This is a genomic window from Aliisedimentitalea sp. MJ-SS2, assembly GCF_032586155.1.
In the GTDB taxonomy this organism is placed as follows: Bacteria; Pseudomonadota; Alphaproteobacteria; order Rhodobacterales; family Rhodobacteraceae; genus JAWHTC01.
Window position 1 is genome coordinate 225296 of the sequence record NZ_JAWHTC010000002.1, and the last position, 111249, is coordinate 336544.

Here is a 111249-nt window from a genome sequence, read left to right on the forward strand (position 1 = left end):
GCCGCTGGCGCCGGTTTCGTTGGTCGCGAGGTCACCATGCAGGTCCTGGCCCTGCGCGACCTGTTCCGCGACGCCCTGTCATTCGACGGCTTCTCCTTTGTCGAGGTGATCTCGGACTGCACCGAAATCTATGGCCGCAAGAACGACCTTGGCGCCAGCCCCGAAATGATGATGAGCCAGAAAAGCCCGATGCGCCCCTTTGCCTATCGCAACACGGTCGACGTGCCGTTCCGGCCCAACGCCATGGAAACCGGCGTGCTGACCCGGGTTGAGCGCCCCGAATACGGGGCCGCCTACCGCGCCAAGGTCGCCGCGATCCAGGCGAAGGAGGGCAAGTAATGGACACGCTCGATATCCGGTTCAGCGGCAGTGGTGGTCAGGGCCTGATCCTTGCCGCTCGTATCCTTGCCTCGGCGCTGGTGGCCGAGGGCCGCAACGTCGCCCAATCCCAGGCCTATGAACCTGTCTCACGCGGCGGCCAATCCCGCTCGGACCTCGTGGTCAGCGACGGAGAAGCCGACTTTCCACTGTCCAGTTCGCTCGACTATCTGCTGATCCTGGACGAGGCCGCGGCAGGCACCTCGGATGCGCTGCTGACCGAAGGCTCCACCGTTCTGGTGGATTCCGAACTGGTCCAGAACCCGCCCAGCGGAAACACGAACGTCACCGCCCTGCCCTTCACCGATGTGGCCCGCAAACTGGGCAACAAGCGGGTCGCCAATATCGTCGCCCTCGGTGCACTCACCGCTTCGGGTGACATCTGCGGCCCGGAGGCGCTGGAGATCAGCCTCAAGTCCATGACCCCGGCCAAGTTCGTCGACCTCAACATCGAGGCCTTCGAGGCCGGGCAGGCGCTGGTCACCGGCGCAACAACCTGAGCGATCCGCACATGTATGGACGCGAACAGCGGCCCGTGCACCAAAACGGAAAATCCCCGGCTGCCGAGCAGGAACAGCCGGGCGTGGTCGCGCTGACACTGTCGAAGGTCAGCTTGGCCGCAGTATGCGGCTTTCATGAGCCCGCAGACACATGCGGGCGGTTTCACCGTAGGAACCTGCAGAAGTGCGCAATTCCGGGAAGATGGTGAACAGCTCTTCGCGGGCTGCTTTTTCGACCGCATCCAGACCGGTTCTGCCGGGGAAGAAGCTTTCGCTCGGAGCGCCCTCGGCATAGATGATCTCGTGCTGGTCAAACAGGATGTGCACATAGGTCACGTCACCACCAACCATCTTCGCCACGCTGCCGCCATTGACCAGGTGCTTGGCTGTGGCCAGCACTTCGGTCTCACCAAACAGCAGGTTGGCCTCGGCGCTGCGGATCAACATCCGGTGCTGTGGCGATACCAGCAGATCGCGCTCGTTGCCGACGCTGCCCGCCTGAAACCGGATCGGTGCCAGCTTGCCCTTTGCCGGAACCGTCCGGCTGCCGACCCAGCGGACCGGCTGCAGCCCGTGATCGCGGGTCATCACCAGATCGACGGGCTCGAGGTCCTGCACGTCGCGCAGACCGTTGGCGGTGGCAACGCGGGTGCCTGCGGTGAAACAGATGATGAGATTCTCGATCTCCGAGAAAGTCACTACCGATCCATCGGCCAGAATGGCTGTACCGCTCATCCCGCCGGCGACCGTATCCTCGGCGGTGATCGTCACGTCATCCCAATGGGTCTGGCCCTGGAAGTCGAGCGTATCGCCCAGCGTCTCGTCACCTTCACCACCAACGATGGTGGCATTGTTGGTGCCCGCATCTCCGGTCGCCTCGACAAGGATCAGGTCATCGCCGTCTTGCCCATAGACCGTGTCGCCTTCGCCCATGGTGATGGTGTCATCACCCAGCCCGGCATAGATCTCGTCGGATCCGGCGCCGCCTGTGATACTGTCGATGCCTTCATCGCCAATGATCGTGTCTGCACCATCGCCACGTTCCGAGATCGAACAATACGAACGTCGTTGCCATATTTGCCTGCCATACCATACTTGCCGCGCGGGGCACCTGCGGCCAAACCATTACCAACACGGCGAATCCCAACGCGGACTCCGCCTATTGAAGGGCAAAAGACCGTCACAACCCGGCATGGGTAGGATGGGATTGTAGCCCGCATGGAAATAACCAAAGCAATTGCGGCGAAATCTTGATGGATTTCAACCGGCAGTCCGTCTCGCGGGTGTTGACCGACAACCCTTCCGGTAAACACCTAACAGGAACCCCGCCCCTTTTTGGCACACCCCGAAAACACAACGGCACAAATCGTTTCAGGCGTTTGAACGCCGTTGTGGCAGCCCCAGTGAATCTGGCCGCAGCCGCTATTCAGCCGCGCTCAGCTCTAGTGAAATCGGCTCAAGCCCATCGATGCCACCGGTGATCCGATCCCCGGCCTGGACCGGTCCGACGCCTGCCGGGGTGCCGGACAGGATCACGTCGCCGGGGGCCAGGTGATAGAATTGCGACAGATGCGCCACCACCTCTTCACAGCTCCACACCATCTCGGCCAAGGTCGCATCCTGCCGAATCTCTCCATTGACCTCGAGGTGAATGCGCTGATCCCTTATCGGGCCGAAATCCCCGGCCCGTGTCATCGGCGCTAGGACGGCGGCATCCTCAACGTCCTTGCCCAGAGACCACGGCCTGCGATGATCCTTGCCGTCCTGTTGCCGGTCGCGCCGGGTCATGTCCAGCCCGCAGCCATAGGCATAGATCGCCTCTGCGGCCTGAACCGGGCTGGCCCGGAAAACCGGCGTGCCGATGGCAAAGGCCAATTCCATCTCGTGATGATAGTTCTGCGTTCCCGGCGGATAGGGCCGCACCGTGTCCGACCCAACCGCGTGGGCCGCCGACTTGGTGAAATACCAAGGTGCCTCGCGGTCCACTTCGCCGCCCATCTCAGCCGCATGGGCGGCATAGTTGCGTCCGACACAAAAGATCCGCCGCACCGGATAGCGCGCAGACAGACCCAGAACCGGAATCGAGAAAATCTCTGGCAGTTCAAACAGATAGTCGCTCATTTCGCGTTCCTTTCGTCGCCCGGCCTCGTTGCTGATACACGGCTTCCCGGTTTGCACGTATACTTACCAAATGTTAGCCTGTCCGAAACCCAAAAGCGACCCAACAGAGATCAGGCAGATGAGCGAACTTCACAACATGGCTGGGCACCTGGTGCGCCGCCTGAACCAGATCTCGGTTGCCGTCTTTGCCGATCACATGACCCGGATCGGGGTCGATCTTACGCCGGTGCAATATGCCGCCCTCACCACCATCAACGAGACCCCGGGTATGGACCAGGCCAGCCTCGCCGGTGCGATCGCCTATGACAAGGCCACTCTGGGCGGTGTTGTTGACCGGCTGGCGGGCAAAGGTCTGATCGAACGGAAAAAATCTGAAACTGACCGGCGCGCTCGTGTGCTTGAAATCACGCCCGCGGGCAAAGCCCTTCTCACCCGTGTCCAACCCGTGGTCCGCGCGCTGCAGGACGACATTCTCGCCGGGCTGGACAGCGCCGAGAAATCGCAGCTCCTGAAACTCCTGACCAAGACCACCACCGCCGGCAACACCCGTTCTCGCGCCCCTCTGAAACCGCCCGCCTAAAGCGTTTCGAGAAGACTTGGGTCGCGGGCCTCGCTCGAAACGCGCGGACCCTATCGGAGTTGCCAGAGTTTCGAAATCACCTCGTACGTCAAGCTAACGTCGAAACGCTTAGCTCTCGTCGCGTGGGCGAAACGCGATCACCTGGCCCTGCCCCGGCGCCTCGTCCCCGGCCGCCAGCAATGCGCCCAGTTCCTCCTCCATCCGGCGTAAAGCCTTCTTGATCACAAGCCGCGCCTTGTCGTGATAATATCGAAGCTCGCAGATCACCGGCTCATGTAGCCCGCGCGTCTCTGCATCCTGGAAGTCAGTCCAGGCCGCCATCGGCAAATCATCCAGCGCCCGGTCGACGATGATCCAGGCTTCGTCCTGCACGATCAGATCCAGTGTCTTCAACCCGCGCATCGGTACCCGCAAATCGCCGCCCAGACGCGCGATTGCCCGTTTGGCCATGTTGTAAAGCTTTGCATCCACCTTGGTGGGCCAGGCCGATTGGCGCGTGATCTCGTCACTCACCCCGATCATCACCCGAAACCTCGCCGAACATATGGTTTTTCCTGCTCCATGCCGCCGACCATAACGCCAACCGCGCAGCTGCACAAAGCCCCCGGGCGCACCGCTTCCCAACATCGAAGAAAACAGACCCACCACCCAGCTCTTTCTTGGCCCAAATACTCCTCGCGGAGCGTTTTCCAGCCGCAACACACCGAAAGGTAACAACATACCACATTGCCGCCCGAACGCGTCGGGGCGGGCGGGTGCAACACCGGCCCGGCTAACTCCGCTCAATTGGGTGGGAGACGCGCGAGAGCGGCAATTCTTCCCACCCTGCCCCCCTCAACATCCCGGAAAACCTCAGAACGCACCATCATACCCGGTCTTGTCGATCCGGCACACGATCACCGTGAAACTGTCCGCCTGCCAGCTCTCTGCCAGGGCGGTTTCGAGCCCGGCACGCGATGACACCTCGGCTCCGTGCCCGCCATAGGCACGGGCGACCGCCGCGATGTCGGTGGCCGGGAAATCCACCCCGTGGCCCGGCAACTGCATCGCCGCCTGTTTCCTGCCGATCAGCGCCAGGGAATCGTCGGCCAGCACCACGATGGTTAATTGACGGCCCATATTGCGAAGCGTGGCCAGTTCGCCCGCCGTCATGTCGAACCCGGCATCGCCCACCACCGCCAAAACCGGTGCCTCCCCCGCAACCGCAACCCCGGCCGCGAGTGGAACGGCCACACCCATGGTGCAGAACGCCGCCGATTGCAGCAATAAACCGGGGCGCCGACATTCCCACATCTGGGTCATCAGGATGCGATGTGCGCCGCTGTCCATAGTCGCTATCGCGCGCTCGGGCAGATTTGCCTGCAAAGTGGCAATCACCTGATGAACCCCCCAAACGTCGCGATCACCAAACGCCATGTTCAAATCCGCCCGCGCCTTGCCGGGCTCCCCTCCGGGCCACACGCCTTTCAACGGCTGCTCAAGCGCGCCATTGAGCGTGCTCACCATCTGCGCCACATCACCGACCACCCGCAACGCGGCCCCGTGCATCCCGTGATCAATCTGCGCATGGATGAGGTCGATGGCATTCTCAGCCGCAAACGGCCTGATCCAGCCGTTTCGCATCTCGATCGGATCATAACCCGCAAGGATCACGCAATCACTGGCCTTGAGCAGCGGTAATACATAGCTATCCGACAAGGGCGACAGCCCATGCCCGCCAAGGCAAAGCGGATCACGCTCATCCATCACCCCCTTGGCCTTGTAGGTGGTCAGCACCGGAATGCCGCTCTCCCGCGCCAACGCGCTGATCGCTTCACCCGCGCCATGCTGAACCGCCCCCATCCCGGCCAGGATCAAAGGCCGCTCGGCTTTCTGCAACATCAAAGCCGCCCGCGCCAGCGACGTCGTATCCGTCCAGCCCGCCCGCGCGGGCACCGGCGGCACCACATGGTCCGGCGCCTCTGCCCCGGCAATCCCCACCGGCAGGTCCAGATGCACCGGCCCCATCGGATCGCTCATCGCCAACGCCAGCGCCTTGCCCACGGCCTGCGCCGCCGCCCCCGGTGCGACCCGGATGCTGGCCTTGGTGATCGGCGCCATCAGTGCCTGCTGATCAATCAGCTGGTGGGTGAACTGCGCCGCTTCACCGGCATCGATACAGCCCGACAGCACGATCATCGGAACCTGCTCCTGCAAGGCATTGGCGGCTGAATTCACAGCATTCGCCAACCCCGGCCCCACAGTGGTCAAAAGAATCCCGGGCGCCCCTGTGACATGCCACGACCCTTCGGCCATGAAGCCGCCGCAGTTTTCATGTTTTACAAGATGAAACTCGATGCCTTCGGACCGCAACGCCTCCAACAGCACCAACACCTCGCCGCCCGGCATCCCGAAGGCATATCTGCAGCCCGCCCCCGCCAAATGCCTTGCAATGATCTCTGCATGACTTGCCATCAACCGCGCTCCGCGAGTTTTGCGTAACCATCCCGCGTCTGCGGCACTTTCATTCCCAGGATCGACCCCGCAACTTGCGTGCGCAGCACCTGCGCCGTGCCCCCACCAATGGTAAACATCCGCGCATCCCGCGCCATCCGCTCCAGCGGCAGGTTGCGCGAATAGCCCGCACTCCCGTGGATCTGCAGGGCATCATTCGTCACCTTGATCGCTGTCTCACTCGCCAAGATTTTCGCCTGCGCCGCTTCGCGCATATCCGGGAACCCGTCACCCGCGTTCATCGCCGCATTGTGGATCAGCCCACGCGCCGCACTCAGCCCGATCGACATGTCCGCCAGCATCCATTGCAGCCCTTGGAACTCGCCAATCGGTCGCCCGAATTGCTGCCGTGTCTTTGCATAGTCCAGCGCCAGATCATACGCCCCCTGCGCCACGCCGAGCGCCACGGTCGCGGCGCCGATCCGTTGCGCATTGTAGGCGCTCATCAGCCCGGCAAAACCACGTTCCACCCCCTCGGGGGGAATCACCACCATGTCCTCGCCGATCTCCATGTCCTCAAAGATCACCTCGGTTTCGGGAATGCCGCGCAACCCCATCGCCGGTTCGCGGGTGCCAATCTTCAACCCCTTGGTCTCGTCGCGAATGGCGATGAACCCACCAATCCCCTTGAATTCCCCCCCATCCATGACCCGGGCAAAGATCAGGTGAAACTTCGACACGCCGCCACCGGTGATCCAATGTTTGGTGCCATTCAGGACATACCCGCCCTGCACCTTCTCGGCCGTTGTTGTCATCTCGGTCGCGGCAGACCCAGCGCCCGGCTCGGTAATGCAGATCGCTGGCTTGTCCCCGGCCAGAACCAGTCCCGCCGCCAACTTCTTCTGCGCGTGGGACCCGTATTTCATCACCGCCCCGATCGCGCCCATATTGGCCTCGACCACGATCCGGCCGGTCACGCCACAGACCTTGGCCATCTCCTCGATCACCAGCACCGCATCCATGTATGAAAGCCCCAACCCGCCATATTCCTTCGGGATCGTCATTCCCATGAAACCGGCTTGCGTTAACGCTTCGACATTGTGCCAGGGGTAGTCCTCGCTGCGGTCAACTTCCGCGGCACGCTCACGGATCACACCCTGCGCCAATTTGCGCGCCGCCTCCTGCAGCGCCCGGTGATCATCGTTCAGATAAAACATCGCTCAGTCCTCCTCTATCCGGGCCTGCCCCAGTAGCTCCTGCAAAACCTCGTCGGTATGCGCGCCGCATTGCGGCGGCGGGCGACGGTACTCCACCGGTGTGCCCGAGAACTTGACCGGGTTACCGATCAAGTCGACCTTGCCGCCTCTGGCCCCAGGGAATTCCATTGCGATCCGCATCTCGCGCGCTTTGACCTGCTCGCTGTCAAACACCTCTTTCAGCGTGTTGATCGGCCCGCCGGGAACATTCTCGGCCTCCATCCGGGCAATCAAGGCCGCCTTGAGCCAAAGCTTCAACTCTTCAGCCAGTTCCGCAATCAAAGCCTCGCGATGCTCCAGCCGCGCCGGGTTGGTCGCGTATCGCACATCCCGCACCATATCCTCGCGCCCGATGATGCCACAGAACCGCTCGAACTGTCCGTCATTGCCCGCCGCGACGATCACGTGCCCGTCGGCCACCTTGAACACCTGGTAGGGCACGATATTGGGGTGTTGATTGCCCAGCCGCTCCTCCACGCCACCTAAAAGGTAGTTCGTCCCGGCATTGACCAGCCAGCTTGTCGTCGTATCGGCCAGCGCGATGTCGATATGCTGCCCTTCGCCGGTCTTCATCCTGTGGATCAGCGCCGCCTGGATCGCGTTGGCCGCATACATCCCGCACATCACGTCAGCGACACCGACACCCACCTTCATCGGTTCACCCTCCGGTTCACCGGTGATCGCCATGATCCCTGACATCGCCTGCGCCAACAGGTCATACCCGGGGCGGTGGGCATTCGGCCCGGTGTGTCCGAACCCGGAAATCGAACAATGGACCAGCCCCGGGTAAAGCCCCCGCAGGCTGTCATGATCCAACCCGTATTTCTCCAAGCCCCCAGGTTTGAAATTCTCGATCACCACATCACATTCCCCGGCCATCTGCCGGATTACTTCAGCACCCTTTGCGCTGGACATATCCACCGCGACCGAGCGCTTGTTGCGATTGGCACTGAGGTAATAGGCGCTTTCGGGCAACTCGCCACCATCCTCACCCGGCACAAAAGGCGGCCCCCAGGCGCGCGTGTCATCGCCGCGCCCCGGGCGCTCCACTTTGATCACCTCCGCGCCCATATCCCCCAACAACTGGGTTGCGAACGGCCCCGCAAGAATGCGGCTCATGTCAAGAATTCGAATACCGTCCAAAGGTCCGGGCATGGGGTGCTCCTGTTGCTGCACCTCCGCAGAGTAAAGTAATTCTCTAAGTTACACATAACGACATTATTGAATTTATTATGTTTACAATATTAAAATAAATACATGCAACCGGACCAGCTTCGCACCCTTCTGGCAATCCGTGACACCGGCAGCCTCTCGGCAGCCGCCGACGCAGTGCACTTGTCCCATTCCGCCGTCTCGTTGCAGATGAAACGTTTTGAAGAGGCGCTTGGCCGCAACCTCCTGATCAAGGGCAAGCGCCCGGCCCGTCTGACCCCTTTCGGCCTGGCGCTCGCTGAACGCGCCGCCCCGATCTTGGCCCAACTGCAAGATCTGGCAACCCTCGCCACTCCCGACAGCACCAGCGGTGAGATCTCAATCGGATTCGTGCCCACCACCCTGCAGACCCTGCTGCCGGTCGTGTTGACACAAATGCAATCTCGCTTTCCCGATCTGAGCATCCGCATTTCCTCGGGCCTTTCGGGGGACTTGGCCGCCAGGGTTGCAGCAGGCCATCTGACCTATGCCTTCCTCACCGCCCCCGAGGCCGATCAGCCCGATCTTTCCCTGACTGAAATCGCCAGGGAACCGCTCTGCGTCATCGCCCCACCGGGCACAGCGCTGCCCAGCGACCCGCTGAAGACCCTGACCAACCAGCCTTTCATCGGCTTTTCGCGCGCGACGTGGCTGGGCACCCAAATCGCGGCCCTGCTGCGCGCCCATGCTATCACCCCCTCGATCGAACTCGACAGTATCGATGCGGTGGAGAACCTCGTGGCACTTGGCTTTGGCGCCTCAATCGTGCCGCAACGGCTCTACGCCACGCCGCTTGATCAAACCATGGCCTGCGCACCGCTGCCCCGAGCCGCGCGCCACCTGGCCCTGGCCGCTCACAAGAACGACGACCGCACCACAGTATTGAACGCCCTGTCGAATTACGCCAAGGATCACTAAATCAACGAAAAGTGGATGGTACGGGCGGTGGGACTCGAACCCACACGGGGTCACCCCCTTCGGATTTTAAGTCCGATATGTCTACCATTCCATCACGCCCGCATCACGGCCCGCTCCACCCTGATCCGGGGAAACAGCCTGGCGCGAAAATAACTTGGCTGCGCGCAGTGTAAAGCACACATCGAGCTTTTTCTCTGACCACAGCCTGGGTTCGCACCCGATGTTTCGCCGTATTGAACGCTTCCTGTCAAAATCTCGCCCATTTCGCCCGGTACGACACCGATCATGAACAAGGACCTGCAATACGACAAATCCCTGTCCAAGCGCGCCTTCCAACGCGGAATGGTCATGGCGCTTGGCCTGGCTTTTGTGCCGATTGCCCTTGTTTCACTGTTCATGTTCATCTCGGGCTACCAGGCCGCCAATATCGACACCGGCCTGCGCTTCGTTCTGCTTCTGGCGTGGTTGCTCTATGTTTTCTTGGCGGACCGGATTGCCGGATATCGTCTTTGGATGCGCCTCCCGATTCTGCGCTCGGTCAATACCTCCGAAGTGATCACCATCTTGGCCGCCTCGGCTCTGTTGTCGACCATGCGCCTGAACCCGTCGATGGCCCGCTCCGAACTTGCCGTCACCTGGCTGCGCAGTTTCGTCGTGATTCTGCTGTGCTTTTTCGTAATCTATGCGGTGTTCAAATTCGTCAACGCCGCCCGCCGCCGCGCCCGGTATCGAAAGAAACTGGCCCTTGAAGCCAGGCAACAGGCCGAACGCAGCGCCAGCCTGGACAAGGGCGGGCTCAAGACGCTTCCACCGGGTCAAAGCAGCTCGGTGTAAACCGTTACTGTTACAGCTCGGGATCGTCCGGTTTCAGCATCCCGCGTTCCGGCAACCAGGGGTTCAATCCCACCGCCACCCGCAGGTCGGCCTGCGCCTCGTCTTCACGCCCCAGCGCCATTAAGGTCAGCGCCCTCCCGGACAGGGCACCCAGATGCGTTGGGCTCAACGCCAGCGCCCGGTCCAGATCAGGCAGGGCCGCCGCAAAGTCCTGTCGCAGGAAATGGGCGAATGCCCTCTGGTTCCAGCCCTCGGCATAATCCGGGCAATAGGCCACCAGCCGGTCGAACTCCTTGACCGCCCCCAACAGGTCATAGGCCACGCGCCGCTCCATCCCGGCATCCAGGATGGTCTGCGCCACCTCGTCTGGCGCATGGCTCCACAGCATCCACATATGTCCCATGATCTCGCGCGCCGAAGCCTCGTTGGGCGCTTCCCGGATCTCCTCGATCAGCCGCGCCATCGCCACCGTATGGTCCGGCCCCTCCGGGCAGGTTTCCGCCCAAACCGGGCCTGCCAGGAATAATGTCAGAAGAACAGTCCGCATCCCCCGATCATGCGCCAAACGGCGCATCGGTCAAATCACATCGGCGATATCGCTCTCCTTGACCGCCTGCATCGCCACATAGGTCGAGGTCCCCGCCACATGCGGCAAGCTGGAAATCTCTTCCCCCAACACGCGGCGATAATCATGCATGTCGCGTGTGCGTACCTTCAAAAGATAGTCGAATCCGGCCGCCATCATATGCGCCTGCTCGATCTGGGGAATCTTGGCCACCGCGGCGTTGAACGCTGCCAGCGCCGCCTCGCGGGTGTCGTTCAGCCGCACCTCGACAAAGGCCACATGATCCAGCCCCATCGCAATGGGATCAAACAGCGCCCGATAGCCCAGGATCACGCCGTTATCCTCCAGCCGCTTCACCCGCGCTTGCGTCGGTGATTTCGACAGGCCGATCCGCCGGGCAAGGTCTGTCACACTGATCCTGCCGTCGCTGGCCAGCACCGACAGAATCTTCCGATCGAACCGATCCAACCCATCCAGACCGTCAATCTCTCGAACTTCAGCCATTTTGACCTCTTTTTTACGATCAATCAGGAAAATCGCCTGCTTTTCGCATGATACCTTATGCCAAACGACAGGAGTACGCCATGCCCCTTCCACCCCACATCGCCGCTCTCGACACCGCCACCTATGCAGACGAGGCCACCGTCGTTGCCGAGCTTTCCCGGACAGCTGCCCTGTCCGAGGACGACCGCGCCCGCATCGTCAGCCGCGCCGCCGATCTGGTCACCGCGATCCGCGGTGAATCGAACCCCGGCCTGATGGAGGTTTTCCTTGCCGAATACGGTCTTTCGACCGACGAAGGCATCGCTCTGATGTGCCTGGCCGAAGCGCTGTTGCGCGTACCGGATGCCGACACGATCGACGCCCTGATCGAGGACAAGATCGCACCCTCCGACTGGGGCCGTCACCTTGGCCAATCCACCTCTCCCCTGGTCAACGCCTCGACTTGGGCGTTGATGCTAACCGGTCGTGTGCTGGACGATCCCGAACCCGGCCTGATCGGCACCCTGCGCGGTGCCGTCAAACGCCTGGGCGAGCCGGTGATCCGCACCGCCGTCGGTCGCGCCATGAAGGAAATGGGCAAGCAATTCGTGCTGGGTGAAACCATCACCGGTGCCATGGAGCGGGCCGCCAGGATGGAAGAAAAGGGCTTCACCTATTCCTATGACATGCTGGGCGAGGCCGCCCGCACCGATGCCGATGCCGCCCGCTATCATCTGGCTTATTCCCGTGCCATTACCGCCATTGCTGCGGCCTGCGCCTCGGACGACATCCGCGAAAACCCCGGCATCTCGGTCAAGCTTTCGGCGCTGCATCCGCGCTACGAAATCGCCCAGCACGCAAGGGTGATGGAGGAATTGGTTCCGCGCCTGCGTTCGCTGGCCATCCTCGCCAAATCGGCGCGCATGGGGCTCAATATCGACGCCGAAGAGGCCGACCGCCTGTCGCTCTCGCTCGAAGTCATCGAAACCGTGCTTTCCGAGCCCGCGCTGGCCGGTTGGGACGGGTTCGGCGTGGTGGTGCAGGCTTACGGCCAACGCGCCGGTCTGGTTCTGGACCATCTGCATGCGTTGGCCGAAAAGACCGACCGCCGCCTGATGGTCCGTCTGGTCAAGGGCGCCTACTGGGACACGGAAATCAAGCGCGCCCAGGTCGAGGGCCTGCCCGGCTTCCCGGTCTTCACCCGCAAATCCGCCACCGATGTCAGCTATATCGCCAACGCCCGCAAGCTTCTGTCGATGACCGACCGGATCTATCCGCAATTCGCCACCCATAACGCCCATACCGTCGCCGCCGTGCTCGACATGGCGGGCGGCATGGAGGTGCCCAATGCCGCCTTTGAATTCCAGCGCCTGCACGGCATGGGAGAGGCGCTGCATGGTATCGTCATGCAGGCCAATCAGACCCGCTGCCGCATCTACGCGCCCGTTGGCGCGCATCGCGACCTGCTGGCCTATCTCGTCCGTCGTCTTTTGGAAAACGGTGCCAACAGCTCTTTCGTCAACCAGATCGTCGACGAAGAGGTGCCCGCGATCGACGTCGCCCGCGACCCCTTCGCCGCCCTCGAAGCGCCCAAGCCGCAACTCCCCACCGGCCCCGAGCTGTTCCAGCCCGAACGCCCCAATTCGCGCGGCTACGATCTGACCCACGTGCCGACACTGGCGCTGATCAAGGAAACCCGCGCGTCGTTCCTCGCCCACATCTGGAATGCGGCCCCGCTTCTGGCCGGGAATGCCGCACCTGAAACCGCGCATCCGGTGCGCAACCCGGCCGATCCGGCCGATTTCCCCGGCACCGTTGCTTTTGCCAGCACTGCAGACATCGAAACTGCCTTGTCCGCGGCCACCCCGTGGAACGCTACCCCGGCCGAGCGCGGCACCATCCTCGCCCGCGCCGCCGACCTCTACGAGGCGCACTTCGGCGAGCTGTTCGCGCTCTTGGCCCGCGAGGCCGGCAAAACCCTGCCCGACGCCGTGGCCGAGTTGCGCGAAGCGGTGGATTTCCTGCGCTACTACAGCGCCAACGCCCCCTCTGACGCCCCCGCTGGCACCTTCACCTGCATTAGCCCCTGGAATTTCCCGCTGGCGATCTTCTCCGGCCAGATCAGCGCGGCCCTTGCCGCAGGCAATGCCGTTCTGGCCAAACCCGCCGAACAGACCGGCCTGATCGCCCACCGCGCCGTGCAGCTTTTGCACGAGGCCGGTGTGCCACGTTCCGTGTTGCAACTCCTTCCCGGTGCCGGGGCCGTGGGCGCTGCGCTCACCTCGGACCGGCGCGTCGACGGCGTCGCCTTCACGGGCTCCACCGAAACCGCGCAGATCATCCGCCGTGCCATGGCCGAAAACCTCGCCCCCGGCGCGCCGCTGATTGCCGAAACCGGCGGCCTCAACGCGATGATCGTCGATTCCACAGCCCTGCCCGAACAGGCCGTGCAAGCGATCATCGAAAGCGCCTTTCAATCCGCAGGCCAGCGGTGTTCGGCCCTGCGCTGCCTCTATGTGCAGGAAGACATCGCCGCTTCGTTCACCGAAATGCTCAAGGGGGCCATGTCGGAGCTGTCGATGGGCGCACCCTGGCACCTGTCGACCGATTTCGGCCCGGTGATTGATGAAGAGGCCCGCGCCGGCATCGCCGCCCATATCGACACCGCCCGCGCCGCAGGTACGCTGTTGCACGAGTTGCGCACGCCGAACGCCGGCCATTTCATCGCCCCCACCCTGATCCGCGTGCCGGGCATCGCCGCATTGGAACGCGAAATCTTCGGTCCCGTCCTGCACATCGCCACATTCAAGGCCAGCGAACTGGACGACGTCATCGATGCGATCAACGCCACCGGCTATGGTCTGACCTTCGGGTTGCAAACCCGGATCGATGACCGGGTGCAACACGTTTCGGACCGGATCGAGGCAGGCAACATCTATGTCAACCGCAACCAGATCGGCGCCATCGTCGGCAGCCAACCCTTCGGCGGCGAGGGCCTCTCAGGAACTGGCCCCAAGGCAGGCGGACCTCACTACCTGGCCCGCTTCACCTCCAACCCTGCGCACGAGGCCGCAGACGATTGGTCCGCCCCAATGCCGGCCGCCACGCTGCAATCGGCCCTCAACGCCTCCAAGCCGTCGGACACCGCCCGGGAAACCCTCGTCCTGCCCGGCCCGACCGGGGAATCGAACCGCCTGAGCAGCTTCGCCCGTGCACCGTTCATCTGTATGGGCCCCGGCAACGAAGCGGCTGCCGAGCAAGCCCGGCTGGTTCAATCTCTCGGTGGTCACGCCGTGATCGCCACGGGTCGGTTGGAACCCGCGGCTCTGACCGACCTCACCGGCTTCTCCGGCGCGCTATTCTGGGGAGAAACGGCCCCCGCCCGCGACCTGGCCCGCGCATTGGCTTCGCGCCCCGGCCCGATCCTGCCGCTGATCACCGGCATGCCCGACGCAGGCCACCTGATGCATGAACGCCATGTCTGCGTCGATACCACCGCCTCGGGCGGCAATGCCGCTCTTCTGGGCGGGGCCGCCTGACGCCAGCCTGGCCCCCGCGCCAAAGCTCGGGAGCAGGGTATCCGGTGGTGTGCCTGCCGTGCTGAAAGCAGGATTGCGCCGCTTTTGGCTGCGTTGCCAGGCCTGAGGTTTTGCGCCGCCTGCGGCGTCGCCCGGGGGCCTCGCTTCGCTCGGCCGCAGATGGCTGCCCCCGCCGTGCTCTACCTGAAGCGAAGCATCGGCGACTACGCCCATTCTCGAGTATTTTCCCCGAGAAAAAGCTATGGCCCCAGTCACTTTCTTTGACTAAAAAACGCATTCCAACCGATCCGCGCGCCACCTCGGAAAGCGATCATTCCCGCTTCCCCCATCCGGTCAAACCCGCTAGCGTGCCCGCATGTTTCCGATCCGAGATCACAACCCGTCGGGCCGCACGCCCTATGTCACTTACGCACTGATCGTGATTAATGTTGTGGTGTTCCTGTCCTATGTCGGCTTGTTTGAAAACCCGCGGGCGCTCAATGCCTTCTTCTTCGACTGGGCGATCCTGCCCGCGCGTATCACCCACGGCGACGGGCTTGAAACACTTGTAACCTCGATGTTCCTGCATGGCGGTTGGATGCATATCGCCGGCAACATGCTGTTTTTGTGGATTTTTGGCGACAATCTCGAGGACGAGATGGGCCATCTGGGTTTTCTCGCCTTCTACCTCGCCGCCGGGATTGGTGCAGGCCTGGTGCATGTGCTTTCGGCGCCGGGATCGCTGGTGCCGACAGTGGGCGCCTCGGGAGCGATCGCCGGGGTAATGGGGGGCTATCTGTTACTCTTCCCAAAGGCCAAGATCGACATCATCGCCATCTTCATCATCTTTTTCAAAATCTTCACCATCCCGGCCTGGATCATGCTGGCAATCTGGTTCGCGATCCAGTTTTTCGGTGGCATTGCCGCGGATGCGAACGCCGGCGGCGTGGCCTATTGGGCCCATGCCGGCGGCTTCGTGGTGGGCGCCATCCTGACCCTGCCGGTCTTCCTGCGCCGCGGTGGTAAGAGTTACTGGGACGAAAACGAGTTCCATCCGCCCCACCCGGATGCCGTCTATGACCCGTCGGACATCCCCACCATCCGCAGGAGACGCAGATGACAGCGATGAAGCTGACCTGCCATTGTGGCGCCGTCGAGCTGCGCGTCACCCCCTCGGTGCCGTTTGACCAGGCGCGCCATTGCGACTGCTCCTTTTGCCGCCGCCGGGCCGCCGCGACGCTGACCGTGCCGCTGGACGCCCTCGAAATCGTCAAAGGCGCGGACAACCTGGCACTTTACACCTGGGGCACCGGCACCGCACAGCATCACTTCTGCAAGACCTGTGGCATCTACACCCATCACCAGCGCCGCTCGAACCCGAATGAATACGGCGTCAATCTTGGTGCCCTGGAAGGAGTGAACCCGGCAGAATGGGAACCACTGCCCTGGCATGACGGGGTCAACCACCCCTCGGATCGACAGACCTGAGCCAGCCACACGCATCCGCATTGCCGCCCGAGCGGCGTCGGGGTGGGCAGGTGCACCATCCACACCAATCACAACCTTTGAACGGGCGGGAGACGCCCGAGGGCGGCAATTTCACCCCTCCGGCAAACCGTAACTGCCATCCTCGTCATGCACCTCCTGGCCGGTAAGCGCCGGGGTAAAGATGCAGATGAACCGCAGCCCATCATCCCCCGCCCGGATGATGTGGCGCTCATGACCATCAAGCGTATAAAGCGATCCGGGCCGCAGCGGGAACACCTCGCCCGTGGCCACGTTTTCCACCGTGCCGCCGCCTGCGATGCAGTAGTTGCTCTCGACGTGGTTCTTGTATTCCAGCACCTGCACCGACCCCGGTGCCACCACCGTGTCATGCAATGAATAGCCAAGCCCATCTGCTGCCAGCAGGATACGACGGCTTTCAAACGCCTCCCCAACAACGTGGTCATTCGTGCCCAGAATGTCATCCAGCTGTTTCACGATCATCTTTGCATCCCTTCCCGGTTTCATCACCCAAGGGACACCATCATCGGCGTCAGATCAACCGCCCCGCCAGATCCCCTGACAGATAGCTGATCCGCCCACCGCTGATCGTTGCACACAGCCGATTGTAGCCATCCAGAACCGCCAGATCGGCCCGCTTGCCCGCGTCCAGAGACCCGCGATCCTCCAATCCCAGCAACCGCGCCGGTCCGCTCGACACCAGCGCCCAGGACGCCGCCAGATCACGGACCCCCGCTTCGACCAGAAACAGCGCCGCCCGTCTGAGTGACGGGTAATGATAATCCGAGGCCAGCGCATCGCACTGCCCCATCGTGATCAGTTCCAGCGCCGACACATTGCCATTGTGCGAGCCGCCCCGCATCACGTTGGGCGCGCCCAGGATGATCCCGTCTCCCCCCGCACGTGCCGCCTGCGCCGCCTCTGCCGTTTCCGGGAACTCAGCAATCGACACCCCGCACGCGCGCCACTCGGCCCGATCCGCTTCACTGCAATCGTCATGGCTTCCCAGCCGCACGCCCTTCTCCGCAAGCCGCGCCGCCAGCGCCCCAACTGCCTCGGGGACCTCGCTCTGCCGCCCATGCAAAGCCTGCATCAGCGCCAAAAGCGCCTCGGGGCTGCGCCCGGATTTCAGCGCAGTTCCATTCAGCCGCTTGGGTCGTCGCCCAGCCTCGAGCCGCTCATGCGGGACGTGATCGTTGAATACCACGTAGCCAACGCCGAACCGCTCAACCATCGCCTCGAAGGCGGCGTAATCCTCCAACATGTGGGTTTCGAACCGCAGCTGCGCTCGCAGATCGGTGACCACATCACCGCGCACCGCGCCCAGCGCCTCCAGCATCCGCGCGGCAAAGTCAGGACTGCGCAAGCCCCCTTCCCAGCTATAGAATTGCGCCAACACGGCGGTCGTAACGCCATTCGCGGCCAGCTCGGCTTCGGCGGCGATCAACCCGCCCGCCATGTCCTTCATCGCCCCCCGGCGCGGCGCCAGATGCCGCTCGAACCCGTCTCCGTGAATGTCGACGATCCCCGGCAGGATGCGATAGCCGCTCAGATCCACCCGCTTGCCATCGCAGTCGGGAACGATCATGCCTCCATCAATCGCCAATGGTCCATGCGCCAACCCATCGGGCCGCAGCACTTCGGCCCCGTCGAAACACAGTGACAAGCTCACTCGCCATTCCCCCAGACCAGATCGCCCATCTTCAATTCGTGATCGAAACGGCCGTGGCGCAGGAACTCTACCACCTGTGCCATCACCAGCGGGTTGTTCATCAGAAAGGTATGGGTCACCGGCAGCACCAGGTGATCATCCATCCCGTCCACCCTTGTCGACGCGACTGACACCTTGCCATCATCCGGCCCCGGAATGATCACCGAAAAGGCCGGGCTGATCGAACGGTTCCCGGCAATCACCCCCAATTCGAACTCCACCGGCCCCAAGTGCTGTGGCAGCGATTTCGGCCCGGTGCCAAGCTGCATCCCGGCGGGCCCGTTGACCCAACCGAACACCTTGATGTCGCCCAGCACATCCACCAATTCCGAGCCCTGGTTCGGCGGGGCCAGCATCACCACCCGGCCCAGGTTCGGCGGCTTGTAGGTCTCAAGCCAGGTCCGCACCAGAATGCCGCCCATCGAATGGGTGACAAAATTGACCGTGTCATTGCCGCATTCATCCACCGCCCGCGGCAGCGTCTTGACCATCAGCGACATGATGGTTTCCCGGGTCGACGGATACCCCGGGCGCACCACCTTGTAGCCCTCGGCCTCCAGCACCTCCTGCATCACGATGAACGAGGTCTCAGTCCGCGCCAGCCCATGCAGCAACACCACGCAGTCCGCCCGAGAAGCGGCAGGCAAAAGCATCAGGACAAGAAAAAACCACCTCATAGCGCTTGAGATATGCCGAAACCCCTGCCTATGAAAGACCCCATGACGTCACGCCCCATACGCCTTGCCACCCGCGCTCTGATCCTGAACGATGACAGGCTCCTGCTGGTCAACGCTTTTCCCGGCCCGGCCACGGATCTGTGGTGCGCCCCCGGCGGCGGCGTCGAGAAACACAGCTCTCTGCCCGACAACCTGATACGCGAGGTTCACGAGGAAACCGGCCTTAGCATTTCCGTCGGCCCCCCGGCGCTGATCAACGAGTTCCACAACCCCGATGACGGCTTTCACCAGGTCGAGGTGTTCTTCCGCTGCAAGATCGTGTCCGGCGACCTCTCCGACGACTGGCGCGATCCCGAAAACATCGTCCACCGTCGCCGCTGGTTCACGCGGACCGAGATGTCGGGCATTCGGTTCAAGCCCGACGGCCTGCCTGATGCCGCGTTCAACCGCGGGATCGGCTATGATCCGTTGGAGCGGTTGGTGAAAGCCTGAGCGTCAGGCGCGGCCAAAATTTCTCGAAAAATTTTGCCCACCCCGGGGCAAAGCCACGCCAACCGACCACTGTCCCCCACCCCTTAGCGGCGGGGCCGGCCCGTGAAAGCGTAATTCGCCAGCCCGACACCGCCCAAAACCATGATGGACGCCAAAACCACTCGCAGGTTCAGCTCTTCCCCCAAGAACACGACCCCACCTGCAATCGCAATCACCGGCACGGTCAATTGCGCCACCGCCGCCCGGCTGGCCCCCAACCCGGGCAGCACCGTATACCACAGCGCATAGCCCAGCCCGGACGTGATCGCCCCGGACAGAACCGCAAGCCCTGCTCCAGCGGCGTCGACACTATCCGGCAGGATCACCCAGACCAGCACCCCGACCGGTGCAGCCCACAGGAAATTCGCTGCGGTTGCCCCCAGCGGATCGCGCGCCCCGCGCCCGATCAGCGAATAGATACCCCAGCCCAGCGCCGCCGCCGCCATCAACGCTGCCCCTATCAAATCGGGCGCGGTCCCGCCCGCGGGCCACATCAGGTAACCGAGCCCCGCAAAGCTCAACCCCGCCCCCAGCCATCGCTGCACCGGAATTGTCTCACGGGCCAGAACTGCGCCTGCAAACATCGTCACCTGCACCCCGCCGAACAGGATCAGCGCCCCGACCCCGGCGCCCAGCGTGACGTAGGCAAAGGAAAACCCCAGAACATAGAGCGCCAACATCCCCGGCCCGGCCCGACCGGGCCAGCGCGCAACCGGTGCCAATCCCCCCTGCCGCCGTGCCACCAGCGCCATCAGCATGACCGCACCGGCCACCAGCCGGATCAGGGCAAAGCTCGCCGGCCCGGTTTCGCCGCCATCAAGCGCCAACCGATTCAGAACCGAGTTGGCGGCAAAGGCCACCATGGTCAGCGTTGTGAGCAAGAAGAGCCGCATCAATAGGGGTTCTTGGCCCCGCGGTCCTCGGAAAGTGTCCCGTTGCGCCGGGCCACCATGTCCTCGATGGCATCAGCCAGATGGATTTCCTGAATGTTGTAATCCCCCCGCGCCACCCGCAGCTTGTGCGCCTCCAGCATCACCTGGGCATGGGTAAATCCCTCGGGCGGCTCGAACTTGTACGTCGCCAACTCGATCAGCAACCCAAGCGGATCCTTGAAATAGATCGAGTCCATGAAGCCCCGGTCGCGCACCCCGGAATGCCCGATCCCGCGCTCTTCCAGCCGTTCGACGGCCTGGGAAAACACCGCCCGGCTGACATTGAAGGCCAGGTGATGCACACAACCCGGTTCGGTCGGCGTGCGCCGCTTGTCGGGGGTTCGGGCCTCATTGGTGAACACTGTGATCAACCGCCCATCGCCGGGATCGAAATAGAGATGCCCCTCGTTCGGGTCATCGAGATTGGGCTGGTCGAACACGAAAGGCATGCCCAGTACGCCCTCCCAGAAATCGATGCTGGTCTGCCGGTCCGCTCCGGTGAGGGTGATGTGGTGAACGCCCTGGATTTGTAGTTTGCGCATGGGGTGACTCCTTTGGATACCAAGCTAGGGCGTGATGCACGTCCTGTCATCCCGCACGGGCGCAAAGGAGCCGCGCGTCACAGCGCAGAAAACGCCTTTGGATAAATCAGTTCCACCTCTGGCGTGTCCTCGCCCGGCCCGGCAAGCAATGTATGTTCAATGGGATACGGACTTGTCAGCCCCGCCGCGCGCGCCGCGTTGAACCCACCGCGCTGGTAGAACTCGACTTCGCCCAGAACCACCACCGTCTTCCCCGCCAGACGCGCCCACTCTGTCAAAAGCCCCGTCATCCGCCGCCCGATCCCGCGCCCCTGCAGCTCAGGGCGCACCGCAACTGGGGCAAGACACAGCCAGCCCTTAGGCGCAACAAATTCGGACAAGGCCAGGTAACCGGCAATCCCCCGTTCATCGGTGACTACCATCTCGCCTGCCATCGCACCGTGTTTGCGAAGCAGCCGAACCAGCCTGGCCTCGTCATTGCCGCGAAAAGCCTTCTGCAACAACTGCTCGACCTCGGCCTCTTCACCTAGATTCATTGCTCGCATGAAATCGTTGGATTGAACCATCGATATCTCCTTTTGCCGCTACTCTACATCGCCACGTGCAAAGGAAAAGGGCGCCCCATACGGAACGCCCTTTCCAACTTTCTTGCGGTCACCCCTCTCGGCAGGTTTTCATTCAGAAAATCTGCCTGTCGGGGCTGGCCAGAATTCGCAAGGCGAATTCGACCTGATTACATCATGCCGCCCATGCCGCCCATGTCGGGCATGCCGCCACCGGCTGCGCCGCCGTCTTTCGACGGTTTGTCGGCAACCATGGCTTCGGTGGTGATCAGCAGACCAGCAATCGAGGCCGCATCTTCCAGCGCGGTGCGAACCACTTTGGCCGGGTCGATCACGCCGAACGAGAACAGATCACCGTACTCTTCGGTCTGTGCGTTGAAGCCGTACGATGCATCGTCGCTCTCGCGGATTTTGCCCGCAACCACCGCACCGTCAACACCGGCGTTCTCGGCGATCTGACGCAGCGGCGATTCGATGGCCTTGCGTACGATCGAGATGCCGTTGGTCTGATCCGAGTTTGCACCTTCCATGCCGTTCAGGGCTTTGCCAGCCTGAACCAGGGCAACACCGCCGCCAACAACAACGCCTTCTTGCACGGCCGCACGGGTCGCGTTCAGGGCATCGTCAACACGGTCCTTGCGCTCTTTCACTTCCACTTCGGTCATGCCGCCAACGCGGATCACGGCAACACCGCCCGCCAGTTTGGCAACGCGTTCCTGCAGCTTCTCACGGTCGTAATCGCTGGTGGTTTCTTCGATCTGGGTGCGGATCTGGGCAACACGTGCTTCGATCTCGGCCTTCTCGCCTGCGCCGTCAACGATGGTGGTTTCGTCCTTGGAGATCTCGATCTTCTTGGCCGAACCCAGCATGTCCATGGTCACGTTTTCAAGCTTCATGCCCAGGTCTTCGCTGATCACCTGACCACCGGTCAGGATTGCGATGTCCTGCAGCATCGCCTTGCGACGATCACCAAAGCCCGGTGCCTTGACGGCTGCGATTTTCAGACCGCCGCGCAGTTTGTTCACAACCAGCGTTGCCAGGGCTTCGCCCTCAACATCTTCGGCAATGATCAGCAGCGGCTTTTGGCTCTGGATCACCGACTCGAGCAGCGGAACCATGGCTTGCAGCGACGAGAGTTTCTTCTCGTGCAGCAGAACCATGCAGTCTTCCAGGTCTGCAATCATCTTGTCGGGGTTGGTGACGAAATAGGGGCTCAGGTAGCCGCGATCGAACTGCATGCCTTCAACAACAGTGGTCTCGGTGTCCAGACCCTTGTTCTCTTCGACGGTGATCACGCCTTCGTTGCCAACCTTTTGCATCGCGTCTGCGATCTGGTTGCCAATCTCGTCTTCGCCGTTGGCCGAAATGGTGCCAACCTGGGCAACTTCGTCGCTGTCTTTGACTTCGCGGGCCGACGCCACGATGCCTTCCACAACCTTGGCCGTGGCGAGGTCGATGCCGCGCTTCAGGTCCATCGGGTTCATGCCGGCTGCGACGGCTTTCATGCCTTCGCGGACGATGGCCTGGGCCAGAACCGTTGCAGTGGTGGTGCCGTCGCCAGCTTCGTCATTGGTGCGGCTGGCGACTTCTTTCACCATCTGCGCACCCATGTTTTCAAACTTGTCTTCCAGCTCGATTTCCTTGGCAACCGAAACACCGTCCTTGGTGATGCGCGGTGCGCCGAAGGATTTGTCCAGAACCACGTTACGGCCTTTCGGGCCCAGCGTGACCTTGACGGCATCAGCCAGAATGTTGACGCCTTTCAGCATGGAATTGCGGGCGTCGGTATCGAACTTCACGTCCTTAGCAGCCATTGTGCTTGCTCCTTAAAATATTTGAACTCGTAGGGTGGGGATGAGCCCACCGCTCTACGCGAACGGGGTCATCTGGCTTAGCCAATGATGCCCATGATGTCGGATTCTTTCATGATCAGCAGCTCTTCGCCGTCGATCTGAACCTCGGTGCCCGACCATTTGCCGAACAACACGCGGTCACCTGCTTTGACGTCCAGTTTGATGCGGTCGCCATCGTCGTCGCGCAGACCTGCGCCAACCGATACGATCTCGCCTTCCGCGGGCTTTTCCTTGGCGCTGTCGGGAATGATCAGCCCGCCTGCGGTTTTCTCTTCGCCTTCAACGCGGCGCACAACCACGCGGTCATGAAGCGGAGTAAATGCCATCTTTTGGCTCCTTACGAGTGAGTCTCTTGTTTCTCCCAAACCGCCCGCCCATCTGGCGCGCGGCTATTAGCACTCAGCTCTCCCGAGTGCTAACGGCGGATAGGTAAGGGGGAGGGAAGGGTGAGTCAAGAACCGGATCAGGAAAACCTACAAACATCTTCAAAGCAAAAAGCTGCGCTCACCTGGTTTGACGCCTTACGCTCCGAACGCCATGGCATGCCCAAGGGCTTCTTGGACGTTCAAAACCTGCCCGAATCACAACACCAGAAAAGCGCCTGCCAAGAAGCAGACGCTGCACGAAAGAAACGCCATAAGAAGTCTTTGGAAAGCGGCACTCAACACCGATCAACCGACACGGTGCGGTACAACCGACCATCTAAGTTACTGATAGCGCCCACACAAAAACAAGTTTTTTCCAACGTGGATGCCGACCATAAAGGACCCGTCGCCCGGACACGCGTGCATGGTTACGGACCCCGTGCGAAACTGCGTGTGCCCATCAACCCATTGTTGCAACTTGGCCCCGCTTGGCGCGGAACGGGCAACATCTACACATGCCAAAATGTTCAGACGTTCATTAAATCCGGCCATGGCGAAACCGGGCGGGCAAGCTGCCATTCCATGCGACTGATATTTGGAACCATTGTAGTAGTTCGACTTGACGTCGGATTGAATATAGACAGGAAACCAAGCTGTGGCGATGCCACTCGCCGAGGTCCAGATGAGTTGATCAGTACACAGGAACAGGTTTTTTCCTACGTGCGCGCCCTTCATTACCGCGTTGCTGCGACCGCATACATGGGTTGAGGACATCTGGGTTCCTCCATCCACAAAGGTCTCTGCGGGAGCAGGCTGAACGAAAGCCACTGAAAACAGAAGTGCTGCGAGTATTCGCGCAACCATTTCAACCTCCTTCATTTTCTTTAACCCAACTGGCCATATTATAGCGCTGCCAGTGAGATCGGTGTATGACACGGGTCAACACGACCAAACGGTCAACTCAGGTTGGCGTTGCGCTTTTCCCGGACCGAACCTTGCCTTCACTGAGCAAAACCACGCCGTAATCTACGTTCCTCCCAATGCTCGCCTTTCGTCACTTCTCAACAAAAACTTTGGGAAAATCACATCACGATTCCCGCTCTCCAGATGCTGGACTAGCGTCATCCGCACTGACAGGTCCCCAATATTGACATGCTCCTCCCCCTATGCCCGTATTCCCCCACACCGTAAGCATAGGACCGCCCCATGCCCCACGATCACCACGACGATCACCCGCATTCCCTGCTGCCCTCGGACCCGGAACTCCGTGCCCGGGCGCTGGAAAGCATTCTGGTGGAAAAGGGCCTCGTCGACCCCGCGTCCCTGAATGCCCTCATCGACACCTATGAAAACAAGATCGGCCCGCGCAACGGCGCGCAGGTGGTGGCCCGGGCCTGGACCGACCCGGACTACAAGAAGCGCCTCTTGGAAAACGGCACAGACACCATTGCCGAACTCGGCTTCCAGGGTCGTCAATCCGAACACATGGTCGCCGTCGAAAACACCCCCGAACAGCACAACATGGTCGTCTGCACCCTATGCTCCTGCTACCCTTGGGCGATCCTCGGCATCCCACCGGCCTGGTACAAATCCGATGCCTATAGGTCCCGCGCCGTGCGCGAACCCCGCGCCGTGCTGGACGAATTCGGTGTCAAACTCCTGCCCACCCAAAAGGTCCGCGTCTGGGACAGCTCGGCCGAGGTCCGCTACCTCGTCATCCCCATGCGCCCCGATGGCACCGAAGGCATGACCGAGGAACAGCTCACCGACCTTGTCAGTCGCAATTCGATGATCGGCACCGCGCTGGCCACCCCACCGGGGGACCAGCCATGAGCCGCATCCACGACATGGGTGGCCGCTTCGGCGAAGGCACCATCCCCGACAAGGACGACGCAGAAGTCTTTCACCATGACTGGCACGCCACCGCCATGGCCGTCACCGTGAGCTCGGGTTTTCTTGGCGGTTGGAACATCGACGCAGGCCGTCACGCCCGCGAGGCCCTTCGCCCGCGCGACTATGCCCGGTTCTCTTATTACGAACGCTGGATGGCGGCCCTTGCCGACCTGCTGGTCGAACGCGGTTTCCTCTCGACCGACGACCTGATCCGCGCCGGGCAACTCGCCGATGGCACAGCCACTGCAAACGCTCCGAAACCCCTGCACGAAAAGGCGATCCGCCCTGCCGACGTCGCCCCCTCGCAGGTCAAGATCACCCCCTACAGCCGCGATTCCGGCCCGGAACCTCTGTTCCAAATCGGCGACCGCGTGCGCACGGCAAACTACAGTCCGAACACCACCATCCATGGCGGCCACACCCGCCTGCCCGGTTACGCCATGGGCCGCACCGGCACTGTCGTGATGCGCCACGGCAACCATGTCCTGCCCGACAGCAACGCCCATTTCATGGGCGAAGCGCCCGAACCGCTTTATGCCGTCGAATTTGCCGCGGTCGACCTCTGGGACGGCGACGCCGAAGACGCTGGCGACTCCATGGTTCTGGACCTGTGGCAAAGTTATCTCGAAAGGGCCGCCCCATGACCACCTGTCCCTCGCCACCCCCCGAACCGCCCGCCAGTTTCGAGGCCCCCTGGCACGGTCAGGTCTTTGCCCTTGCCGTGGCAATGAACGAAGCCGGGCATTTCACCTGGCCCGAATGGACCCGGATGTTCGGCGCCCAGCTGAACGAGATGCGCCAGGACCACGCGTTGGACGGCAGCGAGGATTACTACCTCGCCTGGGTCTCGGCGCTGGAGCAGATGATGGTGGAAAAAGACATTGTTGCCCCGCAGTTGCTGGACGAGATGAAAACGCTGTGGACCGAGGCCTTCCTGCGCACACCCCATGGCAAGCCGGTGATCCCTGACAAACCCGCCGGGCTACGCGCCTGACAGGTCCCGACGACCGGAAGTTTCGCGTTGACCCTCGGGTACACTGGAACGCATGATCACGCGGCAAGACTTTTTTGCGAGGGCGTATATGCTCATCCGCCATTTCCTCTTCGGATCGCTCCTTCTGGCGCCGCTTGTCTCAGGCTCGGCTCATGCGGAAAGCCCGACCTGCACACCGGTCAACTTTGCCGAGATCCAGCTTGCCGCGGTGCATCAAAATGCCTCCGTCGCCAGCATTCTCATTGCCTATCCCGATGTCACCTACTCGGACACAACCCGGACATTCACCTTCGAAAACGGCGCCAGTATCCCCTTCCGGACGGCGACGGACAGGCCGCCGCCGGATATACTGAAAGCTCCCACGGTCGGCGATCAGTTTCGCTACCTCTACCCGCTAGAGTTCGACCTGTCGCAACGACGCACGCCGTGGAACGATCCCGGGCGGGTGCGCAATGAAGGCTTCATGCGCGCGCTCTATTTCGGGTCCAAATCCGAGGCCCGCAAAACCCTGACCAGGGTAACCTCCAGCGGCGACCGCGCCTCGTTCAACGTCACGCGCAAACGTGGGGTCGCCTGCCAATTGCAGGCCGTTCTCACCGACATCGGCACCACCGATCCGCAAGTGTTCCAAAACGCTGGCGGCAGTTTCAACTGGCGCAAGATCAGCGGCACCGACCGCCTGAGCGTGCATTCCTACGGGGCCGCCGTCGACCTGAACACCAAACTTGGCGGCTACTGGAAATGGCAGGGCGCGCCCGTCGGCAAGGTCGGTACCTATGACAACAAGATTCCGCAGGCGGTTGTCGAAGCCTTCGAGCGTTACGGCTTCATCTGGGGCGGCAAATGGCACCATTACGACGGGATGCATTTCGAATACCGCCCGGAACTGATCATCTATTCGCGTATGAAAACCGAATGACGGCCTCAAGAAACGGAGAAGGAAATATGAAACACTTTGCGTCTGCCATCCTGATTGCACTGGCATCGGTTACCGGGCAAAGCGCGTTATCCCAGGAACTGGTGGGAAGCTATGTCGCAGTGATCGGCAACGAAGACCTCTACAATTCCAAGGGCAAAAGACTGACGCAACCCTGGCAAATCCTGCGTCAGGACCGCGCCAACTACCACCGGTTCGGCATTCGGCACCGCGGCGATACGGGCGACAATTTCTTCTCCAGTATCGAAAACCGCGCGATCATGGAGCGCATGGTCATGAACGGCCACATCGATCCCGGCGCCGCGCGAACGCTCGTCAACGGGTATTCCGATTCGGTGCTTGTACGGATCTATGGGCGCGGCAATCGGGGGGATTACGTGCGTGTGACGGTCATGGACTGACCCGCGCCAAAACACATCTGCGGTCACCCCGGGCCTCTGCCGGGATGACCGCCTTTGCAAACCCCGGCTATTCGGCCGCGATCGCCGCGCGCATCGTTGTTACCCCCAGCGCCGCCTGGGCGGCCTCGCGCCCCTTTTCTACGAAATGCGCCTGATAGATCGCATCGTGATGCGCCGTCTCCTGGTAATGATGCGGGGTCAGCGACACCGACAGCACCGGCACCCCGGTGTCCAGCCCGGCCCGCATCAGCCCGTCGACCACCGCCTGTGCCACGAAATCATGCCGGTATATCCCGCCATCAACGACAAAAGCGGCACAGGCCACGGCACCGAAGCGCCCCGTCGCCGCCAAGTCGCGCGCCACAAGCGGCATTTCGAACGCCCCGGGCACGTCGAACACGTCGACCTGCGCCTCCGGGATAACCTCGCAAAACCCTATCAGCGCCTGATCGACGATCTCGGCGTGCCAGCCAGCTTTCACAAATGCAAATCGGGTGTGTGTCATGGTGTGATCTCCTTTCGTAACAGACACGTCACCCAAGGCGATCACGTGCACGGGCCGCCCCAAAGGCACCCGCGACACATTCTCTTTCATCCGGACTATGACCGTCGGCTCAGGAGTTGCACCTGATCTGCTTGTCCCTCTCCGAAGCCCGAAGAGGCGCTCGCGGGCTTATGGCCGAAGCCACTTACCGCCGGTGGGGAATTCCGCCCCGCCCTGAGAACAGGGCTACTATGGGTTAGCTTCCATCACGGGGCAAGCCGGGAAGCGAACGACAGCAAACCTCGCAGCACAGCCGTGCGGCCTTTGTTCGGCAACTGGCAGTTCCGGGCCAAGATTGGATACTCGACCCGGTTGCGGGAAAGGGCTGTTGGATCACCCCCGCCCATCCACCTTGCCCGGCACCATCAACGCCGCCATCTGCGCGTCCGGCACCGCGTCCCCGGCATAGGTAAACGTGCCGTGGCCCAGCATCTCTTGCGCCGCGCGCCAGACTGCCCCCCATCCCGTGCGTGCCAGTGACCCGCCAGTGCTGATCCTGGCTACACCGACACGGGACAGCTCGTCCCGCGTGGCCTGCAACCCGGACAACCCCATCACCACGTTTACCGGTTTATCCACTTCCCGACACACTGTTGCTATACTCTCCAGATCCGGCAACCCGGGAGCATAGAGCACATCCGCCCCCGCCTCGGAAAACGCCTGCAACCGTGCAATCGTGTCCGCCAGATCGGGGCGACCATAAAGGTAATTCTCGGCCCGCGCGGTCAGCAAGAACGGCAGGCCCTTTGCTGCCTCCGCCGCCGCCCTGATCCTATCCACCGCCAGGTCGAACCCGAAGATCGGATCATCCGTGTTGCCTGTTGCATCCTCGATTGCACCACCGACCAGCCCGATCTCCGCCGCCATCCGCACCGTCTCGGCACAGGTCGCAGGCGCTTCACCGAACCCATCCTCCAGGTCCGCCGAGACCGGCACATCGTTGGCCCCGACAATCGCCGCGGCATTGTCCAGAATCTCACCCCGCGTCAGCCCGGCAAACGAATCCCGTTTGCCCACGGAAAAGGCGTACCCGGCAGAGGTGGTCGCAATCGCCTCGGCCCCCAGGTGGCTCAGCACCCGGGCCGACCCCGCATCCCAGGCATTGGGCATCACAAAGGCCCCGCCGCGCCGGTGCAACGCCTCGAAAGTCTCGAATTTGTCCTGTTGGGTCACCATGTGTCTGCGCTCCACATTGTCACAGCCGAACGTAACGCAAAGGTTCAAACGCGCCCAGCTTTGTTCTAGCGTGTTCCAAACGCCCACCGAATACGGAAACCGACCATTGCGATTACTCCTCCTTTTCTTGCTCTTACTTGCTTCACCGCTGCGCGCCTTCGAATGCGGCGGCAATGATCTTCTGCCGCAAATGCCAACCGAGGACCGGCTCCGGCTCGAGGCCCGCGCAGGGATCGCGCCTTACCCCGAAGGCCTGTTCTGGCGGGCCACCCGCGGCGATACGGTCCTGACAATCTTCGGCACCTATCACATTGCCCACGACCGGACCGATGCCCAACTCGACGCCCTCCTGCCGCATGCCCAGGCCGCCGATTTCAGCTATTTCGAAATGGGGTATGACGACATGCAGGCGTTCGAGCTGCGCGCCAAAACCGACGCGACGGTGATGTTCATTACCGATGGCCCCACCTTGCCTGAAATGCTGGACGAGACCGACTGGCAGCGCTTGCGCACCCTGATGTCCGACCGTGGCATGCCATCTTTCATGGTGGCCAAGGTCAAGCCGATTTTCGTGTCGATGTTCCTTGGCATGTCACCCTGCCAGTTTCGTGAACAGAGCAAAGGCACCAAGGGCATCGACGCGCGCCTGTCGGAAGCCCTGGCCGATACCGGCCACGAGACCCGATCGATCGAGGACCCGATGACCGCCGTGCGGGTGCTCGACAGTTTCTCGCAGGAGGAGCAGGTCGACATGATCAAACTCTCGCTTGATTTGCCGCACGACCCGGATGACCTGCAGACCACACTGCTCAACATGTACCAGGCGGGCAAAATCGCGTTGTTGTGGGAATATGGCCGGATGCTGTCGATCCAGCATGGCGGCACCACGGCGACCGAGGATTTCGGCAAATTCGAACAGGTCCTGCTGACCCGACGCAACCACGAGTGGATTGAGGAGATCGAAGCCAGAGCTATCGGTCACGAGGTCTTTGTTGCGGTCGGGGCCGGACACCTGCCCGGCGACGATGGCATTCTGAACCTATTGTCCGAACGTGGCTTTGCCATCGAAAGACTCTCCCTCTCGCAGAACTAGGAGCCCCAGATGACCCTCACCGGACGATGCTATTGCGGTGCCCTGCACTACAAAGCCACGGGCGACCCTGTCCTCAAGGCGCAATGCCATTGCCGTGAGTGCCAGTACATCTCCGGTGGCGGACCCAACTATTTCATGATGATGCCGGAAGACGGGTTTTCCTACACATCCGGAATGCCGGGCCAGTTCACCCGCCCCGATCTCGATCGCGCCGTCACCCGTGAATTCTGCCCGACCTGCGGCACACATATTGCCACCCGCATCCCGTGGCGCGACTATCTGGTAATCAAGATCGGCACGCTGGACGACCCGGCCACGATGTATGGCGCGCCCGCGATGGCCATCTTCACTTGCGATGCCCAGCCCTTCCATCACATCTCCGAAGGCCTGCCCGCCTTTGACCGCTTCCTCGAAAGGTAACCCCATGCAGATCACCGCCAACGGAATCTCCATTGAGGCCGAAGATCACGGCCCAAAGGACGCACCCGCTATCCTCCTGATCCGCGGCCTGGGCACGCAACTGGTGCACTGGCCCGGGAATTTCGTCCAGGGCTTCGTCAAAGCCGGGTTCCGTTGCATCACCTTCGACAACCGCGACGTCGGCCTTTCGCAACGCTGCCCCGCACCGGGTGTCCCCGAGGATCCCGACGAGATCAGCGCCCTTGCCCTGGCCGGGACCGACATTCCCCCGGCCTATTCCCTCGACGACATGGCCGCAGACGTGATTGGCCTGATGGATGTGCTGGGGATCGACCGTGCCCATATCTTCGGCATCTCCATGGGCGGCGCCATCGCCCAGATCCTAGCGATACAATACCCCGACCGGCTCCTCACCGACACCATCGTCATGACCGCCTGCCGCCCGCTGCTGGATCGCGGCCACCTGGCCGAGATCCTGCCGCGCCTGCTGGTCTATCCGGAAACCCTGGACGAGGCCCAGGACAACTGGGTCGCGGGCCACGCAAGCTTCGGCTCGCCCGGATACCCGATGGCCGAGGAAGACATCCGCGCCGAGGCGCGTCTGGCCTATTCCCGTGGCTCGGACGCCGCCGGCATCAACCGCCAGCTGCTGGCCACCATGGCCGCCCCCGACCGCCGCCCGCTTCTGGCAAATGTCACCACGCCCTGCCTGGTGATCCACGGTGTCGACGACACCCTGATCCCGGTCGACATGGGCGCCGAAATCGCGGCCCATATCCCCGGCTCGGAATACCATGCGATAAAAGGCATGGGCCACATCATCACACCGCTGCTGGCCCCGGAAATCGTCTCGCTCGTCTCCGATTTCATCCGCCGCCAGGGATAACGCAATGCTCCGAGCCGTTCTCACCGCACTTCTCGCCGCATTACCGCTTTCCGCCCTGGCAGATGGCACTCATGCCCCGATCGGCGATGCGATCCACGAGGTCCCGATCTTCGATGCCCACATGCACTACAAGGAACCGGCCTGGCAGGCCTACCCGGTTGAAAGCGTCATCGAGCTGATGGACAAAAACGGCGTCGCCATGGCGCTTGTCTCCTCGACGCCCGACAAGGGCACGATCATGCTCTGGCAACACGCCCCGAACCGCATCGTACCGGAGCTGCGCCCCTACCATAAGGACGCCAACTCGTCGAACTGGACCAAGGCGGCGGGCATGAAAGGCTATCTTGAGAAACGCCTCAAGGCCTACCCGCATGAAGGTATCGGCGAGTTCCACATCCACCGGCTCGACACCTCCGACGAACCGCTGTTTCGCGACATCATCGCCATGGCGAAAGAGCATGACATCTACCTGCATGTCCATTCCGGCCCGACGCCGATCCGCTGGCTCTATTCGCTGGACCCGGAGGTAAAAATCATCTGGGCCCATGCGGGGCTCGGCGAAAGCGCCGACATGGTCTACGACCTGATGAAGGACTACCCGACGCTTGTCGCCGATACCTCTCTGCGCGAATGGGACATCCTTGCAGCACCGGATGGACTCGATCGCGAATGGGAGAACATCATCATGACTTTCCAGGACCGACTGATGGTGGGCAGCGACACCTGGGTCAACAGCCAGTGGGACGACTACTCGGGCATCATCGCTTCGAACCGTGAATGGCTCTCGTACCTGCCCCGCGACGTGGCCGAAAAACTCGCCTACAGGAATGCCGAACGCCTGTTCGGCCGCTCGATCACCATGGACCTGATCGGCAAACACTAGAGCCCCGGAGCCGGTTTAGCGCCACCTGACCGCGCCACTCAGCATCGGAACGGACGGTACAGATCGTGCCCGATACTCCGACCCGAATCTCACCGCATTTTCTTGCACGTGTGTTCCAAAAAGACAGACAGCCCCAAACCTCAATAGGGCTCGTAATCCGGCAATAAAACCTGTCCCGAAAACAGCTTGGTAAAATAGCCCGCTCCGTTTCCGGGCATTTGAAAATGCCGGTAGGACTGCGCCGCAAAATAGCCCGGGTCGACCTGGTAGCCAAACAGGTTGATCTCCATGTCCCGGTCAAACCCCTGCCCCGGCATCACCGAAAGAATTTCATCCCGCAGCACGCCATCCATCGCCCCAAGCTGAACCACTGCTGCGATATATTCGTGGCTTGTCCGCGACGGGGCCGCGACTTCGAAGTTCTGCGCGGCAATCGCATGGGCCACTTCATGCGCGACGTAACTCTCGTAGACGCGCGCATCAAAGGGCACCAGAAAGGCCGACATCCGTTTGCCGTCACCGACACAGGCATCGCGGCCGACGACATAGGCCTTGCCGGCCGCCGCATCAAAACAGCCCACAGCCTCGGGATGACCGGTCGGCAACACCGAAACGACATCTATCCGAACCGGCGCCCGCTGGGGTGCGCCTTGTTCTGCAAGAAACGTGATCGCCCTTCGCGCACCTCGACAGATCACCGCGAGATCGCCGTTCAACTGCTGCTCGACCACGACATCAACATCCGGGCATCTCACCGGCCCGGCCTGCGCCACATCGGCGCCGCCGAACAATGCTATCAAGACGAGGACTGGCCGCATGGCAAACATCGGCAACCGCCTTCCCGTGAAGTGTCGTGGCCGACAATCTAACACGTCGGCGCGCGAATGCAGTCGCGACATTCCGGAACACTTTTCGCGGCATCAGGACCGATTGCGGGGATCGCACGTCATCCAAACCAGTTGCATCATTTGTCAGGCTGAAGGTTCCTCACTCAACAGCGGCCCCACCGCGCCGCGCCCGGCCTCACTCAGCCCGTAGATGCCCTTGTCGATCTTGATGAACCAGCCGTAATGGTTGTCGCGCATCACCGTCGTGGCCCTGACCACCCCGGTCATCTTCGCCACCAGCGCCCCCTTGCATGGCCCGTTGATCTCAAGAAACTCGGCACAACGCAGCGCCCCCTGGCGATACGCCGTCACGATGGTCTCGCGCGCCATGCCACCCTTGTTCGGATCACCTTCGCGCGCATCGAATTCCTTCAGGAGCGCCGCCTTGCGCAGCTTCGATTTGCGCGGCTGAAACGGCACCGGATCGCAATGCGCCTGAACGTGGCCATCCTTAAGCCGCACTGACAGAACCCCGACACCCAGCCGCTTGCACAACCCGACATTGCCCTTGAACGTCCGCCAACCGGCTTTGCCCTTCCAGCGCGGCACCGCGACATAGACCGTGTCGCTGACCGATTGCCGCGCCACCGCCTGTTGCAAAAGTTGCAGTGAAAATCCCAGTTTCAGCTCGACGATCAGCGGTTCCTCTGCCACGCGCACCGCCACCACATCGGCCGCGCCAACCTCGCCTTTCACCTCGTAACCCCGCGCTTCGAGAAAGGTTTTGACCGGCAGGTAGAGATCGGTTTCGGTGGGCTTGCTCATGGCCACAGGTTAACGCCTCCTGCCGCGATTGTGAATCCACCGTGCGTGCCGCTAACGCCGCGGCGCAGAATTTCCTTACCCCACCGAACGCTCGACAGGTACCCGACAGAAAGCAGACGGATACCAGCCCCCTGGTTTCCGCCCTTGGGTCTCATTCATTAACCTTAATCAAAGGTTGATTTCGCCGCGATGCTGCAACGCGGCAACACCCTGATTTCTCCCCCGTGACAAGCCCGCCCTGCCGCCGTATAACCCGCCGCGACACGCCATTTTCGGATAGGATTTGCACCCCATGACCACGCTCGTATTCGGCCACAAAAGCCCCGACACCGACAGCACCGGTTCGCCCATCATCTGGGCCTGGTACCTCAATGAAATCAAAGGTGTAGAGGCCAAGCCCGTGCTTCTCGGCGAACCCAACACCGAAGCCGCCTTCATGCTGACCCGTTGGAGCCTCGACAAGCCCGAGATCATCGCCGATGTGACCGACGGTCAGGCCTGTGTTGTCGTCGACACCAACAATCCGGCCGAGCTGCCCGCCAATATCAACGGCGCTGACGTGCGTGAAATCATCGACCATCACAAGCTGGTCGGAGGTCTGGAAACCGCCGGCCCCATCGACATCACCATTCGCCCACTGGCTTGCACCGCGACCATCATGGTTGACAAAATCGGCAACGATTACAGCAAGATGCCTGACGCCATCAAAGGCGCGGCGCTGACCTGTATCCTGTCTGATACGCTGGAATTCCGCTCGCCTACCACCACCGACCACGACCGCGCCGTGGCCGAGAAACTGGCCGCCGATCTGGACATCAACATCGCAGATTATTCTGCCGACATGTTCGCCGCGAAATCCGACGTCTCGGCCTTTTCGGATGCCGATCTGCTGCGCATGGACTCCAAGGAATACGGTGTCGGCGACACCAAGTTCCGCGTTTCGGTTCTGGAAACCACCGCCCCGGCCACCGTGCTCGACCGCAAGGACAGCCTGATGGCCGCCATGAATGACGTCGCCGCCGAGGATGGCGTTGATCAGGTGCTGCTGTTCGTCGTTGATATCCTCAATGAGGAAGCCACCCTGCTGGTCCCCAACGATCTGGTCAAAACCCTTGCCAAGAAAAGCTTTGACGCCGACGCCGATGGCGACACCGTGGTCCTGCCCGGTATCATGAGCCGCAAGAAGCAGATCATCCCCAATCTGGCGGTCTAAGCCCTTCGAAAACAAGTCTGAAAGGGCGTCCAGACAGGGCGCCCTTTTGCGTTCAAACGCCCCTGCAAAAAACACTCCGATGCCCATCGACACGTTCGCCAAACTCGCCCTCTCACCGATCCTGCTGGTGCAGGCGCTCCAGGTCCGCAAACGCGCTCTGATCCTGCCGGAACCGCCCGGTCCCCGGTGCGGCAAACTGGGACAGGGGCCAACCCTGCGGCTACTGATCCTTGGAGACAGCTCCGCCGCCGGAGTCGGTGCCTCGCATCAATCGCTGGCGCTGTCGGGACAACTGGCCCAGACCCTCGGCCAGCGTGTCGCCCTGACGTGGCAGCTCGAGGCCGAAACCGGTGCCACCTCGGCCTCCGCTCTGAAGCATCTGCAATCCCTGCCCGGCGAACCGTTCGACATCGCCATCGTCGCCCTTGGGGTGAATGACGTCACCCATCAAGTCCCTCTCTCGCGCTTCCTGTCACGCCGCCGGGCGATCCATGACCACCTGCGTAACCATCTGGAAACAAGGCATATCATCTCCTCGGGCCTGCCCCCGATGGGGCATTTCCCCCTGCTGCCCCAACCGCTGCGCTGGACCCTTGGGCGCACCGCCACGCGGTTCGACGCCGCACTGGCGCAACTCTGCAGCAACAACCCGGACACCACCCACCTGCCGCTCAACTTGCCGTTCGAACCCAGATACGTCGCCGCCGATGGCTTCCACCCGTCCGAACCCGCCTATGCGCAATGGGCGCAGATGCTGGACCGGACACTGCCACAGAGATTTTAAGCAGAAAACACAGTCATCCACGCGCTTTCACGGACGCGAAAACCCTGCTGATCCAGCATTCTGATGACGGCCTGCATGTGCATTGCGCCATAGACGATTGCAACCGACCCACCGCCCTCTCGCAAGTCTTTCAGAACTTCGTGCAAGGCCTCGCACAACCGTTCGTCTCTTGCCGTCAAGATCGCAAGGTGAAACCCGGCCGTTTCCGGCGACCAGCTCATCACGGTGTTACGCGAGGAATAATCATCAAGGCCAAGGCGCCGACCAATGTTTTCCCGGGTCGCAGTAAACCGCTTTTTCACGCCCATTAGCGGCGCGACCACATGAGCCGCCAAGCGAAGCCACAGAGGAACCTGACGCCAAACCGCATGAAACTCTTCCGGGCTCAAATCGGCGTGCACTTCGCGCGCCTTTCCCGGATAACCTTGGGTGCGCGGCTGCACCACCAGCCCCAGACGATCCACGTTGATCCAGCGATAGGCCCGGGTGATGTTGCGAACAACAGGCGACCGCACCCCCTCGAACAAAACCACATCATGATCAAAGGCATCATCATAGACCCGCTGAAAGAAATCCGCCTCGCCCACATGCACCATCGGGAAAAGCGTGACCCGTGCCGGATGATCCGGATTGCCGAAACCGTGTCGGGCAGACCGCAGACCCGCAATCGAAAACTCAAGAAGCTGCACCGTACGCTACCTTTACCCCTTCAGGATACCATTTCCATATTCTCTTGCTTTGTTTCATATAGGGTCCAAATCCGTCATTTTCAGGAACCAACTCATGACCCGCATTATCGACAACCTTTTCCAGGTCTCGGACAAGTACGACGCCCTTTTTGTCGATCTCTGGGGCTGCGTGCATGATGGCGTCCGCGCCCTGCCCGAGGCAGTTGCTGCATTGCAGCAGTATCGCACCAACGGTGGCAAGGTGGTTCTGGTCACCAACTCGCCCAAACCCCGCGCCGGGGTGGCGGTACAGCTCGACGGGTTCGGCGTGCCGCGCGACAGCTGGGACACGATTGCCAGTTCGGGCGACAGCGCCCGTGCGGCGATGTTCCGCGGCGTGGTCGGTGAAAAGGTGCTGTTCATGGGCGAATGGCAGCGTGACGAGGAGTTCTTTGAGCCGATCCACGTGATCGAAGACCCGGTCAGCATCGAACGCGTCTCGCTGGAACAGGCCGAAGGCATCGTCTGCTGCGGCCCCGACGATCCCATGGCCGACCCCGAGGTTGAACGTGGCCGCCTGCTCTATGCCAAGCAGAAGGGATTGAAACTGCTCTGCGCCAATCCGGATATCGTGGTCGATCGCGGCGAGGTCCGCGAATGGTGTGCCGGGGCACTGGCACGGCTCTATACCGAGATGGGCGGCGAGAGCCTCTATTTCGGCAAACCGCACCCGCCGATCTATGATCTGGCCCGCCGCCGGCTGGGCGAGATGGGCGCGTTGCCGCCCGAATCCCGCATCCTTGCCATCGGTGACGGGCTACATACCGATATCCAGGGCGCCATGGGCGAGGATATCGATTCCCTCTACATCACCGGCGGGCTGGCCCGCGACATCACAAAAACGTCGCATCAGCCGGACAAAAACGCGCTAAGCACCTATCTTCAAACGGAAATGATCTCGCCCACCTATGCGATCGGACAGCTGCGATAGGCCATTTTGGGGCTTGATTTTCTGCACCTGCAAAGTAATAAAGTTGCCAACAGCCGGGCGTAGATGCCCAAAAATTACGCATGCACATGCCCAGGGAGGGCGGAATGTTGGACAACCTGCCACGCGGAACCATCACCATCGAAGAAATCGAGATGGGGATGATGCGCTATGTTCAGAAGGTCGTCACCGATGAAGACATCGAGATGTTCGCGCAGGTCTCGACCGACCGTAACCCGGTGCACCTCGATGACGATTATGCCCAGGACACGATCTTTGAAGGCCGCATTGCCCATGGCATGCTGACCGCCGGCCTGATCTCGGCGGTGATCGGCGAACAGCTTCCGGGCCATGGCACGATCTACATGGGCCAGTCTCTCAAATTCCTTGCGCCCGTGCGCCCCGGCGACACGGTCCGAGCCGAGGTCGAGGTGATCGACATCGACCCGGCCAAGCGCCGCGTGCGGCTCGATTGCCGCTGCCTCGTGGATGGCAAGAAGGTTCTGGTCGGCGAGGCCACGGTGCTGGCTCCCTCGGCCAAATTCGATTAATCTTCTCTGCTCTCCCATCCCAACAGGCAGCCTCGCGAGACAAGCCGCAAGGTGAGACGAGCAACAGCTTGCACCTTCCGCCGTGCAACGCTACGCATCCCCCATGCGTATCATCCGCGACTACACATATGTTTCCGACGCCGACAAGGGCGCCGCCGCCGCCATCGGCAACTTCGATGGCGTGCATCTTGGCCACCGTTCGGTGATCGACCTGACCCGGGCAAAGGCCGATCAGATCGGCGCGCCCCTCGGCATCATGACGTTCGAGCCGCACCCACGCCAGTATTTCGCCCCCTCGGCCCCACCCTTCCGACTGATGTCTTCCGAGGCCCGGACTCACCGTCTGGAAAAGCTCGGCGTCGACCGGCTTTATGAGCTCAACTTCAACGCCGTCATGTCCGGATTTACCCCGGAAGAGTTTGCCGCGAACGTGATCCGCGACGGGCTGGGGCTTAAACACGTGGTTGTCGGCGCCGATTTCTGCTTTGGCAAGGGGCGCGCTGGTGACGTTGACGACCTCAAGCACTTTGGCAATGAGATGGGCTTCGGTGTGACCATCGCCGATTTGCTGCATGGTGACAAAGGCGAGGTCAGCTCGACCGCGATCCGCAATGCGCTCTCCGAAGGCCGCCCACGCGATGCCGCCGCGATGCTGGGTCATTGGCACCGGATCGAAGGCACTGTGATCGGCGGCGATCAACGTGGTCGCGAGCTGGGCTACCCGACCGCCAACATGTCTATCGACGGGTTGCACCCGCCGAAGTTCGGCGTCTATGCAGTGTTGGCCGATGTTCTGGAAGGCCCGCACAAGGGCAGCTACCATGGCGCGGCCTCGATGGGCGTGCGGCCGATGTTCGGTGAAAACAAACCCAACCTGGAGACCTTTCTCTTTGATTTTTCAGGCGATCTTTACAGTACGCCCTTGTCGATAGGCCTGGTCGAATACCTGCGCCCTGAAGAGAAATTCGACAGCCTTGACGCGCTGATCAAACAGATGGACGCCGATTGCCTGCGCGCGCGCGAAATCCTCGCTGGCGAAACCACCACGACATGAACGCCGATCCGATCGACCGCGCGGGGCTCGCACCGCGTTTCTGGCAAAGCAAACCCCTGTCCCGCCTGACGGACAAGGAATGGGAGGCGCTGTGTGACGGCTGCGGCAAATGCTGCCTCAACAAGCTTGAGGATGCCGACTCAGGCGAAGTTGCTCTGACCCGCGTCGCCTGTCGCCTGTTCGACGACGAAACCTGCCGCTGCTCCCAATATGACATCCGCCGACAGTTCGTGCCGGAATGCATCTCGCTCACCCCCAAGACCATCGAACAACATGCCTACTGGCTACCCCGCACCTGCGCCTATCGCCTGCTCTGGACCGGCGCGGCGCTGCCCGACTGGCACCCGCTACTGACCGAGGACGCGCAGAGCGTGCATGACGCGGGGGTTTCCATGCAGCACCGCACCGTGCCAGAGTTCGGCATCGAAGAAGACGATTGGGAAGACCACATCATCGAAGAGCCGGTTTAGCTGGCGCCTATCCCGGCGCAAAACCGGTTCCCACTTTTGCTGAAAGGCGCACACATGTTCTTTGCCTCCGACAACGCAGGCCCCGCCCACCCGCAGGTGATCCAGGCGCTGGCCGACGTCAATAGCGGCTACGCTGTGGGCTATGGTGCCGAGCCAGGAATGGACCGCGTTCGCAACCGCCTGCGCGACGTGTTCGAGGCCCCCAAAGCCGAGGTCTTTCTCGTCGCCACCGGCACCACCGCCAACTCGCTGGCGCTGGCCACCCTGACCCAGCCGTGGGAGACGATTTTCTGTTCCCCCACCGCCCATATCCACGAAGACGAATGCAATGCGCCTGAGTTCTATACTGGCGGTGCGAAGCTCACCATCGTAGGCACGGATGACAAGATGGCTGCCGCCAGCCTGCGCGCCTCGATCGAAGGCGAGGAAACCCGCGGCGTCCATGGCCCCCAGCGCGGCCCCGTCTCGATCACCCAGGTCACAGAACGCGGCCAGATTTACACCCTGGACGAACTCAGCGAACTCACTGCCACCGCCCATGAATACGGCCTCAAAAGCCATCTCGACGGCGCCCGCTTCGCCAATGCCCTTGTCGCACTCGATTGCACTCCGGCAGAAATGACCTGGAAACTCGGCATCGACGCGGTGTCCTTTGGCGGTACCAAGAACGGTTGCCTCGGGGTCGAGGCGGTGCTGTTCTTCGATCCAGGCCACGCTTGGGAGTTCGAGCTCCGCCGTAAACGCGGTGGGCACCTGTTTTCCAAACACCGCTACCTCTCGGCCCAGATGGGGGCCTATCTGACGGATGACCTTTGGCTCGACAGCGCCCGGCGCGCCAACGCCGCCTGCACCCGCCTTGCCACCGGTCTGCGCAGCCTGCCCGGGGTCAGTTTCGATCTGGAACCCCAGGCCAACATCATTTTCCTGCAGATGCCCCGCGCCGCCCATCAACGCCTGCGGGCGGGCGGGGCGGAATACTATGTTCTGGCCGGTAATCCCGACAGCGGCGCTCCCGACGAAATGCTGCCCGCCCGCCTGGTCTGCGACTGGTCCATCTCCGACGCGCAGATCGATCAGTTCATTGCTCTGGCCCGTGGTTGATCACGGCCTCACGTCTTCCTCTTGCGCCAAATATCCCCGCCGGAGGCTCCGACACCGACACGGGCGGTCGGGTTCAAACCCCATACCCTCAATTCCGCCCAAGGATGTCACACAGAGTGGGAGCGGTGCCTGAGGGCGGAAATCACCCGGGCACGGCCTCCAGAAATCCGGCAATCTCCCGCGCCACCGCCTCCGGATGGGACATCGGCACCATATGCCCCGCCCCCTCAATGGATAGGCTGTGCGCCTGCGGCAACCGACGGTAAATCGCCGCATGGATCGGCGCCACGATGGGCGAGCTTTGCGCGCCGCGGATCAGCAGCACCGGCACCTTCACCTGTTCGATCAGCTTGCGCGCCAGTATCCTGGGCTGGTCCTTCATCACCGTCTCGTCATTGGCCTCGATCAGGTGAATTCGGTTCACAAGAAACGCCTTCTGCGCCTCGGGCAGCTTCTCCCACGGCGTCCCATCCCCCCATTCCTTCATGAATTCCCGCGCCGCGGCCTCGCGGTCCCCGCGCGCCACCGCATCCGCGTAGCCTGCCATGTCCGCCAGATGTTGACTGGCACCGACCTCGTCATCCGCCAGAGCTGCAGCGACCATCACACTCTCGATCAGAACAAGGCTACGCACCATCGCGGGATGCTCGATCGCCAACCGCAGCGCCACCGTAGCTCCAAAGGAATGGCCGATAATGTCCATCGGCCCCTCCGACCCTACCAGGTCCGCCGCCATCGCCGTTGCCAGTTCCTGCACGTCCACGTCTCCGGGCCAGTCGTCGCTGCGCCCATGCCCCGGCAGGTCAAAGGCTCGCATGTGCAGTTGGTCCGCAAGCAAACCTGCCACGCCCTTCCACGCCCCGGAATGGGCCAGTGAGCAATGGATCAGAAGCGCCTCGCGCGCACCCTGCCCGAATTCCGTCCAATAGGTCGGTAGCCCACCCCGCAGGTCTTTTGGCATCTCAGGCGGTGCCGGCCAGATGTGCTTCGAGATCGTCCAGGCGGTCCTGGCCCCAGAACTTCTCGCCGTCTTCACAGACATAGAAGGGAGAGCCGAAAACCCCCACATCCACCGCCTCTTCGGTGTTGCGGGCGTAGGTCTCGGCCCCGGTCAGCATGCCCGACAGGGTCAGTCCCGGATCGAACCCGGCATTTTCCAGGCATTCGGCCACAACCGCATCCTCCGCCACGTCCTTTTCCTCGGCAAAACAGGCGCGCAGAACCCCATGCACCAACTTGCCCATATCGCCGCCACCCGCGTCCTGCGCCGCAATGATCGCGTAAGAAGCCGGTGCCGGGTTGGTCGGCCAGAACATCGGCTTGGGATTAAGCGGCAAGCCGGTCTTCTTCGACCAGCGCCGCAATTCCTGCGCCCGGTAGTCCATCCGTGATGGGTGTCTGTCGGCGGGCGCGGTCCCGCCGGTGCGGGCGAACAGGCCAATAATGTCCATCGGCTTGTAGGTGATCTCTGTCCCATACCGCGCCGCGATCTCTTCCAGCCGCGTCCCGGCCAAGTAGGCATAAGTACTCAGGGGTGAAAAATAGTAGTCGATCCGCATGAATCTGCCCTCCCGCGCGTCAATCCGGCCAGATTTATGCGGCCAGTGCTTTGCCCGAAACTAGAGAGATGCTAAGCGGTGTCAACGTCGCGATTCTGTGGACCTCCCGGTCCGCAAGACACTCTGGGGACCACGCTCGACATGCCTTTTACCAAAGAACCCAAGCTCATTTCCGGCAATGCCAACCTGCCATTGGCCAAGGCCATTGCACGGCGCATGTCGATGCACCGTGGCATTTCCACCCAGTTGGTCGATACCCGCGTTGAGCGGTTCAACGATGGCGAGATTTTCGTCGAGGTGTTTGAAAATGTCCGTGGCGAGGACATGTTCATCATCCAGTCCACGTCGAACCCGGCCAACGACAACCTGATGGAACTCTTGATCATGGCCGACGCGCTGCGCCGCTCCTCGGCCGCCCGCACCACCGCCGTGATCCCGTATTTCGGCTATGCCCGCCAGGACCGCCGCTCGAAGGCGCGCACCCCAATTTCGGCCAAGCTCGTGGCCAACATGATCGCCGGGTGCGGCATCGAAAGGGTCCTGACCATGGACCTGCACGCAGCCCAGATCCAGGGCTTCTTCGACATCCCGGTCGACAACCTCTATGCCAGCCCGATCTTCGCGCTCGATATCCGCAACCAGTTCAAGGACACCCTGTCCGATGTCATGATCATCTCGCCCGACGTGGGCGGCGTGGCCCGCGCCCGCGAACTGGCCAAACGGATCAACGCCCCGCTCGCCATCGTCGACAAACGCCGTGAGAAACCCGGCGAAGTGGCCGAGATGACCGTGATCGGTGATGTGAAAGGCAAACGCTGTATCATCGTCGATGACATCTGCGACACCGCTGGCACGCTGTGCAAGGCGGCTGAGGTGATCATGGAGAACGGTGCCAAAGAGGTCCACTCCTACATCACCCACGGCGTGCTCTCAGGCCCTGCGGTCGACCGGATCACCAAATCGGTGATGAAGTCGCTGGTGATCACCGACAGCATCGAACCCACCGAAGCGGTCAAGGGTGCTGCCAATATCCGCATCGTCCCCACCGCCCCTATGTTCGCCCAGGCGATCCTGAACATCTGGAACGGCACCTCCGTGTCGTCGCTGTTCGACACGGATATGCTTGAGCCGATCTACGAAGGGATGTTTGGGTGAGTGGAGCAAACTCCTTGGCGTACTTAATTACCTAATCGGTGTTTGTGACCCACCTTTGGTCAGTCTCAGTATGTATGCCATTTCGGGAACCACCCAATGAAATTGAACCCTATCGAAAAAATACCTCTTGCGTTAGCATTTTCTGTTGTGACCATTTGTTTTCAGCTTGTTGGGCATTCAGTGAAGGCTGGTGAAGACACGATGGAACAGTTTGATCGACGGGAACCACTTCCAATCGAAATGCAGGGACTTTGGGTTGAGGTGGAAGATAGCGGTTCCGAGTTGATTGTCGACGGTGGTGAAATCACCTGTTTCGGAGCAACGGTCGAATACGATTACAAGATCATGGGGAAGAAGGACGGCCCGGTTGTCGTCAGTCTGAAGATCAATGATGAAATCAAAGAAGACGAGTTTCAAAAGGCAAACATAACCGAGCTTGTAATCACTCCTGACGGTGAATTCCACGTGTATAACCTGAGCTTTTCTAGTCAGTTCCTCCCGGCGGCCGATTGATTTTTCCAAGTATCGTAAGGTGGGGTTTCACCCCACCAGTCCTCAATACAACTCCCAATCGTCATCATTCTTTACCGGCCCGATCGCCATCCAGCCGATCCGCACCCGCGCGACCTTGGTATCGCCCCATGTCCGGAACACCAGCTCGAAACCGGTCTCGGTGACATTTTCGGCATCGACCTCGGCGCGCATGTTGGTGGCATTGTCCACGTCCCACAACGACAGCGACACATGCACCGCTGGCACCTCCTTGAACGGCTCGCTGAACTCGATCTCCTTGATCCGCTCGCGGTGGCCCGTGCCGGTCCACATCTCGCCGCCATCCTCGAAATCCTCGAAAATGACGTCATCGCCCTGTGCGATCCCGATGCTGTGGGTGCTGAATTTCTTCATTCTGAACCGGGGGCCCGCTTAATTCTGTTCCGACAGGATTCCGCCAAATGCTCGGAAATGCAAAAGAAAAAGGCCCGGGGCACGCATGCGACCCGGGCCTTGATCATAATTCTTTCGACTGCGATCAGGCCACAACCTCGCGCAGGGCCTGAAGATCGGCCAGCTGCTTGTCGGCCATATCGCGTGCGGCGCCTTCGGCTTCGCTCGCGGTAGCCTGAGCCGCCTCAATCAGCGGATCGAGATCGTCCGCCTTGGCCTCGGCCATCGGCGTTGCTTTCTCTGCCAGGATCGACGTGCTTTCGGCGTTCACCTCGGCAAAACCACCGGTGACCAGGTACTCCTGTGCCCCCTCGGGGCCGGCAACCTTAAGCACACCCGGACGCAGCGTGGTGACCACGGGCATATGCCCGGGCATCGCGACCAAATCGCCATCGGCACCAGGGATCTGAACCTCGGCGGCTTGCAATGACGCAAGGCGGCGCTCCGGGCTTACCAGATCGAATTGCATCGTATCAGCCATGTTTCTCTCCTTGGTGAGAGCCTACGGGCCCACCCTTTTACGAAGGGTGGGCAAGAGGCTGAGATTAGGCGGCTTCCGCGGCCAGTTTTTCGGCTTTTGCGATCACTTCGTCGATGCCGCCAACCATGTAGAAGGCCGCTTCGGGCAGGTGGTCGTATTCGCCGGCCACAACCGCTTTGAACGATGCGATGGTGTCTTCCAGCGGAACCTGCACACCGTCCGAACCGGTGAACACTTTCGCCACGTCGAACGGCTGGCTGAGGAAGCGCTGGATTTTCCGGGCACGGGCCACGACCAGTTTGTCTTCTTCGCTCAGTTCGTCCATGCCGAGGATGGCGATGATGTCTTGCAGCGACTTGTAGCGTTGCAGGATTTCCTGAACGTCCGACGCCACCTTGTAGTGCTCTTCACCAACGATCGACGGGTCAAGCAGACGCGAGGTCGAGTCGAGCGGGTCAACGGCCGGGTAGATACCCAGTTCCGAAATCGCACGCGACAGAACGGTGGTTGCGTCGAGGTGGGCAAACGAGGTTGCAGGCGCAGGGTCGGTAAGGTCATCCGCGGGAACGTAAACGGCTTGCACCGAGGTGATCGAGCCCGACTTGGTCGAGGCAATCCGTTCCTGCATGGCACCCATGTCGGTGGCCAGCGTCGGCTGATAACCAACCGCCGAAGGAATACGACCCAGAAGCGCCGAACATTCCGAACCCGCTTGGGTAAAGCGGAAGATGTTGTCGACGAAGAACAGAACGTCCGAACCCGACTGGTCACGGAACTGCTCGGCCAGGGTCAGACCGGTCAGAGCGATCCGCATACGCGCACCGGGAGGCTCGTTCATCTGGCCGTAAACCAGTGCAATTTTCGATTTGTCGAGATCTTCGATGTCGATAACGCCGGATTCGATCATCTCGTGGTAAAGGTCATTACCTTCACGGGTCCGCTCGCCCACACCGGCGAAAACCGACAGGCCCGAGTGCACTTTGGCGATGTTGTTGATCAGTTCCATGATGAGAACCGTCTTGCCCACGCCGGCACCGCCAAACAGGCCAATTTTACCGCCTTTGGCGTAGGGGGCCAGAAGGTCAACAACCTTGATACCTGTAACCAGAACTTCCGACTCGGTCGATTGCTGATCGAAATCAGGCGCATCCTGGTGGATGGCGCGGGTTTCGTCTGTTTCGACCGGGCCCTTTTCGTCCACGGGCTCGCCCACAACGTTGAGGATGCGGCCCAGTGTGGCATTGCCCACGGGAACGGTGATCGCGTCGCCGGTGTCGACAACTTCCTGACCGCGGACCAGACCTTCGCTGGCGTCCATCGCGATACAGCGCACGGTGTTTTCACCAAGGTGCTGGGCCACTTCAAGAACCAGTTTGTTACCATTGTTGTCGGTGTTCAGTGCGTTCAGGATCGCCGGCAGGTGATCGTCGAACTGCACGTCCACAACGGCGCCGATCACCTGGGTGATTTTGCCTTTTGCATTTGCCATGTTTCGTCTCCGGTTGTCTCTTAGAGCGCCTCAGCGCCCGAAATAATTTCAATCAGCTCGTTGGTGATCACAGCCTGACGCGAACGGTTGAACTGGATGGTCAACTTGTCGATCATCTCGCCCGCGTTGCGGGTCGCGTTGTCCATCGCGCTCATCCGTGCACCTTGCTCGGACGCACCGTTTTCCAGCAACGCGCTGAAGATCGCGGTGGCCACACCCGACGGCAGCAGCTCGGCCAGGATTTCGTCCTGATCGGGCTCGTAGTCATAGACCGTGCCGTCACCCGCCTCGGCGTCAACCGGGGTGGGGATGATCTGAGCTTCGGTCGGGGTCTGGTCGATCACCGAGTTGAAGCGCGAGAAGAAGATTGTCGCAACATCAAACTCGCCTGCATCGAAGCGGCTCAGCAGATCAACGGCGATGTCCTTGGCATTGGCATAGCCAAGCTTTTTGACATCGCTCAGATCAACGTGACCAATAAACTGATCTTCATAGTCACGCTTCAGCTGTTCGCGGCCTTTCTTGCCGACAGTGAGAATTTTCACTGTCTTGCCAGCGCCTTGCAGCGCCTCGATTCGGGCCTTCGCCATTTTCACGATCGAAGAGTTGAAGCCGCCGCACAGGCCACGTTCCGCGGTCATTACCACCAGCATGTGGGTCTGATCGTTTCCGGTACCCTTCAGAAGAAGCGGAGCATCTTCCGAGCCAGCAGCACTTGCCGCCACCGCAGAGAGCACAGCCGAGAACCGCTCGGCGTAGGGGCGGCTTTCTTCAGCCGCCTCTTGTGCCCGGCGCAGTTTCGCAGCCGCAACCATCTGCATGGCCTTGGTGATCTTGCGGGTCGATTTGACCGACTCGATCCTGGTTTTTAGGTCCTTAAGACTTGGCATTGCCCAATCTCCTTATTACCCCTGCTCCCCTTACGCGAAGTCAGCGGCGAATTCGTCGATTGCTGCTTTAACCTTGTCGGCCAGCTCGTCCTTCACCTTGCGGTCGTTGTCGGTGATGTCGGCAAGTACGTCAGCGTGCTTGCTGCGCAGGTGCGCCAGCAGGCCAGCCTCGAAGCGGCCAACTTCACGAACGTCGATTCCGTCAAGGTAGCCGTTGGTACCGGCGTAGATGACGCAGACGATTTCCGCGTTGGTCAGCGGCGAGTACTGCGGCTGCTTCATCAGTTCGGTCAGACGTGCGCCCCGTGCCAGCAGCTGCTGGGTTGCGGCGTCAAGGTCGGAACCGAACTGGGCAAAGGCTGCCATCTCGCGGTACTGGGCCAGCGACAGTTTCACCGGACCGGCAACCGAGGACATCGCCTTGGTCTGGGCCGACGAACCAACGCGCGACACCGACAGACCGGTGTTCACGGCAGGACGGATGCCCTGGTAGAACAGTTCGGTCTCAAGGAAGATCTGACCGTCGGTGATCGAGATCACGTTGGTCGGAATAAACGCCGAGACGTCGCCACCCTGGGTTTCGATCACCGGCAGAGCGGTCAGCGAACCTGCGCCGTTGTCTTCGTTCAGCTTGGCCGAACGCTCCAGCAGACGCGAGTGAAGGTAGAAAACGTCACCCGGGTAAGCTTCACGGCCCGGCGGGCGGCGCAGCAGCAGCGACATCTGACGATACGAAACGGCCTGTTTCGAAAGGTCATCATAGATGATCAGCGCGTGACGGCCATTGTCACGGAAGTGCTCGGCCATCGCGGTCGCGGCGTAGGGCGCCAGGAACTGCAGCGGTGCCGGGTCGGACGCGGTTGCGGCCACGACGATCGAGTATTCGATCGCACCGCTTTCTTCCAGCTTCTTCACCAGCTGAGCAACGGTCGAACGCTTCTGACCAACAGCAACGTAAACACAGTAGAGTTTCTTGCTCTCGTCGTCGCCAGCGGCTTCGTTATAGGATTTCTGGTTCAGGATCGCGTCCAGAGCAACGGCGGTTTTACCGGTCTGACGGTCACCAATGATCAGTTCCCGCTGGCCACGGCCAATCGGGATCATCGAGTCAACGGCCTTGAGGCCGGTCGCCATCGGCTCGTGCACCGATTTCCGCGGGATGATGCCCGGCGCTTTCACGTCGGCGATTCCGCGCTTCTTGGATTTGATCGGACCCTTGCCGTCCAACGGGTTGCCGAGACCGTCAACAACGCGACCCAGCAGCTCGTCACCGATCGGAACGTCCACGATGGCGTTGGTCCGCTTGACGGTGTCGCCTTCTTTAATGTCACGGTCCGAACCGAAAATAACAACACCGACGTTGTCAGTTTCGAGGTTCAGCGCCATCCCGCGGATACCACCGGGGAATTCGACCATCTCACCAGCCTGGATGTTGTCGAGACCGTAAACGCGGGCGATACCGTCGCCGACGCTCAGCACTCGGCCAACTTCGGCCACTTCGGCATCGGCGCCGAAATTCTTGATCTGGTCCTTCAGGATCGCAGAAATCTCTGCAGCTTGGATACCCATTTATCCGACCTCTTTCATTGCATTCTGGAGAGAGTTGAGGCGCGAACGGATCGACGTGTCGATCATTTTCGAACCCACTTTGACGACAAGACCGCCGATGAGGCTCTCATCAACGGTCGCTTTGATATTCACATCCTTGCCGATATTCGCCTTGAGCGTTTTGGCAAGCTTGTCCGACTGCGTCTTGGTCAGCGCCTTGGCGCTTACCACTTCCGCGGTCACTTCGCCCTTGTCCTCTGCAATAGCGTCGCGCAGGGCGGCAACCAGCTGAGGCAAAACGAAGAGACGACGCTTGGCGGCCATCAGGCCCAGCGTGTTGCTCATCGTCGGCGAGAGTTTCATTTTCTTGGCAATTGCAGCGATTGCGCTGCCTTGTTCATCGCGGCTGATCAGCGGCGAAGTGATCAAGGCATTGAAATCGGCGCTGTCGGCCAATGCAGCATCAAGCGCCGCAATATCGGCCTCAATGGCCTTAACCTTCTTGGTTTCCTTGGCCAGATCAAACACGGCCGTGGCATAGCGTGCAGCAATGCCGGAAGAGATCGAAGCTGGTTCGGACACGTCCACCCTTTCGATTTTCTGGCCCCGGTTGGTCGTAAACCCCTCGCGGCGCTAAGCGGCTTTCCGCTTGTGCCGGAAGGGCTCCCCGGGGGCGTTTGCGAGCCCTGCGTTAACAAAGCGTCGAAATTCGGGGCGGGTTTAGCAGAGCCTTACGCACCTAGCAACCTGCTTGCGCGAAAAGGTCTTATTGCAATTCTTACGACTTTTCAACAACTTACGAAAACTGCGACCGTTTGCGCCGGTCGTGGCGCTAAAAAAAGATCATTAAAACGCAACTTTTCCCGAATCCGACCTCCTTCCGTCGGGTCATTCGTTATCGCTATCACTACCGTGTGCGGCAAAACCTGCTCTCTCAGGTGGGTTGCACGTCCAGTTTTCCGGCGTGCAAACCGCCGCACAAGGTGACACGGAATCGCTACTTGGCCTTGGCGTGTACATCGGGCACAAACGTTCTCGTAACTTGATTATCTGGTGCTTATGGCGCGCGTACTGGTCTCTCCTGGCATTCCCTGCGTGGTAGTGGATTTCGATCCGGCAACGGACGTATTGCTAATTGCGCTGCCCGAAGACCAAGGCGGTGGCCTGGATCACACCCTGGACCTGCACCGCGATGCAGCCCGGGACATCATGGCGGTGACGTTGACCCACCAAGCCAGCAAGTCGCGCTTCCTGATCCACCTGCCCGGGGTTGCCCGGCTTGACAGCTCTGCCATCGCGGTACTGTCGCTGTCAGATGCCGCCGCAATTGCACCTTTTGCGAAATTGCACGACAGCGCCACCCTGACCGGCGAAGGTCTCTACCCGCCGGATACGGCCGGTTCGTCCAGCCCCGACAACAGCCCGTTGCAGCACACGCTCGATCATCACCACGACTGGCACCGCGGCGGCCCGCCGCCGGAACGGTTCTTCGACATGTCCAATGCCCGGTCCGAGCTTGCGGTCCAGCTTGGACCTTCCGGTGACGGCGCCGGATTGATCTATGCAATCGAGTTGAACGAAACCACGGCACCGGCCCTGGCCCCCAAGGGAACCGGCGACACGACGGGGCTCGGCAGCACGGACAGGCATCGTTCGATCATCCTGGCCGAAACCGCGCCCTCCACCCCGCATTTGTCGAACGAGCTTCTGACACAATGGTTCGCAGCCCGGCTAGGCAGTACCGAGTTTCGCGCCATCGCCTGGATCTGGCTCGGCAATGAAGGCCACTACACCGACCCCGACACCGGCAAACGCGTCATGTTCGGAGCGATCAACACCTCGCCCCTGCTGTCAATCAAAGGCCCGTTGGCAGGCTCGATTGCAATCAACCGCTAGCGGATGATGCCGCGTGCCGCTGAAGGTTCTGGCTTGGGCGTCAGGATCGAAATCGGCTTTCTTACCCGTTCGCCCAACCCCCCGCTGGGGGCCGGTATCCGCTTGGAGGCCTCGACCATCAGCACCCCGCCCGCCGCAATCACTGGAAGCGCCCGCCCGGCGCGCTCCCAGAATGGCCCGGTCTTGCGCCAGAAGCGGCGATTGCTGGGCGGCTGGTAGAGCGTGGTGCGCTGGCGTTCGGTCAGGAACCCGTGGGTCTTGAGCTGCGTGTCGAGCTGACCCAGGGAATAGGGCCGGCCAAACCCAAAAGGCGTCGCATCGTTCCGGCTCCACAGCCCGGCCCGGTTGGGCACGATAAAGAGCGCCTTGCCGCCCGGTCCCAGCACCCGCAGGCATTCCTCCAGCACCGCGCTCGGCATCTCGCTGGTCTCAAGCCCATGCGTCACGATGAGCTTGTCGACATGCCCGGTTTCGATCGGCCAAAGGGTTTCCTCGCACAGTACACTGACATTGGGCTGCCCCGCAGGCCAGGGCATCACCCCCTGCGGTCCCGGCATTAACGCGATCACCCGCCGCGCGTCGCCAAGGTAAGGTCGCAACAATGGTACGGCAAAACCGAAGCCCAGCACGGTCTGGCCATGCGCCTCGGGCCAGATATCCAACACCTGATCGCGGATTACCTTCTGCGCCGCCCGCCCCAGCGTGCTGCGGTAATAGAAGTTGCGCAGGTCCTGGACGTCCAAGTGCATTGCAGCCGGGGCTCCTTTGGGTCACTCTCGCTCACAACTTAACAACAGCGCAGCGGAAAACACCATGGCCCTCGAACTCGTCACCATTCCCTGTCTCTCGGACAACTACACCTTCCTGATGCATTGTGACGAGACCGGCGACACCGCCGTGATCGACACGCCCGAGTCCGCTCCCATCGCCGCCGAGCTGGAACGGCGCGGCTGGACCCTGACCCATGTGCTGCTGACCCATCACCACTATGATCACGTCGACGGGCTTGAGGAATTGAAGGCCGATTATCCCGATGCCGTGGTGGTCGGGGCCGCGGCCGACGCCAACCGCCTGCCGCCGCTGGATATCAAGGTGAAGGAAGGCGACACGGTGACCGTCGGGATCGAATGGGTGCGGGTGCTTGATGTGTCAGGCCATACCGAGGGCCACATCGCCTATCACTTCCCGGAAAGCGAGATGGCCTTTACCGGCGACAGCCTGATGGCTTTGGGATGTGGCCGCCTGTTCGAGGGCACGCCGCAGCAGATGTTCGACAGTCTCACGAAATTGGCCGCGCTTTCGCCCGACACACTGATCTGCTCGGGCCATGAATATACCATGTCGAACGCCAAATTCGCCCTCTCGGTCGAACCCGGCAATGCCGCGCTGCAAGCCCGCGCCGCTGAAACCGAAGCAATGCGCGCGCGTGGCGAATTCACCGTGCCGTCGCGTCTGCAATTGGAACTCGACACCAATCCGTTCCTGCGCTGGGACAGCGCCGAGATCCAAGCCTCGGTCGGTCTCCCCGGTGACGATCCGGTTGCGGTCTTCGCCGCCACCCGGGCTGCCAAGGACAATTTCTGAGTATGACCGCCCTGACCCAAGGCCCGGATGGACAAGCCCGCTGCAAATGGTGTGAAGGCTACGCACCCTTCGTGCCCTACCACGATACCGAATGGGGCTTCCCGGTCAACAACGACATCCGTCTCTTCGAAAAGCTCTGTCTCGAGTCGTTCCAATCCGGCCTCAGTTGGCGCACCATCCTCGACAAGCGCGAGAATTTCCGCGCCGCTTTTGACGGGTTCGATTTCAACAAGATGGCGACCTACGACGAAGCAGATGTAGAGCGCCTGTTGCAAAACGCGGGCATCATCCGCCATCGCGGCAAGATCGAGGCGGTAATCAACAACGCCGCCCGCGCCCAGGAGATCATAGCCGATTACGGCAGCCTCGCCGCCTATGTCTGGTCCTTCGAGCCCCCTGAAAGCGAGATACCCGAACCGCAATCTCTGACCATGTCACCGGCCAGCCACGCCATGTCCAAGGACATGAAGAAGAAGGGGTGGAAATTCGTCGGGCCAACCACTGTCTTTGCGTTCATGCAATCCATGGGCCTGATCAACGACCATGCCAAAGGCTGTGTGATCCGCGACCAGGTGGCCACCGCCCGGGCCGGTTTTGCCCGTCCGCAGGCAAAGTAACCAGCCGCGTCAACCTGCCGGTTGAAATAGATGTCTTTGAAACATAGCTTTGCAGTCCGATGGAGGGGACGCTTGCTTTGCTGATTTCACAGACCGAACTGGAAACCCATTCAGTTGAAGCCTGGCACCAGGACGTGCTGGACGACATCCGCGCACGCCTGTCCTCACCCAGCGACTTTCCCTGCACCTTTTCACAAAACGCCTTTCGCCGCCGCCTCGTACAATTCGCCTTTGTCGATGCCCCTGGCACCGCCGGGTTCGATCAGGGCGCTACAGCCCTCACTCAGTACGCCGCCGAAAGCCGCAACTGGGATGGCCGCGTCGACAGCGCCAAGCCGCTGCTGATGGTCTTTGGTCCCGGCACTGTTGCAGGCAATAAACTCGACGACTACCACGCCCATGGCTGGCAGGCGCTGCACCATTGGATGGCCACCGACCCCACCCCCTGGCCCGAAACCGTGGCACCAAACCCGCAAGACCCGTTCTGGTCCTTCTGCTTCGACGGCCTGCAGCTTTTCGTCAACATGTCGGCCCCGGCCCATGTCACCCGCAAAAGCCGCAACCTCGGCCGCTACCTGACCCTGGTCATCAACCCGCGCGAACGGTTCGACATCGTCGCTGGCGACACACCTGAAGGCCAGCGGACCCGCGCCCGTATCCGTGCCCGCGCCGAGGCCTATGACGGCATCCCCCACTCGCCGCGTCTAGGCAGCTACCAAAAAGGCGAACTGGAATGGGTGCAATACGCCCTGCCCGACGACAACGACACGCCGCTTGGGTCCTGCCCGCTGCACGCTCGGGATCAAGCGACCTGACCAATTCCGGGCGAAAATCCCCGGTTTTTCACCACTCCCTCGGAAATGTGACGTGTTTTTCCCAGAAAACCCTTGAAGCCAGCCGTCAATCGACCAAACTTTAAGACTATGAGGCCATGATCACCGGGCGGGCCTGCAACTTTGGTTTTTCGCTCAGTGGCGCAGCAAAAAGGAGCATGAAGTAACATGCCTTCATTCTCGACCACCCTGGAACAGGCCATTCACGGCGCGCTGGCGCTGGCGAATACGCGCCGACATGAATATGCAACGCTCGAGCATCTGCTTCTGGCCCTGCTCGACGAACCCGACGCGGTCCGCGTGATGCAGGCCTGTTCGGTCGACCTCGAAGAATTGCGCCAGACCCTTGTCGAATTCATCGACGATGACCTGTCGAACCTGGTGACTGAACTTGAGGGCTCCGAAGCTGTTCCAACCGCTGCCTTCCAACGCGTGATCCAACGCGCGGCCATCCATGTGCAAAGTTCCGGGCGCAGCGAAGTCACCGGGGCCAACGTTCTGGTCGCCATCTTCGCCGAACGCGAATCCAACGCCGCCTACTTCCTGCAACAGCAGGACATGACCCGTTATGACGCCGTGAACTTTATTGCCCACGGCGTCGCCAAGGACGCCGCCTTTGGTGAATCCCGCCCGGTGCAGGGGGCCGATATCGAGGAAGAGATTCACACCACAGATGAGGGCGACGGCAAGGAAAGCGCGCTGGCCAAATACTGTGTCGATCTGAACGCCAAGTCCCGCAAGGGCGATGTCGATCCGCTGATCGGTCGCGATCACGAGGTCGAACGCTGCATCCAGGTGCTGTGCCGACGCCGCAAGAACAACCCGCTTCTGGTCGGTGACCCGGGCGTTGGCAAGACCGCCATCGCCGAGGGTCTCGCCCACAAGATCGTCGAGGGCGAAACCCCCGAGGTCCTGTCCGAAACCACGATCTATTCGCTCGACATGGGCGCGCTCTTGGCCGGGACCCGCTATCGCGGCGATTTCGAGGAGCGGCTCAAGGCCGTGGTGACCGAGTTGGAAGATCACCCCGACGCGGTACTCTTCATCGACGAGATACACACCGTGATCGGCGCCGGTGCCACCTCGGGTGGGGCCATGGACGCCTCGAACCTGCTGAAACCCGCGCTTCAGGGCGGCAAGCTGCGTTGCATGGGCTCGACCACCTACAAGGAATTCCGCCAGCATTTCGAAAAGGACCGGGCGCTCAGTCGCCGGTTCCAGAAGATCGATGTGAACGAGCCCTCGGTCGAGGACACGGTGAAAATCCTGCGCGGGTTGAAACCGTATTTCGAGGAACATCACGGCGTGAAATACACCGCCGACGCGATCAAGACCGCCGTTGAACTGGCTGCGCGCTACATCAACGACCGCAAGCTGCCCGACAAGGCCATCGACGTCATCGATGAGGCCGGCGCGGCCCAGCACCTTGTCGCCAAGGCCAAGCGGCGCAAATCCATCGGCGTGAAAGAGATCGAAGAGATCGTGGCGAAAATCGCCCGCATCCCGCCGAAAAACGTCTCCAAGGACGACAGCGCCGTCTTGAAGGACCTCGAAAAATCGCTCAAGCGCGTGGTCTTCGGTCAGGACACGGCGATCGAGGCGCTTTCAAGCGCGATCAAGCTTGCCCGTGCCGGTCTGCGCGAGCCGGAAAAACCCATCGGCAACTATCTCTTTGCCGGGCCCACCGGCGTCGGCAAGACCGAGGTTGCCAAGCAATTGGCCGACACGCTGGGCGTGGAACTCCTGCGTTTCGACATGTCCGAATACATGGAGAAACACGCGGTTTCGCGCCTGATCGGTGCGCCTCCGGGCTATGTCGGCTTTGATCAGGGCGGCATGCTCACCGACGGCGTCGATCAGCACCCCCATTGTGTCTTGCTTCTGGACGAGATCGAAAAGGCCCACCCGGATGTCTACAACATCCTTCTGCAGGTGATGGACCATGGCGAGCTGACCGATCACAACGGCCGCACGGTGAACTTCCGCAACGTGATCCTGATCATGACGTCGAACGCAGGCGCCGCCGACATGGCCAAGGCTGCCATTGGCTTCGGTCGTGACCGTCGCGAGGGCGAGGACACCGCCGCGATCGAACGCATGTTCACGCCGGAATTCCGCAACCGCCTCGATGCTGTGGTCAGCTTTGCGCCTTTGGGCAAAGAGGTCATCCTGCAGGTGGTCGAGAAATTCGTGCTCCAGCTCGAAGCCCAGCTGATGGACCGCAACGTCACCATCGAGTTGACCCGCAAGGCCGCCGAATGGCTGGCCGACAAGGGCTATGACGACAAGATGGGCGCGCGTCCTCTGGGCCGAACGATCCAGGAATACATCAAGAAACCGCTCGCGGAAGAGTTGCTCTTTGGCAAGCTGTCGAAGGGCGGCATCGTCAAGGTCGGTGTCAAGAAGGGCGAGCTGGATATCTCCATCGAAGGCCCGCAAAAACGCCGGATCAAGGGTGACAAGCCACCGCTTCTGACCGCGGATTGATCCAAGCCTCGATCGGCCGCAATCTGCTTGCGGTCGATCCATTGCCGTCACAGTGGCCGATTGTTTCCTTTGAGGCTCGTCGGTCCCGACTTGATTGCAGCGCGCCACTACCAGCGCGGGCCCAACACCTGTGATGATCGAAAGAAATCAAAAGTCCCGCCGTCAGCCCCTGCGGTGCGGGGGCGCGGGGTGGGTTCGCGCCTTGATCACCAATCTTAACACCGCTGCAATGGGTGGGAGCGCCCCCGCACCCTCACACCGTCAGCGTGAAAAACATCCGCCGGAAGGGAAACAGCACCGTCCCGTCCTCGCCCCTCGGATAGGCCTTCTCCATCACCGCCTCATACGCGGCAATCAATTTCTCCTGCTCGCCCTCGTCCAGCGCCTCAAGGATCGGCCGGGCATAGGTGCTCTCGGTAAAGCGCCGCACCGGATGTGCGTCTTCCTCGGCAGGCAGCACCTGGTAATACTCGCTTTCCCACAAGGTAAACGTCCCCAAACCGGAAAGAAGGTGGAAATACCGCGCCGGTTCCATCACCCCTGGCCCGGCCTCGAAATCCACCCGGTCCGGGAAGTACTCGCTGGCCAGTTGCCGCCACAGCCGGTGCGACGGCGCATTGTTTTGCCGTGGCATCTGCACCGCCAGGGTGCCCCCCGGCGCCAGCATCCCCGCCAGACGCGGCATCAGCGCCTCGTGATCGCCCAGCCAATGCAACGCCGCGTTGGAAAAGATCAGCCCGCAGCGTTCACTCTGCCAGTCGCCAATGTCGGCCTGATCCAGCGCGTCATAGGCGTCGCTTTCCCCTGCTTTCTCCAACATCGCTGGCGAGGCATCGACACCGACCAGCCGGTGCCCGACAAAACGCGCCTTCAGGCTTTCACCCATGGCGCCGCTGCCACATCCCAGGTCGATCACGTCGCCGCCCCCAACCGAGCGCACCGCGCCCATCAGGTCCAGTGCCGGGCGCAAACGCAAATCCCGGAACCTGCCATAGGCCCCGGGATTCCAATCCTTTGTCTTGTCTGCGCTCATGCCGACGGCTCAGGCTCCATGCCGCCATCGCCCTTGGGTTTCGAGCGCGGCTTGGTCTTGGGCACGGCGGTGACAGACGGCGCGCTTCCGGTATCGGGCTTGTCGTCTTCGTCCTCGTCCTTGTGCGGCGGCTCACCGCGCATGACGCGCTCAATCTCTTCACCCGTCAGTGTCTCGTATTCCAGAAGACCTTCCGCAAGGCGTTCCCAATCTTCCTTGCGCTCGCTCAGGATACGGTGCGCCTCGTCGTAGCCCTCGTCGATGATCCGCTTGACCTCGTCCTCGATCAGCTCCTTGGTGTGGGCCGAAATCGAGAACCCGCCGGCACCGCCACCGCGGAACGCTTCTGCCGCTTCCTGGTAGTCGATATTGCCGACCTTGTCGGACATGCCCCAGCGCATCACCATGGCGCGGGCCAATCCGCTGGCCTGCATGATGTCACCGGACGGGCCGTTCGATACCGCGCCTTCACCGTATTTGATGATCTCGGCGGCCTTGCCGGCCATGGTCATGGCGATTTTCTGTTTCAGCTCGTCCTTGAAATAGTTGAGTTGATCCATCTCGGGCAGGCTCATCACCATGCCCAGCGCCTGACCGCGCGGAATGATCGTGGCCTTGTAGACAGGATCACACTTCGGCAGGCTCAGCCCGACAATGGCATGCCCTGCCTCGTGATACGCCGTCATTTCTTTCTGAGCCTGGGTCATGACCATGGACCGCCGCTCGGCGCCCATCATGATCTTGTCCTTGGCCATCTCGAAATCTTCCATCGCGACAAACCGGCGCCCGATCCTTGCGGCCATAAGCGCCGCCTCATTCACCAGGTTGGCCAGATCGGCCCCAGAGAAGCCCGGCGTGCCGCGTGCGATAATGCGCAAGTCCACATCCGGACCCAGCGGCGTCTTGCGCGCATGCACGCCCAGGATTTTCTCGCGCCCCTTGATATCAGGGTTCGGAACGGTGACTTCGCGGTCGAACCGGCCCGGACGCAACAGCGCGGGGTCCAGAACATCCTTGCGGTTGGTCGCCGCGATGATGATCACACCTTCGTTGGCCTCGAACCCGTCCATCTCGACCAGCAACTGGTTGAGTGTCTGTTCGCGTTCGTCATTGCCGCCGCCATAACCGGCACCACGATGGCGGCCCACGGCGTCGATCTCGTCGATGAATACGATGCAAGGCGCGTTCTTCTTGGCCTGCTCAAACATGTCACGAACACGGGATGCACCCACGCCCACGAACATTTCAACGAAGTCAGAACCAGAGATGGTGAAGAACGGCACACCCGCCTCACCCGCAATCGCGCGGGCCAGCAGCGTCTTACCAGTGCCCGGAGGGCCCACCAGCAGAGCGCCCTTGGGAATCTTGCCACCCAAACGGCTGAATTTCTGCGGGTTGCGCAGGAACTCGACGATCTCTTCCAACTCTTCCTTGGCCTCGTCGATGCCCGCCACGTCGTCGAATGTCACCCGACCCTGCTTCTCGGTCAGCATCTTGGCCTTGGACTTGCCGAATCCCATGGCGCCGCCGCCGCGACCGCCCTGCATCCGGTTCATGAAATAGACCCAAACCCCGATCAGCAGCAGGAACGGCAACAGGCTCAGGATAAAGGTCTGAAAGCCCGATTGCTCCTGGCTTTCGGCCTTCACGGGAATATTGCTGTCGATCAACAGGTCGGTGACTTCCGCGTCCTGCGGCTTGATCACCACGTAATCCTTGCCGTCATTTCCGCGGAACCGGACTTGCTCGCCATCAAGCGTCACATTGGACACGCGGCCTTCTTCGACGGCGGTCACGAACTCGGAATAGCTCAGCTCGCGGCTCTGCAACGTGTTGCCCCCACCCGAAAACAGGTTGAACAGGGCCAGGATCAGCAAAAACAGCACGACCCAGAAAGCAACATTTCTCGCGTTACCCAATGGTTTGCTCCTCACGGTTGGGTTTGCGCCCTCCTATCACGGCGGCGCACCGAATTAAAATAGGGATCACGCGCTCATCTTCAATGCACTATTTCCGGCGAGGCAGAAGTGTTGCGAAGAATCCTTCCGCACCCCCTTCAACCTCGGCCTTCCAGTCCGGATTAAGCCCCGCCAACGGCGCCGCCAGCAGGGTTTCACCCTGCCAGACAGCGGGTGACGCGGCCAGTGATGCAAAAGGCAATCCGCTGTCGCGCCAATCTGGACATTGTAAGAGCCCCACCTCACCTAGTGCACGCAGCTCGACCCCTGGCGCCACCGGTCCGACAATGCGCCATCGCCCATCCCAGACCTGATCCTGCTGGGCGGTGATTCCGGCCACTGCGCCGGGTTCGCGGCTGATACGGATCACTTCCGGTTCGACCCGGATCAAGCACCCCGCCAGAGTGCTGGTCGCACCTTCGTTTATCGACGTGATCAGCTGCGCCAGCTTGGCACGGCGCGGCGGGTACTCCGACTGCCCGATCCAGCCGAGCACCGCTCGTAAAATCCGCCTGGCAATCTCCTCATGCAGCGTCCGCCAGCGCTTGCGATTCAGCACGACATCGCCGCGCTCGACCCGGACCGCCTCGCGTGCTTCCAGATGAGCGTGCCAATCCAGCGCCTCACGCGCCGTCGTCATGTGGCCGGCGACCACACTCAGGGTTTCCGCATTGATCCCAAGCCCTGCCATTTCGGCCAGCACATCGCGCGCACGAATGCGCTCGTACATGCGATCCTCGTTCGACGGGTCCTCGACCCACGCCTGCCCACGCCCGCGCAGATAATCCCGCAACGCCTCACGTGACACCGTCAACAGCGGTCGGACAAAACTCACCCCGTGCTGCCTGCGCCGGGAAGGCATTGCGGCCAACCCGTCCACACCCGAGGCCCGCGCCAACCGCATCATGAAAGTCTCGGCCTGATCGTCACGGGTGTGGGCCAGGGCCACTGCCTGCAATTCAAGCCGCGCTGCCCAGTCGGCCAACAGCCCATAACGTGCGCGCCGCGCCGCGTCTTGCAGATTGCCCTGTCCGTCCCAGCCCTCCCATGTCAGGGTCTCATGCTCCAGACCCTGCGCCTCGGCCACCGCGCCCACAAACCGCGCTTCCTCTGTCGCCTCGGGCCGCAACCCGTGATCAACGGTGGCCACAAACAGCGTTGCATCCTGCGCCCGCGCCCAGTCGGCCAGCAAAAGCATCAATGCCAGCGAATCCCCGCCGCCAGACACCGCAACGCCCAACCGTTCCGGTGGGTCGGCTGCGAAGAATGCTGCAATCGTTTGGAAAAGCTGCTCGGCCTTGAGCGTCACGAGCATCCCAGCCGTGCCATGGCCTCGCGCGCCTTGGTCTCGGCGCTGCCGCCCGGAAAGCGCACGCCAACCTCGGCCAATGTCACACAGGCCTCGCTGGTCTGGCCCAACCGGCCCAGCCCGTTGCCCAGGTGATACAGCGCCTCCGGTGCGCTGCGGCCATTGGGCTCGGTGCTGAAAGCATCCAGATAGGCCCGCGCCGCGCCGGTCAAATCGCCCGCCGCTTCCAAGGCCTGGCCACGGCCCAGATGCGCTGATGCTGCCATCGGGCTGCCGGGGTAGGTGTCGTTGAAGGCGGCGTATTTCGCCGCCGCACCCTGATGGTCTCCGGCTTCGAACGCTGCCCGTGCCGCATCGAAATCGGCCTGCTCACCCATGGCAAGCTGTGGCGCGTCGGTCGCTGCGGGTTGCGAGACCGGCACGGCAGGTCCGGAAGAGTCCGCCACATCACCTCCCAGTGTTGGGGTCTCACCCAGAGCACTCACATCGCCGCCTTCCAGCTCAACAAGGCGGAACTCAAGGTCGGAAACCCGGCTGGTGCCGTCCTTGACGATCGCCGATACCCGGAACTCAAGCTGTTCGGTCTTGCCGGTCAGGCGCTGCAATTCGCTCTCGATTGCGGCCACCCGATCCAGGATCGAGCCGCCGGTCAGGCTCCCTGTCGCTCCGGTGGTCGACAGCTCGCGCTTGAGCTTCTGGAGCTCCACGTAGAGAACGGTCAGTTCCTGGCGAATATCGGCCAGTGTCTCGGCCTTGTCCTGGGCAAAACCCGCACCAGCGGTCAACATCGTGGCGACCGCAACAACCTTAAACATCCCACGCATCCTGCCGTGTCCTTCGACCATCACGCCCAATTATCCACTCAGATCAGATTTCAGCACCGTTACTGCGCGCCGGTTCTGGCTGTAACAAGCTTCTTCGGAACATATCGCGATTGGACGTTCCTTGCCATAGCTGAGCGTCTTCAACCGCCCTGCCGGAAGCCCCCGCGACATCAGGTATTCGCGGACCGCGTTGGCCCGGCGTGCCCCCAGGGCCAAGTTGTGTTCGCGCGTGCCCTGCTCATCAGCATGGCCTTCGATCACCGCGTTGTAATCCGAGTTAGTGGTCAGCCAGCTCGCCTGCCCGTCCAGCACCTGCTTGGCCGATCCCGTCAGCGTATGCTGATCCACTTCAAAGAGCACCCGGTCGCCGATGGCCTGGCTGAAATAAAGCGGCGATTTGGGGTCATTGGCACTGCCCTCAATGATACCTGAACCGGTCGAGCCGGTCTGTGCCGGGGCCTCGTTGCCGCTGCCAAAGCGACCTGCATCGGTGCACGCACCCAAGCTTAGCGCCGCCACGATCATCAGCGGTTTACCCAATTGGAACATTGTCGATTGCCTCATTTTCATTGTTTTGTTGCCCGCCTTTTATCACAGGCCCGCGCCCATGGGAATCGTCTCTATTCAGGGCTGGGCATTGCGCAGGATCACGCCAAAGCGCTTTTGCGCGGCAATTTGCCGAAAACCCCGGGGTCAGACCGCGTATTCCGCCACGCTGGCGGTCAGCTCAGCCAGAAACTCCTGGCCCACCGCTGTCATCGGCCGGTGCTTGGCGGTGATGATCGACAGATCAAGCGTCACCTGCGGCGCAAACCTCCGGGTGACAAATCCGCCTTCGTAATCGAACCCGATGGTGAAGGGATCGACCAGTGCCGCCCCGAACCCGTGTTTGACAAAACTCAGTGTGTTCTGATGCAGATGGGTATGCACCCGCGTGTTCCATCGGGCCCCCGCCTGCTCGAACGCATCGCGGGTTCGCCGATAGGTCATGTGCTCGGGCCCCATCACCACGAACGGGTAGCCATCCAGCAATTCCGGCGTCAGCACCGCGTGTTCCGCCAGCGGGCTATCCTCGGGCAGCGCACATTGGCATTCGAACCGGAAATGCTGGGCATCGAACACGCCCCCCAGTACAGGCTCTTCGCATATCCCGATCTCGAACAGCCCCGCCTGCACCCATTCCTGTATCCGCGCTGAATACTGCGCCTGATAAGAAATCGACAGATTCGGGCGGCTTTCGGCAAACCGCGCTATCTCACCCGGCATAAAGCCAATGGACAGCGCATGCGGTGCCACCACCTGCAACTGCCCGGCCTTCTGGTTCTGCAAATCGGTCACCGCCTGGGCGACGTGATCCAGTCCCCGCACCACCGTGTCGATCTCCTGAAACAGCACCCCGGCCTCGGGCGTCGGATGCAACCGCCCCTTGGTGCGGCTGAACAATTTCAGCTGGGTTTGCCGTTCCAACTGGCTCAGTAGGTTGGAAATCCCGGGCTGCGAAATACCCAGATGCTCGGCCGCGCCGGTCACCGTACCGGTTTCGATCACGGCGTGAAACGCCTGCAACTGTCTGAAACGCAAGGACATGCCGGGAACTATATCACGAAAACTTATACCTTGCCCAGAACATCATATTTGAAATGATGTCATTCCCCCGCCAACCTGTTTGCGGGCGCATCAAGGGGGAGTCGCGTGTCCGACCTGAACCAAAAGATTACCGACTTGGATGTCTGGCACCTTGCACTGCCGGTCAATTCGCGCCGTGACCATGGCATCGGCACGGTCGAAGCCACCTGCGAGATCGTTCTCGTCCGCTTGACGTCCGAGGGTGGCGCGCAAGGTTGGGGCGAGGCGTCACCGTGGTCGGTTTTCACCGGTTCACCCGAGGCCAGCCTTGCCGCACTTGATCGCTACATGCGCCCGCATGTTGTAGGTGCCCGGGTGTCGGACCGCTCCGCCATCATGGCACGCGCACTCACCACCGTCGCCCACGCGACCGAAGCCAAGGCGGCACTTGATGCCGCACTTCTCGACCTGATCGGGCAGATCACTGGTCAGCCCGCTCATGCCTTCCTTGGCGGGAAGTGCCGCGACACCATTCCGCTGTCGGTCTCAATCGCCAATCCTGACTTCGACGCCGATATCGCCCTGATGGAACGGATTCGCGACGATGGTGTCCGCCTGATCAAGCTGAAAACCGGCTTCCGTGACCATGCTTTCGACATCATGCGCCTTGAACGCATCGCCCGCGATTTCCCCGAATTCTCGGTCCGGGTCGACTACAACCAGGGCCTGGCGCCCGAAGAGGCCGCGGCACAAGTTGCCGATGTCGCCAGTTTCAAACCCGATTTTATCGAACAGCCTGTACGCGCCCATCACTTCGAGCTGATGGCCCGCCTGCGCGACATGATCGACGTACCACTTCTGGCCGACGAATCCGTCTTCGGCCCCGAAGACATGGCCCGCGCCGCGCGCGAGGGCATCTGCGACGGGGTTTCTATCAAGATCATGAAATCCGGCAGCCTGTCACGTGCCCAGGACGTTGCCGCCATGGCCGCCGCCCATGGCCTCACCGCCTATGGTGGCGACATGTTCGAAAGCGGGCTGGCCCATCTTGCTGGCACCCACATAATTGCCGCTACACCGGCCATCACTCTGGGATGCGAGTTCTATCAGGCCAGCTATTTCCTGACCGAAGACATCCTTGAAAACACGTTCCAAGTCGAAAACGGCCATGTCGTCGTGCCAGACACCCCCGGTCTCGGAGGTCGCCCGGACATGGGTAAAATCGCCAAATATGCCATCACGGGACCAGCCGCATGAGTGACCAACCCAAAACTATCGCCGTCATCGGGGCTGGCATCGTCGGAGTTTCGACCGCAATCTGGCTGCAACGCGAAGGCCACAAGGTCATCCTGATCGAGCGTGAGGCGCAGGCGGGCGAAGGCACGTCTTTCGGCAATGGCGGTGTTCTGGCATCCTGCTCGGTCGTGCCGGTGACGGTGCCCGGCCTCCTCACCAAGGCCCCGGGCATGCTGTTTTCCCGCAATCAACCTTTGTTTCTGAAATGGGGTTACCTTCCGCGGCTGCTGCCCTGGCTTCGCCGCTATCTCTCCCATGGCAATGCCGAGGACGTCCGTCGCATCGCTGCCGCCGTCAAAGGCGTTGTCGGCGACAGCCTCAACGACCACCTCGCGCTCGCCACCGGCACGGGGGCCGAGAAATGGATCACCCCTTCTGATTACCTCTTCCTGTACCGCGATCGCGAACATTACGAGGGCGACGCCTTCGGTTTTGGCATCCGCCGCGAGTTGGGATTCAAATGGGACGAGATGGAACGCGATGAACTGGCCGCCTATGACCCGGCCTATTCCGACGTCGTAGGCTTTGCCGCGCGTTTCGGCGATCACGGACGAATCTCCGACCCCGGCCAATACGTCAAGGACCTCGCCGCCCACGTGGTCGCGCAGGGCGGACAGATGATCCAGGCCACGGTTACCGATTTCATCCGCGAAAATGGTCGCCTTACCGGCTTGCGCGCCGAAACCCTGTCGGGGGCCGACACCATCACCTGCGACGCCGCGGTTCTGGCCACCGGCGCCTGGTCAAAGGCCCTGGGCGAAAAACTGGGCATGCAGATCCCGCTGGAAACCGAACGCGGCTACCACCTTGAACTGTGGGAGCCCAACCTGATGCCGCGCGCGCCGGTGATGGTTGCCTCCGGCAAATTCGTCATGACGCCGATGGAGGGCCGCCTGCGCCTTGCCGGTATCGTTGAGTTCGGCGGTCTGGAAGCCCCCGCTTCTCAGGCTCCTTTCGCCCTTCTGAAACGGCAACTCAAGGAAGTGCTGCCGCAACTCACGTGGAAAGAGGAGAAGGAATGGATGGGCCACCGCCCCGCGCCAACCGATTCGATCCCCGCTATTGGCGAGGTCCCGGGCATCAAGGGCGCCTTCCTCGGCTTCGGCCATCATCATATCGGCCTCACCGGCGGGCCGAAAACGGGCCGAATCCTGGCCCAGATTATCGCCGGCAAAACCCCAAACGTTGACGTGGAGGCCTATTCTCCTTCACGCTTCGCTACATAGCATCAACCACCCCGGGCAAACCGGGCACTTCAACCAACCTAGGGAGCTACCAATGAAACACCTCAAAACCCTCACCGCTGCATCTGCGCTGGCCCTCGCCAGCGCCGCCCCGGCCCTGGCCGAAACTTGGGACATGCCAATGGCCTATTCGGCGTCGAACTTCCACTCGGCCGTGGGTGCCGAATTCGCCGCCTGCGTCACCACCGGCACCGGTGGCGACATCGAGATCAAGACCCACCCGTCGGGCTCGCTCTTCAAGGGCGCCGACATCAAACGCGCGATCCAGACCGGCCAGGCCCCCATCGGCGAACGCCTGCTGTCGGGCCACCAGAACGAAAACGCTCTGTTCGGTTTCGACTCGATCCCGTTCCTGGCCACGTCGTTCGATGACAGTGCCAAGCTGTGGAAAGCCGCCAAGCCGTCGATCGAAAAGGTGCTGGCAGATCAGAACCTGACCCTGCTTTATGCCGTGCCGTGGCCGCCGCAAGGCCTCTATTTCAAGAACGCGGTCAATTCGGTCGCCGACATGAAGGGCATCAAGTTCCGCTCGTACAACAATGCCACCTCACGCCTGGCCGAACTGACCGGCATGCTGCCGGTGACCATCGAGGCTGCCGAGATTTCACAGGCCTTCGCCACCGGCGTAGCCGAGTCGATGGTCTCGTCCGGCTCCACCGGTTACGACCGCAAGGTCTGGGAGAGCCTGGACTACTTCTACGAGGTCGACGCCTGGCTGCCGCGCAACTACGTTATGGTAAACTCCGAGGTTTGGGCCGGTACGTCGGACGCCAACAAAAACGTGATCAAGGGCTGTGCCCAACTGGCCGAATATACCGGCAACTGGCGCGCCAAGGAATACACCGGTTTCACGCTGCAAGGTCTGCGTGACGGCGGTATGACCGTTGGTCCGGCTTCCGACCAGATGGTGAGTGAACTGAAGGAAATCGGCGTCACCATGACCAACGAATGGCTCGAGGCCGCCGGTGACGAAGGCAAAGCCATCGTCGATGCCTTCAAGGCAATGCAATAAGGTACGGCCTGCAAAACAACGCGCATTCCCGGTTGAATCCCGGGGATGCGCCACCAAAACAATTATAATTGGGGGGGACGACCAATGGCAGCCTTGCGTACGCTCAGGTCCGGATTGGATTTTCTCTACAAACTTTCAGAGCTGATCGCTGCGCTCTGCATGATCGCCATCCTGGTGTTGATCGTGATGCAGATGCTGGCCCGCTGGTCCTCTGCCATCTTTCCCGGCGCGCCGGAATACGCCGCCTATTGCATGGCTGCGGCCTCGTTCTTCGGCTTTGCCGCCGCGCTCAACCGTGGCAGCCATATCCGGGTCTCCCTGCTGCTGAATGCCGTCGGCCCAAGGATGCGCCGCTTCGTGGACATCTGGTGCTTTGGTGTTGCCGCGGTAACGATGTGGTATTTCGTGCTGCACGCGCGCCAGTTCGTTTATTGGTCCTGGAAATTCAAGGAAGTCTCGCAATCCGAAGACGCCACCATGCTGTGGATCCCTCAATCGGTCATGGTGATCGGCGGCGTACTTCTGGCCATTGCGCTGACCGATAACCTTCTGCACCTGATCTTTACCGGCAAGAACCGCATCAACCACGATGCCATCGAACCAACACAGGAGGTCTGAACCATGGACTATTTCCTTCTCGTTCTCATCTTCCTCGCGGTTCTCTTCCTCCTGCTCGGCTCGGGTGTCTGGGTTGGCATCTCAATGATGGGCGTCTCTTGGGTCGCGCTTGAACTGTTTTCCAATTCGAGCACCATCGGCCAGGACATGGTCAGCCAGATCTGGTCGGTCTCGAAATCCTGGGAATTGGCGGCCCTGCCAATGTTCATCTGGATGGGAGAAATATTATTCCGAACGCGATTGTCCGAGGACATGTTCAAGGGGCTGTCGCCGTGGATGGCCCGTATGCCCGGCGGGCTGGTGCATGCCAATATCGTCGGCTGCACCATCTTTGCCGCAGTATCGGGTTCTTCCGCGGCGACGCTGACCACCGTGGGCAAGATGTCGATCCCGGAACTGCGTAAACGTAACTACCCAGAAACGATGACCATCGGCACACTTGCCGGGGCGGCGACGCTGGGCCTGATGATCCCGCCATCGCTGACGCTGATCGTCTATGGCGTGACCATCGACAATGTCTCGATCATCAAGCTGTTCTTTGCCGGCATCCTGCCCGGCCTGGTTCTGGCGGCGATGTTCATGGCCTATGTGGCCGGGTTCTCCTTCCTGTCATCGAAATGGAACCCGGACCAGGAAACCGGCATGTCTTTTGTCGACAAGCTGAAGAACTCGCGCTTCCTGATCCCGGTGGTTCTGCTGGTTCTGACCGTGATCGGCTCGATGTATATGGGCTTTGCCACCCCGACCGAGGCCGCTGCCATCGGTGTGATCGGGGCCTTCATCCTGGCCACCGTACAAGGCTCGCTGACGCGGGAAACCTTTACCGCCGCCACCATCGGCGCGGTGCGCACCTCGGCGATGATCGCGCTGATCCTGGCCGGATCAGCCTTCCTGAAGTTCGCCATGGCCAAGACCGGCCTGCCGCGCGAATTGGCCGAGCTGATCGCAAGCTGGGAACTGTCACGCTTTGGCCTGCTGATGGTTCTTCTGGTGTTCTACATCATCCTCGGGTGTTTCCTGGACGGTATTTCAACCGTGGTGCTGACCATGGCGGTCCTGGAACCGGTGGTGATCAACGCCGGAATCGACCTGATCTGGTTCGGCATCTTCATCGTCGTGGTGGTGGAAATGGCTCAGATCACCCCGCCGATCGGGTTCAACCTGTTCGTGCTGCAGGGAATGACCCATCACGAAATGGGCTATATCGCCCGCGCCGCGATCCCGATGTTCCTGATCATGGTGGTGATGGTCTTCGTGCTGATCGCCTTCCCGGCATTGGCGACATGGCTACCGGAGAACTTGCGATAGCGAGGTATTGCGCCGCCTGACGGCGCCGCCCGGGTGGCCCTCGCTTCGCTCGGGCCACCGCATGGTATCTGGTGGTGCCGCGCTGACGCGCGGCGGGGTGGTCAGCGGCGAAGGCTTTGACATAAAAGCGGACGCCTGCGGCCCCGTCGGAGTTTGAGTATTTGCTCCAAGAAAGAGACCATGGGCAAGCCTCTCTTTCTTGGAGCAAATACTCTCCGCGAAGCGTCCCACGCCCGAACCCCGCGCCGTCGTCGAGGAAATTTCCGGCTCAGGCGGCCACAACCCCGCGCACCAGTTCCGGCAAGCGTGTCGCCGGCGGCGTATTGCGCGACCGGAGCGAGCGGACCGCACCGTCGATCACCGTCATGCCGACCCCCGGCAGGTTGCCCAACTCGACCGATTCAAGGATGTCCTTGCCAGGCGCATGCTGGGCCTGATCCATCAACGCGAAATCGGCGGGTCGGCCCACTTCCATGATCCCCTGCTCCAGATCCCGTTGCCGCGCCGTGTTGCCATTGGCAAAGCAGAAGGCGACTTCGGCCTTCACATTGCCAAGCGAGGCCAGCATCGCCACCATCCGCAGGATGCCCAGCGGCTGCACACCCGAGCCCGCTGGCCCGTCGGTGCCGAGGATAATCCGGTCCATCTGCTTAAGTTCGCGCGCAGTATTGAGCGTCAGAAGCGCGGCACGTTCATTGCCGTTATGCACAATCTCGAGCCCAGCGGTGCAGCTTTCACACAGGCACATGATCTGATCATCGGGCAGCGCCGAATGGCCGCCATTAATATGGCCAATCACATCCGTTCCGGTTTCCAGCACCATGTCGGCATCAATCAGGCCCGACCCGGGGATCGACGGGCCACCGGTATGGATCGTCGACTGGATGCCGTATTTACGGGCCCAATCAACCATCTGCTTCGCGGTCTTGCCGTCCTTGACGGTGCCGAGACCGACCTCGCCCAACAGTTTCACCCCGGCATCAGCCATGTCCTTGAAATCCTGCTCGACCATGCCGTGTTCGATCACCGGCGCCCCGGCCATGACCTTCATGCCAGTGGGACGAAAGTTCTCGTACCAGCGCTGTGCGGCGATCGCCATCGCCTTGAGGCCGACCACGTCCTTGGGCCGCCCCGGCATATGCACCTCACCGGCGGAAATCAGCGTCGTCACCCCGCCATGCAGGGTGCTGTCGATCCAGTGCAACTGTTGCTGGCGTGGAGTGTAGTCACCAACCACCGGGTGGACATGGCTGTCGATCAGGCCGGGCGCGATGGTGATGCCATGGGCGTCTACTTCGGTCTCGGCCCCTTCGCAATTCAAGTCCTTCTCATAGCCGATACTGGTGATCCGGCCATCCTCTGCAATAACGCAATCGCCGTCGAGAATCGGCTCTTCCATCTTGCCCGACAGGATCAGACCGATATTGCGAATGACCAGCTTGCTCATTTTTGCACCCTCCAACGCCGTTAACGTTAGTGTGCAAACGAAAATCCGATTCCGTCAAGCCTCAGCCGCCCCAAATCACTCCAAGCACCCGAAGCCAGTTTTCATGCGCCAGCTTGGTGATTTTTTCCTCGGAATAGCCGCGCCCGCGCATCGCCTCGATCAACACCGGCAACCCGGAGGCATCCTTGATCCCCTCTGGCACCACGGCACCATCGAAATCCGAACCCAGCCCGACATGATCCTCGCCCATGCGCTCGATCATGTGATCAAGGTGATCCAGCATCAGCTCAACCGGCGCCTGCGGCACCATCTGCCCATCCGGGCGCAGGAACCCAGTGGCGAAATTCAACCCCACCATGCCGCCCGACGCGCCAACCGCATCCAGTTGCGCATCCGTCAAGTTGCGCGCCTGCGGGCATAGCGCGTGGGCATTGGAATGGGTGGCGATCAGCGGCTTGGAACTTATCCCGGCCACATCCCAGAACCCAGCCTCGTTCAGGTGACTGAGGTCGATCACGATCCCTATCTCGTCACAGCGCGCCACCAGCCGTTTGCCATCGCGGGTCAACCCCGGCCCAATGTCACCGGTGGACGGGTATTTGAACGGCACCCCGTGGCCGAAAACCGTTGACCGGCTCCAAACCGGCCCAAGCGAGCGCAGCCCGGCAGCATAGAGCACATCCAGGGCGTGGAACGCCGGATCTATCGCCTCGGCGCCTTCGATATGCATCACCGCCGCGATCTCGCCCTCGGCCATGGCAGCGCGAATCTCGGCCACGCTACGACAGATGCGCAAGGCGCCCTCGGCTTCAAGCTGCATCAACAGAGCCACCATTTCCATCACCACCGGCAAGGCCTGTTCATGCGGGATCGGATCGGGCAGGGCCAGGTCGTATTCCGGCTGAGCCATCTCAGCCTTCATGGTCGCAAGGTCCATTGGGCTGGGCACGAAAATGGCAAAGAACCCACCGGCGAAACCGCCCGCCACCGCGCGCAGCAGGTCGATATGCCCATCCCGGCCCTGATGGAACAGCTTCAAGGCGGGCCGTCCCCCGGCCTTACGCAGTTTCAGTAATACGTCGTTGTGCCCGTCAAAAACCCGCATGATCACCTTTGCCAATCATATTTCCCATCAACTTAGAATGCCCCAAGCCACGGCAAAAGCCCATGCCTGACACCAGCCCGAATTGGCGGCGCCGCTCACTTATGGTTGGAACTTGGCATTTTGTGGTCTGACGGGGTGATTAGCCAAGCTGCACCCGCATGGGGTCAACGCGCTTCGCACCGATATGCGTTCACCCGCCCACGCCCTGGTGGCAGCGCTGCGCATCTTCGTTTGTCCACTCAAAACAGAATCCGCGCCCGCTTCGACAAAACCCAACGCCCCGAACACCCGCATTAATCCAGTAGCTTGAGCAGCCCTTTCTTCAACTCGTCTTCGGCTTTTTCCTTAAGCGCATCCTCAAGGCTCTGCCCCTCTTCCACGACAACGCCCGTCTCCTGCTCGACCCGCTCGCGCACCGCATCCTCGATCTTTTTCTCGGCGGCTTTGATCTCTTCCTTGAAATTCAACGTGATCACCGAGCGCAGGTCCGGCATTACCTTCACGTCGCTCCACGGGCCGCGAATGCGCACCGGAACGGCAACCCCCTGACCGCCACGCGCTCTCAGAGCAACCGGCGTGAACAGGTAGTCAATGTCCATTGCCCCGATCCCGACGCGCCCTTCGCCCCGAGCCTCGATATCCTCCATCACCAATGTCAGATCGCGATTCTGCAGATTGCCCCCGATCAATGTGAACCCGGCGGTAAGACTATCGAACGGGGTCGATCGGCCGCCATCCTGCTTCAGCATCACCCGGTCCAGGCTAATCCCTTCGAACAACCCGTCCACGATCCGGATACTGCCATCTCCCTTGAGGCTTTTCATGATCTTGGCAATCGACCCGCCGACACCCAGGAAATTCAAATGCCCGTCGCTCTTGCCTGACACGGCCTTGATCTTGGCGCTGTCGCGCAGCAGGTCCCGGGCCTCGACCCCTGTCATGGTCAACTTGCCCCCAACCGACAGCCCACCGCGGTTGTTGATCACGAACTCGCCGCCCAGTGTCCCGCGATGGGCTGCTACGTCGACAAGCGTGAACACCGCCCGACTGCGCTCGAGATTCAACATCACTTCGCTTTTGCCAAGCTTCAGCGATCCGAAATCAATCGCACCCGCAGTCAGCCGCGCCTGCCCGTTGAACTGGCCCAGCGCCCCGGCATCCAGCGGCTCGTCAGACCAAGTGGTTGCGGCCTGGCCGCCGCCGCTGCCGCCGGACAATGCCGAAAAGTCCAGAGTCCCGGCGCGCACCCGTGCGGTGGCATAGGGGCGCTTGGCCGACAAATCGATATCGACGTCGATATTCAGCTCGTTGTGATCCAGCGCCAGATCAATCTGCCGCAGGGCCAGCGCCTCGCCCTCGGTGAGAACCAACTTGCCGCTGGCCTTGATCGTCTGCCCCAACCCCCGGGGGGGCGACATCCGCGGCAACCCCACGGCCCCGGCGAAAGCCGCGCTCGACGGCAGGTTTACCGCCACGTCACCCTCGGCATCGCCCCGGGTATTGGCCCGCCCGGTAAATTCGAACCTACCCTTTTCCGCCTCGATCCCGAAGGTCAGCGGCACAACCACCCCGTCAAGAAACGGCATCAAGGCCGCCACTTCGGCAGTCAGAGTCGCTGCCCCCCCTTCATGGCCCTCGGCCCGAAAACCGACGTCAAGCTCGGCCCGTCCCTGCAAATCCGGTGCCCTCAGCTTCACCTCAACCCGTTCAAAGGACTGCCGAGTCTTGCGACCGTGATCAAGAATCAGAACCCGTCCGTCACGCATCACGAACTGGTCCAGACCCACGGCAAACTGACGCCCGCCCGATCCGCCAGAGCCGGCCTCGATCTCCCAGTTGACCCGGCCGTCGTCATGCCGCTCCAGCAACAATTCCGGCCGGTCCAACTCGAGCGTCTTGATCCTGATCTGCCCGCTGAAAAGCGGCCGCGTCTCGACCCCGATGAGCAACCCCTCGGCCTGCAACATCGGGCCCCTGTCGGACCAGTCGGCATTGGCAATGTTGATCGGCCCCGTGCGTACCCGCAGCACCGGGAAATATTTCAGATCGACATCGCCTTCCAGTTGGACATCACGCCCGGTCGCGGCCCGGATCTGATCCAACGCCACCGCGGCCACCCGCTCGCCCGGTAATATCAGAACCACCGCGCCCAACAGCACAACGACCAAGGCCAAAATCACCGCAACTCGAAAAATCCAACGCATTTTGGCCTCCTTGCTCGAATGGGCAATGCGGATTTTGCTTCAATACAAGTAATTGCCGCCGCCGCCTCGCGCAAGAACCCGCCGTTTTCCGCACTTGGATTCTGCGTGGCCCCTTGCACGTTCAGCGTCGATAGGCGTTTTTTGCGTCACTGCGGGTCATGCCCATGTCCTGCAATCGCTCATCAGGCAGATTACGCAGCTTGTGCGCCTCGCGATACCGCCTGTCGCACTCAACCAACCAAGCGAGAAATCCAACAATCCAGGCCGTCGGCGCAAAGGACGTTTCATTAACGGTGCGGGTGTTCTCGGTTTTGATCTGCATCTGATATCCTCCAGATAGGATGTTTCGTTCTCGATGCTCAAACCTTGGCACCGCACCGCAAAACACCCGCAAAACAACCGCAAAATCGCTCGTGAAAAATCGCCCTCCTTGTGCAACACTTCCGTAAAAACACGCCGACATGGCATCAAGTAACCGGCAAATCGCAATTCATCAGAAGGTCCCATGCCCTCCAACCGCCTCATTCTGTCTCTGTCCGGCCCGTTTCGCGCCCATCTGGAACAGGGTGGAAATCTTGACCATATGTCGCTACGCGGCCGGGCACTGCTTGCCTTTCTCTCGCAACAACCGGGAATGCGCGCCGAACGCGGTTTCGTTGCCGACCTGCTATGGTCTGACCGGGCAGACGATCAGGCTCGCGCCTCGCTCCGGCAGGAACTGTCGGTGCTGCGCCGCACCTTGCCCGACGGTATTCTCAACGCCAACCGTCACACCATCTGGTTGGACGAGAACCGGGTCCACGTCGACAAATCCGGCCCCAACGAATTGCTTCAAGGGTTCGATCTCCCGTCGGAAGGGTTCGAAGACTGGCTCAGGGCTTTCCGCGCCACTCAAGATCGAGAGACCCCGTCCCCACCCACACCTGACGCGCCGCAAAGAATGCGCCCATCGCTCGCCGTCCTGCCCTTTGACGAACTTAGCGCGGACGAAGATGACATGTTTGCCGATGGGGTTGTGGAGGAAGTCACCGGTACGCTGTCTCGAGTGCACGAATTCCACGTCATCGCCCGCCAATCCGCGTTTGCGTTGCGCAGCGAAAGCATCGGCGTCCCGGAAGCCGCTGCCCGGCTGGGCGCCGACTATGTCGTCGAAGGCACGATACGCCGCGCAGGCGAGCGGGTCCGCATTTCGGTTCAGCTTGTCCGCGGCAGCGACTCCCACACTCTGTGGTCGGAACGCTTCGATGACCGGCTCGACGATCTCTTTGACCTTCAGGACCGGATCGCGGCCCAGGTTGCCGGGCAAATCTCACCAAGCCTGCGCGACGCCGAGATTGAACGCGCCAAAACGACCCCTCCACAAGACCGCTCGGCTTATGAACTTACGCTAACCGCCCTACCACATTTCTGGGCCAGCCGCCGCGACACGATAGACAAGGCAATTGGCCTGCTTGATGCCGCCATCGACCGTCAGCCGGATTTCGCTCCGGCTCTGGCTTACAAGGCATGGGCGGTTGCCCATTTGCCCACCTACATGTGGTCGAAAACACCGAACAAGGACCATGACCGGGCCGTCGAACTGGCCCTGCACGCCGCCAACCATGCCGACGCCCACGCGCCGACCTTGGTCGCCATAGGCGCCGCCCTGGCCTTCTCCGCACTTGATCTGGAATTGAGCGAGAAGTTCATAGACCGCGCCCTGGAAATCGACCCTAACAATGCCTGGGGCTGGTTGCGGCGCGGTTGGTGCCATGTCTACGCCCATCGCAACGAACAGGCGCTCGAGGCGCTTGAAAAGGCTGAAATGCTTTCGCCGCTCGACCCTTTTCGTTTCAGCGCACAAGTCGCGCGTGGTTCCGCTCTGCGCCAGATGGGCAGAGCCGACGAAGGGGTTGAATGCGCCCGACGCGCCCTGCGCGAAAACCCTGGGGCCACCTGGATACGCCGCACGCTGGTCTTGTCGCTTCTTTCTGCCGGGCGGACAGACGAAGCCGACAAGGAAATGCAGATCCTGCTGGGTGAGAACCCAAACATGACCCGCGCCCGGTTTGAAGCCTCCTTCCCCCGCGCCTTTTGGGCCCGCAATCAGGCCTATGCGCCCTTCCTTGACCGGTTCGACTTCTGATCTCGCCCCTTTCCCCGGCGCTCCCGGCCCGCTATACGCCCAGCCCATGACCAACCCGCCCAGCCTCCGCCCCGACCTCGCCAACGCCTCCATCCGCGAGGACAAGCGCGTCAACCAGCCCACCATAGGCATGGTCTCGCTCGGCTGTCCCAAGGCGCTGGTCGACAGCGAACGCATCCTCACCCGCCTGCGCGCCGAGGGCTATGGCATCTCGCCCGACTACCAGGGTGCCGACGCCGTCATCGTCAACACCTGCGGCTTTCTCGACAGCGCCAAGGCGGAATCCCTCGACGCCATCGGCGAGGCGCTGAAGGAAAACGGCAAGGTCATCGTCACCGGCTGTCTGGGGGCCGAACCCGACTATATCCGCGAGCATCACCCAAAAATCCTCGCCGTCACCGGCCCGCATCAATATGAACAGGTGCTCGATGCCGTGCATGACGTGGTCCCGCCCAGCCCCGATCCCTTTGTCGACCTCTTGCCGGCATCGGGTGTCAAACTCACCCCGCGCCATTACAGTTACTTGAAAATCTCCGAAGGCTGTAACCACCATTGCAAGTTCTGCATCATCCCCGACATGCGCGGGCGGCTCGCCTCCCGCCCCCACAAGGCGGTGCTGCGCGAGGCCGAGAAGCTGGTCGAAAACGGCGTCCGCGAACTCCTCGTCATCAGCCAGGACACCTCTGCCTACGGCATCGACTGGCCCCGCACCGACCGCCCCACGGGCGAACAACCGATCACCGCGCTGGCCCGCGAACTGGGCCAACTGGGAGCCTGGACAAGACTGCATTATGTCTACCCCTACCCGCATGTGCGCGAGCTGATCCCGCTGATGGCCGAGGGGCTGATCCTGCCCTACCTCGACGTGCCGTTCCAACACGCCCATCCCGATACGCTGAAACGCATGGCGCGGCCTGCCCATGCCGAACGCACACTCGATCGCATCAACGAATGGCGCAGCATCTGCCCCGACATCACCCTGCGCTCAACCTTCATCGTCGGCTATCCGGGCGAGACGGACGCCGAATTCCAAACCCTGCTCGACTGGCTGGATGAGGCCCGGCTCGACCGCGTTGGTTGTTTTCAATACGAAAACGTCGACGGCGCGGCCTCCAACGCGCTGCCCGACCATGTCGCCCCCGAACTCAAACAGGAGCGCTGGGAACGCTTCATGGAAAAGGCCCAGGCCATCTCCGAGGCCAAGCTCGCCGCCAAGGTCGGTCAGGCCGTGGACGTGATCATCGACGACATTGATGAGGACGGCATCGCCACCTGCCGCACCAAGGCGGACGCGCCAGAGATCGACGGCAACCTGTTCATTGACGAGGGCACCGAGGGGTTGTCGATTGGCGAGATCGTCAGCGTCGAGGTGGACGAGGCCGGAGAATACGACCTCTGGGGCCGCCTTCCCGGCTGAGACCAAGGGCAGCGCCCGACCCGCCGGGGCGCCTCAACTCTTGGCGCCACGCCGCAACACGCGCCACCCTCAAACCGCACACTCCCTCTCAGAAGCGCCCGCCCCGTGGGGGGCGGGTCGGGCGCTGCCCGGCGGTACCGCCGGGTATGTGCTCGAAAATCGGGTTCGCGTTGAAGTTGATGCGGCGGGGGAGTATGATTTGTGAGAAAGGTATTCGCAGTGACGACAAATTTCCTTCTTATCGGCATTCCTCTGACCGAGGAAAACTTCACTTCGCTGGCCGAAAATTTTTATGACAATCCCGAAACTGTAGTCACGAAGACCGCGTACGGCCATTCGGCAATGCTTCGCGATCCTTCCGGCAGCGAAATCTGGATGTATTTCGATAATGACGGCGAGTTCCTAACAATGAACCCGTTCTTTTCCCGGGGCGAGCCTCCATTTGTATCCAAAGTTGCTCCCTCGGTCGGGCCAGAGCTACCTTACGGTGCTTTTGAGAGTTACGCCGCAATCGACATCCTGGAAAATGGAGAAACCGCCACCCGGTCAGGCGCACACTTCATCAATTTACCCCACTACGCACCATCTCCTGCAGGCAAAGCCTTGGCGAGACTTTGGGCTCCAAAACATAGAAAACGAACTCACACGATCGAAACTACAGCCGATCTCGTGATCTTCTCCCACGGAACCGAAATCTTCGAAACCGACAAAGACTTTTTTGATAGCCAAGACAGCGAAGTACAATATGGCATACCTTCTTTCATTCCCTTTGGGTTATTTGAAACGGCAGATGGGTATGACAATTCGGTTGGTGGCGCCGGTCGAATAAAAGACTATGAAATGAACGTCATCGGAATGGGGAACACACCGTATCACTGGGCTTTAGTGGACGGTATCGGAGGTAACTTCACGGTGGTTTGGGCCGAGCACATCGGCCCTCCGCCGCAACTTGGTTCGGTTCTCAGCTATGACGGCATGATGATTTCGCGGCAGATAGAAGACTCACCCAAAACCTCCTAATGGTCGCGAAAACGCTTCGTACAAGCCTCACTTCCGCGCCCGCTCCAACGCCGTCCCTCCGGCCCATGTCCCATGCAACTCCCCCCCGGGCATCACAACGTAAACCACCGGCGTGTCCGCGCCCCAGTCCACTGTCACCACCCGGCCATCGCGCACACCAACCCCGGCATAGCTCTGCTTCGCCACGATCCAGGCAAAGGCCACCGCGCCGCCGGTGCTTTCCTGAACCGTCAATTGCCCATTATAGGCCGACCCGTCCGGGTTGCGCCCCTCTACCTTGTAGGTTCCGGAGATATCCGCCGGAATGTCCTGCGCCAGAACCGGCGCGGCCAACAGGAACGGAACCGCCAGAAACAACCTGCGTGCAATCATCATGTGACCCTCCCCTCAAAAGAGTTTTTCGAAATGCGTCTCCCTGTAACACCGTTATGATACGCTTCCCTCAACCAAAGGAGAAGCCCATGCCCGCCTATCTAAAGCGTTTCGCGACAAACCTGAATCACGGGTTTTTCGCGAAACGCGCGGACCCTGTTGATGTTGTGGGCGTTTCGAAACCAACCTGTGTCTCAGGTTAATTCCGAAACGCTTTGATCTATGATGTCGAAATCCACGACCCGGGACCCTACGGCGAGTTCATGAAACAGGTGAAGCCGCTGGTCGAACGGATGGGTGGCAAATACCTCGCCCGCGGCGGCGCGCATGAGGTTCTAGAAGGCGACTGGCAGCCCACCCGGATCGTGCTCTTTGAGTTTCCGGATATGGACAGCGCCCGCGCCCTGTTCACCTCGGACGCCTATGCGCCGTTGAAAGAGCTGCGCCGCACCTGCTCGACCGGCCACGTGGTCATCGTCGAGGGCGTTTGACGCCCGGCCACCGTAGGGTGCGCGCTTGCACGCACCGTCTGCGCCCCCGCACGACCCGATTGGTTGACCTCCTTGCCACACCGCGTCACTCTCGCCCGACCCCACGCGACGAACAGGAAAGCAGACCCATGACCGACACCCCCGAGATCGCCCAGAAAGCCCCCTATGCCGTCGAGGTCGAGGAAGGCAAAAACTATTTCTGGTGCGCCTGTGGCAAGTCCAAGAAACAGCCCTTTTGCGATGGCAGCCACAAGGACACCGAATTCAGCCCGGTGAAATACACCGCCCCAGCCAGCAAGAAGGTGTTCTTCTGCGGCTGCAAGCATTCGGCCAAACAGCCGCTGTGCGACGGGTCCCATTCCAAGCTCTGAGGTTTTCGAAACCCAAACCCACCGCGCGCCGGAGAAACCTTTCGGCGCGTGAAATCCTTAAGACACCGAACGCCCGACAGATACCCGACAGGTAGCAGACGGAGTCCATACATCGGGTTTTTGGCTCAAACGGCGATTCATTAACCTCAAGGAAGGATGAACTGGCTCAGCACCACCAGCCAGGCGACCCCGGCGGCGAGCGAGGACAGGAACACGCCGGCGCTGGCCGCGTCCTTGGCCTTTTCGGCCATCGGGTGGATCTCTTCCGAGATGTAATCGACGGTGTGTTCAATGGCGGTGTTGATCAGCTCGAAGGCCATCACCAGCACGCCCAGCGACAGGATAAGGGCCCGTTCAGAAAGGGAAATCGGCAGGACAAAGGCCAGTGACGCCGACACCAGGTTGGCCCAGACCCAGGAGCGGAACGAATGCTCGCTCTGCCAGGTGCGCATCACCCCGCGCGAACTCCAGATGATCCGGTCCTTCAACCGTCGAAAGAAATAGAGCATTTCCGCCCTCCCCAAGTCTTGCGGGAAGGATGGTCGCAAACACTCTTCAAGGCAAGTCGCTCAGGCCGGAACCTTGTGCAGGCCCAGCACCTCGTCCTGCAACCGCTCCAACAGCCCCTTGTTGAGACAGGATTCGTAGGCTTTGCAACGGGTTACAGCCTCGGTGGCCAGCCAGTGCTGACAACCTTCTACCATGTGGCAGGCACGGCAATTGGTGACCATTTCGCTGTAGTCCCTCGGCGTGAGCTGCCCGGTCGCCATCGCCTCGCTCAGGTTCACCCCCATGGCGCGTGCCGCTGACCGCGTCAGCCAGAAATGCGTTGCCGGGTCACCCAGTGGTATCTCATTGGATCTCATGATCATTGTCCATCTCTTCAAATGCCCGCAAGGTGGCAAGGCTCAGGCGGTTGCGGCATTTCTCGGGCCATTCAAACCCGCGCTTGTGCCCCTCTTTCAGAAACCGCTCGCATCCTTCGGTCCAGACACAGCCGCGACAGCGCTGCACCACTTCTGCCCAGGTTTCCTGATCCAAATCACCGCGGGCACTGGCACGGGCCAAGTCCAAGCCGCTCTTGCCGGCCATCCGTTGAACCAACCAGTAATGCCGCCGGGTTTCTCCCAATGGCCTCACGTCACATCCCTCCGTCAACCTCTTCAGGCTATCCGGGATCACCACGAATCGCATTGACCAAGATCAATCCGGCGCTGTGCCCAGCGCGTCGAGGTAGGCGCGTACGCAGTCCTGAACCCGGCGAAATCGATCTCCGCCCAGTTTTGTTCCACCATACCAGCGGGTTACAACGATGACATGATTGCGCAGGTCCGCGCGCTCAAGCATTCGGACAATGACCATGCCAGCGCCGCTTTCTCCATCGTCACCTTTGATCGGCGTCCCATCAGCCAACAGAACTGCCCAGGTGTTATGCGTTGCCTTGGCGAATTTCTTGCTCTTCTTCAGGACTTTGAGAAAGGCGTCCACCTCGCCTCGGCTGCAGGCTGAGCCGCCCGAAACCGCGTATTTCGATCCCCGGTCGAACACCACATTTTCCAACTGCAGCATGGTCAGGACCACCAAGGCGGAATTGCCACCGTGGCCGTGGCGCACAGCAGGACGCTCGTGAATGACCGCTCTTTTCTCAATGCGAGGTTCCCATTGTTTTCGGTTTTCCAGGCGGCTGATCAGACCTGCTTCAAATCTGTGAGTTTACACGGCGCACGGTTTCAATCCGGGCCGCGTTCGGCGGGTGGGTTCCCAGGAACCGGTTGCCCGGATCGGGAATGCGGGTAAAAAACTCCGCGCCAACAAGCGGGTTGTATCCTGCCTTTTTGGTGATGATCGTACCCAGAGCATCAGCCTCCAGCTCGAATTCCTTGGAATAGCTGCGCGCACCCACCGCCGCGCCCAGTTCCTGCGCGCTTTGCACCGCGTTGGGGTCGGCCCCGGTCAAAACCGCCAGCCCGGCAAAAATCACCGCACCGGCCGCGGCGTTTTTCTGCTGGCGGTCTATGTGTCCGGCAACGTGATGCGCGGTCTCATGGCCCATGACGAAGGCAAGTTCATCTGCGTTGCGCACCGCCGCGATCAGCGCAAGATTGAAGGCGATCACAGGCCGTCCGTTCTTGTCCAGCGTCTGATAGGCATTGGGTGCCTTGCCCGGGGCCTCGTCGATGACGATCTGGAAATCGCAATTGGCACGCGGCACGCGGGCCCGGCATTCGCGTTCGGCCACCGGCTCGACCGTCTGCACAACGCTCACGAATTGCTTTGCCGCTTTCTGCGCCGAAACCTTTGCCGAAGTCGTCGTGGAACTTGCCTGTTGTGGTGCCTTAACAACAGGCGTCGCCGTCGTACTGATGCAACCCGACAGGAACACTGCGGCCAAAACCGGCCAAATTGCGCGTGGTTTCACTTGTCCTGTCACTCCGCCTTATTCAACGCTCTGCGGTCCAAAATAGCACCAAGACCCGCACAAACCAGCCCCCTCACGGCAAGGTGACGGTTGCCAGCGGAAATCGGCGGATTATGCTGTTGTCATGTTTAGCATTGAGCACGAATTCGACGCCACGGTGATTACCCTTGTGGATGAAGGCAACACGCCTCTTCTGGAAGATGTCATCGTCAACGCCTTTACCGAATGCGTCACGGTCGAACAGTTCGATCCCCGCACCGGCGAGACCCAGAAAATCACTCTGTCGATGAGCCAGCTCCGCGATCTCGGCGCCGCGCTGGATTTGCCCGAAGGGGTCTACACGCTGGCGCCCGAGGCGTAGGGCCTATACCGAGCGGGGTTTTTAGATCGGCGGGATGCAAGGTTAGTTGCCGGCCTGAAGCGGACGTCGAGAGTGGGCTCTGTTTAGCCCACGTCCGCTTCACGCCAAATTCCGCCTTCGCGACTCTTAAATCCACTATCCCTCGACCCGGAACACCTTATCCCGCGCTGTCTGCCCCCGCACCAACATCAATTGCGATTTCGCGACCCCCAACGCCCTGGCCAACAGCTTTTGCACCGCTGCATTGGCCTTGCCCTCCTCGGGTAGCACGGTGACGTAGACCCGGACGGCGCCTTCCTCGTCAATCGCGACCCGGTTGCGCGATGCCTTGGGTGTCACCCGCACGGCAATCTCGGCGCCTGGTCGGGCGAGCAATTTGAGATCGTCAATGGCCATGCCCCTGGCTATCCGGTTCAGCCAAGGTGTTGCAATCCATCGGTATCCACGCGCTAATCCCAAGCGCGGGGAATCGACAAGGGGGACCACCATGACAACCGGCTTTTTCTGGGACGAGAAATGCTTCTGGCACGGCGGCGGCGCCTATGCGCTAACCCTGCCGCTGGGTGATTTCGTGCAACCACTGGCCGCCGGAGGCCTGCCGGAAAACCCGGAAACCAAGCGCCGCCTCAAGAACCTGATGTCGGTCAGCGGCATCGACCAGGAGCTTGCGATGCAATCCGCCACACCCGCCACCTGGGGCGATCTGGCACGTGTGCATCCCGAAAGCTTCCTCACGAAATTCAAGGAAACCTCCGACGCCGGCGGTGGAGAGCTCGGCCTGCGCACCCCGTTTCTGCGCGGGGGTTTTGAGATCGCCGCGCTATCGGCCGGTCTCGCCAAGGAGGCCCTGGCCCAAGTGCTCGACGGCACGCTCGACAACGCTTATTCGCTGTCGCGCCCGCCCGGACACCATTGCCTACCCGACTGGCCCAATGGTTTTTGCCTGCTGAACAACATCGCCATCGCCATCGAGGCTGCCATCGCCAGCGGTCAGGCCTCCCGCTTTGCCGTTGTCGACTGGGACGTGCACCATGGCAACGGCACCGAAGCGATCTTCTATGACCGTGACGACGTACTGACCATTTCGGTGCACGAGGAACACAATTACCCCACCGACACCGGCGACATCACCGACCGCGGCACCGGTGCGGGCGCGGGTTACAACATGAACATCCCCCTGCCGCCGGGCGCGGGCCATAACACCTATCTCGAAACCATCGACCGCCTGGTAACCCCCGCGCTGCAAGACTTCGCCCCGGACGTGATCATCGTTGCATGCGGCTTTGACGCCTGTACGTTTGATCCGCTGGCCCACATGCTCTGCACCGCCGAAACGTTCCGCCAGATGACAGCCAAGATGATGGAGGTCGCTGACGAGACCTGCGACGGCAAGCTCGTCCTCGTCCACGAAGGCGGCTATTCCGAGGCTTACGTACCGTTCTGTGGCCATGCCGTTATGGAACAACTCTCCGGCTCATCCCGTGCCGCCCCGGACCCGATGGCCGAGGTAGTCGCCCAGCGCCAACCCAACACCCGCCAGCAGGCCTTCTTTTCCGAGGTGATCACCGACATGGCCACCGAGCTTCTTGGTACATAACCAACCCACCTCTTCCTCTTGCCACAAATATCCCGGGGGTGTGGGGGCTGGCCCCCATTCCTGCCCTTGACCCACGCGTGTCGGGAGCACAACTAGTCAGCAACGAAAAGGAGACCGCCCATGCCCACACCAAACCAAGCCGCGCTTGACTTCCTGCTCACTCGTCGCTCCCGCCCGGCCAAAACCCTGCAAGCCCCCGCACCGTCCCGGGAAGAGCTTGCGCCGATCCTCACCGCAGCCGCCCGCACGCCGGACCATGGCAAACTGGAACCCTGGCGTTTCATCGTGATCGAAACCGGCGCCATGGCGCGCTTGGCCGACCTGACCGAGAAACACGCCCGCGCCGCTGGTCTTCCGGATGAAAAGATCGAAAAGCAGCGCCAGCAATTCGACCAAGGCCACCTGGCGGTTGCCGTTATCGAGGTGCGTCGCGAAACCAAGGCCCTGCCCGCGATCGAGCAAACCTATTCCACCGGCGCTGTCTGCCTGGCGCTGTTAAATGCCGCGCTGGCTTCGGGCTGGGGTGCCAATTGGCTTTCCGGGTTTCCTGCCCATAACCGCAGCTTCACCGAAGAAGCGTTTGGCCTCGCCGAAAACGAATCCGTCGCCGGATACATCCATATCGCGACCGAAACCCGCATCCCGCCCGAACGCCCCCGCCCCGACATGGAAAGCATCACCACATGGCTCTCGACCTGATCCTCACCAGCTTCCTGCGCGCCATTGGCCAGATCGGCGACCGCCGCTTCCGCCGGGTGCTGTGGCTGGGCATCGCGCTGACCATCGCCCTTCTGGTGGCGGCCTATGCCGCGCTGTTGTGGCTGGTCGATTACCTCGCCGGTCCCGACGCCTATTTAGACGTGCTGGGCCGGGTCGAATGGGTCGGCGACCTGCTGTCATTCTCCTCGGCGATCTTCATGCTGGTGCTCAGCTTCTTTTTGATGATTCCTGTCGCCTCGGCGATCACCTCGATGTTTCTCGACGATGTCGCTCAGGCGGTCGAGGACCGGCACTATCCGACGTTGCCATCGAAACCGCGTGTGCCGTTCTTCGACGCGCTGCGTGACACGGTGAGCTTTCTTGGCATTCTGATCGCTGCCAATACAGTGGCCTTCGTACTTTACGTTTTCATCCCTCCGGCCTCGCCCTTCATCTTCTTCGGGCTGAACGGTTTCCTACTGGGGCGCGAATACTTCCAACTGGCCGCGATGCGCCGCATCGGTCGCGAGGCTGCCAGGGAACTGCGCAGTCAGCACCTTCCCACGATCTGGGCAGCCGGCGTCCTGATGGCGCTTCCCCTGGTCGTACCGATCCTGAACCTGGTGATCCCTATTCTGGGCGCGGCCACTTTCACCCATATCTTCCACGGGCTGAACCGCAGCTGATTGGCTCTTGCGCCTTTTCAGGCGGCCTCGCGAAATGGGACTCGGGGCTGGCGAGCAACCCATGTCAGGACGCGGGCGGACCCATCCGGTTGAACCAGTCGATATCGCGCACGGTAATGACGCCGTTGATGATGATATAGGCGATGATACCCCAGATGATGGCGGCCACCACCGTGGTGATGATCGCCTTTTTCTTCAGGTTATGCTCATGTGGCGAGCCGGCCATCGTCCCCGGCACGATCTCGCCGACATCGCCTTGGGTCTTCAGCCGGATCGGGATCACGATCAGGAAGGTCAGGAACCACAACACGACATAGAGAACGATAGCCGAGGTGATGCTCATCAGACCTGCTCCAGCTCCACAAGACAGCCATTGAAATCCTTGGGATGCAGGAACAGCACCGGCTTGCCATGGGCCCCGATCTTGGGTTCTCCTGTGCCCAGTACTCGCGCGCCGCTTTCCTTCAGGTGATCTCGGGCGGCGATGATATCTTCAACCTCATAGCACACGTGATGGATGCCACCCGACGGGTTCTTGTCCAGGAACCCTTGGATCGGCGAGTTCTCTCCCAGCGGGTAGAGCAGCTCGATCTTGGTGTTGGGCAGCTCGATGAACACGACGGTCACGCCATGATCCGGCTCGTCCTGCGGCGGGTTCACCTTGGCGCCCAACGCGCTACGGTATTGCTCGGACGCGGCGTCCAGATCGGGTACCGCGATGGCGACGTGGTTGAGGCGTCCAATCATGCAAAAAGCTCCTTATGGTCTTCATCTGCGCTCGCTCAGGCGCCCTTATGCGGGTCTGCCACGGCTTTCGCAAGCACTCACACGCGCTCCCAGCGCCCTGTTAACTTCGCATTAGGCACGCCTGCGTAATCCTTGAGTCGCCAACCCGGAAACCCAGCCCCAAGGATGCACGATATGGATGACCTCGACCTGATGGCCCCGCGCCGCCACCCAACTGCCGCCCGCCCGCTTCTGGGCCTGACCGTCCTGGTCGTCGAGGACAGTCGATTTACCTGCGAGGCGGTGCGCCTTTTGTGCCTGCGTTCGGGTGCCCGAATCCGCCGGGCCGACTGCCTGGCCTCGGCGCGGCGGCATCTGCAGGTCTATCGTCCCTCGGTGATGATCATCGACCTTGGTCTGCCCGACGGCTCCGGCACCGAGCTGATTGCCGAGTTGGCCGCGGCACATCCTCGGGTCGGTGTCATCCTGGGGATGAGCGGGGACGACAATACTGAGCAGCTCGCACTTGAAGCCGGAGCCGACAGTTTTTTGGCGAAACCGCTCTCCAGCCTTGCCCTGTTCCAAGAAACCATCCTGTCGCACCTGCCTGCCGATCGCCAGCCCACCGGCCCGCGCATGATGAACGAAGACTTGGTCAAACCCGATCCTATAGCGCTGCGTGACGATCTTGCCCATGCCGCTGAAATGCTGGGCGACGGCCATGATCGCGACGTCCTCGATTACCTGGCCCAGTTCCTCGGGGGCATCGCCCGCAGCGCCGATGATAACCAGCTCGAAGGCGCCGCCATTGCTCTTGCGCGTTCCTGCAGCCACAACCGCGCCTCCCGCTCCGACGTCGCCCGGCTTGCCGGGCTGGTTCAGGATCGGCTGGCAACCCGTGTGGCGATCTGAGGATGCCAGAAGGCGTGCTTTCGCCTTTCCCGTGTTTGTTCCACCAAGTTTACGCCGGGTTAAAAACTAAAAACCGCCCGTTCCTTTGCCCAATCCTGCCACATTTGCACGGCAGGTTGCGTCAAGGCAGTAGAGCGCAACGATTACAGAGGTCGAAACAGTGGAACGTTTTTTTGAACGCTTCGTCAGCGAAGACAAAGGCGCGGTGACCGTGGATTGGGTCGTGCTGTGCGCCGGCGTAGTCGGCCTGACTGCTGCCGTCTACAGCACCCTTAACGACGGGACAACCAATGTCGCTGATCAGACTGCCGGCTATGTTGGCGCACTTGATCCCGGAGGGTTTTGATACCCTGTTTCAAGTCCCTGTCGTTTAGCAAAACTTATGCGAACAGAGCTCGCATAAATTATCCTTCAAACCCGGGACGCCATTCGTTTATGGAATGACGCCGGCAATTCAGCAGACTTGAGAATACCCGCGTTGCGTCAGTCGCTTTCGACGACCCGCAGGCCAAGTTCCATCAACTGTTCCGGGCTGGCCTCGTTGGGCGCGTTCATCATCAGATCCTGCGCCTGCTGGTTCATCGGGAACATGATAACCTCGCGGATCGAGGTTTCATCCGCCAGAAGCATCACCATCCGGTCGATCCCGGCAGCACAGCCGCCGTGCGGCGGCGCGCCGTATTTGAAGGCGTTGACCATGCCACCAAAGCGCTTGTTGACCTCGTCCTCGCCATAGCCGGCCAGCTCGAACGCTTTGAACATGATTTCCGGCTGGTGGTTCCGAATCGCGCCACTGACCAGCTCGTAACCGTTACAGGCCAGATCGTATTGATAGCCCTTTACATGCAGCGGGTCCCCAAGAAGGGCATCCAGCCCACCCTGCGGCATCGAAAACGGGTTGTGGTCGAAATCAAGTCCGCCATGTTCTTCGTCCAGCTGGAAGATCGGGAAATCCACGATCCAGGCAAAGGCAAACCGGTCCTGCTCGGTCAGGCCAAGCTCGTCACCAATCACAGTACGGGCCTTGCCCGCCACCGGCTCGAATGCCTTGGGTTTACCGCCCAGGAAGAAAGCCGCATCACCAACCTTCAGGTCCAGTTGCTGGCGGATCGCCTCGGTGCGCTCGGGTCCAATGTTCTTGGCCAGCGGCCCGGCCGCTTCCATGCCGCCTTCGACCTCGCCGGATTTCAGCTTGGCCGCGGCCTCTTTCACAGTGATCCCCATCTCTTGGGCCACCGCATCGGCGGTTTTCTCGCGCCAGAAGATGTAGCCCATCCCCGGCAGGCCCTCTTTCTGGGCGAAAGCATTCATCCGGTCGCAGAATTTACGACTGCCACCTCCAGGTGCCGGGATGGCGCGCACCTCGGTGCCCGCCTGCTCCAGAAGCTTGGCAAAGATCGCAAAACCCGAGCCGCGGAAATGCTCGGAACAATCTTGCATCTTGATCGGGTTCCTAAGGTCCGGCTTGTCAGTGCCATACCATTTGGCAGCATCGGCATAGGAAATCTGCGCCCATTCCTGATCAACCTTGCGGCCACCACCAAACTCTTCGAACACGCCACGCATCACCGGTTCGATCGTGTCGAACACGTCCTGCTGGGTGACAAAGGACATCTCCATGTCGAGTTGATAGAAATCGGTCGGCGAGCGGTCGGCGCGCGGGTCTTCATCGCGGAAGCACGGCGCGATCTGGAAATACTTGTCGAACCCGGCCACCATCATCAGCTGCTTGAACTGCTGAGGCGCTTGCGGCAGCGCATAGAACTTGCCAGGATGAAGGCGGCTCGGCACCAGGAAGTCGCGTGCCCCCTCAGGGCTCGATGCGGTGATGATCGGCGTCTGGTATTCGCGGAAATCAATGTCCCACATGCGGCGACGGATGCTGGCGACCATGTCCGAGCGCAGCTTCATGTGATGCTGCATTTTCTCGCGACGCAGGTCGAGATAGCGATAGCGCAGCCGCGTTTCTTCCGGGTATTCCTGCTCGCCGAACACCATCAGCGGTAGCTCTTCGGCCGCGCCTAAAACTTCCAAGTCGCGGATGAACACTTCGATCTCACCTGTGGGGATCTTGGGGTTCACCAGGTCCTCGTCACGCGCCTTGACGTTGCCGTCGATGCGAATGCACCATTCGCTGCGCACCTTTTCCACCTCGTTGAAAACCGGGCTGTCCGGGTCGCACATCACTTGGGTCACGCCATAATGATCACGCAGGTCGATGAACAACAGCCCGCCATGGTCGCGCACGCGATGCACCCAGCCCGACAGGCGGACGGTCTCACCCACGTGGGTTTTGTTTAGATCGGCACAGGTGTTGCTGCGATAGGCGTGCATTTCTTAGCCCCTTAGGCATGGTCGGATCAGTCGGGCCGATACACCTTGTCACGTTCATAAAGTCAAGGGTCGCAACGCGGTCATTGCCATCTGGCCGCGTCAAATCGGATGACCTGTGCCAAAAACTGCTCTAGAGTCGCCCGCAACAGTTGGATCGTCCCGCCAAAAGGACGGCGTTACAGGTGCATTTCGGGCAACGGGCATTGACACAAACACGGGTTATCCTGATCGGCGGCGCACTTGCCACCCTGGTTCTTGCCTTCATCGGGCAATACGCACCTTCACGCGATCTGCTGGCGCTCTGGCTGGCGGCTGATGCCGTGGCCTCAGGCAACCCCTCACAGATCTTTCCACCGCTGGGCGATACCTTTGCGATGCGGCCACCACCAGGCTGGTACGAGCGCGCCGCCGAACTGGACCAGTTGGGCGAGGTCTATCCTTATATCTACCCGCCGATCTGGGCCTGGTTGATGGCCCCGCTGACAAAGATCATGAGTTTCGAAACCTTTCGTGCCGGGGCCTTTGCCCTCAATGCCGGCCTGCTCTGTGCCACGTCCTATCTCGCCGCTCGACTGGCAGGGGTCCACCCGGGCAGCCCGTCAACCCTGCGCAACTGGATGCTGGTCGCGTTGGCGCTAATCCTGGTCAGCCAAGCCGGCACCATTGCCCTGCGCCAAGGGCAGGTGCAGATTCTGGTGGCCTTCCTGAGCGTCCTCGCCCTCGAACGGGCCCAGCGCCATCACCCTAAGACCGCAGGGATCGCCATGGGGATTGCCATCGCGCTGAAACTATCGCCGCTGCTATTGGCGCTCCTGTGGCTGGTCACCGGTCACTGGCGTGCCTTCCTTTGGGCGATGGTGGTTGGTGGGGCGTTAGGGCTGGCCTCGCTAATAGTGGCGGGATGGCCGCTGCATGCGCATTTCCTCGCCCTGCTAGGAGCCATCGACCAGACCGTCCTGATCACCACGGTAACCTATGCGCTCGATACGCTTATCGGGGGATGGTCGCTGTTGGGCGCGCCTCAGATGATCCCGATCGTGCCGCCCGAGATGCTGACCCCGGAGCTCACCGCTGCGCTGGAGGAACCCTCGGCCAATTGGCTCGTCCTGCCCAAGCCTGCACTCTATGCCATGATTGCGCGTGGCGCGGTTTTGGCCACGCTGATCCTGTCGGCGTTTCTTCTGCGCCGCGCAGCTTCGCCCGAGGCCGCGGCCGCCGCTTGGGCGACAGCGATGACCGGCATTGCCTTCTTTGGCCCGATTGGCTGGGCCTACTATTATATCGCGCCCTTCGCCTTTGCTCCGCTGTTCTTGAACCGGTTTGGCATCGCCGGGGGCATTGCGCTGCTGGGCGCAATCGGACTTTGCTATGTCAATCCGGTGAAGCAAATGCTCTGGAGCACGCTGGGCCTCTCCCCGATGCAAAGTATCGGCCTCGCGACCCTGCTTTACCTCTGCCTGATGGTTTTCACCTCCCTGTCCCCCACCAGCCGCAAGTCGGATGACGACCCAGACCCAATCCGCTAGAGTGCAGACCAACCGCCCCGACCAGAACCGGTCAAACCGGACCGGGGTTTATACAGGCAAGAACCGGCAGACCCCGATGCAAAAGATCACACAGCAAACCGGACGCCTCCCGCTGCTCTTTGCCGGGCTGACCCTGGGTTGGGCCATCTGGATCCTGATGACCAGCTTTGCTGGACCGCATCTCGACATCTCGGCGCTTTATTTTGCCGGCTGGTTCTGGGGCAATGGCCAGCCCGAGCTGATATACCTTGCCGCTCCCGATATCCTCGACGATCTCGGCCTGCCGGACTGGCGCGCCGCCACCGCCGCTCTGGGCGTGCCCAACCAAAGCGTGACACCGTTCGTCTATCCGCCGATCTGGGCGATGGTGTTTTCCGGCCCCACCCATGCCATGGCCCCAATGACGTTTTTCAAGCTTGCCTACCTGTGGCACATGGTGGCGCTTCTGCTCACGGCCTGGGCGGCGTGGCAGCTGATCCCGCCCGCGCATCGCCCCGCCTCCGAAAAGTGGGGCTTTGCGCTTTTTGCCATCCTCTTTGCCACCTGGCCGGTGCTGAACAGCTTTCTCACCAACCAGCCGCAAATCACGGTAAACCTGCTGATCCTGCTGGCCTTTCTCCAAGTCTCGCGCAAGCGCGAGGTTTCTGGTGGCGCGCTGCTGGGCCTTGCCGCCGCCTTCAAGATCGCTCCGATCCTCTTTGCTTTGATCTTTGTGCTGAACCGCAACTGGCGCGCCTTGGCGGCCACGCTGACAGTCGCGGGTGGCATCGCGCTTTTCTCCATCGCCGTGATGGGCTGGCCCCTGCACGAGGTTTTCCTCGCCCGTATGACCCGAATCGACGAGTTGATCTTCATGACCAAGGTCAACTACTCGCCCGAGGCCCTGCTCTACCAACTCTCCTCCCTGCTTGGCGGCATCCCTTCTCCCGATGGCCGGGCCCTGCGGGTCTTCACCGCACCCGAACCGCTCTGGATCACCCTTCTCACCAAGGCCGCACTGATCGCCGCACTGATCGCGCTCTGGCGCATGACCCGTGGCTTGGCTGGTGACAGACGCGTGGTCGTGCAGCTTTTCCTCCTCAGCCTGATCACTGCGCTATTCGGCCCGCTGTCATGGGCGCATTACTTCGTTCTGCCTGCGCTTCTGTTGCCCGCTCTGTTTCTCATCATGTCGGCCAAACGGGCATGGGGCTGGATCGCGGCGGTCCTGATCGTGTCGAGCCTCTTTGCCTTTTCGGTGCTGCACCGGTTCAACCACCACTTCATGTTCACTGCGCTGGTACCGACTCTGGTTTATCTCGGGCTTTTGCTCGACTCGCTGGGCGCCGCACATCGGCAACAAAGACCCAGTGCCAGCGCGGGGTGACATTTCAATCCGCGACAAACCGTCCGATCTGACTTCCGAGTGCCGATTTTTCACCCCGGCGCCCCATTTCTGCCATCATGACGCGCTTTAACGTCAGCATTGCAGTTTTATCGAGCGCCCTCTTATGAAGTTTATCCGCCTATTTCTCCTATTCGCATTCGTCGCCGTCTTCCGATTGATCGGCCTTGTTCTGAACCTTTTGTCACCGCGCGCTACGGCAAGGCACCTGCCGGATACGCTGCGCTTGTACCGACGCACCCCTGACGGCACGGAGTTCCTCTGGTTCTACGAAATCGGGGAACAGCTTTTCGTCGATGCCGGCATGCTGGGAAAAAACGCAACCCGCGCAAGCTTTGCAATCGAACACTGGCCCGCCATCAAAGAACACATCCGTGTGATGCGTGAAAAGGGATTTGAAGAGATCGCCACGGACGCCATGCAGTTCCTCCAGATCACCTATCACATACGCGGTGATTTCGCCGAAAAGGACGAGCTCGACAAACGCAACGCGCTCCTGGACAAGCTTGACGAGTTCCTCGCCCTCACCGGACAGGGCTACTGGGTCGATGCCAGCTCGGGATCGGGCACGATGGAGCTTGGTTTTGAAGTGGTGGATTTCGACATTGCCGAAACCACACTCCGAGAGCAGCTCAAGGGCAGTGAGTATGACAATTTCCTGACGATCACCCCGAACCAGCCCCAGCTCGAAGGGGACGATAAAGAGATCGTCTACCTTCCAGCCTGAGCCAACCGATTATCGCCGGCATTACCATTTCAACCCTTGCACCCGGGCCGCTTCTGTCTATAACCCACGACAATTTGCGACACGCTGCCCGGGGATGTGCCAATGCCAAAAAGAGACGATATCAAATCCATCATGATCATCGGGGCAGGGCCAATCGTTATCGGCCAGGCTTGCGAATTTGACTATTCCGGTGCCCAGGCCTGCAAGGCCCTACGCGAGGAAGGCTATCGCGTTATTCTGGTCAATTCGAACCCGGCCACGATCATGACCGATCCGGGCCTGGCGGATGCCACCTATATCGAGCCGATCACCCCCGAAGTTGTCGCCAAGATCATCGCCAAGGAAAAGCCCGACGCGCTGCTGCCAACCATGGGCGGTCAGACCGGTCTCAATACCTCGCTGGCGCTTGAAGAAATGGGCGTTCTGGACGAACACGGCGTCGAGATGATCGGGGCCAAGCGCGATGCCATTGAAATGGCAGAAGATCGCAAGCTGTTCCGCGAGGCGATGGACCGTCTCGGCATCGAAAACCCCAAGGCCACCATCGTCACCGCCCCAAAGAAAGACAACGGCGACGCCGACCTTGATGCCGGTGTGTCCGAGGCGTTGGATGCGCTCGAAGAAATCGGCCTGCCCGCCATCATCCGCCCCGCCTTCACCCTTGGCGGCACCGGCGGCGGCGTCGCCTATAACCGCGATGATTACATCCATTTCTGCCGGTCTGGCATGGATGCCTCGCCGGTGAACCAGATCCTGATCGATGAATCGCTTCTGGGCTGGAAAGAATACGAAATGGAGGTTGTCCGCGATCGTGCCGACAACGCCATCATCGTTTGCTCCATCGAAAACGTCGATCCGATGGGCGTGCACACCGGCGATTCGATCACCATCGCCCCCGCCCTGACGCTGACCGACAAAGAATACCAGATCATGCGCAATCACTCGATTGCCGTGCTGCGCGAAATCGGCGTCGAGACCGGCGGGTCCAACGTGCAGTGGGCGGTGAACCCCGCCGACGGCCGCATGGTCGTGATCGAAATGAACCCGCGGGTGTCGCGGTCTTCCGCTCTGGCGTCCAAGGCCACCGGCTTCCCGATTGCCAAGATCGCCGCCAAGCTGGCCATCGGTTACACGCTCGATGAACTCGACAACGACATCACCAAGGTCACACCGGCATCGTTTGAACCCACAATCGACTATGTCGTCACCAAGATCCCGAAATTCGCCTTCGAGAAGTTTCCCGGGTCCGAGCCTTACCTGACCACCGCGATGAAATCGGTGGGCGAGGCCATGTCGATCGGCCGCACTATCCACGAATCCATGCAAAAGGCGCTCGCGTCGATGGAATCGGGCCTAACCGGCTTTGACGAGGTCGAGATCGAAGGTGCCCCGGACAAGGCCGCCGTCATCAAGGCAATCAGCCAGCAAACCCCGGACCGGTTGCGCACCATCGCCCAGGCCATGCGCCACGGGCTCTCGGACGATGAAATCCACGGCGTCACAATGTTCGACCCGTGGTTCCTTGCCCGTATCCGCGAGATCATCGACGCCGAAGAAGCCGTCAAACGCGACGGCTTACCAAGCGACGAACAAGGCCTGCGCGCCCTGAAAATGATGGGCTTCACCGATGCCCGCCTCGCCAACCTGACCGGCTTCAAAGAAGCCGACGTGCGCCGCGCCCGCCAGAACGCAGGTGTCACCGCCGTCTTCAAGCGCATCGACACCTGTGCCGCCGAATTCGAGGCGCAAACACCTTACATGTATTCTACCTATGAAAGCCCGGCGATGGGCGACGTGGAATGCGAGGCCCGGCCTTCAGACAAGAACAAAGTCGTCATCCTCGGTGGTGGACCCAACCGCATCGGCCAGGGGATCGAGTTCGACTACTGCTGCTGCCACGCCTGCTTCGCCCTGACTGACGCGGGCTACGAAACCATCATGATCAACTGCAACCCAGAGACGGTGTCTACCGACTATGACACCTCTGATCGGCTCTATTTCGAACCGCTCACCTTTGAGCATGTGATGGAAATCCTGCGCACCGAGCAAGAGAACGGCACCCTGCACGGCGTCATCGTGCAGTTCGGCGGCCAGACCCCGCTGAAACTCGCCAATGCGCTCGAATCCGAAGGCATCCCGATCCTCGGCACCTCGCCCGACGCCATCGACCTGGCCGAAGACCGCGAGCGGTTCCAGGCGCTTGTGAACCAGCTTGGCCTCAAACAACCCAAGAACGGCATCGCCTCCACCGACGCTGAGGCCCTGCACATCGCCGAGGACATCGGCTTCCCGCTGGTCATTCGCCCTTCCTACGTTCTGGGCGGCCGCGCCATGGAAATCGTCCGTGACATGGCCCAACTCGAACGCTACATCGCCGAGGCCGTGGTGGTGTCCGGCGACAGCCCGGTTCTGCTCGACAGCTACCTCTCGGGTGCTGTGGAACTCGATGTTGACGCGCTTTGCGACGGCACGAATGTCCACGTCACCGGCATCATGCAGCACATCGAAGAGGCCGGCGTCCACTCGGGCGACAGCGCCTGTTCCCTGCCGCCTTACTCGCTGTCCGATGCACTCATCGAAGAGGTCAACAAGCAGACCCATGCGCTGGCCTTGGCCCTCAACGTGGTCGGGTTGATGAACGTGCAGTTCGCCATCAAGGACGATGTGATCTACCTGATCGAGGTCAACCCGCGTGCCTCGCGCACCGTGCCCTTCGTCGCCAAGGCCACCGATAGCGCTATCGCCTCGATCGCCGCCCGCCTCATGGCCGGCGAGCCGATGTCGAACTTCCCGAAGCGTCCGCCCTATCCGGCGGACACCCAACCCGGCAACGTCCCCGACACCGACCCGATGACGCTGGCGGATCCGGACATGCCGTGGTTCTCGGTCAAAGAGGCCGTGCTGCCCTTTGCCCGCTTCCCCGGCGTCGACACGATCCTGGGTCCGGAAATGCGCTCGACGGGCGAGGTCATGGGCTGGGACCGGTCCTTCCCCCTGGCCTTCCTCAAGGCCCAGATGGGTGCCGGCACCGACTTGCCCACGGGTGGAAAGGTGTTCTTCTCGATCAAGGACGACGACAAGACCGACATGCTGGTCGACACCGCCCGCACCCTTGTGGACCTCGGCTTCGGCCTCGTCGCCACCGGCGGCACCGCGGCCTTCCTGGAACAGCACGGCATGTCCTGCGAAGTGGTGAAGAAGGTCTATGAAGGCCGCCCCAACGTGGTGGATCAACTCAAGGATGGTCAGATTTCGCTGGTGATGAACACCACCGAAGGCGCCGCAGCGGTGGCGGATTCACGCGAAATCCGCTCGGTCGCGCTTTATGACAAGATCCCCTACTTCACCACCGCCGCCGCCAGCAACGCCGCCGCCCAGGCGATGAAAGCCCGTGCCGACGGTGAGTTCAGCGTGCTGTCGTTGCAGGGTTAGCTACTGTTCGGCTTCGAATGTAATCCCTTCCAATGTGAGCCAGAACTGCTTTCCGTTTGGACATGAGTCCGTACGCGCCGACCAATGCCAAATAACCTTTCCGGCGGTGGTAACGTCCACCCTGCCTCTATCGTTCCGCCCACCTCCTATCGTTGCAAAAATTAATCTATAGCCCTTAGGTCTGAAACCCTCAGGAAGTTGGAAGATGGCATTTTCGGTGCTTGGACACCCCTGCATCATTCCCCGAAGGTGTACCATTCCTTCGGCCGTCTTAGCATACTCGAAGTTTCGGTACCCTGAATAAGTTGACCAGCTCGGTCCGTATGTATCCGGCTTTTTAAAAACGATTCTATTCACCTCAACCGCCGAATCTGGAATCTCCAGGTGCGAAAGAAACTCAGCACACTCTTCGAAAGCCCTTGCACGTTCTGTGCCTGTACTTAGTGTGGCAATCCCTCCGCATGCGTCTTTCAAATTCTTTGGCGCATTCGCATAAGAATAGGAACCCAGCATTGGCAGGCCCAGCGCGAGGGCACCTAGAAACAACAAAGGTTTTCTCAACATTCCGTCCAATCCTCCTTAGAACAATTTGAAGTGTTTTTTCGGATAGATTCTTCAGTCAATTCCTCGGAGCTCGTTTCCCGTTCAGTCTCAGAAGCCGAAGCTGTAGTACTAGTTCCCTGCCGCGTAGAAGGGGAAACCCAAAGAAGCAGAGCAACCGTTCCTGCCCCACCAAGAAAAATCAAAAAAAATGAGAATACACGTGCCCAAATATGCGCGCGTGAAAAGAAAAGGTAGGCAAGAATACCAACCAGCAGAACGACCAACGATACTATTTGAAGATCGTCCTTCGGGAGTTTTTCCAAAGCTCCCGCCAGGTTTTTTAAAAAATCTCCCACAACAACAAAACTCCTTGGGTACACTAACCTAACCCAATACGGCAATTTTCATGAAATACTTTTTTCATTCCTCCCTTCACCAAATCCATTCAAGCAAAAGAGGTCTAGGAAACACGCCTTAAAATGGCGAAACGCCCCCTTACAACCCCAGCGTAATCAGCATCGGCAGATACTGCATCAGGTCGGGATAGCGCAGGGTTACGCCATTCAACTCGATTTCGTTGCGGGTCACGTCTGCCCGCTTGATCTGCCAGGTCAGCGCCCCGTCGTCGGCCTTCTCGGCGATGTTGCGCATCACGACCAATGCGCCCTTGGCCGCCCCAAGCGCCATCGCCTCATCCGAGCGGGGCCGCAACTCTCTCATGGTCTCATCGAAGTACGCCAACAGCGCCTCCAGCCCGCTCAGACGGACGTCCGCCTGCCCCTCATAGGGCACAAGGTTCAGGAACTCGCTTGGATAAACCTTGAAATGCCCCTTCTGCGTCAGGCGGAACAACTCCGTCTCATACATGTCATCTCCCGACACCACGTCCAGAACCGTCGCCGCCGCATAAAGCGCCAGAGGCAGGATCATCTCGACCGGCTCGTTCAGATTGCGGAACTCCACATCGGTCAGCAACTTTTTCAGATAGGCTTCGTTCAGATCACCAACCTGGCTCTGCAACCGCAGTCCCACCGGGAACCACGCCTTGATATGCGGATGGGCCTCTTCGGCAATATCCTCGCCGGGGACAAACATGCCACCCAGGGCCTCGGTTGCAAAGACGAACTGCCCTGCATTCCGGTTCAGCCCCTCAACCCCCATGCGCAACGACCAGCTGTCATAGCCGGTGTCGAAGGCCTTGACGATTTCCGGTTCCTGGTTCTCGCGCCAACGTCGATCAAACGCCTCGATCCGGATCGCCTTGCCCTCACTGGCAAACTCCAGCTTGCCGAACTCCATCAATCCGTTCAGCAGGCTTTCCGCCGTCACCGGACGTCCCCGCGGCGGATCGCCCAGCATCATCACGGTCGCCAGCATATCCGCCACCGGCAAGTCGCCCCCGCTCAGACGAACAAGCGCGTTTTGTGCCGTCAGGTTGGTGTCCGGCAGGTATTCGCGCTGATCCACCTGATCTACGCTGACCACAATATCCGCCCCCGCCCAATGGCGCGGTTCAACCCCGGCAAGGCTGGCGCGAATGGTCATGCCACCTGCCTTGAAATAGCTTTCATCCGGGCGGCGCGCATCGGCCGACATCAAATCGCTCGCGCTCAGGTCCAGCACCACGCTGTCATAGCTGTTGCCAAGCAGGCTGCTGACCAGGGTCTGCATCTGTGCCCCGTTGCCGCCCATAGACCCCAGAAGCATCACCTCGCGGATCAGCGAATACAGGTCGACCGGCTTTTCACCGTTGGCCGCAAGCAACGCGCGCACTTCGCCCACGCTGACATTCTCCGAGATCATGCCCTGCACCCTTATCGCCTTGGCTGCAATCTCGAACCGGCTTTCGGTATCGGTATCGTCGGGCTCTTTCATCACGTCAAAGGAAAGGCTGCCAATTTCAATGTTGCCCTGATCGCCCATCCCCGGCGCAAATTTCAAATCATCCGTCACCCATTTCAGATCGGAATAGGACCGGCTTGCAGCCGACCACGTGCCTTCCAGCACCATGCCGGAAAACGTCACCGTGCCGATGCCAGGGAAATCCAGCGCCGTGGGAAACTGCAACTCGCTGATGCGATAGCTATCCGCCCCCAGCGGTTCGAGCTTCATCGACACCTCACCAAACGGGAACAGACCCATCAGAGTGGTGTCCTCCATCACCGCGCGGAACCCGTCCGCCTCTTCGGTAACGATTACGTCGCGGGTCATCAGCGGGCCAATGATGGTGATCGGCAGCGGCGTCGACAGGGCCGACAACACATCCAGCTTCACCTTGTCCGCAGATTGCGCCCCGGCACGTATCGACAGGCTTGTGACCAGAAATAAGGACAGAATGAAAAGCTTGGAGATTTTGACGAGCATGGGATCGGTCTCCTTGAAATATGAAACAGGTAGAAGAATTCGGATAGCGGGTTCATCCTGACCAATTGCCGGGCAATATTCAATTGCACCCGCATTGGGGAATTCCATACCTTTCGACCACCAGCGCGCGCTGCCTTAACGAACGGTCTACACCGACCGGACAGCCAAAAACGCCCGACGGATACCCGACAGGTGCCAGACGGATTCCATACACAAGGTTTTTCAGTGATTCGAAATGTTAACCGCCAAGGTCAGCCGCCGATCTTTTCCTCAAGTGCCGAAAGCCGTGCCTTCAGCGCCTCGTTCTCTTCACGGGCTTTCTGGGCCATGGCACGCACCGCGTCGAATTCTTCGCGGGTGACAAAATCACGATCCGCCAACCAGCGATCGACAAGCCCCTTCATGGCGTTTTCCGCCTCGCCCTTGGCTCCTTGCGCCACGCCCATAGCGTTGGTCATCAACTGGCTCATGTCGTCCAGGAACTTGTTGCGGGTCTGCATGTGGCACCTCTTGTCGTGATCCCGCCCTATATGGGGATGGATTGGCCAAATCGCAAGCTTGACTTCCCCCCGCCCATGGCTCCAAACCCCAAGATATGAGCGCCCTGATCCCCTTTCCCAATATCTCGCCCGAAATTTTCTCATTCGAGCTTTTCGGTCTCAATATCGCCCTGCGCTGGTATGCGCTGGCCTATATCGTCGGCATCCTGATCGCCTGGTGGCTGACGGCGCGCGCACTGCGGCAAGTCAAGCTCTGGCAGGGCGATCAACCGCCCATGACCACCCAGCAACTCGAAGACCTTGTGACCTGGACAATCCTAGGAGTGATCTTGGGCGGCAGGCTGGGCTACGTGGTCTTTTACAAACCCGCCTACTTCCTGGCTAACCCACTGGAAATCCCTCAGGTTTGGGATGGCGGGATGGCCTTCCATGGCGGTTTCCTCGGCGTGGTGTTCGCAGCGTGGGTCTTTGCCCTGCGACACAATATCGGGAAACTCGCAATGGCCGATACCGTCGCCATCGGCATCCCCTGGGGGTTAATGCTGGGCCGCCTGGCAAACTTCATCAACGCCGAACTCTGGGGCCGCCCCACCGACCTGCCCTGGGGCGTCGCCTTCCCCGGACGCGCCGCGCAAGACTGCCCCGACATCGTTGGCATCTGCGCGCGCCATCCCTCGCAACTCTACGAGGCAGCGCTCGAAGGTTTGATCCTTGGGCTGGTGTTGATCTGGCTGGTCTGGCAACGTCACGGACTCAAGGCCCCCGGCCTTGTCTCGGGCACGTTCTTTGCCGGCTACGGTTTGGCGCGTTTCATCGTCGAGTTGTTCCGCCAAGCGGACGAACATTTCATTACCGCTGAAAACCCAATGGGTTACGTGATCCATCTCGGCGGCTATGGGTTGTCGATGGGGCAACTTCTGTCGCTGCCGATGATCCTGTTCGGGCTGATCCTGATCCTCCGCTCGCGCCAGCTACGCGCGCCATGAGCCCCCTCTCCGACCACCTGCGCGACTTGATCGCCTCGCAAGGACCGATACCGGTTTCGGACTACATGGCGCTTTGCCTGATGCACCCTGAGCACGGCTACTATGCCACCCGCGACCCCTTTGGCGCCTCTGGCGATTTCATCACCGCACCTGAAATCAGCCAGATGTTCGGTGAACTGATTGGCCTTAGCCTCGCCCAGGCCTGGATGGATCAAGGTGTCCCAAACCGCTTTACCCTGGCCGAGCTTGGACCCGGACGCGGTACCCTCATGGCCGACATCCTACGCGCCACCCGCTCCGTTCCCGGCTTTCAAGCCGCCGCGCAGATACACTTGATAGAGGCCTCGCCCACTCTGAAATCCATTCAGGCCGAAACGCTTGAAGGTTATTGCACCACTTGGTCTGACCGTATCACTGCCCTGCCCGATCAACCGCTCTACCTTGTCGCCAACGAGTTTTTCGATGCTCTACCCATCCGCCAGTTCGTCCGCTCTGGCCTAGGCTGGTGCGAACGCCAGATCGGCTGGAACGAAGGCCTTACCTTCGGTCTTGCCCCTGAAACCCGATATGACAGCCTGACCCATCGGCTGGATGATACCAAGGACGGTGATCTGGTCGAACAATGCCCCGCTTCCGTGCCCATCGCCACTCAGATCGGTCAGCAAATTTCCAGCCAGGGTGGCACGGCGCTGATCATCGACTATGGCGATTGGCATTCGTTAGGCGACACATTGCAGGCCCTTGAAAACCATGCCCCGGTTAACCCGTTGCAAAACCCCGGCAACGCCGATCTTACCGCCCATGTGGATTTCGAGGCGTTGGCCATGGCAGCACCTTGCGCCCATACGAAACTGACTCCTCAAGGGGTGTTCCTCGAACGCCTTGGTATCACACAGCGCGCCCAATCCCTGGCGCAGAACCTGTCAGGTAAACCGCTGGAAACTCACATCGCCGCACATCGCCGCTTGACCCACCCGGCGGAAATGGGGACGCTCTTCAAGGTGCTTGGGCTCTACCCGCATGGCACCACACCTCCACCGGGGCTGGACCCATGACGCTCGAAGTTCTGACATCCGATCTGCTTGCGCCCTTTCGCCACGGGTTCTTCACCCGCCGCGGTGGCAGCTCGTCGGGTATTTTCGAGGGTCTCAATTGTGGGCCTGGGTCGTCCGATCAGCTCAGCGCCGTGATGATGAACCGCGCCCGCGTCGCCGAAAACATGGAAGTCGCGTCCGAAGCTCTGGTTTCGATTCACCAGGTGCATTCACCAGATGTGGTGATCGTTGATGCCGATACCAGACTCGATGAAACCCCTCGCGCCAAGGCCGACGCCATGGTCAGCGCCACACCGGGTCTTGCCCTTGGCATCCTCACTGCTGATTGCCAGCCGGTACTCTTTGCCGATGCACAGGCTGGTGTCGTTGGAGCGGCCCATGCCGGCTGGAAAGGCGCGCTGAACGGCATACTCGAGGCGACCGTGGACGCGATGGAAACCCTCGGCGCCACCCGTGCCAACACCCAGGCTGTGATCGGCCCCTGCATCAGCCAGCGCGCTTACGAGGTCGGGCCCGAGTTCCTCGATGCCTTCATGGCTGACAACCCCGGTCACGCCCGATTCTTTGCGGGGGGAGAGGGGGACCGCTACCATTTTGACCTGCCGGGCTTTGGCCTGCATCGCCTGCGCAATGCCGGGGTTGGTGAGGCCGAATGGACGCGTCACTGCACCTATTCGGATGCGGAAAGGTTTTTCAGCTACCGCCGCACCACTCATGCCGGCGAGGCCGATTATGGCCGCCTGATTTCCGTCATCAGGGCCTGAAACACCTGCTCGAATCAAAGCATTCAGGGCAAGATTATGGTCAAGATCCGCCCCGGACTTGCCCCATTTTTCCGCGAAACAATCCCCCCAAATCGGTCAGATTGGCCGCCAAACGGAAATATTCCCCTTATTTCACGCGGTTTCACACCTGTGATGCCCATGCCCCATTTCCACCGGGATAACCCCAAAAAAAAATCGGGAGTTTTCCAAAAAGTCAAAACATCGCCCCAAACGCCGGGCAGATTGGATACAACACAATAACGCGCCGCAAGAGGCAGGAGAGCAGTCATGAAAAAGCAACGCCGCTGGATCAGATCGGTCATTGAAACCGCCCGCACCGAAACCACCGCCCTTCCCTGGCAGCGGGGGGCCCGCCGGACCCTCACGGCGACACGTCGGCAAAACGGGATGATCACAGCGAAATCCGCTTGAGCTGCTCACAGCGGCAAGAGTTTGTCAGTGTCCCCATATGTATCAGTTAGCCGGGCCGTCCATCACGGCCCGGTTCCTTTTTTAGGTCCTGCACACGAATCAAAATGTGGCAAACTTGACCACGCCAGCGCAACAATTCCGGGATTCCTGTTGGGATTGATCGCACCTGGTCAGCCAATGTTCATCGATTTTTGACAATACGGGCCATATTCCCGATATTAGTCACATCGAATAAACCACCGTCCTTCTGGTGTTGTCGGTGGGGGCCGGCACGGATGTGACAAAGCTGAAAGGCCTTGCACATGGCAGCCCCCTCCAAGACCGCCCCCGCGGTCGCCATTCCAAACCAGACCGAACGGTTCGCCACTCCCTCCACACCAGGCCATCAGCCCGGCGCTCTTCCAGCGCAACCCCGGCGCAAATCTCTCATGCGCAAATACGAGGTGGCCTCTCTCAATCCTGACGGCACCGTACGCCACTCGGATCATATCGCTCCGGCCAGCGAGGACTTCGAAGTAGCCTTTGCCGGGTTTGCCCATGGCACGATGATCGCCACACCCCAAGGCCCCCGCGCAGTCGAGGACATCGCGCCGGGCACAATGGTCGAAACCAACCAGGATCACGCGTTGCCTGTGCAATGGGTGGGCAAGATGATGCTAGTGCCCACGGCACCTGTGGACAATCCCATTCAACTGCGCCTGACGCGGATCATGGCCGACAGTTTCGGCCTGTCGCGTCCCTCGCCCGACCTAGTGTTGGGTCATGGCGCGCGGTTGCTGCGCAGCCCGGCCGCGCTGCGCGAATACGCCATGCAGACAGACATCCTGACTCCCGCCCGGGCTTTTGTTGATGGGATCAGTGCGATCGCCATCACCCCGCCAACACCAGTGGCACTCTACCATATCGGGTTGCCGCATCACGCGATCATCCGCGCCGCCGGGCTCGAAGTAGAGAGTTATCACCCGGGCACCTCGCTTTTGCGCGACATGGGCCATAACACGCGCAGCCTGTTCCTGTCGCTGTTCCCGCATATCACCAGCCAGGGTGGGTTTGGGCCGTTGTCCTATTCCCGCGCGACCCAGAACACTCTGGAGCAGCTTGGCCTCGTGTGATCAGCAAACAGATTCGAGGTGACCATCTGCCCCGACCTCCGGTTCTTAACAATCTTCGGGCCAGACGGACTTCACATCGCGATCACCCTTCAATGGCGCGCTGCGCCACTTGACTGCCTTCACTCAACGCGGCCGAAGGGTAGAGGATGATCTTTTCTCCCTCGCTCACGCCCGTGGTGATGGCCGCATCAAGCCCGTTATTCCCCGCGACCTCCACCTTGCGCAGGTCGGCACGGCCTTCACCATTCACGACAAAAATTGCCCAGTCCCCACCGATCCGAAACAGGCTTGAAGCGGGCACGCTGATCGCGTCGTCTGCCTCCCAGACCACGATCCGCGCTTCGACCCGGAATCCATGACCCAGTCCCATGCGTTCCTCCAAATCGCCGGAAAAGTGGATGGTGACCCGGACCCGCTGTTCTTCGACCCCAAGGGCTGAAAACTTGGTAAATCCCCAAGGCTCTATCCTGGCAACCTCACCCTCAAGGGTGCCGCTGCCGCCCCAGTTGTCGATGATCACCCGCGCGCCCACGCGCACCTGCACCGCGTCGGTGCTGAGCAACTCGGCCACAATTTCAAGATCATTGGCCACATCTCCGATCTCCATGATCGGCATGCCCGCTTGCAGCGTAGTTTCACTTTGCTGGCGCACCTGCAGGATCACACCCGAGCTCGGCGCGTGCAGTTCGATGACCTCCTCTTCAGTGGCGGCCGCCGTCGACCCACTGCCCTGTTCTTCAAAGCTGATCAACATGGCGCGGGCGTTGTTCAACTCGGCGATCCGCATCGACACCGCCGCGCGCGCCGTGTCCAGATTGGCCTGGGCCAGCCGCGCAGCCGTCTCATCACGCTCCAGAGAGGCATCGCTGGCAATTCCGCTACCATGCAGCTTGCGTGCCCGGTTCAGATTACCCTCGGCCAGTTCCACATCGGCGCGTGCCCGATTGATGTCTGCCTGTGCTACTCTTAGCGCCGCCTCAGCGGAATTAACCGTCGATTTCGCCTGCTCGCGGGTACGTACATCAAGCACGACGGGGCTGGTGGGCAGCATCCGCGCCACCACGGTTTCGCCCCGGATCACCTTGTCGCCGGGCTCGACCCCAACACGCAGCAGACGTCCGGTAATTGGGGTCGAAACAACATAGGTGTTGTGCACCTGTGTGCGCCCCTCTTCGTTGATGGTCACCACAACGTCGCGGCGCGCGACCTCACCAATATCGACCAGCATCGGGCGCGGCCAAAACGCATAAGCCAGCGCACCAGCCACCGCCGCGATGACGATCAGGCTGAAAACTTTACGAGAATGCTTCTTCTTTGCCATTGCCTAACCCTTCATTCCTATTCCCGCGTTTTCAAGGCCGAAACCAAGTCGGCCCGGTCGATATCGCGCTTCACCAGCCACCCGGACAAGACCGAAGCGCTAACCACCGCGAAGATCGCCACGCCAAACGCCCGTGGCGAAGACACAACCGGAATCTGGTAGATATCCGTACTGAAGCCTTCGACGATCAAGTAGGTAAGCCAGTATCCAAGCCCGACCCCAAGCGGCAGCGCCAGCAGCGTCACAATGGCCAATTCGCCCAGCAAAACGAACCCCGCCTCGCCACGAGTAAAACCCATCACCCGCAAACTGGCGAGGTCCCGAGCCCTTTCGGCCAGCGCGATCCGCGCAGCATTATAGACGATACCGAATGTAATGATCCCCGCGACGATGGTCATGATGTAGCGCATCGCACCCGGTCCGGTATTCATCAACTCGACCAGCGCCTCGCGCGCATGCTCCTTCTGGCTCACCCCCGCCACGGCGGGCATATCCTTGACTGCCGCGATCATGCTGTCTTCATGCTCGGCATCGAGCGTCAGGAAAGCACCTGAAATCCTCCCCGGCTCTTTCAGCGCGCGGTTGAGCGCTTCCATCTCCATGAAAACCGGTGCCCCCATCAAGGTCTTGGCTGTGCCGATCACCGGGATTTTAAGGGTTGGCCTGCGCCCCTCTCGCACCTCAACCGTCAACGTGTCCCCCGGCGCAATATGCAGGATGTCGGCCAGCGCCTGCCCTAGGATCACCCCGTCGCTGCGCATCTCAATCGGCTGGATATTCTCGTCGATCACCCGGTTCAGCGCTGGGTTGGCCACGCGGCCCTCCAGCGCACCGTTGTAGCTGTAAAGCCCGTTGCGGAAAATGGCTGGCACCACGCGCAGCGGTTCCACGTGTTCAACCCCCGGGTAGCGCGCCAGAGCAAGACCAGCGTTCTCCGATAGGGGCACGACGAAACTTACCGCCATGTCCGAGCGATCAATGGTAGAAAACGACAGCTCCACTGTGGTGTCAAACCCCTCCATCATGGTCAATGTTGCGACGGAGAGGGCCATGCTGGTCCCTACCCCAATGACTGAGCCACCAATCCGACCGGGATGGCGTAACACGCGCCGCAGCACCATCCGCGTCGGCTGATCCAGGCGCCGCCGCCAGAAGGGAGAGAACGTCCCCGCGGCAGAATAATCCGCCGGTGCCGGGGGCCGCATCGCCACCGCCGGCGTTAGCGCGAAGACCTGACGCAACACGAACAAACTGCCCCCCGAGGCGGCGATAATCGACACTAAGAAACCGATGACAAAGCTACGGTTGTCCAGATCGAACACCAGGAAGGGAAACTTGAAATAGACCTGATAGAACAGCGCCATACCCCGGCCCGCCGCGATCCCGCCGATGGACCCCAACGCTGCCCCTATCACCGCGATCACAAGCACAAATTTCAAATAGTGGGAACTGACCTCAAAGCTGGTATACCCAAACGCTTTCAAAAGCCCGATTTCTTCGCGCTCGGCCTGCACCATGCGCGAGATGACGATGTAGAGCAGGAAAGCCGCCACCGCGAGGAAAATCGGCGGGACCACCGAGGAGCTGGTCCTCAATCCACGAATTTCTTCGCTGATAAACCGGTTTGACCCATGCAGTTCGACCCCATAGGCGCCCGTTGCACCGAATTCGTCCAACACCCGGTCCAGCGCGTCCTCGACCGCCTCGCTATTAGCGCCACGATTCAGCGCGATCAGCGCCTCGTTGAACCCGCCTTTCAGGTCATACGCCGCTTCCAACGCACCGCGCCGCATCCACAGTACTGCAAAGCGTGCATCATCCGGCACTAACTCGCCAGGCGCAGTGGTATAGAGAAACTCGGGGCTTTCGGCAAAACCGACGATTTGGAATTGCCGCTTGGCCCCGTTCATAGTCGCGACCAGTGTATCACCAGGTTTCAACCCTCGCGCCTTGGCAAATCCGGACAGTATCGCCACCTCGTCACCATGACCAGGGCTGGGCAGGCGTCCGGCGCTGAGATAAACATCGTTCAGCCTTGGCGTACCGCTATCAGGCAACGACACCGCCATCGCCCGCACCGGCAACTCGTGCTCATCCATGTCAACCAACGCGCTGCCGACCACCCTGGTTTCCACCGCTGCGACCCCTTCAATCCGGGCGATCCGTTCCACCATACGTTCAGGCGCACGGGTGACAGGGGCGAAGATATCGGCCAATCGATAGCGGTCGTAATAGGCAGCACGAGTCTCTTCCAGCGTATTAACCAGACCACCCATCATCACCTGCATAAGCACGCCAAGGCCAATCACCGCGGCAATCGCCGCCGCCTGCCCTTTCATCCGCGCCAGATCACGCAACAGCTTATGATCCAGCGGGCTCACCAGTGAATCTCCGAGGGGCTCAACTTGGTCTTGTTCTCTACCACTTCCCGGATCGCCCCATCGGCGAAATGGATCACCCGATCAGCCATCTGTGCTGTCGCCATGGCATGGGTCACGATAAGCACGGTGGTGCCCAGCGTCTCGTTCACATCGCGCAGCACCTGCAACACCGCCCGGCCCGTGGTGCTGTCCAGCGCCCCGGTGGGTTCATCGCAGAACAGCACGTTAGGTTGTTTCGCCACCGCCCGTGCGATCGCTACCCGCTGTTGCTCGCCACCCGACAATTGCGCTGGGAAATGGTGCGTCCGCTCTTCCAGCCCGACGAGGCGCAACGCCTCGTCCGGCGCCATAGGATCGCCCGAGATTTCGGTCACCAGCTCAACGTTTTCCAATGCTGTCAAGCTGGGCATCAGGTTGTAGAACTGAAAAACGAACCCGACGTGATCACGCCGGTACCGGGTCAACGCACGATCATTCATTGTGGTCAGTTCACGCCCATCAAACGCTGCGGTGCCGCTGGTGGCCCTGTCCAACCCGCCCAGAATGTTCAACAAAGTTGACTTTCCGGACCCTGAGGGACCCAAAAGCACTACAATCTCGCCCTTCGGGAGGTCGATATCCACCCCGCGGAGCGCATGCACTGCCGAATGGCCCTCGCCATAAACCTTGGTCAAGCCCCGGACAGAAAAAGCAGGGGTCATGCTGGTCTTGTCCTGCGCCATAGTTGTCACCCGCACCTCTCGACTGTCCTAAATATGGGCACCCCCAGCCTAGCGGACAAGCCTCGTGCGCACCTTGCGCCGGATCAAGGCAACAGGGCCAACCAGACCCAAATACTCCCGATTGACAGCGCCGTGCCCAACAACACGGCCGAGGCCGCCACCTTCTGCCCCCTGCCGTACAGCAGGGCAAAAACGTAAATGTTGATCCCCGGCGGCATCGAAGCGGTCAGTACCGCACTGCGAAACTCGCCCTGGCTGATCCCGTTCAAGGTGCCCATCATCCACACAACCGACGGGTGCAGCACCAACGATGAAAAACAAACAAATGCAATCATCTTCATATCGCCACGTGGACGGTAACGGACCAACACACCACCCATCCCGAACAATGCCACCGGCAGGGCCGCCCGGCTCAGGATCGAAATCGCGTCCATCACCGCGCCGGGCACGGGAATGCTCAGGAAATTGATGATAAACCCCAGGCCGATCCCGATAACCAGCGCGTTCTTGAACATTGCCTTGGCCACAGTGCCCGGCAGCTTGGCCAGTGACTGCCCCCGTGCCCGCACGATCTCCATCACCGTGATCCCAACACCGTAACAAAACGGCGCATGCACCGCGACAATGGCAAAGTTCGGTCCCAATGCGCCGCCGCCATAGGCACGTTCAGTTATCGGCAAGCCCAACATCAAGGAGTTGGCAAACATGCCCCCGAACCCAATCGCCACCGCATCTTCCAGATCACGCCCGAACAGGTAACGCGCCGCCAACAGACAAGCCGCAAAACTGGCCAACGACCCAGTATAGAAACTCAACATCAACGGCCCATTGAAGGTCGCACCCAGGTCCATCCGGGCAATCGCCTGAAACAGCAATGTCGGGAACAGGAAGTTCTGCGAAAACCTCAGCAGCCCCTCGATATGCTTGTCTTCCAGGAACCCTCGCCACACAGCGGCGTAGCCAAAACCGATGACAAGGAAGACCGGAACGATGACATCAAGAAGCGCCTGCATCACTTAACCTCGGTCAGGCGCAGTGCACCCGCTCATAACGGATAGCTCAGCACCATCCCGTCAAAGGCGGGGGTGATGTACTCAGGCGTTTCAGCCTTGAGCGTCGCATAATCCAGATCGATATGCATGTTGGTCAGAACGGCACGTTTCGGCGCCGCCCGTTCAATCCATTCCAGTGACTGTTCTAGGTGTGAATGAGTCGGGTGTGGCGTGCGGCGCAACGTGTCCAGAATCCAGCAATCCAGCCCTTGTACCGCCGCCCAGGCTTCATCCGTCATCGTCGCCACGTCCGGCAAGTAGGCCAGATCACCTACGCGGAAACCCAGTGCATCAATCGACCCGTGCCCCACCTTGAACGGGGTCAGAACAATCTCACCGCCCTCTCCGCTCACCGTCACATCACCTTTAATCGTGTGCATGTTCAGGATCGGTGGATAAGGACTGTCCTCGGGCTGTATGAAAGCATAGCCAAAGCGCGAAAACAGGTCGTTCTGCGTATCCCCATCGGCCCAGACGTCCAGCCGACTGCGCATGTTGAACACGATCATCCGCAGGTCATCCAAACCGTGCACATGATCTGCGTGGCTGTGGGTCCAGACCACCCCGTCCAGTCTACCAACTTCGGCATCCAAAAGCTGCGAACGCAGATCGGGCGACGTATCGATCAACACTCGCGTTGTGCCCGCATCTGTGATCCGCTCGATCAGCATCGAACAGCGGCGGCGGCGGTTCTTCGGGTTCTCCGGGTCGCAATCGCCCCAATGGCCGCCCAGTCGCGGCACGCCTCCGGACGACCCGGTTCCCAGAAGGGTAAAGCGCATCTCTGCCATCACGCCGCCGCCTTGTACTGCGCAACCTTCGAAAACAACCGTTCGAAATTTGCCTCGGTCTGGGCGGCGAAACCGGCGTAATCCATGCCGTAAAGCTCGGCCCCGACCTTCGCGGTATGCACCGTATAGGCCGGTTCATTGCGCTTTCCACGATACGGTGGTGGGGCAAGGTACGGGCTGTCGGTTTCGACCAACACTCGCTCGACCGGCGCCGTAGAAAAGATATCCCGCACCTCCTGGCTTTTTGGAAAGGCCGCGATCCCGGACATCGACAGGTAAAACCCAAGCTCTAGTGCCACCTGGGCCAGTTCAGGCCCGGACGAGTAGCAATGCATCACGCAGGAAAAGTTACCCTTGGCATGCTCCTCGCTCAGGATCCGAGCCATATCCTCATCCGCTGCGCGGCTATGAATGATTAGCGGCAACCCGGTCTCTCGGGCTGCCGCAATGTGAATGCGCAGACTTTCCTGCTGAACTCCGGCGCTTTCACCGGTGTAATGGTAATCCAGCCCGGTCTCGCCGATGCCGACGAACTTGGGGTGTGACGCCAGCGCCACCAACTCGTCCAGCTTCGCCATCGGTTCATCCGCGGCACTCATCGGGTGAGTCCCCGCTGCATAGAAAACCCGATCATGCGCCTCGGCAATCGTCCTTACCTGCGGCTCAAGCCGCAACCGTGTGCAGATCGTCACCATCCGCCTGACCCCTGCTTGCGCAGCGCGCGCAACGATCTCATCCAACTGTCCCTCGAAATCGGGGAAATCCAAGTGACAATGGCTGTCGGTGATCAATGGCGTGTCGGTCATCATGCCCCTTTTCGGGCCTCAACCCGCGGCGGTGTCTCGTATCTTCAAAATCGTATCAAGGATCAGCGCGGCAGGGTCAAGGTTCACCGCCCGTCCATGGCGTATCCGCCCGCCCAGTTTCTCAGCCAGCTCGGCCCAGCGCCGCGCCACTTGTGCATTGGGCGCAACCCGGGCAAAAAGAGCCGCTTCACCCCCCGCACCTTCCTGTGCCTCGGCATGGCCCAGCGCTCCGGCCCGAGCCATTCGCG

118 protein-coding genes, 1 tRNA gene, 1 pseudogene and 1 riboswitch (2 of these 121 only partly in view) are annotated in these 111249 nt (G+C 61.0%); of the genes and pseudogenes, 56 read left to right on the forward strand and 64 right to left on the reverse strand.

Translation table 11 applies throughout. The annotated features are described in order from the left end of the window. Positions 1–339 carry the 3' end of a thiamine pyrophosphate-dependent enzyme gene (locus tag RXV86_RS07535; protein WP_316298840.1) on the forward strand. It extends 507 nt beyond the left edge of the window, so the window shows 339 of its 846 coding nt (coding positions 508–846); its start codon lies beyond the left edge, outside the window; the stop codon is at positions 337–339. Further along, the gene (locus tag RXV86_RS07540) at positions 339–878 is read left to right on the forward strand and encodes a 2-oxoacid:acceptor oxidoreductase family protein (protein WP_316298841.1); all 540 of its coding nucleotides are present in this window, start codon (positions 339–341) and stop codon (positions 876–878) included. The genes RXV86_RS07535 and RXV86_RS07540 overlap by 1 nt, the downstream gene beginning before the upstream one ends. Before the next feature lie 108 nt (positions 879–986). Here the strand turns inward: RXV86_RS07540 and RXV86_RS07545 are convergent, their stop codons facing one another. The 3 genes and pseudogenes from RXV86_RS07545 to RXV86_RS07550 form a co-directional block, all read right to left on the reverse strand. After that, on the reverse strand, positions 987–1811 hold the full coding sequence (locus RXV86_RS07545; RefSeq protein WP_316298842.1) for a Hint domain-containing protein: 825 nt from the start codon (positions 1809–1811) through the stop codon (positions 987–989). Between the two features lie 15 nt (positions 1812–1826). Beyond that, positions 1827–1955, reverse strand: a pseudogene (locus RXV86_RS22055) (hypothetical protein); the annotation flags it as partial. Positions 1956–2300: 345 nt separating this feature from the next. Beyond that, positions 2301–2999, reverse strand: a complete 699-nt coding sequence (locus RXV86_RS07550) for a fumarylacetoacetate hydrolase family protein (protein WP_316298843.1) — start codon at positions 2997–2999, stop codon at positions 2301–2303. A gap of 118 nt (positions 3000–3117) precedes the next feature. On the opposite strand from RXV86_RS07550, the gene RXV86_RS07555 reads away from it, so the two are divergent. Next, positions 3118–3579 carry a MarR family transcriptional regulator gene (locus tag RXV86_RS07555; RefSeq protein WP_316298844.1) on the forward strand — a complete coding sequence of 154 codons (462 nt, stop codon included), beginning with the start codon at positions 3118–3120 and terminating at the stop codon, positions 3577–3579. Positions 3580–3687: 108 nt separating this feature from the next. On the opposite strand, the gene RXV86_RS07560 is transcribed toward RXV86_RS07555, so the two are convergent. From RXV86_RS07560 to RXV86_RS07575, 4 genes are all read right to left on the reverse strand, one after another. After that, the gene (locus RXV86_RS07560; RefSeq protein WP_316298845.1) at positions 3688–4092 is read right to left on the reverse strand and encodes a hypothetical protein; all 405 of its coding nucleotides are present in this window, start codon (positions 4090–4092) and stop codon (positions 3688–3690) included. 339 nt (positions 4093–4431) lie between these two features. Then, the gene (locus RXV86_RS07565) at positions 4432–6033 is read right to left on the reverse strand and encodes a thiamine pyrophosphate-binding protein (protein ID WP_316298847.1); all 1602 of its coding nucleotides are present in this window, start codon (positions 6031–6033) and stop codon (positions 4432–4434) included. Continuing rightward, positions 6033–7229 carry a 3-sulfinopropanoyl-CoA desulfinase gene (acdA, locus tag RXV86_RS07570; RefSeq protein ID WP_316298850.1) on the reverse strand — a complete coding sequence of 399 codons (1197 nt, stop codon included), beginning with the start codon at positions 7227–7229 and terminating at the stop codon, positions 6033–6035. The genes RXV86_RS07565 and acdA overlap by 1 nt, the downstream gene beginning before the upstream one ends. Before the next feature lie 3 nt (positions 7230–7232). Then, on the reverse strand, positions 7233–8423 hold the full coding sequence (locus RXV86_RS07575; RefSeq protein ID WP_316298851.1) for a CaiB/BaiF CoA-transferase family protein: 1191 nt from the start codon (positions 8421–8423) through the stop codon (positions 7233–7235). Between the two features lie 102 nt (positions 8424–8525). On the opposite strand from RXV86_RS07575, the gene RXV86_RS07580 reads away from it, so the two are divergent. Further along, a complete protein-coding gene (locus RXV86_RS07580) occupies positions 8526–9377 on the forward strand; it encodes a LysR family transcriptional regulator (protein WP_316298852.1) in 852 nt (283 codons plus the stop codon). A 16-nt stretch (positions 9378–9393) separates the two neighbouring features. On the opposite strand, the gene RXV86_RS07585 is transcribed toward RXV86_RS07580, so the two are convergent. After that, positions 9394–9479: transfer RNA gene (locus tag RXV86_RS07585), tRNA-Leu, on the reverse strand. Positions 9480–9662: 183 nt separating this feature from the next. Here RXV86_RS07585 and RXV86_RS07590 point away from each other — a divergent pair. Then, positions 9663–10211, forward strand: a complete 549-nt coding sequence (locus tag RXV86_RS07590; protein WP_316298853.1) for a hypothetical protein — start codon at positions 9663–9665, stop codon at positions 10209–10211. A 10-nt stretch (positions 10212–10221) separates the two neighbouring features. On the opposite strand, the gene RXV86_RS07595 is transcribed toward RXV86_RS07590, so the two are convergent. Both RXV86_RS07595 and RXV86_RS07600 read right to left on the reverse strand, forming a co-directional pair. Continuing rightward, positions 10222–10758 carry a tetratricopeptide repeat protein gene (locus tag RXV86_RS07595; RefSeq protein WP_316298855.1) on the reverse strand — a complete coding sequence of 179 codons (537 nt, stop codon included), beginning with the start codon at positions 10756–10758 and terminating at the stop codon, positions 10222–10224. A gap of 30 nt (positions 10759–10788) precedes the next feature. After that, positions 10789–11280, reverse strand: a complete 492-nt coding sequence (locus tag RXV86_RS07600) for an Lrp/AsnC ligand binding domain-containing protein (RefSeq protein ID WP_316298857.1) — start codon at positions 11278–11280, stop codon at positions 10789–10791. An 80-nt stretch (positions 11281–11360) separates the two neighbouring features. On the opposite strand from RXV86_RS07600, the gene putA reads away from it, so the two are divergent. The 3 genes from putA to RXV86_RS07615 all read left to right on the forward strand — a co-directional run bounded on the left by putA (position 11361) and on the right by RXV86_RS07615 (position 16265). Next, a complete protein-coding gene (gene putA, locus RXV86_RS07605) occupies positions 11361–14798 on the forward strand; it encodes a bifunctional proline dehydrogenase/L-glutamate gamma-semialdehyde dehydrogenase PutA (RefSeq protein WP_316298859.1) in 3438 nt (1145 codons plus the stop codon). 355 nt (positions 14799–15153) lie between these two features. Further along, complete coding sequence (locus tag RXV86_RS07610; protein WP_316298861.1) at positions 15154–15897, forward strand: rhomboid family intramembrane serine protease; 744 nt, start codon at positions 15154–15156, stop codon at positions 15895–15897. Next, positions 15894–16265, forward strand: coding sequence for a GFA family protein (locus RXV86_RS07615; RefSeq protein WP_316298862.1), 372 nt, complete (start codon positions 15894–15896; stop codon positions 16263–16265). Before RXV86_RS07610 ends, RXV86_RS07615 begins: the two co-directional genes overlap by 4 nt. 111 nt (positions 16266–16376) lie before the next feature. On the opposite strand, the gene RXV86_RS07620 is transcribed toward RXV86_RS07615, so the two are convergent. Genes RXV86_RS07620 through RXV86_RS07630 form a run of 3 tightly spaced genes read right to left on the reverse strand, consistent with a single transcriptional unit; the run spans position 16377 to position 18671 of the window. After that, on the reverse strand, positions 16377–16766 hold the full coding sequence (locus RXV86_RS07620) for an ectoine synthase (protein WP_316298863.1): 390 nt from the start codon (positions 16764–16766) through the stop codon (positions 16377–16379). Between the two features lie 49 nt (positions 16767–16815). Then, positions 16816–17955, reverse strand: coding sequence for an alpha-D-ribose 1-methylphosphonate 5-triphosphate diphosphatase (locus tag RXV86_RS07625; protein ID WP_316298866.1), 1140 nt, complete (start codon positions 17953–17955; stop codon positions 16816–16818). After that, positions 17952–18671 carry an alpha/beta fold hydrolase gene (locus RXV86_RS07630; RefSeq protein WP_316298868.1) on the reverse strand — a complete coding sequence of 240 codons (720 nt, stop codon included), beginning with the start codon at positions 18669–18671 and terminating at the stop codon, positions 17952–17954. The genes RXV86_RS07625 and RXV86_RS07630 overlap by 4 nt, the downstream gene beginning before the upstream one ends. Before the next feature lie 42 nt (positions 18672–18713). On the opposite strand from RXV86_RS07630, the gene RXV86_RS07635 reads away from it, so the two are divergent. Then, entirely contained in the window at positions 18714–19163 is a 450-nt protein-coding gene (locus RXV86_RS07635; protein WP_316298869.1) for an NUDIX hydrolase, read from the forward strand. Positions 19164–19246: 83 nt separating this feature from the next. Here RXV86_RS07635 and RXV86_RS07640 read toward each other — a convergent pair whose 3' ends face one another. The 6 genes from RXV86_RS07640 to RXV86_RS07665 form a co-directional block, all read right to left on the reverse strand. Beyond that, a complete protein-coding gene (locus RXV86_RS07640) occupies positions 19247–20095 on the reverse strand; it encodes a DMT family transporter (RefSeq protein WP_316298871.1) in 849 nt (282 codons plus the stop codon). Further along, positions 20095–20676, reverse strand: coding sequence for a VOC family protein (locus RXV86_RS07645; RefSeq protein ID WP_316298873.1), 582 nt, complete (start codon positions 20674–20676; stop codon positions 20095–20097). Before RXV86_RS07645 ends, RXV86_RS07640 begins: the two co-directional genes overlap by 1 nt. A gap of 77 nt (positions 20677–20753) precedes the next feature. Next, positions 20754–21242 carry an N-acetyltransferase gene (locus tag RXV86_RS07650; protein WP_316298875.1) on the reverse strand — a complete coding sequence of 163 codons (489 nt, stop codon included), beginning with the start codon at positions 21240–21242 and terminating at the stop codon, positions 20754–20756. 167 nt (positions 21243–21409) lie between these two features. Continuing rightward, entirely contained in the window at positions 21410–23053 is a 1644-nt protein-coding gene (groL, locus tag RXV86_RS07655; protein WP_316298877.1) for a chaperonin GroEL, read from the reverse strand. A gap of 77 nt (positions 23054–23130) precedes the next feature. Continuing rightward, positions 23131–23418 carry a co-chaperone GroES gene (locus RXV86_RS07660; protein WP_316298880.1) on the reverse strand — a complete coding sequence of 96 codons (288 nt, stop codon included), beginning with the start codon at positions 23416–23418 and terminating at the stop codon, positions 23131–23133. Between the two features lie 381 nt (positions 23419–23799). Next, positions 23800–24336 (reverse strand): hypothetical protein, encoded by a 537-nt coding sequence (locus RXV86_RS07665; RefSeq protein ID WP_316298882.1) that lies wholly within the window; start codon positions 24334–24336, stop codon positions 23800–23802. A gap of 327 nt (positions 24337–24663) precedes the next feature. On the opposite strand from RXV86_RS07665, the gene nthA reads away from it, so the two are divergent. The 5 genes from nthA to RXV86_RS07690 all read left to right on the forward strand — a co-directional run bounded on the left by nthA (position 24664) and on the right by RXV86_RS07690 (position 27682). Then, complete coding sequence (gene nthA, locus RXV86_RS07670; RefSeq protein WP_316298883.1) at positions 24664–25290, forward strand: nitrile hydratase subunit alpha; 627 nt, start codon at positions 24664–24666, stop codon at positions 25288–25290. Then, a complete protein-coding gene (gene nthB / locus RXV86_RS07675; protein ID WP_316298884.1) occupies positions 25287–25994 on the forward strand; it encodes a nitrile hydratase subunit beta in 708 nt (235 codons plus the stop codon). The genes nthA and nthB overlap by 4 nt, the downstream gene beginning before the upstream one ends. Further along, positions 25991–26344, forward strand: a complete 354-nt coding sequence (locus RXV86_RS07680) for a nitrile hydratase accessory protein (RefSeq protein WP_316298885.1) — start codon at positions 25991–25993, stop codon at positions 26342–26344. Before nthB ends, RXV86_RS07680 begins: the two co-directional genes overlap by 4 nt. 88 nt (positions 26345–26432) lie before the next feature. Then, positions 26433–27263 carry a M15 family metallopeptidase gene (locus RXV86_RS07685; RefSeq protein ID WP_316298887.1) on the forward strand — a complete coding sequence of 277 codons (831 nt, stop codon included), beginning with the start codon at positions 26433–26435 and terminating at the stop codon, positions 27261–27263. Positions 27264–27289: 26 nt separating this feature from the next. After that, a complete protein-coding gene (locus RXV86_RS07690) occupies positions 27290–27682 on the forward strand; it encodes a hypothetical protein (protein WP_316298888.1) in 393 nt (130 codons plus the stop codon). A gap of 67 nt (positions 27683–27749) precedes the next feature. Here the strand turns inward: RXV86_RS07690 and RXV86_RS07695 are convergent, their stop codons facing one another. Further along, positions 27750–28187: a 6,7-dimethyl-8-ribityllumazine synthase gene (locus RXV86_RS07695; RefSeq protein ID WP_316298890.1), complete on the reverse strand. Its 438-nt coding sequence runs from the start codon at positions 28185–28187 to the stop codon at positions 27750–27752. A gap of 74 nt (positions 28188–28261) precedes the next feature. Further along, positions 28262–28412, reverse strand: a riboswitch (FMN riboswitch). 147 nt (positions 28413–28559) lie between these two features. Next, positions 28560–29402, reverse strand: a complete 843-nt coding sequence (locus RXV86_RS07700; protein ID WP_316298892.1) for an isocitrate lyase/phosphoenolpyruvate mutase family protein — start codon at positions 29400–29402, stop codon at positions 28560–28562. A gap of 127 nt (positions 29403–29529) precedes the next feature. On the opposite strand from RXV86_RS07700, the gene RXV86_RS07705 reads away from it, so the two are divergent. The 4 genes from RXV86_RS07705 to RXV86_RS07720 are packed head-to-tail and all read left to right on the forward strand — an operon-like array spanning position 29530 to position 32684. After that, positions 29530–30495 carry a TraB/GumN family protein gene (locus RXV86_RS07705; protein WP_316298893.1) on the forward strand — a complete coding sequence of 322 codons (966 nt, stop codon included), beginning with the start codon at positions 29530–29532 and terminating at the stop codon, positions 30493–30495. A gap of 9 nt (positions 30496–30504) precedes the next feature. Then, complete coding sequence (locus tag RXV86_RS07710; RefSeq protein WP_316298895.1) at positions 30505–30915, forward strand: GFA family protein; 411 nt, start codon at positions 30505–30507, stop codon at positions 30913–30915. A 4-nt stretch (positions 30916–30919) separates the two neighbouring features. After that, positions 30920–31801, forward strand: a complete 882-nt coding sequence (locus tag RXV86_RS07715; protein ID WP_316298896.1) for an alpha/beta hydrolase — start codon at positions 30920–30922, stop codon at positions 31799–31801. Between the two features lie 4 nt (positions 31802–31805). Then, on the forward strand, positions 31806–32684 hold the full coding sequence (locus tag RXV86_RS07720) for an amidohydrolase family protein (RefSeq protein ID WP_316298897.1): 879 nt from the start codon (positions 31806–31808) through the stop codon (positions 32682–32684). Positions 32685–32824: 140 nt separating this feature from the next. Here RXV86_RS07720 and RXV86_RS07725 read toward each other — a convergent pair whose 3' ends face one another. Both RXV86_RS07725 and RXV86_RS07730 read right to left on the reverse strand, forming a co-directional pair. Beyond that, positions 32825–33484 (reverse strand): DUF6639 family protein, encoded by a 660-nt coding sequence (locus RXV86_RS07725; RefSeq protein WP_316298898.1) that lies wholly within the window; start codon positions 33482–33484, stop codon positions 32825–32827. 171 nt (positions 33485–33655) lie between these two features. Then, a complete protein-coding gene (locus RXV86_RS07730) occupies positions 33656–34336 on the reverse strand; it encodes a DUF2161 domain-containing phosphodiesterase (RefSeq protein ID WP_316298899.1) in 681 nt (226 codons plus the stop codon). Between the two features lie 292 nt (positions 34337–34628). Between RXV86_RS07730 and RXV86_RS07735 the strand changes: the two genes are divergently transcribed. Next, on the forward strand, positions 34629–35549 hold the full coding sequence (locus RXV86_RS07735) for a manganese-dependent inorganic pyrophosphatase (RefSeq protein WP_316298901.1): 921 nt from the start codon (positions 34629–34631) through the stop codon (positions 35547–35549). A 79-nt stretch (positions 35550–35628) separates the two neighbouring features. Beyond that, a complete protein-coding gene (locus RXV86_RS07740) occupies positions 35629–36333 on the forward strand; it encodes an SGNH/GDSL hydrolase family protein (protein WP_316298903.1) in 705 nt (234 codons plus the stop codon). Here RXV86_RS07740 and RXV86_RS07745 read toward each other — a convergent pair. Beyond that, on the reverse strand, positions 36330–37022 hold the full coding sequence (locus RXV86_RS07745; RefSeq protein ID WP_316298905.1) for a hypothetical protein: 693 nt from the start codon (positions 37020–37022) through the stop codon (positions 36330–36332). The two genes, RXV86_RS07740 and RXV86_RS07745, sit on opposite strands and share 4 nt — an antisense overlap. A gap of 94 nt (positions 37023–37116) precedes the next feature. Between RXV86_RS07745 and RXV86_RS07750 the strand changes: the two genes are divergently transcribed. From RXV86_RS07750 to RXV86_RS07770, 5 genes are all read left to right on the forward strand, one after another. Further along, positions 37117–37992, forward strand: coding sequence for a TIGR01459 family HAD-type hydrolase (locus RXV86_RS07750; protein WP_316298906.1), 876 nt, complete (start codon positions 37117–37119; stop codon positions 37990–37992). A 104-nt stretch (positions 37993–38096) separates the two neighbouring features. Beyond that, positions 38097–38540 carry a MaoC family dehydratase gene (locus RXV86_RS07755; protein ID WP_316298908.1) on the forward strand — a complete coding sequence of 148 codons (444 nt, stop codon included), beginning with the start codon at positions 38097–38099 and terminating at the stop codon, positions 38538–38540. A 103-nt stretch (positions 38541–38643) separates the two neighbouring features. After that, complete coding sequence (locus RXV86_RS07760; protein ID WP_316298910.1) at positions 38644–39594, forward strand: bifunctional riboflavin kinase/FAD synthetase; 951 nt, start codon at positions 38644–38646, stop codon at positions 39592–39594. After that, on the forward strand, positions 39591–40064 hold the full coding sequence (locus RXV86_RS07765; protein WP_316298912.1) for a YcgN family cysteine cluster protein: 474 nt from the start codon (positions 39591–39593) through the stop codon (positions 40062–40064). The genes RXV86_RS07760 and RXV86_RS07765 overlap by 4 nt, the downstream gene beginning before the upstream one ends. Positions 40065–40118: 54 nt before the next feature. After that, positions 40119–41165: a low specificity L-threonine aldolase gene (locus RXV86_RS07770; protein WP_316298914.1), complete on the forward strand. Its 1047-nt coding sequence runs from the start codon at positions 40119–40121 to the stop codon at positions 41163–41165. 142 nt (positions 41166–41307) lie between these two features. On the opposite strand, the gene RXV86_RS07775 is transcribed toward RXV86_RS07770, so the two are convergent. Both RXV86_RS07775 and RXV86_RS07780 read right to left on the reverse strand, forming a co-directional pair. Next, positions 41308–42126, reverse strand: coding sequence for an alpha/beta hydrolase (locus RXV86_RS07775; protein WP_316298916.1), 819 nt, complete (start codon positions 42124–42126; stop codon positions 41308–41310). 1 nt (position 42127) lies between these two features. Continuing rightward, on the reverse strand, positions 42128–42724 hold the full coding sequence (locus RXV86_RS07780; protein WP_316298919.1) for a 2-hydroxychromene-2-carboxylate isomerase: 597 nt from the start codon (positions 42722–42724) through the stop codon (positions 42128–42130). A gap of 141 nt (positions 42725–42865) precedes the next feature. Here RXV86_RS07780 and RXV86_RS07785 point away from each other — a divergent pair, with 141 nt between their 5' ends. Continuing rightward, positions 42866–43879: a ribose-phosphate pyrophosphokinase gene (locus tag RXV86_RS07785; protein WP_316298921.1), complete on the forward strand. Its 1014-nt coding sequence runs from the start codon at positions 42866–42868 to the stop codon at positions 43877–43879. 96 nt (positions 43880–43975) lie between these two features. Continuing rightward, positions 43976–44392, forward strand: a complete 417-nt coding sequence (locus RXV86_RS07790; protein WP_316298924.1) for a hypothetical protein — start codon at positions 43976–43978, stop codon at positions 44390–44392. A 42-nt stretch (positions 44393–44434) separates the two neighbouring features. On the opposite strand, the gene RXV86_RS07795 is transcribed toward RXV86_RS07790, so the two are convergent. The 6 genes from RXV86_RS07795 to RXV86_RS07820 form a co-directional block, all read right to left on the reverse strand. After that, positions 44435–44785, reverse strand: a complete 351-nt coding sequence (locus RXV86_RS07795; RefSeq protein ID WP_316298926.1) for an H-type lectin domain-containing protein — start codon at positions 44783–44785, stop codon at positions 44435–44437. A 124-nt stretch (positions 44786–44909) separates the two neighbouring features. After that, positions 44910–45305 carry a F0F1 ATP synthase subunit epsilon gene (locus RXV86_RS07800; protein ID WP_316298927.1) on the reverse strand — a complete coding sequence of 132 codons (396 nt, stop codon included), beginning with the start codon at positions 45303–45305 and terminating at the stop codon, positions 44910–44912. 64 nt (positions 45306–45369) lie between these two features. After that, on the reverse strand, positions 45370–46794 hold the full coding sequence (atpD, locus tag RXV86_RS07805; protein ID WP_316298929.1) for a F0F1 ATP synthase subunit beta: 1425 nt from the start codon (positions 46792–46794) through the stop codon (positions 45370–45372). Positions 46795–46814: 20 nt separating this feature from the next. Continuing rightward, complete coding sequence (locus tag RXV86_RS07810) at positions 46815–47684, reverse strand: F0F1 ATP synthase subunit gamma (protein ID WP_316298930.1); 870 nt, start codon at positions 47682–47684, stop codon at positions 46815–46817. Positions 47685–47714: 30 nt separating this feature from the next. Then, a complete protein-coding gene (gene atpA, locus RXV86_RS07815; RefSeq protein WP_316298931.1) occupies positions 47715–49253 on the reverse strand; it encodes a F0F1 ATP synthase subunit alpha in 1539 nt (512 codons plus the stop codon). Then, a complete protein-coding gene (locus RXV86_RS07820; protein WP_316298933.1) occupies positions 49254–49814 on the reverse strand; it encodes a F0F1 ATP synthase subunit delta in 561 nt (186 codons plus the stop codon). Between the two features lie 477 nt (positions 49815–50291). Between RXV86_RS07820 and RXV86_RS07825 the strand changes: the two genes are divergently transcribed. Further along, on the forward strand, positions 50292–51128 hold the full coding sequence (locus RXV86_RS07825) for a hypothetical protein (RefSeq protein ID WP_316298934.1): 837 nt from the start codon (positions 50292–50294) through the stop codon (positions 51126–51128). Here the strand turns inward: RXV86_RS07825 and RXV86_RS07830 are convergent. Further along, positions 51125–51877, reverse strand: a complete 753-nt coding sequence (locus RXV86_RS07830) for a class I SAM-dependent methyltransferase (RefSeq protein ID WP_316298935.1) — start codon at positions 51875–51877, stop codon at positions 51125–51127. The two genes, RXV86_RS07825 and RXV86_RS07830, sit on opposite strands and share 4 nt — an antisense overlap. 64 nt (positions 51878–51941) lie before the next feature. Between RXV86_RS07830 and gloB the strand changes: the two genes are divergently transcribed. The 4 genes from gloB (at position 51942) to clpA (ending at position 56649) form a co-directional block, all read left to right on the forward strand. Next, a complete protein-coding gene (gloB, locus tag RXV86_RS07835; protein ID WP_316298937.1) occupies positions 51942–52712 on the forward strand; it encodes a hydroxyacylglutathione hydrolase in 771 nt (256 codons plus the stop codon). A 2-nt stretch (positions 52713–52714) separates the two neighbouring features. After that, positions 52715–53329 carry a DNA-3-methyladenine glycosylase I gene (locus tag RXV86_RS07840; RefSeq protein WP_316298939.1) on the forward strand — a complete coding sequence of 205 codons (615 nt, stop codon included), beginning with the start codon at positions 52715–52717 and terminating at the stop codon, positions 53327–53329. A gap of 59 nt (positions 53330–53388) precedes the next feature. Continuing rightward, positions 53389–54144 carry a YqcI/YcgG family protein gene (locus RXV86_RS07845; RefSeq protein ID WP_316298941.1) on the forward strand — a complete coding sequence of 252 codons (756 nt, stop codon included), beginning with the start codon at positions 53389–53391 and terminating at the stop codon, positions 54142–54144. Between the two features lie 186 nt (positions 54145–54330). Then, a complete protein-coding gene (gene clpA / locus RXV86_RS07850) occupies positions 54331–56649 on the forward strand; it encodes an ATP-dependent Clp protease ATP-binding subunit ClpA (RefSeq protein ID WP_316298943.1) in 2319 nt (772 codons plus the stop codon). A gap of 253 nt (positions 56650–56902) precedes the next feature. Here the strand turns inward: clpA and RXV86_RS07855 are convergent, their stop codons facing one another. From RXV86_RS07855 to RXV86_RS07880, 6 genes are all read right to left on the reverse strand, one after another. Continuing rightward, positions 56903–57682 carry a methyltransferase domain-containing protein gene (locus tag RXV86_RS07855; RefSeq protein WP_316298945.1) on the reverse strand — a complete coding sequence of 260 codons (780 nt, stop codon included), beginning with the start codon at positions 57680–57682 and terminating at the stop codon, positions 56903–56905. After that, entirely contained in the window at positions 57679–59601 is a 1923-nt protein-coding gene (gene ftsH, locus RXV86_RS07860; RefSeq protein ID WP_316298947.1) for an ATP-dependent zinc metalloprotease FtsH, read from the reverse strand. The genes RXV86_RS07855 and ftsH overlap by 4 nt, the downstream gene beginning before the upstream one ends. A gap of 88 nt (positions 59602–59689) precedes the next feature. Next, positions 59690–60955: a tRNA lysidine(34) synthetase TilS gene (gene tilS, locus RXV86_RS07865; RefSeq protein WP_316298948.1), complete on the reverse strand. Its 1266-nt coding sequence runs from the start codon at positions 60953–60955 to the stop codon at positions 59690–59692. Next, a complete protein-coding gene (gene ybgF, locus RXV86_RS07870; RefSeq protein ID WP_316298950.1) occupies positions 60946–61773 on the reverse strand; it encodes a tol-pal system protein YbgF in 828 nt (275 codons plus the stop codon). The genes tilS and ybgF overlap by 10 nt, the downstream gene beginning before the upstream one ends. A 30-nt stretch (positions 61774–61803) precedes the next feature. After that, positions 61804–62322: a peptidoglycan-associated lipoprotein Pal gene (gene pal, locus RXV86_RS07875; protein ID WP_316298952.1), complete on the reverse strand. Its 519-nt coding sequence runs from the start codon at positions 62320–62322 to the stop codon at positions 61804–61806. A gap of 144 nt (positions 62323–62466) precedes the next feature. Continuing rightward, positions 62467–63360: a LysR substrate-binding domain-containing protein gene (locus RXV86_RS07880; protein ID WP_316298954.1), complete on the reverse strand. Its 894-nt coding sequence runs from the start codon at positions 63358–63360 to the stop codon at positions 62467–62469. Positions 63361–63465: 105 nt separating this feature from the next. On the opposite strand from RXV86_RS07880, the gene RXV86_RS07885 reads away from it, so the two are divergent. From RXV86_RS07885 to RXV86_RS07905, 5 genes are all read left to right on the forward strand, one after another. Continuing rightward, complete coding sequence (locus RXV86_RS07885) at positions 63466–64596, forward strand: enolase C-terminal domain-like protein (RefSeq protein ID WP_316298956.1); 1131 nt, start codon at positions 63466–63468, stop codon at positions 64594–64596. Further along, positions 64593–65861 (forward strand): FAD-dependent oxidoreductase, encoded by a 1269-nt coding sequence (locus RXV86_RS07890; protein WP_316298957.1) that lies wholly within the window; start codon positions 64593–64595, stop codon positions 65859–65861. The genes RXV86_RS07885 and RXV86_RS07890 overlap by 4 nt, the downstream gene beginning before the upstream one ends. Before the next feature lie 52 nt (positions 65862–65913). Beyond that, complete coding sequence (locus tag RXV86_RS07895; RefSeq protein ID WP_316298959.1) at positions 65914–66891, forward strand: TRAP transporter substrate-binding protein; 978 nt, start codon at positions 65914–65916, stop codon at positions 66889–66891. Between the two features lie 84 nt (positions 66892–66975). Next, entirely contained in the window at positions 66976–67509 is a 534-nt protein-coding gene (locus RXV86_RS07900; RefSeq protein ID WP_316298960.1) for a TRAP transporter small permease subunit, read from the forward strand. A 3-nt stretch (positions 67510–67512) separates the two neighbouring features. Continuing rightward, positions 67513–68817, forward strand: coding sequence for a TRAP transporter large permease subunit (locus tag RXV86_RS07905; RefSeq protein WP_316298961.1), 1305 nt, complete (start codon positions 67513–67515; stop codon positions 68815–68817). Positions 68818–69085: 268 nt separating this feature from the next. Here the strand turns inward: RXV86_RS07905 and RXV86_RS07910 are convergent, their stop codons facing one another. The 4 genes from RXV86_RS07910 to RXV86_RS07925 all read right to left on the reverse strand — a co-directional run bounded on the left by RXV86_RS07910 (position 69086) and on the right by RXV86_RS07925 (position 73895). Beyond that, the gene (locus RXV86_RS07910; protein WP_316298962.1) at positions 69086–70264 is read right to left on the reverse strand and encodes an amidohydrolase family protein; all 1179 of its coding nucleotides are present in this window, start codon (positions 70262–70264) and stop codon (positions 69086–69088) included. Between the two features lie 61 nt (positions 70265–70325). After that, positions 70326–71375, reverse strand: coding sequence for a dipeptidase (locus tag RXV86_RS07915; RefSeq protein WP_316300201.1), 1050 nt, complete (start codon positions 71373–71375; stop codon positions 70326–70328). Between the two features lie 287 nt (positions 71376–71662). Next, positions 71663–73573, reverse strand: a complete 1911-nt coding sequence (locus RXV86_RS07920) for an AsmA family protein (protein ID WP_316298963.1) — start codon at positions 73571–73573, stop codon at positions 71663–71665. Between the two features lie 121 nt (positions 73574–73694). Continuing rightward, entirely contained in the window at positions 73695–73895 is a 201-nt protein-coding gene (locus tag RXV86_RS07925; protein WP_316298964.1) for a hypothetical protein, read from the reverse strand. Positions 73896–74078: 183 nt separating this feature from the next. Here RXV86_RS07925 and RXV86_RS07930 point away from each other — a divergent pair, with 183 nt between their 5' ends. The 3 genes from RXV86_RS07930 (at position 74079) to RXV86_RS07940 (ending at position 78135) form a co-directional block, all read left to right on the forward strand. Further along, positions 74079–75698 (forward strand): hypothetical protein, encoded by a 1620-nt coding sequence (locus RXV86_RS07930; RefSeq protein ID WP_316298965.1) that lies wholly within the window; start codon positions 74079–74081, stop codon positions 75696–75698. 46 nt (positions 75699–75744) lie between these two features. Further along, on the forward strand, positions 75745–77115 hold the full coding sequence (gene rimO, locus RXV86_RS07935) for a 30S ribosomal protein S12 methylthiotransferase RimO (RefSeq protein ID WP_316298966.1): 1371 nt from the start codon (positions 75745–75747) through the stop codon (positions 77113–77115). 201 nt (positions 77116–77316) lie between these two features. After that, the gene (locus tag RXV86_RS07940; RefSeq protein ID WP_316298967.1) at positions 77317–78135 is read left to right on the forward strand and encodes a hypothetical protein; all 819 of its coding nucleotides are present in this window, start codon (positions 77317–77319) and stop codon (positions 78133–78135) included. A gap of 27 nt (positions 78136–78162) precedes the next feature. On the opposite strand, the gene RXV86_RS07945 is transcribed toward RXV86_RS07940, so the two are convergent. Next, the gene (locus tag RXV86_RS07945; RefSeq protein ID WP_316298968.1) at positions 78163–78510 is read right to left on the reverse strand and encodes a hypothetical protein; all 348 of its coding nucleotides are present in this window, start codon (positions 78508–78510) and stop codon (positions 78163–78165) included. A gap of 212 nt (positions 78511–78722) precedes the next feature. Here RXV86_RS07945 and RXV86_RS07950 point away from each other — a divergent pair, with 212 nt between their 5' ends. Then, on the forward strand, positions 78723–78998 hold the full coding sequence (locus RXV86_RS07950) for a DUF1330 domain-containing protein (RefSeq protein WP_316298969.1): 276 nt from the start codon (positions 78723–78725) through the stop codon (positions 78996–78998). 128 nt (positions 78999–79126) lie between these two features. Then, positions 79127–79369, forward strand: coding sequence for a CDGSH iron-sulfur domain-containing protein (locus RXV86_RS07955; protein WP_316298970.1), 243 nt, complete (start codon positions 79127–79129; stop codon positions 79367–79369). 146 nt (positions 79370–79515) lie between these two features. Here RXV86_RS07955 and RXV86_RS07960 read toward each other — a convergent pair whose 3' ends face one another. The 5 genes from RXV86_RS07960 to RXV86_RS07980 form a co-directional block, all read right to left on the reverse strand. Beyond that, positions 79516–79878, reverse strand: coding sequence for a diacylglycerol kinase (locus RXV86_RS07960; protein ID WP_316298971.1), 363 nt, complete (start codon positions 79876–79878; stop codon positions 79516–79518). A gap of 60 nt (positions 79879–79938) precedes the next feature. Continuing rightward, positions 79939–80241 (reverse strand): DUF6455 family protein, encoded by a 303-nt coding sequence (locus RXV86_RS07965; RefSeq protein WP_316298972.1) that lies wholly within the window; start codon positions 80239–80241, stop codon positions 79939–79941. After that, positions 80222–80509 (reverse strand): DUF6455 family protein, encoded by a 288-nt coding sequence (locus RXV86_RS07970; protein ID WP_316298973.1) that lies wholly within the window; start codon positions 80507–80509, stop codon positions 80222–80224. Before RXV86_RS07970 ends, RXV86_RS07965 begins: the two co-directional genes overlap by 20 nt. 63 nt (positions 80510–80572) lie before the next feature. Then, the gene (locus RXV86_RS07975; protein ID WP_316300203.1) at positions 80573–80938 is read right to left on the reverse strand and encodes a YigZ family protein; all 366 of its coding nucleotides are present in this window, start codon (positions 80936–80938) and stop codon (positions 80573–80575) included. A gap of 130 nt (positions 80939–81068) precedes the next feature. Beyond that, a complete protein-coding gene (locus RXV86_RS07980; RefSeq protein ID WP_316298974.1) occupies positions 81069–81800 on the reverse strand; it encodes a M48 family metallopeptidase in 732 nt (243 codons plus the stop codon). A 112-nt stretch (positions 81801–81912) separates the two neighbouring features. Between RXV86_RS07980 and RXV86_RS07985 the strand changes: the two genes are divergently transcribed. Further along, a complete protein-coding gene (locus RXV86_RS07985) occupies positions 81913–82149 on the forward strand; it encodes a hypothetical protein (protein WP_316298975.1) in 237 nt (78 codons plus the stop codon). A 135-nt stretch (positions 82150–82284) separates the two neighbouring features. On the opposite strand, the gene RXV86_RS07990 is transcribed toward RXV86_RS07985, so the two are convergent. Then, positions 82285–82545 (reverse strand): DUF167 domain-containing protein, encoded by a 261-nt coding sequence (locus RXV86_RS07990; protein WP_316298976.1) that lies wholly within the window; start codon positions 82543–82545, stop codon positions 82285–82287. 91 nt (positions 82546–82636) lie between these two features. On the opposite strand from RXV86_RS07990, the gene RXV86_RS07995 reads away from it, so the two are divergent. The 3 genes from RXV86_RS07995 to RXV86_RS08005 all read left to right on the forward strand — a co-directional run bounded on the left by RXV86_RS07995 (position 82637) and on the right by RXV86_RS08005 (position 85131). Further along, on the forward strand, positions 82637–83746 hold the full coding sequence (locus RXV86_RS07995; RefSeq protein ID WP_316298977.1) for a class II histone deacetylase: 1110 nt from the start codon (positions 82637–82639) through the stop codon (positions 83744–83746). A 120-nt stretch (positions 83747–83866) separates the two neighbouring features. Then, on the forward strand, positions 83867–84445 hold the full coding sequence (locus RXV86_RS08000) for a nitroreductase (RefSeq protein ID WP_316298978.1): 579 nt from the start codon (positions 83867–83869) through the stop codon (positions 84443–84445). Next, entirely contained in the window at positions 84430–85131 is a 702-nt protein-coding gene (locus RXV86_RS08005) for an EI24 domain-containing protein (protein WP_316298979.1), read from the forward strand. The genes RXV86_RS08000 and RXV86_RS08005 overlap by 16 nt, the downstream gene beginning before the upstream one ends. A gap of 64 nt (positions 85132–85195) precedes the next feature. Here the strand turns inward: RXV86_RS08005 and RXV86_RS08010 are convergent, their stop codons facing one another. Together RXV86_RS08010 and mce are read right to left on the reverse strand one after the other, a co-directional pair. After that, positions 85196–85474: a DUF1467 family protein gene (locus tag RXV86_RS08010; RefSeq protein ID WP_316298980.1), complete on the reverse strand. Its 279-nt coding sequence runs from the start codon at positions 85472–85474 to the stop codon at positions 85196–85198. After that, entirely contained in the window at positions 85474–85878 is a 405-nt protein-coding gene (mce, locus tag RXV86_RS08015) for a methylmalonyl-CoA epimerase (protein WP_316298981.1), read from the reverse strand. The genes RXV86_RS08010 and mce overlap by 1 nt, the downstream gene beginning before the upstream one ends. 174 nt (positions 85879–86052) lie before the next feature. Between mce and RXV86_RS08020 the strand changes: the two genes are divergently transcribed. Both RXV86_RS08020 and RXV86_RS08025 read left to right on the forward strand, forming a co-directional pair. Next, a complete protein-coding gene (locus RXV86_RS08020) occupies positions 86053–86769 on the forward strand; it encodes a response regulator (RefSeq protein WP_316298982.1) in 717 nt (238 codons plus the stop codon). Positions 86770–86929: 160 nt separating this feature from the next. Then, positions 86930–87115, forward strand: a complete 186-nt coding sequence (locus RXV86_RS08025) for a hypothetical protein (protein ID WP_316298983.1) — start codon at positions 86930–86932, stop codon at positions 87113–87115. Positions 87116–87252: 137 nt separating this feature from the next. Here the strand turns inward: RXV86_RS08025 and aspS are convergent, their stop codons facing one another. Beyond that, the gene (gene aspS, locus RXV86_RS08030) at positions 87253–89103 is read right to left on the reverse strand and encodes an aspartate--tRNA ligase (protein ID WP_316298984.1); all 1851 of its coding nucleotides are present in this window, start codon (positions 89101–89103) and stop codon (positions 87253–87255) included. 203 nt (positions 89104–89306) lie between these two features. On the opposite strand from aspS, the gene RXV86_RS08035 reads away from it, so the two are divergent. The 4 genes from RXV86_RS08035 to carB all read left to right on the forward strand — a co-directional run bounded on the left by RXV86_RS08035 (position 89307) and on the right by carB (position 96172). Then, entirely contained in the window at positions 89307–90629 is a 1323-nt protein-coding gene (locus RXV86_RS08035; RefSeq protein WP_316298985.1) for a glycosyltransferase family 87 protein, read from the forward strand. Continuing rightward, positions 90604–91995, forward strand: coding sequence for a glycosyltransferase family 87 protein (locus tag RXV86_RS08040; protein ID WP_316298986.1), 1392 nt, complete (start codon positions 90604–90606; stop codon positions 91993–91995). Before RXV86_RS08035 ends, RXV86_RS08040 begins: the two co-directional genes overlap by 26 nt. A 124-nt stretch (positions 91996–92119) precedes the next feature. After that, on the forward strand, positions 92120–92740 hold the full coding sequence (locus tag RXV86_RS08045) for a hypothetical protein (protein ID WP_316298987.1): 621 nt from the start codon (positions 92120–92122) through the stop codon (positions 92738–92740). Between the two features lie 102 nt (positions 92741–92842). After that, positions 92843–96172, forward strand: a complete 3330-nt coding sequence (gene carB / locus RXV86_RS08050; RefSeq protein ID WP_316298988.1) for a carbamoyl-phosphate synthase large subunit — start codon at positions 92843–92845, stop codon at positions 96170–96172. Positions 96173–96729: 557 nt separating this feature from the next. On the opposite strand, the gene RXV86_RS08055 is transcribed toward carB, so the two are convergent. The 3 genes from RXV86_RS08055 to RXV86_RS08065 form a co-directional block, all read right to left on the reverse strand. Next, positions 96730–97071, reverse strand: a complete 342-nt coding sequence (locus RXV86_RS08055) for a hypothetical protein (RefSeq protein ID WP_316298989.1) — start codon at positions 97069–97071, stop codon at positions 96730–96732. Between the two features lie 139 nt (positions 97072–97210). Continuing rightward, the gene (locus RXV86_RS08060) at positions 97211–99079 is read right to left on the reverse strand and encodes a hypothetical protein (protein WP_316298990.1); all 1869 of its coding nucleotides are present in this window, start codon (positions 99077–99079) and stop codon (positions 97211–97213) included. A gap of 251 nt (positions 99080–99330) precedes the next feature. Beyond that, complete coding sequence (locus tag RXV86_RS08065; RefSeq protein ID WP_316298991.1) at positions 99331–99579, reverse strand: accessory factor UbiK family protein; 249 nt, start codon at positions 99577–99579, stop codon at positions 99331–99333. Between the two features lie 95 nt (positions 99580–99674). Here RXV86_RS08065 and lgt point away from each other — a divergent pair, with 95 nt between their 5' ends. Genes lgt through pgeF form a run of 3 tightly spaced genes read left to right on the forward strand, consistent with a single transcriptional unit; the run spans position 99675 to position 102384 of the window. Next, positions 99675–100565 (forward strand): prolipoprotein diacylglyceryl transferase, encoded by an 891-nt coding sequence (gene lgt, locus RXV86_RS08070; protein WP_316298992.1) that lies wholly within the window; start codon positions 99675–99677, stop codon positions 100563–100565. After that, on the forward strand, positions 100562–101620 hold the full coding sequence (locus tag RXV86_RS08075) for an SAM-dependent methyltransferase (RefSeq protein ID WP_316298993.1): 1059 nt from the start codon (positions 100562–100564) through the stop codon (positions 101618–101620). Before lgt ends, RXV86_RS08075 begins: the two co-directional genes overlap by 4 nt. Further along, entirely contained in the window at positions 101617–102384 is a 768-nt protein-coding gene (pgeF, locus tag RXV86_RS08080) for a peptidoglycan editing factor PgeF (protein ID WP_316298994.1), read from the forward strand. The genes RXV86_RS08075 and pgeF overlap by 4 nt, the downstream gene beginning before the upstream one ends. 23 nt (positions 102385–102407) lie before the next feature. Here the strand turns inward: pgeF and RXV86_RS08085 are convergent, their stop codons facing one another. Beyond that, the gene (locus tag RXV86_RS08085) at positions 102408–102707 is read right to left on the reverse strand and encodes a hypothetical protein (RefSeq protein ID WP_316298995.1); all 300 of its coding nucleotides are present in this window, start codon (positions 102705–102707) and stop codon (positions 102408–102410) included. 411 nt (positions 102708–103118) lie between these two features. Here RXV86_RS08085 and RXV86_RS08090 point away from each other — a divergent pair, with 411 nt between their 5' ends. Continuing rightward, complete coding sequence (locus tag RXV86_RS08090) at positions 103119–103928, forward strand: Hint domain-containing protein (protein WP_316298996.1); 810 nt, start codon at positions 103119–103121, stop codon at positions 103926–103928. Positions 103929–104010: 82 nt separating this feature from the next. On the opposite strand, the gene RXV86_RS08095 is transcribed toward RXV86_RS08090, so the two are convergent. The 7 genes from RXV86_RS08095 to RXV86_RS08125 form a co-directional block, all read right to left on the reverse strand. Further along, entirely contained in the window at positions 104011–105249 is a 1239-nt protein-coding gene (locus RXV86_RS08095; protein WP_316298997.1) for an HlyD family efflux transporter periplasmic adaptor subunit, read from the reverse strand. Between the two features lie 17 nt (positions 105250–105266). Next, positions 105267–107630, reverse strand: coding sequence for an FtsX-like permease family protein (locus tag RXV86_RS08100; protein ID WP_316298998.1), 2364 nt, complete (start codon positions 107628–107630; stop codon positions 105267–105269). Further along, complete coding sequence (locus tag RXV86_RS08105) at positions 107627–108331, reverse strand: ABC transporter ATP-binding protein (protein ID WP_316298999.1); 705 nt, start codon at positions 108329–108331, stop codon at positions 107627–107629. Before RXV86_RS08105 ends, RXV86_RS08100 begins: the two co-directional genes overlap by 4 nt. A gap of 104 nt (positions 108332–108435) precedes the next feature. Next, the gene (locus RXV86_RS08110; protein ID WP_316299000.1) at positions 108436–109365 is read right to left on the reverse strand and encodes an AEC family transporter; all 930 of its coding nucleotides are present in this window, start codon (positions 109363–109365) and stop codon (positions 108436–108438) included. A gap of 32 nt (positions 109366–109397) precedes the next feature. Further along, complete coding sequence (locus RXV86_RS08115) at positions 109398–110195, reverse strand: MBL fold metallo-hydrolase (RefSeq protein ID WP_316299001.1); 798 nt, start codon at positions 110193–110195, stop codon at positions 109398–109400. Next, positions 110195–111001 (reverse strand): TatD family hydrolase, encoded by an 807-nt coding sequence (locus tag RXV86_RS08120; protein ID WP_316299002.1) that lies wholly within the window; start codon positions 110999–111001, stop codon positions 110195–110197. The genes RXV86_RS08115 and RXV86_RS08120 overlap by 1 nt, the downstream gene beginning before the upstream one ends. Positions 111002–111019: 18 nt before the next feature. Then, positions 111020–111249 carry the final stretch of a DNA polymerase III subunit delta' gene (locus RXV86_RS08125; RefSeq protein WP_316299003.1) on the reverse strand. The gene runs 931 nt beyond the window's last position, so 230 of the gene's 1161 nt are visible here — the last part of the coding sequence; its start codon lies beyond the right edge, outside the window — the gene reads right to left on this strand; the stop codon is at positions 111020–111022.

Excerpts from the sequence above, each read along its gene's own strand:
- pal (WP_316298952.1), bottom strand. The coding sequence starts at position 62,322 with ATGTTCCAATTGGGTAAACCGCTGATGATCGTGGCGGCGCTAAGCTTG.
- RXV86_RS07695 (WP_316298890.1), bottom strand. The coding sequence starts at position 28,187 with ATGACACACACCCGATTTGCATTTGTGAAAGCTGGCTGGCACGCCGAG.
- RXV86_RS08000 (WP_316298978.1), top strand. The coding sequence starts at position 83,867 with ATGCCCACACCAAACCAAGCCGCGCTTGACTTCCTGCTCACTCGTCGC.
- RXV86_RS07790 (WP_316298924.1), top strand. The coding sequence starts at position 43,976 with ATGAAATTGAACCCTATCGAAAAAATACCTCTTGCGTTAGCATTTTCT.
- RXV86_RS08105 (WP_316298999.1), bottom strand. The coding sequence starts at position 108,331 with ATGACCCCTGCTTTTTCTGTCCGGGGCTTGACCAAGGTTTATGGCGAG.
- pgeF (WP_316298994.1), top strand. The coding sequence starts at position 101,617 with ATGACGCTCGAAGTTCTGACATCCGATCTGCTTGCGCCCTTTCGCCAC.
- RXV86_RS08040 (WP_316298986.1), top strand. The coding sequence starts at position 90,604 with ATGACGACCCAGACCCAATCCGCTAGAGTGCAGACCAACCGCCCCGAC.
- RXV86_RS07595 (WP_316298855.1), bottom strand. The coding sequence starts at position 10,758 with ATGCGGACTGTTCTTCTGACATTATTCCTGGCAGGCCCGGTTTGGGCG.
- RXV86_RS08005 (WP_316298979.1), top strand. The coding sequence starts at position 84,430 with ATGGCTCTCGACCTGATCCTCACCAGCTTCCTGCGCGCCATTGGCCAG.
- aspS (WP_316298984.1), bottom strand. The coding sequence starts at position 89,103 with ATGCACGCCTATCGCAGCAACACCTGTGCCGATCTAAACAAAACCCAC.
- clpA (WP_316298943.1), top strand. The coding sequence starts at position 54,331 with ATGCCTTCATTCTCGACCACCCTGGAACAGGCCATTCACGGCGCGCTG.
- RXV86_RS07965 (WP_316298972.1), bottom strand. The coding sequence starts at position 80,241 with ATGATCATGAGATCCAATGAGATACCACTGGGTGACCCGGCAACGCAT.
- gloB (WP_316298937.1), top strand. The coding sequence starts at position 51,942 with ATGGCCCTCGAACTCGTCACCATTCCCTGTCTCTCGGACAACTACACC.
- RXV86_RS07920 (WP_316298963.1), bottom strand. The coding sequence starts at position 73,573 with ATGCGTTGGATTTTTCGAGTTGCGGTGATTTTGGCCTTGGTCGTTGTG.
- RXV86_RS07855 (WP_316298945.1), bottom strand. The coding sequence starts at position 57,682 with ATGAGCGCAGACAAGACAAAGGATTGGAATCCCGGGGCCTATGGCAGG.
- RXV86_RS07540 (WP_316298841.1), top strand. The coding sequence starts at position 339 with ATGGACACGCTCGATATCCGGTTCAGCGGCAGTGGTGGTCAGGGCCTG.
- RXV86_RS07575 (WP_316298851.1), bottom strand. The coding sequence starts at position 8,423 with ATGCCCGGACCTTTGGACGGTATTCGAATTCTTGACATGAGCCGCATT.
- RXV86_RS07660 (WP_316298880.1), bottom strand. The coding sequence starts at position 23,418 with ATGGCATTTACTCCGCTTCATGACCGCGTGGTTGTGCGCCGCGTTGAA.
- RXV86_RS08020 (WP_316298982.1), top strand. The coding sequence starts at position 86,053 with ATGGATGACCTCGACCTGATGGCCCCGCGCCGCCACCCAACTGCCGCC.
- carB (WP_316298988.1), top strand. The coding sequence starts at position 92,843 with ATGCCAAAAAGAGACGATATCAAATCCATCATGATCATCGGGGCAGGG.
- RXV86_RS07715 (WP_316298896.1), top strand. The coding sequence starts at position 30,920 with ATGCAGATCACCGCCAACGGAATCTCCATTGAGGCCGAAGATCACGGC.
- RXV86_RS08115 (WP_316299001.1), bottom strand. The coding sequence starts at position 110,195 with ATGGCAGAGATGCGCTTTACCCTTCTGGGAACCGGGTCGTCCGGAGGC.
- RXV86_RS07975 (WP_316300203.1), bottom strand. The coding sequence starts at position 80,938 with ATGCTGCAGTTGGAAAATGTGGTGTTCGACCGGGGATCGAAATACGCG.
- RXV86_RS07730 (WP_316298899.1), bottom strand. The coding sequence starts at position 34,336 with ATGAGCAAGCCCACCGAAACCGATCTCTACCTGCCGGTCAAAACCTTT.
- RXV86_RS07845 (WP_316298941.1), top strand. The coding sequence starts at position 53,389 with ATGGAGGGGACGCTTGCTTTGCTGATTTCACAGACCGAACTGGAAACC.
- RXV86_RS07910 (WP_316298962.1), bottom strand. The coding sequence starts at position 70,264 with ATGAGCAAGCTGGTCATTCGCAATATCGGTCTGATCCTGTCGGGCAAG.
- RXV86_RS08010 (WP_316298980.1), bottom strand. The coding sequence starts at position 85,474 with ATGAGCATCACCTCGGCTATCGTTCTCTATGTCGTGTTGTGGTTCCTG.
- RXV86_RS07700 (WP_316298892.1), bottom strand. The coding sequence starts at position 29,402 with ATGGTGACCCAACAGGACAAATTCGAGACTTTCGAGGCGTTGCACCGG.
- RXV86_RS07985 (WP_316298975.1), top strand. The coding sequence starts at position 81,913 with ATGTTTAGCATTGAGCACGAATTCGACGCCACGGTGATTACCCTTGTG.
- RXV86_RS07650 (WP_316298875.1), bottom strand. The coding sequence starts at position 21,242 with ATGGTTCAATCCAACGATTTCATGCGAGCAATGAATCTAGGTGAAGAG.
- RXV86_RS07665 (WP_316298882.1), bottom strand. The coding sequence starts at position 24,336 with ATGAAGGAGGTTGAAATGGTTGCGCGAATACTCGCAGCACTTCTGTTT.
- RXV86_RS07635 (WP_316298869.1), top strand. The coding sequence starts at position 18,714 with ATGACGTCACGCCCCATACGCCTTGCCACCCGCGCTCTGATCCTGAAC.
- RXV86_RS07945 (WP_316298968.1), bottom strand. The coding sequence starts at position 78,510 with ATGATGATTGCACGCAGGTTGTTTCTGGCGGTTCCGTTCCTGTTGGCC.
- RXV86_RS07765 (WP_316298912.1), top strand. The coding sequence starts at position 39,591 with ATGAACGCCGATCCGATCGACCGCGCGGGGCTCGCACCGCGTTTCTGG.
- RXV86_RS07600 (WP_316298857.1), bottom strand. The coding sequence starts at position 11,280 with ATGGCTGAAGTTCGAGAGATTGACGGTCTGGATGGGTTGGATCGGTTC.
- atpD (WP_316298929.1), bottom strand. The coding sequence starts at position 46,794 with ATGGCAAATGCAAAAGGCAAAATCACCCAGGTGATCGGCGCCGTTGTG.
- RXV86_RS07755 (WP_316298908.1), top strand. The coding sequence starts at position 38,097 with ATGTTGGACAACCTGCCACGCGGAACCATCACCATCGAAGAAATCGAG.
- RXV86_RS07990 (WP_316298976.1), bottom strand. The coding sequence starts at position 82,545 with ATGGCCATTGACGATCTCAAATTGCTCGCCCGACCAGGCGCCGAGATT.
- RXV86_RS07610 (WP_316298861.1), top strand. The coding sequence starts at position 15,154 with ATGTTTCCGATCCGAGATCACAACCCGTCGGGCCGCACGCCCTATGTC.
- RXV86_RS07615 (WP_316298862.1), top strand. The coding sequence starts at position 15,894 with ATGACAGCGATGAAGCTGACCTGCCATTGTGGCGCCGTCGAGCTGCGC.
- RXV86_RS07880 (WP_316298954.1), bottom strand. The coding sequence starts at position 63,360 with ATGTCCTTGCGTTTCAGACAGTTGCAGGCGTTTCACGCCGTGATCGAA.
- RXV86_RS07785 (WP_316298921.1), top strand. The coding sequence starts at position 42,866 with ATGCCTTTTACCAAAGAACCCAAGCTCATTTCCGGCAATGCCAACCTG.
- RXV86_RS07905 (WP_316298961.1), top strand. The coding sequence starts at position 67,513 with ATGGACTATTTCCTTCTCGTTCTCATCTTCCTCGCGGTTCTCTTCCTC.
- RXV86_RS07580 (WP_316298852.1), top strand. The coding sequence starts at position 8,526 with ATGCAACCGGACCAGCTTCGCACCCTTCTGGCAATCCGTGACACCGGC.
- RXV86_RS08120 (WP_316299002.1), bottom strand. The coding sequence starts at position 111,001 with ATGACCGACACGCCATTGATCACCGACAGCCATTGTCACTTGGATTTC.
- RXV86_RS07840 (WP_316298939.1), top strand. The coding sequence starts at position 52,715 with ATGACCGCCCTGACCCAAGGCCCGGATGGACAAGCCCGCTGCAAATGG.
- RXV86_RS07750 (WP_316298906.1), top strand. The coding sequence starts at position 37,117 with ATGACCCGCATTATCGACAACCTTTTCCAGGTCTCGGACAAGTACGAC.
- RXV86_RS07735 (WP_316298901.1), top strand. The coding sequence starts at position 34,629 with ATGACCACGCTCGTATTCGGCCACAAAAGCCCCGACACCGACAGCACC.
- RXV86_RS07890 (WP_316298957.1), top strand. The coding sequence starts at position 64,593 with ATGAGTGACCAACCCAAAACTATCGCCGTCATCGGGGCTGGCATCGTC.
- RXV86_RS07550 (WP_316298843.1), bottom strand. The coding sequence starts at position 2,999 with ATGAGCGACTATCTGTTTGAACTGCCAGAGATTTTCTCGATTCCGGTT.
- RXV86_RS07775 (WP_316298916.1), bottom strand. The coding sequence starts at position 42,126 with ATGCCAAAAGACCTGCGGGGTGGGCTACCGACCTATTGGACGGAATTC.
- atpA (WP_316298931.1), bottom strand. The coding sequence starts at position 49,253 with ATGGGTATCCAAGCTGCAGAGATTTCTGCGATCCTGAAGGACCAGATC.
- RXV86_RS08065 (WP_316298991.1), bottom strand. The coding sequence starts at position 99,579 with ATGCAGACCCGCAACAAGTTCCTGGACGACATGAGCCAGTTGATGACC.
- RXV86_RS08075 (WP_316298993.1), top strand. The coding sequence starts at position 100,562 with ATGAGCCCCCTCTCCGACCACCTGCGCGACTTGATCGCCTCGCAAGGA.
- RXV86_RS07590 (WP_316298853.1), top strand. The coding sequence starts at position 9,663 with ATGAACAAGGACCTGCAATACGACAAATCCCTGTCCAAGCGCGCCTTC.
- RXV86_RS07830 (WP_316298935.1), bottom strand. The coding sequence starts at position 51,877 with ATGCACTTGGACGTCCAGGACCTGCGCAACTTCTATTACCGCAGCACG.
- RXV86_RS07810 (WP_316298930.1), bottom strand. The coding sequence starts at position 47,684 with ATGCCAAGTCTTAAGGACCTAAAAACCAGGATCGAGTCGGTCAAATCG.
- RXV86_RS07565 (WP_316298847.1), bottom strand. The coding sequence starts at position 6,033 with ATGGCAAGTCATGCAGAGATCATTGCAAGGCATTTGGCGGGGGCGGGC.
- RXV86_RS07760 (WP_316298910.1), top strand. The coding sequence starts at position 38,644 with ATGCGTATCATCCGCGACTACACATATGTTTCCGACGCCGACAAGGGC.
- RXV86_RS07545 (WP_316298842.1), bottom strand. The coding sequence starts at position 1,811 with ATGGGCGAAGGCGACACGGTCTATGGGCAAGACGGCGATGACCTGATC.
- RXV86_RS07930 (WP_316298965.1), top strand. The coding sequence starts at position 74,079 with ATGCCCTCCAACCGCCTCATTCTGTCTCTGTCCGGCCCGTTTCGCGCC.
- RXV86_RS07900 (WP_316298960.1), top strand. The coding sequence starts at position 66,976 with ATGGCAGCCTTGCGTACGCTCAGGTCCGGATTGGATTTTCTCTACAAA.
- RXV86_RS07640 (WP_316298871.1), bottom strand. The coding sequence starts at position 20,095 with ATGCGGCTCTTCTTGCTCACAACGCTGACCATGGTGGCCTTTGCCGCC.
- RXV86_RS07780 (WP_316298919.1), bottom strand. The coding sequence starts at position 42,724 with ATGCGGATCGACTACTATTTTTCACCCCTGAGTACTTATGCCTACTTG.
- RXV86_RS07720 (WP_316298897.1), top strand. The coding sequence starts at position 31,806 with ATGCTCCGAGCCGTTCTCACCGCACTTCTCGCCGCATTACCGCTTTCC.
- nthB (WP_316298884.1), top strand. The coding sequence starts at position 25,287 with ATGAGCCGCATCCACGACATGGGTGGCCGCTTCGGCGAAGGCACCATC.
- RXV86_RS07555 (WP_316298844.1), top strand. The coding sequence starts at position 3,118 with ATGAGCGAACTTCACAACATGGCTGGGCACCTGGTGCGCCGCCTGAAC.
- RXV86_RS07630 (WP_316298868.1), bottom strand. The coding sequence starts at position 18,671 with ATGAGGTGGTTTTTTCTTGTCCTGATGCTTTTGCCTGCCGCTTCTCGG.
- putA (WP_316298859.1), top strand. The coding sequence starts at position 11,361 with ATGCCCCTTCCACCCCACATCGCCGCTCTCGACACCGCCACCTATGCA.
- RXV86_RS07825 (WP_316298934.1), top strand. The coding sequence starts at position 50,292 with ATGGCGCGCGTACTGGTCTCTCCTGGCATTCCCTGCGTGGTAGTGGAT.
- RXV86_RS08060 (WP_316298990.1), bottom strand. The coding sequence starts at position 99,079 with ATGCTCGTCAAAATCTCCAAGCTTTTCATTCTGTCCTTATTTCTGGTC.
- RXV86_RS07995 (WP_316298977.1), top strand. The coding sequence starts at position 82,637 with ATGACAACCGGCTTTTTCTGGGACGAGAAATGCTTCTGGCACGGCGGC.
- RXV86_RS07770 (WP_316298914.1), top strand. The coding sequence starts at position 40,119 with ATGTTCTTTGCCTCCGACAACGCAGGCCCCGCCCACCCGCAGGTGATC.
- RXV86_RS07690 (WP_316298888.1), top strand. The coding sequence starts at position 27,290 with ATGAAACACTTTGCGTCTGCCATCCTGATTGCACTGGCATCGGTTACC.
- groL (WP_316298877.1), bottom strand. The coding sequence starts at position 23,053 with ATGGCTGCTAAGGACGTGAAGTTCGATACCGACGCCCGCAATTCCATG.
- mce (WP_316298981.1), bottom strand. The coding sequence starts at position 85,878 with ATGATTGGACGCCTCAACCACGTCGCCATCGCGGTACCCGATCTGGAC.
- ybgF (WP_316298950.1), bottom strand. The coding sequence starts at position 61,773 with ATGCGTGGGATGTTTAAGGTTGTTGCGGTCGCCACGATGTTGACCGCT.
- RXV86_RS08090 (WP_316298996.1), top strand. The coding sequence starts at position 103,119 with ATGGCAGCCCCCTCCAAGACCGCCCCCGCGGTCGCCATTCCAAACCAG.
- RXV86_RS07645 (WP_316298873.1), bottom strand. The coding sequence starts at position 20,676 with ATGCGCAAACTACAAATCCAGGGCGTTCACCACATCACCCTCACCGGA.
- RXV86_RS07680 (WP_316298885.1), top strand. The coding sequence starts at position 25,991 with ATGACCACCTGTCCCTCGCCACCCCCCGAACCGCCCGCCAGTTTCGAG.
- RXV86_RS07740 (WP_316298903.1), top strand. The coding sequence starts at position 35,629 with ATGCCCATCGACACGTTCGCCAAACTCGCCCTCTCACCGATCCTGCTG.
- RXV86_RS07925 (WP_316298964.1), bottom strand. The coding sequence starts at position 73,895 with ATGCAGATCAAAACCGAGAACACCCGCACCGTTAATGAAACGTCCTTT.
- lgt (WP_316298992.1), top strand. The coding sequence starts at position 99,675 with ATGAGCGCCCTGATCCCCTTTCCCAATATCTCGCCCGAAATTTTCTCA.
- RXV86_RS07620 (WP_316298863.1), bottom strand. The coding sequence starts at position 16,766 with ATGATCGTGAAACAGCTGGATGACATTCTGGGCACGAATGACCACGTT.
- RXV86_RS07800 (WP_316298927.1), bottom strand. The coding sequence starts at position 45,305 with ATGGCTGATACGATGCAATTCGATCTGGTAAGCCCGGAGCGCCGCCTT.
- RXV86_RS07955 (WP_316298970.1), top strand. The coding sequence starts at position 79,127 with ATGACCGACACCCCCGAGATCGCCCAGAAAGCCCCCTATGCCGTCGAG.
- RXV86_RS08085 (WP_316298995.1), bottom strand. The coding sequence starts at position 102,707 with ATGACCGATCTGATCCAGCGGCGTTGCTTTTTCATGACTGCTCTCCTG.
- RXV86_RS07685 (WP_316298887.1), top strand. The coding sequence starts at position 26,433 with ATGCTCATCCGCCATTTCCTCTTCGGATCGCTCCTTCTGGCGCCGCTT.
- rimO (WP_316298966.1), top strand. The coding sequence starts at position 75,745 with ATGACCAACCCGCCCAGCCTCCGCCCCGACCTCGCCAACGCCTCCATC.
- RXV86_RS08095 (WP_316298997.1), bottom strand. The coding sequence starts at position 105,249 with ATGGCAAAGAAGAAGCATTCTCGTAAAGTTTTCAGCCTGATCGTCATC.
- tilS (WP_316298948.1), bottom strand. The coding sequence starts at position 60,955 with ATGCTCGTGACGCTCAAGGCCGAGCAGCTTTTCCAAACGATTGCAGCA.
- acdA (WP_316298850.1), bottom strand. The coding sequence starts at position 7,229 with ATGTTTTATCTGAACGATGATCACCGGGCGCTGCAGGAGGCGGCGCGC.
- RXV86_RS08045 (WP_316298987.1), top strand. The coding sequence starts at position 92,120 with ATGAAGTTTATCCGCCTATTTCTCCTATTCGCATTCGTCGCCGTCTTC.
- RXV86_RS07795 (WP_316298926.1), bottom strand. The coding sequence starts at position 44,785 with ATGAAGAAATTCAGCACCCACAGCATCGGGATCGCACAGGGCGATGAC.
- RXV86_RS07960 (WP_316298971.1), bottom strand. The coding sequence starts at position 79,878 with ATGCTCTATTTCTTTCGACGGTTGAAGGACCGGATCATCTGGAGTTCG.
- RXV86_RS07710 (WP_316298895.1), top strand. The coding sequence starts at position 30,505 with ATGACCCTCACCGGACGATGCTATTGCGGTGCCCTGCACTACAAAGCC.
- nthA (WP_316298883.1), top strand. The coding sequence starts at position 24,664 with ATGCCCCACGATCACCACGACGATCACCCGCATTCCCTGCTGCCCTCG.
- RXV86_RS07895 (WP_316298959.1), top strand. The coding sequence starts at position 65,914 with ATGAAACACCTCAAAACCCTCACCGCTGCATCTGCGCTGGCCCTCGCC.
- RXV86_RS08110 (WP_316299000.1), bottom strand. The coding sequence starts at position 109,365 with ATGCAGGCGCTTCTTGATGTCATCGTTCCGGTCTTCCTTGTCATCGGT.